The sequence below is a fragment of the Micromonospora sediminimaris genome (assembly GCF_016863575.1).
GTDB classification, from domain to species: domain Bacteria; phylum Actinomycetota; class Actinomycetes; order Mycobacteriales; family Micromonosporaceae; genus Micromonospora; species Micromonospora sediminimaris.
The window spans coordinates 113,576-228,918 of record NZ_BOPD01000006.1; the positions used below are offsets into that span (position 1 = coordinate 113,576).

The 115,343-nt window shown below is 70.6% G+C and carries 99 protein-coding genes and 1 riboswitch (2 of these 100 running past the window's edge); of the genes, 41 read left to right on the plus strand and 58 right to left on the minus strand.

The window, feature by feature from the left end; all coding sequences use genetic code 11:
• The 5 genes from Vse01_RS03420 to Vse01_RS03440 form a co-directional block, all read right to left on the minus strand.
• A protein-coding gene (locus Vse01_RS03420; protein WP_093402593.1) for an EAL domain-containing protein crosses the window boundary here: on the minus strand, window positions 1-783 show its 5' portion. It extends 1,407 nt beyond the left edge of the window; only the first 783 of its 2,190 coding nucleotides appear in the window; the start codon lies at window positions 781-783; the stop codon falls past the left edge of the window.
• A gap of 167 nt (window positions 784-950) precedes the next feature.
• Window positions 951-1,535, minus strand: coding sequence for a restriction endonuclease (locus tag Vse01_RS03425; RefSeq protein ID WP_139233106.1), 585 nt, complete (start codon window positions 1,533-1,535; stop codon window positions 951-953).
• Window positions 1,536-1,834: 299 nt separating this feature from the next.
• Window positions 1,835-3,073, minus strand: coding sequence for a hypothetical protein (locus Vse01_RS03430; protein WP_139233105.1), 1,239 nt, complete (start codon window positions 3,071-3,073; stop codon window positions 1,835-1,837).
• Window positions 3,028-6,615: a BREX-2 system adenine-specific DNA-methyltransferase PglX gene (pglX, locus tag Vse01_RS03435; protein WP_093402590.1), complete on the minus strand. Its 3,588-nt coding sequence runs from the start codon at window positions 6,613-6,615 to the stop codon at window positions 3,028-3,030. The genes Vse01_RS03430 and pglX overlap by 46 nt, the downstream gene beginning before the upstream one ends.
• Window positions 6,616-6,686: 71 nt before the next feature.
• Window positions 6,687-6,926 (minus strand): winged helix-turn-helix domain-containing protein, encoded by a 240-nt coding sequence (locus tag Vse01_RS03440; protein ID WP_093402589.1) that lies wholly within the window; start codon window positions 6,924-6,926, stop codon window positions 6,687-6,689.
• A gap of 314 nt (window positions 6,927-7,240) precedes the next feature.
• On the opposite strand from Vse01_RS03440, the gene Vse01_RS03445 reads away from it, so the two are divergent.
• Window positions 7,241-7,519 carry a DivIVA domain-containing protein gene (locus Vse01_RS03445; RefSeq protein ID WP_232511126.1) on the plus strand — a complete coding sequence of 93 codons (279 nt, stop codon included), beginning with the start codon at window positions 7,241-7,243 and terminating at the stop codon, window positions 7,517-7,519.
• Window positions 7,516-7,830: a hypothetical protein gene (locus Vse01_RS03450; protein WP_232511125.1), complete on the plus strand. Its 315-nt coding sequence runs from the start codon at window positions 7,516-7,518 to the stop codon at window positions 7,828-7,830. The genes Vse01_RS03445 and Vse01_RS03450 overlap by 4 nt, the downstream gene beginning before the upstream one ends.
• A gap of 13 nt (window positions 7,831-7,843) precedes the next feature.
• On the opposite strand, the gene Vse01_RS03455 is transcribed toward Vse01_RS03450, so the two are convergent.
• Complete coding sequence (locus Vse01_RS03455; protein WP_170863351.1) at window positions 7,844-8,749, minus strand: GNAT family N-acetyltransferase; 906 nt, start codon at window positions 8,747-8,749, stop codon at window positions 7,844-7,846.
• Window positions 8,750-8,939: 190 nt separating this feature from the next.
• Between Vse01_RS03455 and Vse01_RS03460 the strand changes: the two genes are divergently transcribed.
• Window positions 8,940-9,509 carry a flavin reductase family protein gene (locus Vse01_RS03460; protein ID WP_093402586.1) on the plus strand — a complete coding sequence of 190 codons (570 nt, stop codon included), beginning with the start codon at window positions 8,940-8,942 and terminating at the stop codon, window positions 9,507-9,509.
• 30 nt (window positions 9,510-9,539) lie between these two features.
• Here the strand turns inward: Vse01_RS03460 and Vse01_RS03465 are convergent, their stop codons facing one another.
• The 6 genes from Vse01_RS03465 to pglW form a co-directional block, all read right to left on the minus strand.
• Window positions 9,540-10,025: a 2,4'-dihydroxyacetophenone dioxygenase family protein gene (locus Vse01_RS03465; protein WP_139233103.1), complete on the minus strand. Its 486-nt coding sequence runs from the start codon at window positions 10,023-10,025 to the stop codon at window positions 9,540-9,542.
• A gap of 26 nt (window positions 10,026-10,051) precedes the next feature.
• A complete protein-coding gene (locus Vse01_RS03470) occupies window positions 10,052-10,564 on the minus strand; it encodes a pyridoxamine 5'-phosphate oxidase family protein (protein WP_093402584.1) in 513 nt (170 codons plus the stop codon).
• Window positions 10,561-11,799, minus strand: coding sequence for a hypothetical protein (locus Vse01_RS03475; protein ID WP_139233102.1), 1,239 nt, complete (start codon window positions 11,797-11,799; stop codon window positions 10,561-10,563). The genes Vse01_RS03470 and Vse01_RS03475 overlap by 4 nt, the downstream gene beginning before the upstream one ends.
• Complete coding sequence (locus Vse01_RS03480) at window positions 11,796-12,218, minus strand: hypothetical protein (RefSeq protein ID WP_093402582.1); 423 nt, start codon at window positions 12,216-12,218, stop codon at window positions 11,796-11,798. Before Vse01_RS03480 ends, Vse01_RS03475 begins: the two co-directional genes overlap by 4 nt.
• Window positions 12,215-13,510, minus strand: a complete 1,296-nt coding sequence (locus Vse01_RS03485; protein WP_093402581.1) for a RuBisCO large subunit C-terminal-like domain-containing protein — start codon at window positions 13,508-13,510, stop codon at window positions 12,215-12,217. Before Vse01_RS03485 ends, Vse01_RS03480 begins: the two co-directional genes overlap by 4 nt.
• A 169-nt stretch (window positions 13,511-13,679) precedes the next feature.
• Window positions 13,680-18,122 (minus strand): BREX system serine/threonine kinase PglW, encoded by a 4,443-nt coding sequence (gene pglW / locus Vse01_RS03490; RefSeq protein ID WP_093402580.1) that lies wholly within the window; start codon window positions 18,120-18,122, stop codon window positions 13,680-13,682.
• A gap of 83 nt (window positions 18,123-18,205) precedes the next feature.
• On the opposite strand from pglW, the gene Vse01_RS03495 reads away from it, so the two are divergent.
• Window positions 18,206-18,991, plus strand: a complete 786-nt coding sequence (locus Vse01_RS03495; protein ID WP_093402579.1) for an HD domain-containing protein — start codon at window positions 18,206-18,208, stop codon at window positions 18,989-18,991.
• A gap of 9 nt (window positions 18,992-19,000) precedes the next feature.
• Here the strand turns inward: Vse01_RS03495 and Vse01_RS03500 are convergent, their stop codons facing one another.
• The gene (locus Vse01_RS03500) at window positions 19,001-19,549 is read right to left on the minus strand and encodes a hypothetical protein (protein WP_093402810.1); all 549 of its coding nucleotides are present in this window, start codon (window positions 19,547-19,549) and stop codon (window positions 19,001-19,003) included.
• Window positions 19,550-19,668: 119 nt separating this feature from the next.
• On the opposite strand from Vse01_RS03500, the gene Vse01_RS03505 reads away from it, so the two are divergent.
• Window positions 19,669-20,922: a MalY/PatB family protein gene (locus Vse01_RS03505; protein ID WP_232511124.1), complete on the plus strand. Its 1,254-nt coding sequence runs from the start codon at window positions 19,669-19,671 to the stop codon at window positions 20,920-20,922.
• 15 nt (window positions 20,923-20,937) lie between these two features.
• On the opposite strand, the gene Vse01_RS03510 is transcribed toward Vse01_RS03505, so the two are convergent.
• Window positions 20,938-21,417 carry an SRPBCC family protein gene (locus Vse01_RS03510; protein WP_093402578.1) on the minus strand — a complete coding sequence of 160 codons (480 nt, stop codon included), beginning with the start codon at window positions 21,415-21,417 and terminating at the stop codon, window positions 20,938-20,940.
• Between the two features lie 43 nt (window positions 21,418-21,460).
• On the opposite strand from Vse01_RS03510, the gene Vse01_RS03515 reads away from it, so the two are divergent.
• Together Vse01_RS03515 and Vse01_RS03520 are read left to right on the plus strand one after the other, a co-directional pair.
• Window positions 21,461-21,820: an ArsR/SmtB family transcription factor gene (locus Vse01_RS03515; protein ID WP_093402577.1), complete on the plus strand. Its 360-nt coding sequence runs from the start codon at window positions 21,461-21,463 to the stop codon at window positions 21,818-21,820.
• A gap of 74 nt (window positions 21,821-21,894) precedes the next feature.
• Window positions 21,895-22,407 (plus strand): hypothetical protein, encoded by a 513-nt coding sequence (locus Vse01_RS03520; RefSeq protein ID WP_093402808.1) that lies wholly within the window; start codon window positions 21,895-21,897, stop codon window positions 22,405-22,407.
• Between the two features lie 26 nt (window positions 22,408-22,433).
• Here Vse01_RS03520 and Vse01_RS03525 read toward each other — a convergent pair whose 3' ends face one another.
• From Vse01_RS03525 to Vse01_RS03535, 3 genes are all read right to left on the minus strand, one after another.
• A complete protein-coding gene (locus tag Vse01_RS03525; RefSeq protein ID WP_232511122.1) occupies window positions 22,434-23,642 on the minus strand; it encodes an MFS transporter in 1,209 nt (402 codons plus the stop codon).
• 16 nt (window positions 23,643-23,658) lie between these two features.
• Window positions 23,659-24,105 (minus strand): hypothetical protein, encoded by a 447-nt coding sequence (locus tag Vse01_RS03530; RefSeq protein WP_093402576.1) that lies wholly within the window; start codon window positions 24,103-24,105, stop codon window positions 23,659-23,661.
• A 98-nt stretch (window positions 24,106-24,203) separates the two neighbouring features.
• Window positions 24,204-24,593 carry a nuclear transport factor 2 family protein gene (locus tag Vse01_RS03535; RefSeq protein ID WP_093402575.1) on the minus strand — a complete coding sequence of 130 codons (390 nt, stop codon included), beginning with the start codon at window positions 24,591-24,593 and terminating at the stop codon, window positions 24,204-24,206.
• A gap of 81 nt (window positions 24,594-24,674) precedes the next feature.
• On the opposite strand from Vse01_RS03535, the gene Vse01_RS03540 reads away from it, so the two are divergent.
• The gene (locus tag Vse01_RS03540; RefSeq protein WP_170863350.1) at window positions 24,675-25,442 is read left to right on the plus strand and encodes a helix-turn-helix domain-containing protein; all 768 of its coding nucleotides are present in this window, start codon (window positions 24,675-24,677) and stop codon (window positions 25,440-25,442) included.
• 68 nt (window positions 25,443-25,510) lie between these two features.
• Here Vse01_RS03540 and Vse01_RS03545 read toward each other — a convergent pair whose 3' ends face one another.
• Together Vse01_RS03545 and Vse01_RS03550 are read right to left on the minus strand one after the other, a co-directional pair.
• Window positions 25,511-26,170, minus strand: coding sequence for a class I SAM-dependent methyltransferase (locus Vse01_RS03545; RefSeq protein ID WP_093402574.1), 660 nt, complete (start codon window positions 26,168-26,170; stop codon window positions 25,511-25,513).
• A gap of 92 nt (window positions 26,171-26,262) precedes the next feature.
• On the minus strand, window positions 26,263-26,850 hold the full coding sequence (locus Vse01_RS03550) for a TetR/AcrR family transcriptional regulator (RefSeq protein WP_093402573.1): 588 nt from the start codon (window positions 26,848-26,850) through the stop codon (window positions 26,263-26,265).
• 154 nt (window positions 26,851-27,004) lie between these two features.
• Between Vse01_RS03550 and Vse01_RS03555 the strand changes: the two genes are divergently transcribed.
• A complete protein-coding gene (locus tag Vse01_RS03555; protein ID WP_093402572.1) occupies window positions 27,005-28,024 on the plus strand; it encodes an aldo/keto reductase in 1,020 nt (339 codons plus the stop codon).
• Window positions 28,025-28,149: 125 nt separating this feature from the next.
• Window positions 28,150-28,995 carry an LLM class flavin-dependent oxidoreductase gene (locus Vse01_RS03560; protein WP_232511121.1) on the plus strand — a complete coding sequence of 282 codons (846 nt, stop codon included), beginning with the start codon at window positions 28,150-28,152 and terminating at the stop codon, window positions 28,993-28,995.
• Between the two features lie 91 nt (window positions 28,996-29,086).
• Here Vse01_RS03560 and Vse01_RS03565 read toward each other — a convergent pair whose 3' ends face one another.
• The 3 genes from Vse01_RS03565 to Vse01_RS03575 are packed head-to-tail and all read right to left on the minus strand — an operon-like array spanning window position 29,087 to window position 32,122.
• The gene (locus Vse01_RS03565; RefSeq protein WP_093402570.1) at window positions 29,087-30,850 is read right to left on the minus strand and encodes an FtsX-like permease family protein; all 1,764 of its coding nucleotides are present in this window, start codon (window positions 30,848-30,850) and stop codon (window positions 29,087-29,089) included.
• 1 nt (window position 30,851) lies between these two features.
• Window positions 30,852-31,577, minus strand: coding sequence for an ABC transporter ATP-binding protein (locus Vse01_RS03570; protein WP_232511120.1), 726 nt, complete (start codon window positions 31,575-31,577; stop codon window positions 30,852-30,854).
• A complete protein-coding gene (locus Vse01_RS03575) occupies window positions 31,574-32,122 on the minus strand; it encodes a PadR family transcriptional regulator (protein ID WP_232511119.1) in 549 nt (182 codons plus the stop codon). The genes Vse01_RS03570 and Vse01_RS03575 overlap by 4 nt, the downstream gene beginning before the upstream one ends.
• A 326-nt stretch (window positions 32,123-32,448) precedes the next feature.
• Between Vse01_RS03575 and Vse01_RS29580 the strand changes: the two genes are divergently transcribed.
• Window positions 32,449-32,577 carry a hypothetical protein gene (locus Vse01_RS29580; protein ID WP_275415487.1) on the plus strand — a complete coding sequence of 43 codons (129 nt, stop codon included), beginning with the start codon at window positions 32,449-32,451 and terminating at the stop codon, window positions 32,575-32,577.
• A 38-nt stretch (window positions 32,578-32,615) separates the two neighbouring features.
• On the opposite strand, the gene Vse01_RS03585 is transcribed toward Vse01_RS29580, so the two are convergent.
• Both Vse01_RS03585 and Vse01_RS03590 read right to left on the minus strand, forming a co-directional pair.
• Window positions 32,616-33,734, minus strand: a complete 1,119-nt coding sequence (locus Vse01_RS03585) for a Gfo/Idh/MocA family protein (protein ID WP_093402568.1) — start codon at window positions 33,732-33,734, stop codon at window positions 32,616-32,618.
• Window positions 33,704-34,414 (minus strand): ThuA domain-containing protein, encoded by a 711-nt coding sequence (locus tag Vse01_RS03590; protein ID WP_093402804.1) that lies wholly within the window; start codon window positions 34,412-34,414, stop codon window positions 33,704-33,706. The genes Vse01_RS03585 and Vse01_RS03590 overlap by 31 nt, the downstream gene beginning before the upstream one ends.
• A gap of 231 nt (window positions 34,415-34,645) precedes the next feature.
• Here Vse01_RS03590 and Vse01_RS03595 point away from each other — a divergent pair, with 231 nt between their 5' ends.
• Complete coding sequence (locus Vse01_RS03595) at window positions 34,646-35,599, plus strand: LysR family transcriptional regulator (RefSeq protein WP_093402567.1); 954 nt, start codon at window positions 34,646-34,648, stop codon at window positions 35,597-35,599.
• Here the strand turns inward: Vse01_RS03595 and Vse01_RS03600 are convergent.
• From Vse01_RS03600 to Vse01_RS03650, 11 genes are all read right to left on the minus strand, one after another.
• Window positions 35,565-36,053, minus strand: a complete 489-nt coding sequence (locus Vse01_RS03600; protein ID WP_139233101.1) for a hypothetical protein — start codon at window positions 36,051-36,053, stop codon at window positions 35,565-35,567. The genes Vse01_RS03595 and Vse01_RS03600 overlap by 35 nt on opposite strands.
• Entirely contained in the window at window positions 36,053-37,153 is a 1,101-nt protein-coding gene (locus Vse01_RS03605) for a saccharopine dehydrogenase family protein (RefSeq protein ID WP_093402565.1), read from the minus strand. Before Vse01_RS03605 ends, Vse01_RS03600 begins: the two co-directional genes overlap by 1 nt.
• Window positions 37,150-37,605, minus strand: a complete 456-nt coding sequence (locus Vse01_RS03610; RefSeq protein WP_198413141.1) for a class I SAM-dependent methyltransferase — start codon at window positions 37,603-37,605, stop codon at window positions 37,150-37,152. The genes Vse01_RS03605 and Vse01_RS03610 overlap by 4 nt, the downstream gene beginning before the upstream one ends.
• Before the next feature lie 98 nt (window positions 37,606-37,703).
• Window positions 37,704-38,066 (minus strand): cupin domain-containing protein, encoded by a 363-nt coding sequence (locus Vse01_RS03615; protein ID WP_232511118.1) that lies wholly within the window; start codon window positions 38,064-38,066, stop codon window positions 37,704-37,706.
• Between the two features lie 4 nt (window positions 38,067-38,070).
• Window positions 38,071-39,330, minus strand: coding sequence for an MFS transporter (locus Vse01_RS03620; protein WP_093402563.1), 1,260 nt, complete (start codon window positions 39,328-39,330; stop codon window positions 38,071-38,073).
• Between the two features lie 40 nt (window positions 39,331-39,370).
• Window positions 39,371-40,132, minus strand: a complete 762-nt coding sequence (gene narI / locus Vse01_RS03625; RefSeq protein ID WP_093402562.1) for a respiratory nitrate reductase subunit gamma — start codon at window positions 40,130-40,132, stop codon at window positions 39,371-39,373.
• A complete protein-coding gene (gene narJ, locus Vse01_RS03630) occupies window positions 40,129-40,752 on the minus strand; it encodes a nitrate reductase molybdenum cofactor assembly chaperone (protein ID WP_093402561.1) in 624 nt (207 codons plus the stop codon). Before narJ ends, narI begins: the two co-directional genes overlap by 4 nt.
• Window positions 40,749-42,479, minus strand: coding sequence for a nitrate reductase subunit beta (gene narH / locus Vse01_RS03635; protein WP_093402560.1), 1,731 nt, complete (start codon window positions 42,477-42,479; stop codon window positions 40,749-40,751). Before narH ends, narJ begins: the two co-directional genes overlap by 4 nt.
• Window positions 42,479-46,144, minus strand: coding sequence for a nitrate reductase subunit alpha (locus Vse01_RS03640; protein WP_093402559.1), 3,666 nt, complete (start codon window positions 46,142-46,144; stop codon window positions 42,479-42,481). The genes narH and Vse01_RS03640 overlap by 1 nt, the downstream gene beginning before the upstream one ends.
• Before the next feature lie 257 nt (window positions 46,145-46,401).
• A complete protein-coding gene (locus tag Vse01_RS03645; protein ID WP_093402558.1) occupies window positions 46,402-46,827 on the minus strand; it encodes a hemerythrin domain-containing protein in 426 nt (141 codons plus the stop codon).
• A gap of 127 nt (window positions 46,828-46,954) precedes the next feature.
• Entirely contained in the window at window positions 46,955-47,767 is an 813-nt protein-coding gene (locus Vse01_RS03650; protein WP_093402557.1) for a DUF2249 domain-containing protein, read from the minus strand.
• 50 nt (window positions 47,768-47,817) lie between these two features.
• Between Vse01_RS03650 and Vse01_RS03655 the strand changes: the two genes are divergently transcribed.
• From Vse01_RS03655 to Vse01_RS03685, 7 genes are all read left to right on the plus strand, one after another.
• Window positions 47,818-48,519: a helix-turn-helix transcriptional regulator gene (locus tag Vse01_RS03655; protein WP_093402556.1), complete on the plus strand. Its 702-nt coding sequence runs from the start codon at window positions 47,818-47,820 to the stop codon at window positions 48,517-48,519.
• 5 nt (window positions 48,520-48,524) lie between these two features.
• A complete protein-coding gene (locus tag Vse01_RS03660; RefSeq protein ID WP_232511117.1) occupies window positions 48,525-49,667 on the plus strand; it encodes a DUF8744 domain-containing protein in 1,143 nt (380 codons plus the stop codon).
• Window positions 49,664-50,905 (plus strand): hypothetical protein, encoded by a 1,242-nt coding sequence (locus tag Vse01_RS03665; RefSeq protein WP_170863349.1) that lies wholly within the window; start codon window positions 49,664-49,666, stop codon window positions 50,903-50,905. Before Vse01_RS03660 ends, Vse01_RS03665 begins: the two co-directional genes overlap by 4 nt.
• Window positions 50,902-52,269 (plus strand): multicopper oxidase domain-containing protein, encoded by a 1,368-nt coding sequence (locus Vse01_RS03670; RefSeq protein ID WP_093402555.1) that lies wholly within the window; start codon window positions 50,902-50,904, stop codon window positions 52,267-52,269. The genes Vse01_RS03665 and Vse01_RS03670 overlap by 4 nt, the downstream gene beginning before the upstream one ends.
• An 8-nt stretch (window positions 52,270-52,277) precedes the next feature.
• Window positions 52,278-53,039: a YwiC-like family protein gene (locus Vse01_RS03675; RefSeq protein WP_093402554.1), complete on the plus strand. Its 762-nt coding sequence runs from the start codon at window positions 52,278-52,280 to the stop codon at window positions 53,037-53,039.
• A gap of 323 nt (window positions 53,040-53,362) precedes the next feature.
• Entirely contained in the window at window positions 53,363-54,127 is a 765-nt protein-coding gene (locus Vse01_RS03680; RefSeq protein WP_170863348.1) for a thioesterase II family protein, read from the plus strand.
• Between the two features lie 147 nt (window positions 54,128-54,274).
• Complete coding sequence (locus Vse01_RS03685; protein ID WP_139233100.1) at window positions 54,275-57,373, plus strand: AfsR/SARP family transcriptional regulator; 3,099 nt, start codon at window positions 54,275-54,277, stop codon at window positions 57,371-57,373.
• A gap of 33 nt (window positions 57,374-57,406) precedes the next feature.
• On the opposite strand, the gene Vse01_RS03690 is transcribed toward Vse01_RS03685, so the two are convergent.
• On the minus strand, window positions 57,407-58,387 hold the full coding sequence (locus tag Vse01_RS03690) for a hypothetical protein (RefSeq protein WP_093402551.1): 981 nt from the start codon (window positions 58,385-58,387) through the stop codon (window positions 57,407-57,409).
• A gap of 186 nt (window positions 58,388-58,573) precedes the next feature.
• Complete coding sequence (locus Vse01_RS03695) at window positions 58,574-59,440, minus strand: hypothetical protein (RefSeq protein WP_139233099.1); 867 nt, start codon at window positions 59,438-59,440, stop codon at window positions 58,574-58,576.
• A gap of 191 nt (window positions 59,441-59,631) precedes the next feature.
• Between Vse01_RS03695 and Vse01_RS03700 the strand changes: the two genes are divergently transcribed.
• On the plus strand, window positions 59,632-60,435 hold the full coding sequence (locus tag Vse01_RS03700) for a hypothetical protein (RefSeq protein WP_139233098.1): 804 nt from the start codon (window positions 59,632-59,634) through the stop codon (window positions 60,433-60,435).
• A gap of 14 nt (window positions 60,436-60,449) precedes the next feature.
• Here Vse01_RS03700 and Vse01_RS03705 read toward each other — a convergent pair whose 3' ends face one another.
• Complete coding sequence (locus Vse01_RS03705) at window positions 60,450-60,872, minus strand: (4Fe-4S)-binding protein (protein WP_093402548.1); 423 nt, start codon at window positions 60,870-60,872, stop codon at window positions 60,450-60,452.
• Window positions 60,873-60,903: 31 nt separating this feature from the next.
• A complete protein-coding gene (locus Vse01_RS03710) occupies window positions 60,904-61,200 on the minus strand; it encodes a GNAT family N-acetyltransferase (protein WP_232511116.1) in 297 nt (98 codons plus the stop codon).
• Window positions 61,201-61,436: 236 nt separating this feature from the next.
• Between Vse01_RS03710 and Vse01_RS03715 the strand changes: the two genes are divergently transcribed.
• Window positions 61,437-61,904: a MarR family winged helix-turn-helix transcriptional regulator gene (locus Vse01_RS03715; RefSeq protein WP_093402546.1), complete on the plus strand. Its 468-nt coding sequence runs from the start codon at window positions 61,437-61,439 to the stop codon at window positions 61,902-61,904.
• A gap of 170 nt (window positions 61,905-62,074) precedes the next feature.
• Here the strand turns inward: Vse01_RS03715 and Vse01_RS03720 are convergent, their stop codons facing one another.
• The 5 genes from Vse01_RS03720 to Vse01_RS03740 form a co-directional block, all read right to left on the minus strand.
• The gene (locus tag Vse01_RS03720) at window positions 62,075-62,917 is read right to left on the minus strand and encodes an SDR family NAD(P)-dependent oxidoreductase (protein ID WP_093402545.1); all 843 of its coding nucleotides are present in this window, start codon (window positions 62,915-62,917) and stop codon (window positions 62,075-62,077) included.
• Between the two features lie 178 nt (window positions 62,918-63,095).
• Window positions 63,096-65,333 carry a 5-methyltetrahydropteroyltriglutamate--homocysteine S-methyltransferase gene (gene metE, locus Vse01_RS03725; protein WP_093402544.1) on the minus strand — a complete coding sequence of 746 codons (2,238 nt, stop codon included), beginning with the start codon at window positions 65,331-65,333 and terminating at the stop codon, window positions 63,096-63,098.
• A 113-nt stretch (window positions 65,334-65,446) separates the two neighbouring features.
• Window positions 65,447-65,657: riboswitch (cobalamin riboswitch) on the minus strand.
• Window positions 65,658-65,811: 154 nt separating this feature from the next.
• Entirely contained in the window at window positions 65,812-66,117 is a 306-nt protein-coding gene (locus tag Vse01_RS03730) for an EthD domain-containing protein (protein ID WP_093402543.1), read from the minus strand.
• A gap of 111 nt (window positions 66,118-66,228) precedes the next feature.
• Entirely contained in the window at window positions 66,229-67,650 is a 1,422-nt protein-coding gene (locus tag Vse01_RS03735; protein ID WP_093402542.1) for a dihydrolipoyl dehydrogenase family protein, read from the minus strand.
• A 1-nt stretch (window position 67,651) separates the two neighbouring features.
• Window positions 67,652-68,212 (minus strand): hypothetical protein, encoded by a 561-nt coding sequence (locus Vse01_RS03740; protein WP_093402541.1) that lies wholly within the window; start codon window positions 68,210-68,212, stop codon window positions 67,652-67,654.
• Window positions 68,213-68,472: 260 nt separating this feature from the next.
• On the opposite strand from Vse01_RS03740, the gene Vse01_RS03745 reads away from it, so the two are divergent.
• Window positions 68,473-69,081 (plus strand): TetR/AcrR family transcriptional regulator, encoded by a 609-nt coding sequence (locus Vse01_RS03745; protein ID WP_093402800.1) that lies wholly within the window; start codon window positions 68,473-68,475, stop codon window positions 69,079-69,081.
• Here Vse01_RS03745 and Vse01_RS03750 read toward each other — a convergent pair.
• Together Vse01_RS03750 and Vse01_RS03755 are read right to left on the minus strand one after the other, a co-directional pair.
• Window positions 69,039-69,908: a dienelactone hydrolase family protein gene (locus Vse01_RS03750; RefSeq protein ID WP_232511115.1), complete on the minus strand. Its 870-nt coding sequence runs from the start codon at window positions 69,906-69,908 to the stop codon at window positions 69,039-69,041. The two genes, Vse01_RS03745 and Vse01_RS03750, sit on opposite strands and share 43 nt — an antisense overlap.
• 187 nt (window positions 69,909-70,095) lie before the next feature.
• Window positions 70,096-71,355, minus strand: a complete 1,260-nt coding sequence (locus tag Vse01_RS03755; RefSeq protein ID WP_198413140.1) for an MFS transporter — start codon at window positions 71,353-71,355, stop codon at window positions 70,096-70,098.
• Window positions 71,356-71,441: 86 nt separating this feature from the next.
• Between Vse01_RS03755 and Vse01_RS03760 the strand changes: the two genes are divergently transcribed.
• On the plus strand, window positions 71,442-74,474 hold the full coding sequence (locus tag Vse01_RS03760) for an AAA family ATPase (protein ID WP_093402540.1): 3,033 nt from the start codon (window positions 71,442-71,444) through the stop codon (window positions 74,472-74,474).
• 3 nt (window positions 74,475-74,477) lie between these two features.
• Here Vse01_RS03760 and Vse01_RS03765 read toward each other — a convergent pair whose 3' ends face one another.
• The 3 genes from Vse01_RS03765 to Vse01_RS03775 are packed head-to-tail and all read right to left on the minus strand — an operon-like array spanning window position 74,478 to window position 78,173.
• Window positions 74,478-75,836, minus strand: a complete 1,359-nt coding sequence (locus Vse01_RS03765; protein ID WP_093402539.1) for a ferredoxin reductase family protein — start codon at window positions 75,834-75,836, stop codon at window positions 74,478-74,480.
• 55 nt (window positions 75,837-75,891) lie between these two features.
• Window positions 75,892-77,169, minus strand: a complete 1,278-nt coding sequence (locus tag Vse01_RS03770) for a LysM peptidoglycan-binding domain-containing protein (protein WP_093402538.1) — start codon at window positions 77,167-77,169, stop codon at window positions 75,892-75,894.
• Window positions 77,166-78,173, minus strand: a complete 1,008-nt coding sequence (locus Vse01_RS03775; RefSeq protein WP_139233097.1) for a hypothetical protein — start codon at window positions 78,171-78,173, stop codon at window positions 77,166-77,168. The genes Vse01_RS03770 and Vse01_RS03775 overlap by 4 nt, the downstream gene beginning before the upstream one ends.
• 128 nt (window positions 78,174-78,301) lie before the next feature.
• On the opposite strand from Vse01_RS03775, the gene Vse01_RS03780 reads away from it, so the two are divergent.
• Both Vse01_RS03780 and Vse01_RS03785 read left to right on the plus strand, forming a co-directional pair.
• A complete protein-coding gene (locus tag Vse01_RS03780) occupies window positions 78,302-78,589 on the plus strand; it encodes a hypothetical protein (RefSeq protein ID WP_139233096.1) in 288 nt (95 codons plus the stop codon).
• A complete protein-coding gene (locus Vse01_RS03785) occupies window positions 78,586-79,188 on the plus strand; it encodes a hypothetical protein (protein WP_093402535.1) in 603 nt (200 codons plus the stop codon). The genes Vse01_RS03780 and Vse01_RS03785 overlap by 4 nt, the downstream gene beginning before the upstream one ends.
• Window positions 79,189-79,250: 62 nt before the next feature.
• Here Vse01_RS03785 and Vse01_RS03790 read toward each other — a convergent pair whose 3' ends face one another.
• From Vse01_RS03790 to Vse01_RS03805, 4 genes are all read right to left on the minus strand, one after another.
• The gene (locus Vse01_RS03790; protein ID WP_093402534.1) at window positions 79,251-83,603 is read right to left on the minus strand and encodes an FtsK/SpoIIIE domain-containing protein; all 4,353 of its coding nucleotides are present in this window, start codon (window positions 83,601-83,603) and stop codon (window positions 79,251-79,253) included.
• An 82-nt stretch (window positions 83,604-83,685) separates the two neighbouring features.
• Entirely contained in the window at window positions 83,686-83,979 is a 294-nt protein-coding gene (locus Vse01_RS03795) for a WXG100 family type VII secretion target (protein WP_093402533.1), read from the minus strand.
• 52 nt (window positions 83,980-84,031) lie between these two features.
• Complete coding sequence (locus Vse01_RS03800) at window positions 84,032-85,900, minus strand: hypothetical protein (RefSeq protein ID WP_093402532.1); 1,869 nt, start codon at window positions 85,898-85,900, stop codon at window positions 84,032-84,034.
• A complete protein-coding gene (locus tag Vse01_RS03805) occupies window positions 85,897-86,436 on the minus strand; it encodes a sigma-70 family RNA polymerase sigma factor (protein ID WP_093402531.1) in 540 nt (179 codons plus the stop codon). The genes Vse01_RS03800 and Vse01_RS03805 overlap by 4 nt, the downstream gene beginning before the upstream one ends.
• 581 nt (window positions 86,437-87,017) lie before the next feature.
• On the opposite strand from Vse01_RS03805, the gene Vse01_RS03810 reads away from it, so the two are divergent.
• The 4 genes from Vse01_RS03810 to Vse01_RS03825 are packed head-to-tail and all read left to right on the plus strand — an operon-like array spanning window position 87,018 to window position 94,597.
• Window positions 87,018-87,950, plus strand: coding sequence for an ABC transporter ATP-binding protein (locus Vse01_RS03810; RefSeq protein ID WP_093402798.1), 933 nt, complete (start codon window positions 87,018-87,020; stop codon window positions 87,948-87,950).
• Window positions 87,947-88,669, plus strand: a complete 723-nt coding sequence (locus Vse01_RS03815; RefSeq protein ID WP_093402530.1) for an ABC transporter ATP-binding protein — start codon at window positions 87,947-87,949, stop codon at window positions 88,667-88,669. Before Vse01_RS03810 ends, Vse01_RS03815 begins: the two co-directional genes overlap by 4 nt.
• Before the next feature lie 7 nt (window positions 88,670-88,676).
• A complete protein-coding gene (locus tag Vse01_RS03820; protein ID WP_093402529.1) occupies window positions 88,677-91,847 on the plus strand; it encodes an FtsX-like permease family protein in 3,171 nt (1,056 codons plus the stop codon).
• Window positions 91,844-94,597 (plus strand): FtsX-like permease family protein, encoded by a 2,754-nt coding sequence (locus Vse01_RS03825; protein ID WP_093402528.1) that lies wholly within the window; start codon window positions 91,844-91,846, stop codon window positions 94,595-94,597. The genes Vse01_RS03820 and Vse01_RS03825 overlap by 4 nt, the downstream gene beginning before the upstream one ends.
• Window positions 94,598-94,680: 83 nt before the next feature.
• On the opposite strand, the gene Vse01_RS03830 is transcribed toward Vse01_RS03825, so the two are convergent.
• Window positions 94,681-95,427 (minus strand): TetR/AcrR family transcriptional regulator C-terminal domain-containing protein, encoded by a 747-nt coding sequence (locus Vse01_RS03830; RefSeq protein WP_093402527.1) that lies wholly within the window; start codon window positions 95,425-95,427, stop codon window positions 94,681-94,683.
• A gap of 75 nt (window positions 95,428-95,502) precedes the next feature.
• On the opposite strand from Vse01_RS03830, the gene Vse01_RS03835 reads away from it, so the two are divergent.
• The 3 genes from Vse01_RS03835 (at window position 95,503) to Vse01_RS03845 (ending at window position 97,914) form a co-directional block, all read left to right on the plus strand.
• Entirely contained in the window at window positions 95,503-96,450 is a 948-nt protein-coding gene (locus tag Vse01_RS03835) for an ATP-binding cassette domain-containing protein (RefSeq protein WP_093402526.1), read from the plus strand.
• Window positions 96,447-97,226, plus strand: a complete 780-nt coding sequence (locus Vse01_RS03840; RefSeq protein WP_093402525.1) for an ABC transporter permease — start codon at window positions 96,447-96,449, stop codon at window positions 97,224-97,226. The genes Vse01_RS03835 and Vse01_RS03840 overlap by 4 nt, the downstream gene beginning before the upstream one ends.
• 67 nt (window positions 97,227-97,293) lie before the next feature.
• Entirely contained in the window at window positions 97,294-97,914 is a 621-nt protein-coding gene (locus Vse01_RS03845) for a DUF5701 family protein (RefSeq protein WP_093402524.1), read from the plus strand.
• A gap of 153 nt (window positions 97,915-98,067) precedes the next feature.
• Here the strand turns inward: Vse01_RS03845 and Vse01_RS03850 are convergent, their stop codons facing one another.
• A complete protein-coding gene (locus tag Vse01_RS03850) occupies window positions 98,068-98,481 on the minus strand; it encodes a YybH family protein (protein ID WP_373870631.1) in 414 nt (137 codons plus the stop codon).
• 114 nt (window positions 98,482-98,595) lie between these two features.
• Here Vse01_RS03850 and Vse01_RS03855 point away from each other — a divergent pair, with 114 nt between their 5' ends.
• Window positions 98,596-98,913: a winged helix-turn-helix transcriptional regulator gene (locus Vse01_RS03855; protein WP_093402522.1), complete on the plus strand. Its 318-nt coding sequence runs from the start codon at window positions 98,596-98,598 to the stop codon at window positions 98,911-98,913.
• Window positions 98,914-98,922: 9 nt separating this feature from the next.
• Here the strand turns inward: Vse01_RS03855 and Vse01_RS03860 are convergent, their stop codons facing one another.
• Window positions 98,923-99,801, minus strand: coding sequence for a hypothetical protein (locus Vse01_RS03860; RefSeq protein WP_093402521.1), 879 nt, complete (start codon window positions 99,799-99,801; stop codon window positions 98,923-98,925).
• Window positions 99,802-99,982: 181 nt separating this feature from the next.
• Between Vse01_RS03860 and Vse01_RS03865 the strand changes: the two genes are divergently transcribed.
• The 3 genes from Vse01_RS03865 (at window position 99,983) to Vse01_RS03875 (ending at window position 105,602) form a co-directional block, all read left to right on the plus strand.
• Entirely contained in the window at window positions 99,983-104,533 is a 4,551-nt protein-coding gene (locus Vse01_RS03865; RefSeq protein WP_093402520.1) for a hypothetical protein, read from the plus strand.
• Window positions 104,534-104,623: 90 nt separating this feature from the next.
• Window positions 104,624-105,124, plus strand: coding sequence for a hypothetical protein (locus Vse01_RS03870; RefSeq protein ID WP_093402519.1), 501 nt, complete (start codon window positions 104,624-104,626; stop codon window positions 105,122-105,124).
• Window positions 105,125-105,218: 94 nt separating this feature from the next.
• The gene (locus Vse01_RS03875; RefSeq protein WP_093402518.1) at window positions 105,219-105,602 is read left to right on the plus strand and encodes a hypothetical protein; all 384 of its coding nucleotides are present in this window, start codon (window positions 105,219-105,221) and stop codon (window positions 105,600-105,602) included.
• Window positions 105,603-105,669: 67 nt separating this feature from the next.
• Here Vse01_RS03875 and Vse01_RS03880 read toward each other — a convergent pair whose 3' ends face one another.
• A complete protein-coding gene (locus Vse01_RS03880) occupies window positions 105,670-106,509 on the minus strand; it encodes an anti-sigma factor (RefSeq protein WP_093402517.1) in 840 nt (279 codons plus the stop codon).
• On the minus strand, window positions 106,506-107,204 hold the full coding sequence (locus Vse01_RS03885) for an RNA polymerase sigma factor (protein WP_170863347.1): 699 nt from the start codon (window positions 107,202-107,204) through the stop codon (window positions 106,506-106,508). The genes Vse01_RS03880 and Vse01_RS03885 overlap by 4 nt, the downstream gene beginning before the upstream one ends.
• Before the next feature lie 92 nt (window positions 107,205-107,296).
• Between Vse01_RS03885 and Vse01_RS03890 the strand changes: the two genes are divergently transcribed.
• The 5 genes from Vse01_RS03890 to Vse01_RS03910 all read left to right on the plus strand — a co-directional run.
• Window positions 107,297-111,676 carry an FtsK/SpoIIIE domain-containing protein gene (locus Vse01_RS03890; RefSeq protein ID WP_093402515.1) on the plus strand — a complete coding sequence of 1,460 codons (4,380 nt, stop codon included), beginning with the start codon at window positions 107,297-107,299 and terminating at the stop codon, window positions 111,674-111,676.
• Window positions 111,673-112,299 carry a hypothetical protein gene (locus Vse01_RS03895; RefSeq protein WP_093402514.1) on the plus strand — a complete coding sequence of 209 codons (627 nt, stop codon included), beginning with the start codon at window positions 111,673-111,675 and terminating at the stop codon, window positions 112,297-112,299. The genes Vse01_RS03890 and Vse01_RS03895 overlap by 4 nt, the downstream gene beginning before the upstream one ends.
• Window positions 112,275-113,564: a hypothetical protein gene (locus Vse01_RS03900; protein ID WP_139233095.1), complete on the plus strand. Its 1,290-nt coding sequence runs from the start codon at window positions 112,275-112,277 to the stop codon at window positions 113,562-113,564. The genes Vse01_RS03895 and Vse01_RS03900 overlap by 25 nt, the downstream gene beginning before the upstream one ends.
• A gap of 101 nt (window positions 113,565-113,665) precedes the next feature.
• Window positions 113,666-114,598, plus strand: coding sequence for a hypothetical protein (locus Vse01_RS03905; RefSeq protein WP_093402512.1), 933 nt, complete (start codon window positions 113,666-113,668; stop codon window positions 114,596-114,598).
• A 609-nt stretch (window positions 114,599-115,207) separates the two neighbouring features.
• Window positions 115,208-115,343 carry the start of an aminotransferase class V-fold PLP-dependent enzyme gene (locus tag Vse01_RS03910; RefSeq protein WP_170863346.1) on the plus strand. Its footprint extends 1,022 nt past the window's final position, so 136 of the gene's 1,158 nt are visible here — the first part of the coding sequence; its start codon is at window positions 115,208-115,210; its stop codon lies beyond the right edge, outside the window.

The window sequence follows — 115,343 nt, forward strand, 5'->3', positions numbered from 1 at the left end:
CGCCGGCGTGTTGAGCGCCTGCCGATCGTGCCGGGACACGGGCGGCTGGGTCAGTGGCGTGGCTGGACCGTAGGTCTTCACCCACTGCGCGGGCGGCGGGTCGATCCCCTGTTCCGCCACGAAGGCCGCCATCCGGGCGAAGGACACACGGCGCCCCTCGTCCGCCGCGTCACCGCGCAGCGCCCGCAGCACGTGATGGGTCAGCACACCGTGCCCGTACTCCGGACTCTCCCGGGCCACACCGCCCCGGGGACACGCGAGCAGGGCGCTGTGCCGGTCGACCTGGGTCCGGTACGTGTGCATCGCCGCAAAGTGTCGCCGGTCGGCGTCGGCGTAGATGCCTGCCTGGCAGCAGTCGAGCACCAGGAACGACGTGCCGGCGAACGCCTCGAACACGTCCTGCTTGAGAAACGACATCCGCAACCCGTTGTCCGGCTCCCGGGGCAGCACCTCCGGGTCCAGGTCGGCGGTAACCAGGTAAGCGTCGAGTTGGTCGTTCCACTCCGGCACCAGCGCGTGGCCGGCGAAGTAGACCAGCAGCACATCCGACGGTCCGGACCCGACAACGATCTCCCGCAAATACGCCTTGATCTCCCGCCAGGTGGCCTTCGGCCCGATGAACATCTTGACGTCGCCGTCATGAAACGTGCCGTAGTCCTGGTCGAGCAGCACGGCCCGCAGATCCTGCGCGTCACTCTCGGCGAACCGCAGCGCGGGAAGCTGCACGTCGTAGCCGCACTGGTTGACTCCGATCAGGACGGCTTGTCGCTTGCTCGGCGCCATCGCACACCCCCGAGGCGAACCGTCGCGCGGTCACAATATGAATCCATGTCAACGCCGTAGGTGACCTTATCGGGTCTCACCCACGAGACGGCGCAGCGTCAGATTTCCGTCAGGACAGCCCCGAAGCACCCGCCTGCACCGGGACTGCGACCGTTCGCCAGCACCGGTCAACGCGGCCAGCGCGGAACGGCCATAGGTCCGGGTGGAATCACACCCGTGGGCGGCGCTCCGGCCCAGGCCCACTTCTCCAGGACACGCCGGTCAACCAGCGTGATGCCGAGTTGACCGGCCAACTGAACCCCGTCGCCTGCGGTGAAGAATCCATTGGTCACGATCATGCAAATCTCGCCTTGGTGAATCTCTCGACAGGTGCCCGCGAAGCGCTGAATCGCGGCACTACCGACCCGGTGGTTGAGGCTGTGCCGCTTACACTGCACCACCACCCGCCTCCCGTCGGAAGCGCGTGCCGTGATGTCCGCTCCTCTGTCACCGGAGCCCCCACGGACCTGAACATCTCGAAACCCTGAGGCTTCGAGAATCCGAGCGAACCACTGCTCGAACTCGGCTCCACTCATCGCATCGGTGACGGCGATCGTCCGGTCCCGCTCGGCCTGTTCGACCCGCTCGCGGGCCCGATGCCGCGACACCGCGACAGCCGCCGCAGTGCCCGCCGCGAGGAGGAGGATCACCAGAAACGCCGCCCAGTACGGGTGCCGCTGGACAAATTCCACGACGATGGCGACCAGCACCACGGCAGGTAGGCCCCACAGGAAGTAGCGCCCGCCACTGCCCGCGCTCCTGCGGCCGGCAGCCCGGCGGGCCGCAGGCCGGCGACGGGCAGCACCGGGACGGCGTCGGCGATAGTGCGCCCGCACCCGTGCGCCGTTCTTCCTGACATGCGACCTGACGTACGGCATGAGGGGCCTCCTGAGTCGAGCGAACTCCAGTCTTGCCGTGTACTCCGACAGGTTTCATGCCCGCACGTCGATATCGTCGGCTACCCGACAACCAGTTGATACCTGACGCCCAACGCGGATAAAGCCCCGACGGGCTACTGCGCTGCGGCGGCGACTGCTGCCATTTCCACCGGCCACGATGGACAGTCCATGGCGACAAGCGTGACGCGGCTGTCGGCGCAGATGCCCCGCCAGATCGGATCAGGAAGTCGGGAAACGACAAGCACCGCCGTGACCGGGACATTCAACGCTGCCAGACGGTGACGATATTCGAGGATCTGGCCGAGGCCGAGCCGCAGCTGCTCGATCTCGTTCCCGTCCAGGACGCTCTTCACCTCGGCGATGACCTGTCGTCCGTTGTCGGTGCGCCAGGCCAGGTCCACGGGCACGGCGTGCAGCCCGGTCCCCACCTGCGTGCCGCCCTTTTCCAAATGGTCGATCACCGCCCGGCACAGTCGGTCGTGTTCGCTCACCCCTGCGCGATAGGCGTCCGCGTCGAACGACCGTTGGGTGGGCAGAGCGGCAGCTACAGCCGATGCGCGGTACGGCCGATCGAAGCCGAGTGGGCCTCGGCCCGCAGCGGGCGCAGTGACCTCCCGGGTGAGCAGATCCTCGGCGGCTACCCACGCCCGCGCCGCGACCTCCGGACGATAGTCCTCATGAAAAGGAAAGCCCATGGTCGACAGCCGAGCGGCAAGCATCCGGGCGGCCACCATGACGGGCGACTGCTTCAGCAGCCAGAGCGTGGTCTCCACGTCGGGGCAACGGACCAGGATCTTTTCCTCTTCGTACGTCCTGGTGGTGTCCTCCGGGAGCGCGATGCCCCGATCTTCCCACTCCTCATCGCTCAGGGCACCGGCCTGCAATGCGGCATGCAGGGGTGCCAGGGCAAGCCTGAGTCGCACCTCGTCACCGTGTTCATTGAGCCGCAGGAAAGCCACGGGACCGACCGTCAAGCGCAGCCGTCGCAGGCCCGCCTCCCGGACGTGGGACAGCAGCCAGTGAGTGCCCGCCGTTGCCCGCACCTCCGGTACGGCCGTCCGCAGAACCCACCCAGCGAGCGCCCAGGACAACTGCTGCCGCTCGTCTAGTCCGTCGCGCCAGTGACCATCGAGGAGGGCCGGTGCCGACAGCAGCGAGGCCGGCTCCGGGGGGTCGAACACCCATGCGGCCAACTCACCGGGTTCGGTGTGCTGCCATAGCCTGGAGCGCATCCGCCCGGCCAGCAGACCCGTCAGCTCGTTGACGTCCGCCGTGCTCCACCAGTCGGCCTGGTTGTTTTCCCTCGTCATACCTTGGCCTTGCGGCCTCGGGTGGTCTTGGGTGGGCGCCACGACGTCAGCGCCTCGTCGGTGAGGTGGAGGCGGTTGGTCGTCTCGGCGAGGAAGCCGGCGTAGATGTCGGCCGGCGAAGAACCCCACTCCGCGTCGAACTCGCCGTGCCACTGGCGTACCCAGGGGAGGATCTCGCGCAGCCCCGCCACCAGCGGAAGCAGCCGGTCGGTGGCCCAGCCGTCCTCCTGCTCGCGGGCGACGATCAGGGTGGCGAGGGCCTGGGCCTGCTCGCGGTGGTCCCAGCCGGCCCAGCCGACCAGCAGCGACGGGTCACCGTCGCGGCTGGCCGCCGGGTACGACACGAAACGTTCCTTGGGCACGTCGAGCTTGCCCCGATGCTTCCAGTAGCTGGCCTTGGCGAAGTCCGCCGAGGTGTACTTCGGCGGCACCGGGATCTGCTTGCGGAACTCCCGCTTCGCCGCCTCGTCGGGCAGCGCGTCCTCGGCCCGTTGCAGGTCCCACACCTGCTCCCAGTCGGCGCGCTTGCTCAGGCCGGAGTCCTTGTAGCGCAGCGCCGCCAGGTGCGGCACGTGCTCGTCGGCGACCAGGTCGGCGATCACCTTGCCGAGATCCTGACCGGGCGCGTACAACTCGGCGACAGCGAGCACGTCGGGGTCGCGACGCAGCTCGTCGGCGAGCTGGGCGGTTGTCAGCGGACGCGGCTGCTCCAGGCCGTCGACGTGGTGATACCACAGCTCCCGCGTCTCGCACCGGTCCAGCAGCCAGTCCCGCAGCGCCTTGGCCTGCATCTTGTCCCAGCCCTCGGTGGCCCACCGCCGTTTGCATTCCGGCCGCTCGATCAGCCCGATGTTGCGGTTGCCCTCGATCAGCTCGATCCGCCGCTGCACGATCGCCTTGTACTCGTCCGACCAGCCCGCCGGCAGCTCATTGATCGGTGTTGAGCCGTGCCGCGCGAACCACTGCGTCTCCAGCCCCTCGTCACGCATCTTCCGCGCGAGGACGATCTCGAACGCCCGCTGCCCCAGCGACAGCATCGGCGGCCGGACGCTCTCCGGCGCGGTCAGGTCCTCGTCCAGCAGCCCGTAGAGCGAGTAGACCTGCCAGTCCAACTCCTCCTGCAAGCAGATCATCTGCCCCCGGGTGGCGTGCCACTCGTAGGCGGCGGCATCCAGCCGCTCCCGCGTCGGCACCCCAGACCCCGCCACCGCCGCCGGACTCACCGTGGCAAGCCGCTGCGCCAGCCCATCAATCTCCCGAGCAAGTTCCAACGGGTACGCCGAAGGCAGCGGAAACTCCTGCAACTTGGTACCTGTGAACTCGTAGAAGTCCTCCCAGGGGATCGTCGTCTGCCTAGCTCCTCGGGAATCGACGGTGCTGCCCTTGTTGTGGCTGACCTGCTTGAGCCAGAAGCAGGCGGTCGAACTGTTGAGCACCCCGAGCAGCCGCAGGTGTTCGTCCTCCGACGCCCCCTCTCCCAATTTGATCACCGGTGCCGACTGCTTGAAAACCTTCCCGCCCCGATCCAGCACAAAATGGTTGTGCGTCGCCACAAACGCAAACGTAATCGACAACGGCGTCCGATGTCGCCCGGCGAAGTACATCCCGAGGTCATACCAACGAAGTCCTCGCTCGCTCGGCACCTTTCCGAAATAGAGCCGCCGCGCTAGGTTCGTGCGCATGTTCCATAGATAACGAAGGGTTGCAGGAAGAAGTCCTCGCTGAGACCCGTCAATCTCATATGGCATCACGGTTGAGAAAGGCGCCGCCAAGAGGTAATCTCGCACCTCGTCGCCATTTATCAATGGCGTGACGTCGACGCCGACTCCCAGCCGCCGGACAGCATCCTTCGGCACCAGAAACGCCTCGTCCTCCAGAGTTAGAGTCGTCATTCCGATGTCAGCACCTGCTTGCGAGAGTGAACTCGGTGCCGCAGCCAGTAGATTCATGACCTCGTCTGCACCGCCTCCCGATAGACTCCAAGGGTGAGAAGCAAGGTTTGCCCGGGATGTATCGGCGGTGCTAATCCACTCGGTCTGCAAACCAGGCCGGTTAATCTGTGACACGATGGCCTGCCACACCACACCTCGGCTCGGATCAACAGGCGTGCTTGGCTCACCACGAATACCCATCACCGTGCGGATCGTGCCAGCGCGGCCACGGTTGGCGTTTCGGCCGATCAGTATGACAGTCGGGGTGCCGTGGCCGGGGATGTAGGCACCCGAGGTATCGATGACGTGGGTCAGGTTGACCTCGACCGCGAACAGTTTCGAGATCATCTTTTTGCCGAACTCGCGCTTCATAAACGAGTTGGCGGTGATTTGGCCGACGTGCCCGGCACCCTTGCCATCGCCGTCGCCGGGCTTGGCCAGCTGGAAGAAGCGCTGCGCGAAGGGCACTGATAGGGCGTACTTGCCTGAGCAGGCCGGGTACATCTCGCGGTAGGCGTCGTTGAGAACCTTGTCCTTGACGGTGATGTAGGGCGGGTTGCCCACCACGACGTGGTAGGTGCCGGGGCTGAGTATGCCGGGATGTTCGCGTAAATTCTCGGTCGCGTAGGTGAACTCCACCATCGCGTCCGCCTCCGCATCGATGCCGGGCAGTGTGTCCTGGCGGCGCTTGAGCAGCGAGTCGCCGACGGCGAGGTGCATCGGGAAGGTGTAGCCAGCCGAGTCAGCAAGGGTTTTAAGGTTGCTGGCGCGGAGGGCGGCTGCCAGGAGGCGGAAGCGGGCGATGGCTACGGCGAAGGGGTTGATGTCTACGCCGTGGACGGCGTCGAGGGCGAGGCGTACCCGCTCGTGGGGGTCTCGGTTGGGGGCGTGTTGCTCCCACTCCTTCAGCAGCCGGTGGAACGCGCCGAGGACGAAGTGGCCGGAGCCGCAGGTGGGATCGATCATCTTGACCACGTCGTGGCCGAACTCTTCGATCGCCGGGGTGAGCGTCAGGTCGAGGATGAACTCCTCGACGAACTCCGGCGTCTGGAGCAGGGCGTACGTCTTGCGGGCGGCTTCGGAGAGGTCCTGGTAGAGGTCGCCGAGGAAGCGGGTGTCCCACTCCGGGTCGGTGAAGTCGTGCAGCAGGGTGCCTGCTTCGCCGCGTCGACGCCAGAAGGCGATCAGGTTCTTCGCCTCGTCGTGGGAGAGCGGGATCTGGTAGAGCGGGTTGTGCCGCTTGTCGAAGAGCGACTTGCCGGCCTGGGTGCTGGCGATGGCGTCGAAGCCCTGTTCCATCCAGCCGCGCAGGGTTTCCTCCGGCCGGTCGCGGAAGAACTGGGCCTCGGCTTCCTCGGCCAGCACCAGGCGGTCCCCCGGCCCGGCGAGGTAGGGGTCGGGCAGCAGGCCGTTGTCCTCGCAGAAGCGGACGAAGACGGTGCCGAGCACCCAGGCGACCGCGACCTGCGTGACTCGCTCGTCGCGCCAGGCTGTCCAGGTGGCGGCGGTACGCCCGACCTTGAACGCGTGGTCGTATTCGCCACGCAGCCGGGAGCGCACCTCCTCGACCGTCTCGGCCTGCTCCCGCAGGTCCTTCTCCAGGTTCTTGACCTGCTTCTGCAAGTCCGACAAGAGCAGCTTCCGGTCGACCACGCGACGACTCTAGTCGTCCCGCTCACGGGACGGGGCACCCGTAAGGGCCGTTTCCGTCGCCGAGCCGCTACCTACGGCTCCCGCATCCAGGTCTTCGGATCGGTCACGAAGACACCCTTGCCCTGCTGCCGCCGGATCACCCGCAGGGCTTCGAGTCGGACGTAGGCCATCTGCACGGTGCCGTAGCTGACGCCGTAGTCGGCACGGGTCTGCGCGAGCGACGGCAGCCGATCGCCCGGTTTGAGCTTGCCGGACCTGACGTCGGCGATCACGTCTGCGGCAATGCGGAGGTACTCGGCTGATTCGGGCATGGCACTCCTCGCGTGGCAACCCGAATTCGATCACAACTCAAACACCTACACAATGTCCTTTGACTTCCCTATGTTCCCTGGTTATGTTGATGCCGAGCCGGTCCTCGCGTGGCAACGAGTTCGGCTCATCCCCCTGGTCGGGGCGGGTGTGCGTGCCCGTCCCGACCCAGTGAGCTGCTCTGTCGTCGTACCGCCGAATGGGGCTGCGGCGGCCGAGCGGGCGGGCCGTGCGGACGCCGGCCACGCACGGCCCGCCCTTCCACGCACCACCGCACCGACCCTCCGCGCTCCCGCCTGCCCCGGAAAGGACCGTCGTGGCCCAGGTGTATCGAGGTGGCCAGCCCTACGGGACCGGTCACCCGATCCGGTTGACCCCGCACGAGGTACGCACCCGCACGTTCGCCCCGCGCCGCCGTGGGGTCGACGCTGATCAGGTACGCGAGTTCCAGGCCACGGTCGCCGACGAGCTGGCCGACCTGCACCGGCAGTTCCGTACGGTCGCCCAGGAGAACGAGAGGCTCAAGCGGGCCCTGCGCGACTGGCAGTCCATGCACGCCCGGCACTGCCGACCACCGAACCAGGGCCGCTGGTGACCGCCCGCCCGACCCCCGGCGACCTGCTCCGGATCGACGGTCGCGCCTCGGTGCAGTTCGCGGGAGGTCGGGCACTGACCCTGCGGGTCGTCTCGGTCAGCGACCGGCACGCCTACGACGGCTGGATCTGGTTGACCGGGTACGTCATCGACCGGCGCGGCAACGCCACCGCCAAACGCGAGCTCTACGTCCGACTCGCCGGCCTTCGGCCGCCGGTCAACCTGCCCCCGCCTGGACCGGCCGCCCAGGACAGGACCAGGGCTGTGACCGGCGTCCGCAGCCGCGGCCTCGCCGCACCGGGTTGTCACTGAGTGGCGTCGTGCCTCATCTCGCGGAAGGGATCAGTCGACGACACTGGTAGGTACGCCACAGCGGCGAATAGCCCACCTTCGACCAGAACGCCATCGCTGCTGTGTTGTAGTAGCTGTAGTAGAGGTAGATGCCGCGTACGTCAAAGTGGGACAGTGCACGTTCGACGGCGTCGGCGAGGAAGCGGCCCGCCCCGCCGCCCCGCCGCTCCGGCAGCACACCGAAGGTGTTCACGTAGCCGTATAAGCCATCCGGCAGCAGCATGTCCAGTGCGATGTCGTGCCGTCTGACGAAACACTCCGACATGCCGACGATCTGCCCCTGGTCCTCCGCCACCACCACGAGCGGTGCCCCATCGGCCGGTGTCCGGCCGGCCCACATCTCTGCCAGCCGATCATGAAAGCGGGCGCGGACCGCCGGGACCCGTCGAGCGAACGGGCTGTCCGGTATGTGCGCTGCGAGAACAGCCTCTTGGAGGCGGAGCAGCATCGGCTCATCGTCGGGCACCGCGAGCCGGGCGCTCAGCGATCGCCTGCGGCCGGTGGCCGCCGGGCGCGGCTCCGCCATCGGCTTGACGGCGATGCAGGCGTCCTTGGCGAAGCCGTGCGCCGCAAGAGGCTGGTCAATGCTCATCTCGCGACATGGCCAGACCAGATTGGCCCCGGTCGCCCCGGCCGCCCGCCAGTCCTGCTCGATCTGCGTCAGCAGGGCGTTGAGCGCGGCAAGGCACGGGCCACCGGTCTGCCGGATGGTCAATCCGAAAGTGGTGCCGGTGTCACGCTCGTAGTAGGCGAGTTTGTCGCTGTCCGGGTCGTAGTGCTCGACCGCCGGCCACGCCAGCGCGATCACCCCGTCCGCGTCACAAATGGCGCGGACGGCCGACGTCGTCGGCGTTGCGGCCGACGCCAGCAGGGCGGCCACCTTCGCCCGGTCGAGGCTTGGTAACCGCTCGTCCAGCCTGGACCGACGCCGGTGCTGCTCGACGATCGCATCCAGCACGTCCATGCCGGTCACCCCAACTCGACTGTGATGGGCGTCATTATTCTATGCCCGGTGGCGCGATCCTGAGTCGCATACCGGACCGCCGTGCACCGGTACGTAGTCTGCGGAGATGTTGCGCCGACTTCACCCCGCACTGCTGGATTCCTGCCACCGGTTGCTCGGGCCCCGACCGGTCTACTTCATCGGTTCGACGCGTTGCGACGGCACGCCCCATCTCTGTGCCGCGACAAATGTCACCGCGATCAGCTCAAGTCCGACTCTGGTGACGGTGGCGCTGTGGCCGGAATGGGAAACCCGCGACAACATCCTTCGGCACCGGCGGCTGAGCATCAGCCTCGCCACCAGTGACCAGGTGCCGGCGGTGATGGTGGCCGGTCACCGCTACACCGGCCGCCCGCTGCCACCGCAATCGGACAAGTTCTCCGCAGCCGGGCTCACTCCGTTGTTGACCGAGCCCGACTATCCAGCTGGCGTCGCCAACTGCATCGCCGTGCTGCTCTGCGATGTCCTGAAGGTGCTTGACGACCTGGGTGACCACGACGTGCTGGTGACGCGGGTGAGATCGGCATGGGCGGACAGCACCTGCTTTTCCCAGGACCTCGTCCTGGACGTCAATCGCCGGAACCCTCTCCTACAGATCACCGGGCAGCGATTCGCCGCCGCGCAACCGACAACCTAGGTCGGGTGCACGGCGACCCGCGTCAGGAGATCAGTCAAGGCTGGAGCCGATGACCTTCGGGCGCCGTCGTTGCTCGGCGCAACCCGCTTCGTAGTCGTCCAGCACGCTGCGCCAATCCTCGATCCGATCGACGGTGCCGTCCGGATGGAAGTACGTGATGGAGCCGAGGATGGAGAAGATGACGTCCGCTGGTTCTGTCCCGTGCACGGCCAGGGAATGCACCGTCCCCGCTTCCTCCACCAGATAGTCGCCGACCCCGCACCGGACGTCGAGTTCCGGATAGCCCCACTGGCCGGCAAGGGTCACCGCGCTGACCGACCCGCTGTGCAGATGTTGCGGCACCACCGTCCCCGCAGCGAATCGGCTACGCACCACCCAGAGCCCCGACAGCCGGTCGACGTGCAGCAGCATGAAACTGCCGCCCGTCGCCGGATCCTCCACCCAGGGTTGGGTCCGGCACTGCACTGCTGCGACGGACGAGGATCGACGCCGATCCGAGAGATCGATGCCGTACATCCGCACCTCCACTCGATCAGGGCGGCTCAGGCTCCCAGCGACCGCCGCAGACGGTCGAGGTCGACCTGAACCCGGGTGTCGACCTGGGTTTCCACAAAGGCTTCGAGATCGATCAGGTAGACCTCGGTCAGGTCGAGGCGATAGAAGCGCCACGTGCCGTCGCCATGGAACGCCTCCGGCGGGCGATACCACCAGTCCCGTTCCTCGGGATCGGTGAAGTTCGTCCTGAAATAGTGCTCGGACACGTCCGCCAACTCTGACGCGGTCACCTCGGCGCACCGGGCCACGAACTGCATGCCGTCCACGTCGTCGCCGACCGCCGTGGAGTCGAACACCGCACCGGCGACGGTCGGCATCGCCGCGATGTGACGCGAGTGCCGAGCGGTCGGCGTGGAATAGAAATGCAAGACCGGTCCCGGCCCGAGGACGTAGTTGATCGGAGCTGCCCATGGCACGCCGTCCGCGCAGGTCGCGAGGGTGAAGTATCGGTTGCTCCGCAACAGTTTCACAGCCCGCTGGACCAGCCCGTCATCGGTCACCTGACACTCCCTGCTCTTTGCGTCGAATGATCAACCCCGGCTGGCCTGGTAAAACCAGCGAGCACACTCCAGGCCACCAGTGCCGATGACCGGTAAAGCACCTGAGAAGCCGTCATGCCGGCGCTGTTCGCGGAGCGCTCCGGAATCGGGCCCGGCAGGAGCATATCGGTGAGGGCGGCCAGATCCAAGTGCGTCGGACACCAGTCCGGCGGTGGCTCCGGATAACCACGCAGCTCACTTTTCAGCAGCGCCACCAGAATCGACCGCGAACCCGTCAGATGCGGTACGGAGCCTGGATAATGGGCAGCCAGCCCGAAGTCGGGCTCCACAAGTCGTTCCAGCAGATCGTCCAGTCGCACCGGGACGATGAATTCGGGGCACGGGCCGGCGCTCGAATCGACGACCGCTGACAGGTCGAGCGCGGCTCCCGCCGTCGCCTGCCCGCATCCGGCGCACTCGGCGGCGTCGATCTCCGCACCCGACGCCTCGAAGCGGCACCGCACGCGGGTGCGGACGTGGCATCTCGAACAGACCCGCCAGATGCCTTCCCGCACGAGGTCGGGGCGGGCCAGTGCGATGAAGCTCAGCATCCGCTGGCGTGCCTGCGCCTGGTTGAGCAGCGTCTCAACGCCACTCGCCACCGACACGTCAACCCCGAAGATCTGCCGAATCATCCACGCGTTGTGTTCGGCAAGGGCGTCGGGCAGCCGAGCCCGGCTACCGAGTAGATGCCGCAACGCCGCGAACCCCTCGGCGACCCTGCTGCGACACGTGCGCCGGCCGGTCACCGCCCAACCTTGCCTGGCCAGATGGTGCCGCAGCGCGAGCGCGCTATGGACGGCCTCCTGCTCCACCTCGGCCAAGCGGAACCTCATCGCCCCGGCCGGAATGCTCGCCGCAAGCCGTTTGCCCATCCGACGCCGGTTCAGCACTGGCGACATCCGGGTGCTGAGGCCGGGGCGGCAGCGGGGCAACCGTACCCGCAGCAGTTGTTCGTCGTCCGCCCCGTCGTAGTCGACGGACATCCAGGTCACCAGGCACTTCACCGGATCTTGGCGGCGGAGGCCGGTCAGCGCCGCCGCGGCACACGCGGAAAGGACCGCGAGGCTGGCGAGCGCGTTGGGCTGATGGGAGTAACGCACCCGTAGCACCCCACGTCGGGCCGCCAGGAGCGCCTCCAACGCCGGGATACTGCGGTGCATTCCGGCTGCGTACCGCCCCTGCGGCTCGGTCATCGGTCGCTCCGGCCGCGCCCGGCATACTCTTCGGCGAAGGTGTGCACCGAGGAGCGCCACACCACGTAGATCGCCACGAAGAAGAGCAGGGTGGCGACGACCGTCAAGCCTTCCTGGGCGTAGAGCACCAGCCGGCAGGGGAAGTGTCGACCCACGATCCCGACCACGACAGCGGCCGAGAAGAGTGCGCTGGCGAACGCCAGAGCGTGCAGCCCACGCAGCACCCGTCGGGCAGCGGCGTACTCGGAAAATCCAGGCGCACCCCGCATCCGGATGATGCCGTGGAACGTGGGCAGCACGATGAAGATCGCCACCGAGACGGCCGCGAGGCTGGCTGCGAGCGCAGTGCCATCCTTGATCGGCTCGGCGAGGCCGGGATCCTGATCGAGCAGGCTCGTCAGCAGATTCGAGATCGTCACCAGTGCTCCAGATCGACCTTGTCGAGTTCGGCTCGGAGTTTCACGTCCCGGCCCGCCAGCGCGCGGTACACAGTCAGTGCGGACGCGTTGTCGGTGGCGTCCGCCAACCCCTCCATCAGCTCCAGGAACCGGCGGGTACGGGACCGGACGTCGGAGTCACCGAGGATCGCGGAATGGATCTCGAAGATGGTGTCGTGACCCAGCTCTCGGATGTTCGGCCAGATATTGATCATCTGTAGATCGCCTTCGGCCACCCGGAACGCCCCCGGGATCCGTTTGCCGGGCAGTTGTAGTGGCTGGGCGAGGGCTCTGACCGCATCGCTCCAGTTGATGTCGAAGCACTCGGCACCGGTGGTGCCGGTGTGCACCGCGTCCGCCCCAGCCAACCGGCTGAGCTTGGAAATGACCTGCTCATCCACACCGACCCGGTGTACTCCGCCGGTCGACGGGCGCGACACCATGCCAGAGCCCATGTTGGTGGCGATCAGGCACGCCCCGAATCGGTGTGAGCTGAGATCCTCCAGCGTGCCCAGCCCTTGGCTGAACCCGTTTACGACGAACCCTTTGGCGCCATTCGTCGCCGCCCACTCGGCCTTACGCATGATCTGGCTCGGCGTCCCTGCGAGACAGGTTATGTACGCCTTCTGCCGGCCACTCTCCTCTGCCGCGCGGCGACAGACCGCGACCAGGTGTGGCAGCCTGTACTGGAGGGCCAGCGTAGGCGACGGAGGATCACCCAGCAGCATGTCGTCGACCAGGAGGTCCGCCCCGGCGACGAGCACCTTTCGGTACTGGTCGAGCACGGACTGGTCGAGCGTCTCGATCCGGCACCCGGTCTCCAACGCCAGCAGCGGACGCCGTCGCACACCGAGCATCGAACGAATGCCATCGATACCCAGTTGTGGCCCCGGAAGTGCGGTGAGGAAGGGCCTGGGAAGATCCACCCGCTGGAGCCACACCCCGTCGGCGTAGCTGTACTCGGCCGCACTTGTCAACAACTGGAACAGGTGAGACAACCCCTCGCTCGGGGCGGCGTGCACGAGCGGCAGCGCCAGGGTCACGTCTGTCCAGGTGGAAACCGGCCCCACGTGAATGACCGCTCCGGTGAACTGTGGATCATAAGAGGAATACCGGAGCCCGAGCCGCTGCGAGCGTTGGGTGAGTATTCGGAGCATCTGGACTGCGGCCTGACGGACATCGGCACCGGCGGGAACGGCGAAACTGTACGTGGCCCTGACGAAGGCGTCGAGATCCAACGAGTCCGGGTCCAGGATCTGGTCCCGCCAATTCATATGATCACAACTTCGGCTCGGTAGAAGGACACGCCTGGGCCGGCGCAGATTCACTGCCGTCAGAAGGTTGCTACGTGAAGGCTGATCGTCTTGCGCGACGTAGTATCACACAGGATCCACGCCACGGAATGAGTCCCATATCTGACAGGAGTCGAGCCGAGTTCTGCAGTTATGGGGTCGCGGCGCCGATGTGCCTACCGCGGTGGGCATTTGTGGTCCATGCGTCTGGCAGAGGAATCCACTCGCTGTCGGCAACGGGGACCACCGCACCGTCCAGCTTGGGCAGCACCCCGGGGTCGTCCATCGGGCAGAGCAACCAGACATCGCCCTCCCCGCTGCGTGCGGCTTCGGCCAGCTCATGGAGTCGCCCCATCGCCCGGTACCGCGCCAGCACCGCCGCGTCGTGCAGCAGCACCGGCCCGGCGTCGACGCGCAGGTGCGCCCGCAACGAGGGCATCGCCAGCTGCCAAGCCTGCTCGACGTACTCGCCGAGCTTGATGGCTGCCCGGGAGCCCGGTTCGGCGATGTCCGCGCCCAGCACCGTCTCCCAGGTGGGCTTCGGGCGGGCGTCGACCAGACCGCGTAGCTCACGCAGGAACACCGCCGCCACGTTGACCGGCCGGGCGTCGAAGCGTCGGGTCAGTTCCTCGCGGGCCAGGGTGTAGCGGTTGAGGCGTACGGTAAGCGCGCGGAAACCCCCGGCGGACCTGGCACCGGTCAGCCGTTCCTCGGCCCGCACCGCCGCAGCAAGTTCCGGTGAATCGGCCTCCCACCGGCTCGGCGCGTTCGTGGCCGACGGGCGACGCTGGACGATCGACATTGAGGACGAGCCGGCGCGCGGTGGTGGGGGAAGGTACCGGTCGCGATCCCAGCGCAGCTCGAAACCGGCCTCGGCCAGCAGCTTGTCGAGCTTCGGGTGGGACGGCAGCGGGGCCGTCAGCTCGGGGAAACGGGCGGCCACCCGCTGGATGACGTGCTCCGGGGTGAGGCCGCGCCGCCCCTCGGGCGTGGTCACCGGCGGCACCACGCCGGCCTGGGCGAGCCGCAGCGCGCGGACCGGGTCGAGGTTGCGCGGATACAGCTCCAGCCGGGCGGTCGCGGCGGCCTGGTCCGAGGCCACGGCGGCGAGCACCACGCGTCGCCGGTCGTCGACAGCGTCGGCAGCACCGCCGGGCGGGGTTACGGCCGCGAGGGTACGCAGCACCGTCGCCGCGCTGGGCAGCACCTCGCTGGCCGCGAGTTCGTCGGCGGCCTTGCCGAGCGCGTCGGCGTAGTCGAGCAGCGCTGGCGCGGCTGGGGCGTCCGGACCGTCGTCCTCGCCCGCTTCAAGCGCCACGAGCAGCCGGTCGCCACGCGGATTCGGTTTGCCGTCGATGTCGCCGCGAGCGTGCCGCCGCAGCAGCAGGCGCGGCTCCTCCTCGATGGCGTCGACCTCGACGGCCGCCCGTACGGCGGCGACCGCCACCGTGAGCCGCAGGTCGTCTCCGGTACGCACCGACCCGCGGCTGATGAGCAGGGCCTCGGCCAACTCGGCGACCCCCATCACCCGTCCACCGTCGCGCAGCAGCTCGATGATCTGGGTACGCACGCTGCCCACCACCGGCATGCCCTGCCAGCGCTTGCGCTGCTTGCCGAGGATCTGGGCGATCCGGCCGGACGTGACGCCGACAGCGGCGGCGACCTGTGGCTGCTGCGGCCACAGCGGCAGTCCGGGCAGCGTGCCGGTGGCGTCGGGCAGATTCAACAGCAGCCGGGTGGCTTCGACCTCGGCGGCGTTGCGGCCGTTCTTGGCCGGCACGAGCAGCGCGGCGATGGCGTCGAGACCGACGCGTACCAGATCGGTGTCGCCGCCGGCGTTTGTCGTCTCGGTGGCGACCTCGGCGGTGGCAGCCTTGCGGGCGGCGGCTGAGGTGGGGATGGTTTCCCGCTCCCCCAGTCGAGTGCGCCACTGCTTCACCCGGCGCTGCAACTCCCTGCGTGTCCGGGCGCCAAGACCGGGCAGCGTGGCGAAGGTGTTGTTACCGACGGCGAGCAGCTCACCGACGGTGGTGGCCTCCACCCGGTGCGCGGCGGACACCGCCCGTGGGGTGAGCCCGGCGGCCTCCAGCGAGGTGGCGCGGGTGGCCTTGGCGGCGGCCTCGTCGCGAGCCTTCTCGGCGGCCTTCTCGTCGGGCTCCTCGGCCTCGATCTCCGGATGCTCGCTACCGACCGGGGCACTCGCGTCGGAGCGGCGGAACACCTGCTGCCAGGCGTCACGCATCTCCTTGAGCGAAGTGAACCGGCGACGATGGTCGCGGTGCAGGGCCCGCTGGAAGAACTCCACCAGGCCGTCGCGGATCGCCGCGTCGAACGCCTCCGCGGCCAGCACCGGCGGTCCCTCGGTGAGCTGCGGCTCGGTGCCGCCGTCACCCCACAGCGGCAGTTCGCCAGAGGCCATCTCGTGCAGCGTGACACCCAGGGCGTACCACTCTGCGTGCTTGTCGTAGACCTGCCGGGCGGCGGTGCCGAGGAAGGGGTCGAGGTAGCGCGGGGTGCCGGCGGCGAGTTCCTTGACCGAGACGCCGGCCAGGGAGAAGTCGAAGAGCACCAGTTGGCGGGTGCGGTTTGGGCGGATGCGGATGGCGATGTTGTCCGGCTTGATGTCGCGGTGGTAGACGCCCTCGCCCTCCAGGTAGTCCAGGGCGCCGAACAGGTAGTCGCTGTAGGTTTCCAGCTCGTCGATGGTGAGCCGGCCGTCGTCACGCAGCTTCCGGGCCAGGGTGTGGTCGCCGGCGTGCTCCAGCACCACGACGGTGCGGGTGCCGAGTTGCAGTGGCTCCGGCCGGGCCAGGCGGATCACCCGGGAGTCGGTGAGCGGGCCGAGCACCCGGGCCTCGTGGGCCAGGCGGGCTGCCTTCTCGTCGGAGAGGGCCACCTTGAGCACCTCGTTGCGGCGGGTGCGCTCGTTGAAGGCCAGGAACGCCCGGCAGGTCGAGCCGGTGCCGAGGCTACGGACGATCTTCCACTCGCCGACCAGGTCACCACCGCGCGCCTCCAGCGGATCGACCTGCTCCGGTGCCGATTCGGGCGGGTGGGTCGAGGTGGGTGGCGGGGCGGTCAGCTCGTCCTCGACCTCCTGGAGCATCTCGACGAACTCGGCGACCGTGGTGAGTCGCTGGATGGGCACCGGGGCCGTCGCCGCCTGGATCATCTCGTCGGCGAAGGTGCTGATCGCGTCGGCGATCGATGCCGCACGCAGCCCGTTGTCGCGGGCGAGCCGGGTGAGCAGCTCGGGGCGCTTGGCCGCCGGAGGTTGCCCGGTGAGGATCAGGTACGCCAACGCGCCGAGGCCGAAGACGTCCATCGCGACCGCGTCCGGGTTCGGCGCGCTCAGCTCGGGTGCGAGATACGCCTCCGCCGAACGCTCGATGTGGTCTGTGGCGTGTGAGGAGGGGGTGATCGGCTCGCCGCTGCCGCTGCCGCTGGTGTCGGTGCCGCGGGTGGCCGCCTGCCAGTCACTCACCAGCAGTCGGGGCGTCAGCCACGCCTCGTCCTCGCTGCCGCCGCGCCGCCGTGGTCCGGGAGCGGCCAACACGCTGCGGGCGGACAGGGCGCGATGGTGCAGCTTACGGCGGTGCGCGTACGCCACTGTCTCGGCGAGCTGGCGGATCATGGCGAGTCGGGTGAGCACGTCGAGGCGTTCGCCGTACTGCGACATGTAATGGTCGAGACGGATCGTCCGTGGGTCATGGCGGAAGATCAGCGCCGGCCCGGCCTCGTGCTGCTCCATCGAGTCGGCCTGGACGATGCCGGGGTGGCTGATGCCGTGCAGCACCGACATCTCGCGCCGGGCGGCCCGTTCGATGCTGGCCCGCGTGGCCTGGGCGGCGTTGCGTTCGACCAGGTAGATCCGTACCCGGCGGTGCTCCCGCTCCAGGTCACGGTGCCGGGCCCGGTGATCCTGCCAGGTCGGCCCGACGTCGAAGGGCCGGGTCTCCAGCTCCCACGCGCCGACCTGGTAGTGCCTCCGGCTACGCGCGATGCCGACATCCGCGAGCAGATCCGGCAGAGCCGCCGACACCTCCCGGGTGACCCTTCGCCGCTCGTCGTCCGGCTGCCGCAACAGCAGCGAAGTGATCGGATCCAGCTTGCCGTCACGGCCCGCAACGGGCTCGGGGCCGTAGACGCCGTGCAGGTGATGCTCCGACAGCTCAATCGTCAGCCCCGGCTTGGACAGGAAGACCGCCGCCTGGACGAACGGAATCCGCACCGGCTGGCCCCGGCGGCGGCTTGCGGCGACCTGGAGCAGCGACTTGAGCTTCTTGGCCTTCGCATCGGCCAGATGCAACGGGTTGTCGAAGGTGCGGGTGCCGTTGGGGCCGTGCAGCAGCCAGTTCGAACCGCTGGAGGTCAGCCGCCCGGACCAGCTCTTGATCTCGACGAGATAGAGGCCGCCGGGGGCGGCGACGAGCAGATCGACCTCGTACGGATGCCCGGTCTGTGCGGTGAAGGTGAAGTTCGACCAGGCGCGGTAGGGCTCGGTGTCGGGGAGCAGCGTCTGGACGTAGGCCAGTGCCTCCCGCTCGTGCGTGAACTGCGACGGGGTGATCGTCGTCCACCGGCCCTCCTGCATGGGCAGATCCTATGCTCAGCGGGCGACAGCGGCGGGCGTCGCCGGTCCACCGAAAGGTGGGGGTGATCCGATATAAGGGACGGATGGACTTGCCGCCGCATCTGGCCACCATGCCGATGCACGCGATCACCGAGATGCACGGCGAGGCCGGGCTGCGGGAGCGGTTCCGGCTGGAGATCGAGGGGTTCGGCGACGAGGAGCGTGGCCGGCTCGACGAGGCGTTGGAGCTGGCCGGGTGGCTCCATCGCGATGATCGGCGGTCCCGGGAGCCGTACGTCAATCATCTGCTCCGGGTGGCGATCCGGATGCTGCACCACTACCAGGTGCGCGACGTCGACGTGATCGTCGCCGGTCTGCTGCACGACGCGGTCGAGGACCATCCGGCCGAGCTGGTCGACGCCGGGGATCCCAGGAGCGGCGGGGAGCCGAACAGCGGCGGGAGGCTGGGCGTCGGTGGGGACGACGTTGGGGATCCGACCGACGCGGCGTTGGCGGTGCTCGCCGAGCGGTTCGGGGCGCGGGTGGCGCGGCTGGTCGCGGCGGTGACCAACCCGCCGTGGGAGCCCGGTCGGGACCGGTACGAGCAGTACCGGGAGCATGTCGCGGCCAGTCTCGAACGGGAACCGTGGGCGCGGGTCATCAAGGTCTCCGACTTCACGGACAACGGCGTCGGGGTGATCCATTCTGTCGGCCCGAAGGTCGAGTCGTCGGCCCGCAAGTACCGCCCCCTGGTGCCGGTGTACCGCGACCTCGTCACCCGCGCCGACACGCCCCTGTCCGAGCCGGTGAAGCAACACATCCTGGACCAACTCGACCTGGCCGAGCAGCGGTTCAGCGCCATCCTCGACCAGCCCGCCCACCCCGCCTGAGCCGGTCGGTCACCGCTCCGCGGGCGCTGCGGGTTGCGGGTCGGTTCGGAGGTTGAGCCTGCTCACCAGCAGTTCGGCCTGCGCCACCGACCCGCCGCCGACCCCGAGCCCACCACGGGCGGCATGGTAGAACGCGTCGCGTGCCTCGTTGGCCCGGTGCAGCAACATGGGCCGGTCGGCGTCGGCCTGCCCGTCGCGCGCCAGCCGCTCGACCTCCCAGACGCTGTCCCGCCAGGCCCGCGCCGCCGTCACCGTCGGCGCGTCGCCGAGCAGCAGCACGTTCTCCCAGGCCAGGGTGTGCCGGAAATCTGCCTCCGCGAGCGCGGCGAGCGCCGTGTCCCGGTCGACGTAACCGCCGGTCAGTCGGCTGGCGATGGTGTGTGTCTCCTTCAACGCCCGGGCGAACTCGACGTACGCGTCGAGCCGGCGCTCGTCCCAGCGCACCGTCTGGTTGCGTCGCCACCGCGACCGGTCTGCCAGCGAGGTGGCGACGATCGTGCCGATGGTGCCGACCAGCACGCCGAGTAGTGCCGGTAGCTGCGCAGCGAGACTGTCCATGGCCGCACAGCCTGGCAGCAGCCGGCAACCGCCGTCCATACGTCGAGACTGGACCTGTTCTGGATACGATGGTGATCTAGGCCCTCCCCAGAGGACGACCACTTCGATAGGAGCCCGGCATGGCCAGCCCGGTGGCCCGCGAGGCTCGATCGCCCGTGCCGATGGCGAATCCGCTGACCCAGCTGTCCCTGGCCGAGCTGCGACGACGTACCAGCGTCAAGTGGCGCCAGTACGCCGATGACGTGCTGCCCCTCTGGGTGGCCGAGATGGACGTGCCGTTGGCCGCGCCGGTCGCCGAGGCGCTGCACGACGCGGTCGGGCGTGGTGACACCGGATACGCCTACGGCACGGGGTACGCCGAGGCGCTCGCCGACTTCGCAGCCCACCGGTGGGGCTGGTCCGATCTGGCGGTCGACCGCACCGCCCTGGTCCCGGACGTGATGCTCGGCATCGTCGAGGTGCTCCGACTGCTGACCGCTCCCGGCGACGCGGTCGTGGTCTGCGCACCGGTCTACCCGCCGTTCTACGCCTTCGTCAGCCACGCCGACCGGCGGGTGATCGAGGCGCCGCTCGGTGCGGACCAGCGGATGGACGTGTCGGCGCTGGGCGAGGCGTTCCGCCGGGCCCGTGCGGACGGCCGCCGAGCGGTGTTCCTGCTGTGCAACCCGCACAACCCGACGGGTGTGGTGCACCGCCGGGACGAACTCGAAGCGGTCGCCGACCTTGCCGGCCGGTACGGGGTACGGGTGGTCTCCGACGAGATCCACGCTCCGCTGGTGCTGCCCGGGGCGCGGTTCACGCCGTACCTCACGGTGCCCGGCGCCGAGGACGCGTTCACCGTGCTGTCCGCCTCCAAGGCGTGGAACCTGGCCGGGCTGAAGTCGGCGCTGGTGGTGGCCGGCCCGCACGCGGTCGCCGACCTGCGGCGGATGCCGGAGGAGGTCGGCCACGGGCCGAGCCACCTCGGCGTCATCGCGCACACCGCCGCCTTTCGCGACGGCGGCGAGTGGCTGGACCGCCTGCTGGCCGGTCTCGACCACAACCGCGAGCTGCTGGGGGTGTTGCTGGCCCGGCATGCGCCGACTCTCCGGTACCACCGCCCCGAGGGCACCTACCTCGCCTGGTTGGACTGCACCGCGCTCCGCATCGACACCGGCCCGGTCGGCGACGAGCCGGGCGTGGTGACCGATATCGCCGGGCCGGCACGGCTGTTCATCGACCGTGCACGGGTCGCCCTCAGCTCCGGGCACGTCTTCGGCACCGGCGGCGCTGGCTTCGTACGCCTCAACTTCGCCACGTCGCCGGAGATCCTGACCGAGGCGGTGACCCGGATGGGACGCGCCGTCTCCGAGCACCACGCGTCGCACGGCTGACCGACCCGGGACGGGTCAGGCGAAAAAGCCTTCACGCAGGTTGATGCCGTGTTCCAGCCACGCCTTCATACAGCAGAGCATCTGGGTCCAGCCCTGGCAGTTGCCGTACGAGGCCGCCTGACCCTCGGAGGTGGGCCGCCACCCCTGCTCGGCGATGGTGACCAGGGTCCGATCGTCGCCGAGTGACTCGAACTCCATGGTGACGGTGGTGAAGTAGGACGCGCCGGTGACCGCTGCGTCGCTTGTGGACTGGGCGCCATCCGCCGCCTCCCACCGCAGCACGATCCGCCGGTCCTGTTCCACCTCGACCACCTCGACCGGGAAGGCGCCGGGGAAGTCGGCGAAATCCCAGGTGACGGTGGCGCCGGTGACCAACCGGCCCTTCGCGCCACCGGTGGTGAAGTACCGGGAGAGCTGGTCGGGATCGGCCACCGCCTCGAACACCTCGTGAACCGGACGGCTGATCCGCCCGGCGATCTTGAATCGCAGGTCCATGGCGGCCCTCTCTCGCGTCGTCGACATGTTATAGCTTTATAACATGTCGAGTCGTCGTGGCGAGCGCGTCAGCCCGGAACAGGTCGACGAGGACCGGGTTTTCAAGGCGCTGGCGTCGTCGACCCGGCGGCAGCTCCTCGACGCGCTCAAGAACCAGGCCCGGACCACCGGCGACCTCTGCGAACGGTTCCCGCACCTGGACCGATGCACGGTGATGCAGCACCTGCGGGTGCTGGAGGCGGCCGGGCTGGTCATCGCCCAGCGCAAGGGACGCGAGCGGTGGAACCATCTCGACCCGCTACCGATCAAGCACATCCACGACCGGTGGATCGGCGACTACGCCAGCGCCGCGGTGGGCATGCTGGCCACCCTCAAGAGCGACCTCGAACGCCGTACGCCGTAGTCGCGGCAGCGGTTGGCGACGCGGAGCTGCCGGTCCCTCCGGGCAATTCGGCAACGTGCGGCAAGATGGGCACGGTGACCGTCGTACGTGGCCTTGACTTCGATGTGTCCCGGGCCCTCGGGGCCGTCACGGCGCTCCTGACCGGACCGATACCGTCCGCCGGCAGCCCCACCTCGATCGAATCCGACCCGCACACCGGCGAATGGGTGGCCACCCGCGCCGCCGGCTTCGTGCTCCTGCCGCTGTGGGAGGGACCGGATCTCACCGGCCTGCGCGACCCCGAGTGGACCGAGCAGTTGGAGGCCGGCGACCGGCATCTGGCCACGCTGACCCGAGCGTTGGACGAGCAGTGGGGACCGCACCGCGTGCGTAGCGTCGATTACCTCCTGCGGAACCCGCAGGCGGACCGTCCGGCGGTCTACGACGCGCTGCTTCGTCAGGATCTCTACGGCGACCTGCGCGTCTGGGCACCCCACGAGGCACCGGAGAGGCAGCTCGCCCTCGTCCTCGGGCACAGCGACGGCGACCAACCCCTCACGCTCGCCGGGCTGGTCACTGCCGGCGCGATTCCCGAACTGCCCGACTGAACAGCGTCAGCGGGTCGCCTCAGCGGTCAGCCGCGACTCATGCGAGCCGTCGGCGGATAGTTTGTGGCACCGCTCGACCGGCCGCCGTTGGCGATCAATGGCTCGGCCAACAGGACGGCGAGCGCAGCGACGGCCAGCAGACCGCCGACCAGGGCCGTGCTGCGCACGCCGTACCCGGGCAGGAGGAGGGCACCGAGCAGGGATCCTCCGGCGATGCCGACGTTGAAGGCGGCGGAGTTTCCCGCCGCCGCCAGGTCGGAACGTCCCGGCGCCACTTCGAGTACCCGGTTCTGCAGCGCCGGCGTGAGCGCACCCATGGCGAACCCGGTCAGGGCCAGCAGCACTCCGGTCGCGGGTGTCGAATCGGCGAGGACGAACATCCCGAGCAGGGCGACCGCGAGCAGCAGCACCGGCATCAGCATCGCCGCGCGCTGGTTGCGGTCGCTCGCGATTCCGCCGACGCTGATGCCGGCGAAGTCCGCGAGCCCTCGGACGAGGAGAAGAAGGCCGACGGCCGCGGGAGCGAACCCGGTGACGTCGGTCAGGAACACAGCCGTGTAGGTGAACGCCGTGAACAACCCGCCCACCGACAACGCGGTGGCGAGCACCACGGTGGCGTAGCGGCGGGTGTCCGGGCTGGTGCCGGTGAACGCATGGGTGGCCATCATCGGCGTCGACGGCATCAGCGTCACGATCGCCACGAACGCGGCCAGCGCCAGACCAGCCAGGGCCAGAAACGCCGCACGCCATCCGAGCTGCTGTCCGAGCCAGGTACCGGCCGGCACGCCGAGCATCGGGCCGAGGGAGGCCCCGGCGAACACGACAGCGGTGACCTTTCCACGTACCCGGAGCGGGAACATGCCTGCGGCGGCGGGCGCCACCACCGCCCAGAACAGCGCCTGGGTGAGCGCTACGACCACGCGCGCCCAGAGCAGCATCTGGTAGTCGCGGGCGGCGGCCGAGACCAGCGTGGCGATGACCAGTACGCCCAGCAGGACGGTCAGCAGGCGACGACGCGCCACCCGCTGGGTGAGGTACGTCAGCGGAACGGAGACGATCGCGACGGTGACCGCGTACCCGGTGACGAGCAGGCCGGTGTGGGACACCGACACATTCAGATCGGCGGCGATGAGCGACAGGATCCCGATCGGCAGCGTCTCCATGGCGACGTAACAGAACGCCGAGGTCGAGAGCGCGATCAGTGCCCCGATCGCCCGTGGCGATGCGGCTGTCACCGCCTCCGGTGGCCCTTCACGACCGTGTCCGGGGGCGGTTCCGGTAGTCGGAGGCCGGTATCCCGCGCCGTGGCGTGATCGATGCGACTGCGGCCGCACCGAGGATCAGGGCCGGAATCACGAAGTAGACGCCGTCACCGAGACCGAGAAGCAGCCCCCAGGCCAGCATCACGATCGCCGCCAGCGTCGTCGCGACACCGACCAAGCGGCCCGCCAGCTCTGCGCCGAGCGGCAGCAGGGCCACGACCGTCGGCACCCCCAGCAGATAACCCGTGGCGGCGCCGCTGTCCGACACGGTGGCGGGCAGCATGGCGACGGCGAGCCCCAGCGTCACCCCGAGCGCGAGCAGTCGTAACGACCGGCCGAGGGCGTACGGTGTGGCGCGCCGACGGCCCAGGTGGACGAGCGCAGCCACCGCGATGAACAGCGCCAGCCCTCCGCCGACGATGGCAGCGACGTTCATGGAGATTCCTCCCCTTCGATCACTTGCCCTCGGTCAGGACGGCGCCGCGCGACTGATGGCGGCCTCGACCATTTCGTAGCCCGGCTCGTCGGTTGCGGTCAGCACTGGGCCGGTTCCCACCACGCCAGATTCGCGGCAACCTGAGCGACCGGCTCGATGATCTCCCACCCTTCGGCGATCAGCCCGTCGTCGATCCGCCAGATGTCGACGACCGCGATCTCCGACCCGGTGTCCGGAAGCCAGCGTCGCGAGTACACCACGACGTGATCGCCGTCGGCCAGCACCTGATGAGTCTCGACCCGCATATCGGCGAGCGGCACCAGCGCGGCGCGGACGGCGGCGAGCCACTCCCTCTTGGTCGATGTGATCGAACCCGGCCGGTGGTGCACGAAGTCGTCTTTCAGCAGTTGGGCGAGCGCGTCGACGTCACCTGTCTCGATCAGCCCTGCCAGCGCCCGTTGGACGATCGTCTTGTTCTCCGTGGTCATGGACGCAGTGTTTCCCGCACCCGCGACGCCTGTCGATGACATCGGATGTCATGGCGCCCGGCTCCTCGATGAGTACGCTCCATGACCGTGTACACGGTCGGGGAACTCCTACGACAGTGGCGACACCGCCGGGGGCTCAGCCAACTCGATCTCGCCATCGCCACGGACGTCTCGGCCCGGCACGTCAGCCTGGTCGAGACGGGCAGATCCAAACCGAGCGCCGACATGATCCTCCGGCTCGCCGCTCAACTCCATGTGCCGCTACGCGATCGCAATCGGCTCCTGCTCGCCGGTGGCTTCGCACCCCGCTACACCGAGCGTCCACTCGACGACGACGCACTGACGGCTGCCCACGACGCGATCCGCCGGGTGCTGCGCGCGCACGAGCCCTATCCAGCGGTGGTCTTCGACCGCCGATGGAACATCGTGATGACCAACCGCGCCGTCGAACCGTTCTTCGCACAGGTGGCTCCCGACCTGCTGCGGCCACCGGTCAACCTGGTACGGCTGGGACTGCACCCACGCGGGCTCGCCCGCCTGGTCGTCAACCTGGCCGACGTACGCGCGGTGTTCCGCAGCCGGATCTCGCGCCAACTCGCCACCGCTCCCGACCCTGACCTCACCGCGCTCTACGAGGAACTCCTGGCGCCCGGGCCCGACGAGGCGCCAGGTCAACGGATCGACGCCGACGTCGTGATCCCGATGATCCTCAACATCGACGGGCGGGAACTGCGACTGTTCTCGACCATCACCACGTTCGGCACCCCGATGGACATCACCATCGACGAGATCGCGATCGAGTCCTACTACCCGGCAGACGCGGAGAGCGCCTCCTACTTCACCGGGTAACGTGCCTCCGGTCCGGCCACGGCCCGCAGCGGTCCGGTCAGGGAATTCGCGCTGCGGCAGGAGTACGGCTACGCGGTCGCCGCGTCGGTCTTGCGGACCAGCAGGTAGCCGTACGGTGGCTCGCCATTCTCGAACGGAGTGCTGCCCTGAAAAACCAGCGCGAGCCCGGCGGCGGCGAAGCGGTCCACCATCTCCCGGGCCGAAAGCCAGTAGCGATCGAAGTCGATGCCGAAGCTGGCGATGCGGCTGCCGGGACCGTTACGGTGCGCGGTGCCGTCGCCGTGCTTGAAGGCCGCCACCAGGTAGCCGCCCGGCCGCACGACCCGGGCGAGTTCGGCGAACGCGTGAGCCCGGGCCTCGGGCGGAAGGTAGATCAACGAGAACCAGCACACCACCCCGGCCAGCGACGCATCCTCGAACGGCAGCTCGCGCAGGTCGGCGACCTCGTACGCGAAGCCCGGGTTGTCCCGCCGCGCCACCTCGATCATTCCCGGCGAGAGGTCCACCCCGCGCGGCGACAGACCCCGGTCGGCGAGGTACGGCAGAAGTCGCCCGGTGCCGCAACCCACATCCGCGACCTCCGGCCCCACCGCCAGGGTCAGCTCGGCGAACAGGTCGAGCATCGCCCGCTCGATCGGCATCCGCTCAAGCGCCCCGGCCACGTTCTTCGCGTACCACTCCGACAGCACGTCGTGCGCGTGTCGCAGCTCCTCGGTCCTGCCGTCCATTCCCGATTGCCCTTCCGTCGACCGCCGTTGTGGCGGCGAATCTACCGCCGGCCCCAGGACCGGCGCGGAAGGCGGAGATCGCAGCCGACTGCCTAGCGGAGGCGCAGTCCTTCGGTGAGGAGTCCGACCAGGCGACGCGCGTCGTAGCGGGGATTGTCATCCGCGCCGATACAGAGATTGCCGACGCCACGCAGCAGTTCGTAGGCATCCATGTCGGGGCGGATCTCGCCCGCCGCGGCAGCTGCGTCGAGGAGTTGGGCACACACGGGGACGAGGCGGTCGATGAAATAGGCGTGCAGAGTCTCGAAGGCGGCATCGTCGGACTGCAACGCCTCGGCAAGGCCGTGCTTGGTGACCAGGAAGTCGACGAAGAGGTCGATCCAACGCACCAGGGCGGCATGCGGTGTACTGCTGCTCGCCAGCAGTGCCGGACCGGCCTCAGCGCATGCCTCGACCTGGTGCCGGTAGACCGCGACGATGAGATCGGCCCGCGTCGGAAAATGGCGGTAGATCGTGCCGATGCCCACGCCGGCCCTGGCGGCGATGTCGCGCACGGGCACATCGACGCCGGAGGCGACGAAGGCCGCGGCGGCGGCGTCCAGCAGTGTCTCCTCGTTACGTCGGGCGTCCGCACGCTTTCGCCTGGCTGACGACCCTGATCCGCTGTCGGTGCTGACCACTGCGCGTTACCTCCGCCACGTGACTTGCCATCCGGAACCACGTTCCGTATGTTTGATACCGGAACACGGTTCCGCTCAGTCAGCATACTGAACCGGCGAGCCAAGACCCAAGCCGCGCTTCGCAAACCACCTCACGTCGCAAAGGAGACAAGTCATGCAGTACCGCACTTTGGGCCGCACCGGTGTGCAGGTCAGCAGCCTCGTGCTCGGCGCGATGAACTTTGGGAAGATCGGCAACACCACGCAGGAGGAAGCGACCGCCATCGTCGATGCGGCCCTCGATGCGGGGATCAACCTCATCGACACCGCTGACGTGTACAGCGGCGGCCAGTCCGAGGAGATGATCGGCAAGGCCATCGCCGGTCGCCGCGACGACGTCGTGCTGGCCACCAAGGCGAGCTTGCCGATGGGCGACGAGCGCAACCATCGGGGCAGTTCACGCCGGTGGTTGGTCACCGCGTTGGACAACAGCCTGCGCCGCCTCGGCGCCGACCACGTGGATCTTTATCAGATCCACAGGTGGGACCCGAGCACCAGCGACGAGGAGACGCTGTCAGTGCTTACCGATCTCCAGCGGGCGGGAAAGATCCGGTACTTCGGCTCGTCGACCTTCCCCGCCTACCGCATCGTTCAGGCGCAGTGGGCCGCCCGGGAGAACCATCTGGGCCGGTATGTCACCGAACAGCCCAACTATTCGATCCTGCAGCGTGGGGTCGAGACCCACGTGCTGCCGGTGACCGAGGAGTACGGCATGGGTGTGCTCGCCTGGAGCCCACTGGCGTCGGGATGGCTGTCTGGTGCGATCCGTGCCGGCCAGGAAATCAGCACCAACCGCTCGGGCTTCATGCAGCAGCGCTACGACATCAGCATCCCCGCCAACCGCGCCAAGCTCGACGCCGTCGAGCAGCTCGCCACGGTTGCCGACGAGGCCGGCCTCAGCATGATCCAGCTCGCGCTCGGATTCGTCACCGCACACCCCGCCGTGACCAGCGCGATCATCGGCCCCCGCACGATGGACCACCTGCACGCCCAACTCGCCGCCGCGGACACCGTGCTCTCCGCCGACGTGCTCGACGCGATCGACGCGATCGTCGGTCCCGGCGTCGACCTCGCCGCACACGAGAAGAACGACACACCGCCCGCCCTGCTCGACCCGGCGCGGCGACGTCGCTGATCGCTCGTCACGTCAGGCACGCACCGAGCAGCAGGCGTACCCCTGCTGCCCGGTGCGCCGCAGGGTGGCCCTTCAGAAAGGACGACGGACCCATGCCGCATACACCCCTGCCTCGGTTCGGGATCATGACCGCCCCGTCACAGGTCGACTACCACGACGTCCTGCGGGTCTGGCGCGAGGCAGACACCATCCCGGAAATCGAGCACGCGTGGCTGTTCGATCACCTCATGCCGATCGGCGGCGACCCGAACGGGCCGACCTACGAAGGCTGGACCCTGCTCTCGGCCCTCGCCGCACAGACCCGACGACTGCGCCTCGGCCTGCTCGTGACCAGCAACCGCATCCGCCCGCCCGCGATGCTGGCCAAGATCGCCGCGACCGTGGACATCGTCGCCGACGGACGGCTCGACTTCGGTATCGGCGCGGGTTCACGACCCAGCCACCCCCTGGCCCGGCGCGAATATGAAGCACACGGCCTGCCCTTCCACGACGCGGCACACGCGGTGGGCAGCCTCGCCGAGGCGTGCACCGTCATTCGGCGTCTGTGGACCGAGGCCGACCCGTTCGACTTCGACGGGACCTACCACCAGCTCACCGGGGCATTCTGCAACCCCAAACCCGTCCAGCGCCCCCATCCACCGATCCTCGTCGGCGGACGCTCGGCCGCCGTGCTGCGGGTGGCGGCCGAGCACGCCGACCTGTGGAACATCCCCGGCGGCGACATCGACGACGCCGCCCGCCGCAGCGCACTGCTGGACCGCTACTGCACCGAGATCGGGCGCGACCCCGCCTCGATCACCCGATCGATCGTCCTACCGGTCTCCTACGACCAGCCCAGCATCACCCGGGAGGCAATCGGCAGAGCGATCGACGCCGGCTTCCCGCACATCGTCCTCGGACTGCCCGCGCCCTACCCCGCCAACGTCGCCCAGTGGGTCACCGACGAACTCATCACCACGCCCGCCCAGTAACCCAGCCGCAGCGCGAACCTCCGCATCGCGGTTATCCGGCCGTTGCCGTGCGAGTCGTTTCAAGGACGTGTCGTGGTGCAGGTGACGGCGGTCAGCTCGGTGCGGACCGGAGCGTGTCCACGACCGAGGGCCGGGTGGCGAGCATTGCGGGGATGGCGGTGAGCGCGGCGATGGCGAGTAGGACTCCGAGTGCCGTGGCGAGCAGCCAGGCAGTGGGCGGGTACTGGATCTCGGCACGGCTGACGAACGTGAGGAGCCCGAGGCCGGACGGGATCCCCGCCACGACGCCGGGTACGGCGGGCAGCAGTTGCGCTACCGCCAGGCCCAGGCCGGCCTGCGCGGGCGTGGCACCGAGCGTCCGCGCGACGGCCAGTGGCTGCCGGGCGTCGAGGACCGCGGTCCAGGTGCTCACGACGGCGTTGATGAGCGCAAGGATGCAGAGCACGACGATGACGACGAGCAGGGCCTGGTCCATTCGCTCGCTGCGGGGGTTGGCGAGCTCCGTGTAGCCGAGGTCGAAGTGCTCCACCCGGGTGCGGATCACGAGTACGGCGACGAGTGCGGTCGTGGTGATCAGGGCGTTCACGGTGACCAGCCGGGCCCGGCGCGGCCGGCGGGCGTTGATCCGCACCCCGATCAGCAGGGCGGTGGGCAACTGCCGCGACAGCCAGATCCGCCATTGCCGGCGCTGCGGTGGCGTCGCGGCGTCGGACAGTGCGTGGACGGTGCTGGTGGTGGCGGCGCGTATCACCGGTACCAGGGTGGCCGCCACGGCGATCGCGAGGGCGAGGACCGTGGCTGCGACCACCGTACGCAGCGCGGGCGGCTGGGCGTTGACCGAGCCGATGAGTCCGACGCTGGGGCGGATCAGCACGGGTGCGGCGGACCAGCCCACGGCCACGCCCGTCGCGCCGGCGGTGAGCCCGATGACGAGGTACTCGGCAAGATGGACGGCGGCGATCACGGCCGGTCCGGCACCGACGGCCTTGAGCAGCCCCACCCGGCGTCGCTGGCCGATGATCCGGCCCGCGACGATGCCGGCGACTCCGGCCAGCGCGAGGCCGCTGAGCAGCCAGCTACCGACGAGCAGCGCCATCTGCGCGTCCTGGTACAGCCGGCCGTTGAGCTCGCCGATCCACTGCCAGGTGGCCACGTGTGGGCCAACGCCGTAGCTGGCGCTGTCCGCCGGGTCGGTGAGTTTGAGGTTCAGGGTGTACGACAGCGGCTCACCGCCCGCAAGCGTGGCGATGTCGCCGCGCTCGACCCAGACCAGGCCGCCGCGCTCGATCAGGACGCTGCCGGAGTAGTGCCACCCGGCGTACGGATACGTCGGTCTCGCGGCGGTGACCGCGGTTCCGGTCACGCGTAGCGGATGGCCTTCGATGTCGACGGTGTCGCCGACGCGGATGCCGAGGGCGTCAGCGAAGGCGCTCTCGACGACCACGCCGCCCGGGCGTACCCAGGTGCCGTCGGTCATCGCCGGCCGGTTGATCGAGTCCGGTGCGATGTCCCGGCCCTCGACGACGGCGTGGGCGGAGATGCCGGCGGCCGTCATGGTCAGGTAGGCGATCGGGAAGGGACCGCTGTGATCGGCGACGCCGGCCGCGTTCGGCAGTGGTGCGAGTTCGTCCAACGCGGCCTGACCGGTGGCCAGGGGTGTCATGATCACGTCCGGTCCGGCGGTGGCGGCCCGGGTCTGCTGGTACGGCCGGTCGGCGATCTCGTTGAGGTTGAGGCCGAGGGTCAGCGTGGCGGTGGCGGCGGTGATGGCGACCAGGAGCAGAAGGGTCTCGGTCCGACGGCGGCGCAGGTCCCGAATCAGCAGCCGGCAGACGAGCAGAAGGCGGCCGGACATGTCAGCGCCGCCAGCCGTAGACGTTCCCGATGGGGGCGGCGAAGCGGTTGTCGTCGGCGAACGCCCCGTCACGCATCGAGATCACCCGGTCGGAGACAGCGGCGATGCGGGCGTCGTGGGTGACCACCACGAGGGTCTGCCCGGCGGTGTGCAACTCCTCGAACAGCCGCAGCACCTCCAGGGTGGCCGCACTGTCCAGATTGCCGGTGGGTTCGTCGGCGAGTACGACCAGTGGCTCGTTACTCAAGGCGCGGGCGATCGCAACCCGCTGGCGCTGCCCGCCGGAGAGCGCCGAGGGCAGGTGGGCGGCACGGTCGGCCAACCCGACCCGGTCCAGCAGGTACATCGCCCGCCTGCGGGCCCGCCCCGGTGAGCGGCCGGCCAGTAGCGCCGCCAGCTCGACGTTCTCGACCGCGGTGAGCTCGTCCATGAGGTGGAACGACTGGAAGACGAAGCCGATGCGGTCCCGCCGCAGCCGGGCCAGCGCCCGTTCAGTCAGCGTGTCGATCCGGTTCCCGGCCAGCCACACCTGCCCACAGGTCGGGCGTTGCAGCCCGCCGAGTAGGTGCAGCAGCGTGGACTTGCCGCAGCCGCTCGGGCCCATCACCGCCAACGTCTGCCCGGCGGGCACGTCCAGGTCGACCTCGTCGACCGCCCGTACGAGTGTGTTGTTCGAGCCGTACCGTTTCGTCAGCCCACGTGCCCGCAACGCCATCGAACCGGTCACGCCTCCGCCTCCCGCGCCGTCCGATCACGATCGGTCCACATTCGCTCGCATGCCTCGAGCCACTCCAGGTCGGCCCGCAGCCGTAGCACCACACCCTCCAGCAGCACCCCGGCGACCGGATCCACCGACCTGTCCAATGCGGCGAGCTGCGTATCGCGCAGCCGGCGCAGTACCTCGCGCCGCTGTGCGTCGACAAGTGCCACGGGATCGGCCAGCCGGCCAGCCGCGGCGGTCACCAGCTTCAAATGGAACTCCGTAAGGTCCGGCTTCGGCCAGCTCACCTCGGCCAGCCAACCGGCGACCCGTTGCTGTCCGGCCGGGGTCAGCGCGTAGACCCGGCGGTCGGGCCGGTCCGGCAGGCCGTCGGCCCGCTCCGAGGTCACCAGTCCGGCCTTGCCCAGCCGGGCCAGCGTCACGTAGACCTGCCCAGCGTTCATCGCGTCGCCCAGCGGGCCGAGTGCGTCACGCATCCGGCCGCGCAGTTCGTACCCGTGCGCTGGCTCCTTTGCCAGCATGGCCAGCACCACGTCCTGCACCCCAGGCACATCCCTTCGTTCCGGACCGCTCATAGATAGCCGTTAGCTATAGGGTTGTCAAATCCGCGCGGCGGGCGTACGGACCCAGCCGCTACCAACCTGAGCGGCTGTTCTACCTCTGCACTCGCAGGTGTACGCCGAGACTCCGCGCCGACCGGCCGAGAACATCAGGGACTTCTACCGACGCGACGGAGCAGTTGCCCGGGCCAGGCTGATCCCGATTCGGCGACCACCGTGACGACGCCGCGTCGATCCGCCACATCACGAGCACAGAGCGCCAATCAGCACGCAGAGTAACGACGCTGCTCCTGCAGGGCGAGGAGACCGTGCAGCGCATGGCGCGCATGAACCCCAGTGAGCGCGCCTCGGCACCCGAGGACGCCGAGGAGGTGATGTCCTTCCTGGCCGGTCCCGGGCGCTGGGTCAACGGCCAGATCGTCTACGCCAACGGCGGGGCCGCCTGAGCCCAGCGAAGACGGCGATCCGCGTGCCGAGGATTTGCTCAGCCTTCGGATACGACAGCGGAGAGCCAGTCCTCGACCGGGGTGAGCGGGACGGGTGCGGGGCGTTGGACCGCCGTGGTCAGCTCGATCCGCCGGCCCTCCGCGGCCGACCGGAGCAGGCTGGTCATGATGTCGAGTACGTGCAGCCCGACCTCGCCGCTGGCCCGTGGCGGACGCGTATCGTCGGCCCGGACCAGGTCGATCAGGCCGACCCCCCGGGCGGCGGCGACGTACCCGGCCCGCGGTTCGACTGTGCGCCATTCAGGGCCGTCGAGCGCGAGGTGGCGGACCTCGCCGTCGAAGTTGTTCGGATCGGGTACGGCGAGGGTGCCCTCCTCCCCCTGCACCTCGATCGGCACGGCCGTCGTCGCGACACCGTCGAAGGTGGTCGTGAGCGTGCTCAGGGCACCACTCTCGTGTTCCAGCACACCGCTCACGTGGGTCGGCACCTCGACCGGGATCCGCTGCCCGAGCCGGGGGCCCGAGCCGATGACCCGGCTGTCACGCAGGCGGCTGGCCGCTCCGATCACCGCCCGGACCGGCCCGAGCAGGTGGACCAGCGCGGAGATGTAGTACGGCCCCATGTCCATGAGTGGGCCGCCGCCCGGGGCGTAGTAGAAGTCGGGGTTGGGGTGCCAGCGCTCGTGTCCCGGAGTGACCATGACGGCCGATGCGGAGAACGGGCGGCCGATCAGCCCACCGTCGATCGCCGCGCGGGCGGTCTGCGTACCGGTGCCCAGAACGGTGTCCGGCGCGCATCCGACGCGGACGCCGGCCGACGCCGCCCGGTTCATGAGCGACCGGCCCTCCGGGAGCGTGACGGTGAGCGGCTTCTCGACGTAGACGTGCCGGCCGGCGTCGATCGCCGCGTTCGAGATCTCGGCGTGCGCCGCCGGGATGGTCAGGTTGAGCACCGTTTCCACGTCGGGGTGGTGGAGCAGTCGCTCGACACTGACCGCCTCGGCGCCGGGAATCGTGGCGGCGGCCGCGTCGGCCCGGGCCGGGTCCAGGTCGGCCACCGCGACGACGCGCACGGTCGGATGGTCGGCCAGCGTGTTCAGGTACGCGCGGGAGATGAACCCGAGACCTACGACGCCGACGCCGTGCGGGTCGCCCACACCATTCCCCTCTCGATGACGGTACGGACACTCGGATGCTCCAGCACGTCGAGGCTGTGCCCCGGAGTCGTCACCACGATCCGCCCGGCACCCCAGTGTCGGGTCCAGATCGCCGGTGAGGTGACCGGCCGGTGCCACGGGTGCCACTCCCGGGTCGGGTGGGTGGTGGTGGCCAGGACGTCGATCAGGTCGTCGTGCAGGACCCAGTACTGTTCGGTGACCAGGTCGAAGTTCTCGATCCCGGCGGTGATCGGATGCTCCCGGCCGAGATCGGTGATGGTGACCGAGTGAGGCAGGAAGTTGTCTGCCTCTCCGCCGCTGCGGTCGCACGGCTGGACGCCCGGATGGGTGGCGAACTGGCCGCCCACCAGGTGCAGGTAATCCGACGAGGCGCGGAACGAATCGACGATGCCACCGTGCCAGCCGGTGAAACCCGTACCGGCGACGACCGCCGCAGCCAGACCCGCCACCTGCTCCGCGGTGATCTGCGACATCGTCATGCACTGCACGATGAGGTCGGTGTCGGCCAGTTCGGCGGCGTCGGTGTAGACCTCCGTCGACCCCTCCACCCGTACCGCGTATCCGCTGCGTTCGAGGAACGGGATGAACAACTCTGTCGCCTCGACCGGCCGGTGGCCCTCCCACCCGCCTCGGACCACAAGGGCTCTCCGCTGCGTCACACCCACTCCTCCCCCGGTCCCGCCTGGGCCCGCCGTGCGTCGGCCAGGGACTCGACACAGGGCCTAACCGTACCCGGGACGTCCCCCTGGCTCAGCCCCTCACCCGAGGCGCCGGGCCCGCCTGCCATGCGCAGGAGTAATGGTCGGTGCGGGGCCTCCGGTCGCCAGTTCCGGTCGCTGACAACGCACAGCGTACGGTCTCGGCGGAAACCACGGATATAAGCTGCATGCATGATTGACCCCTGGACCTTGCGGGTGCTCCTGGAGGTCGCCAGCCGGGGTTCGTTCTCCGCCGCGGCCGAGGCGCTGTCCATGACACAACCAGCCGTATCCCGGCAGATCAGCGGATTGGAACGGCGCGTCGGCGTGCCGTTGTTCCGTCGGCTTCCGCGCGGCGTACGGCTCACCCAGGCCGGGCAGACCGCCGTCGAGCTGGCCCGCGACATCCTGGTGCGGACCGACGCCCTGGAAGCCCGGTTGCGCGCCTTCACCAGCCTGACCGGCGGGCAGCTCAACGTGTCGGCCTTCCCGAGCGCCAACGCCCGGCTGACTCCGGAAGCCATTCGGTGCTTCGCCGAGTCCCATCCGGGCGTCGCGGTGAACCTTGTCCGACCGGACGAGGCGGGGCCGCTGGCGGCCATCAGGGACGGCCGGATCGACGTGGCCCTGCTGACCTCGTGGCAGTTGTTCGTCGACCCGGCCAGCGCGAAGTACGACCCGTCCGCGTCGCGAGTCACCGACGAAGCGCTGGACGGTCTCGACCTGGTGCCGCTCTGCGACGAACGGCTACACGTCGCCCTGCCGGCCGATCATCCGTTGGCGCAGCGCAATCGAGTGCCGTTGCGGAAACTGAAGGACGAGCGGTGGATCGAGGGCGCCTATCCGGACTGCCTCGGTCCGATCCCGCCGATCGCCGAGGCGTTGGGCGGTCCCCCGCAGATCGCCTTCTTCTGCGACGACTGGAACGGCAAGCAGGCCCTGGTCGCCGCGCGGGCCGGTGTCATGCTCGTGCCGACGCTGACCCAGGCCGCGCTACGGCCGGACATCGTCCTGCGCCCCACCGTTCCGGTCCTGCCGACCCGCCGGTTGTATGCCGCAGCGGCCGCCCCGCCGTTCCGGTCGCCGGCGGCGACCGCGATGATCGAGATCCTCACGGCAATCTGCCGGCAGCCCGTCGAGGCGTGACGGCAGTCGGCGGCTTCCGGGACCAGGCGGGCGCCACCGCCAGCACCACCGCGGTGACCAGGGTCAGCACCCCGGTGCCCTGGAACAACACGTCGTCCGAGATGCGCGCATCGCCGTCAACGGGATAGAGGTCGTTGATGAGGGTCTGAGCGTCCAGCAGCCGCAGCACGACGAACAGGGCGTGATTGAACCCACCCTCGAAAAGGCCGACCGCCGCCACCCAGAAGGCGTAGACCAGGGACCAGAAGATCGCGCGAGCCCACCGCATCGTCGATCCGAGCCGATATGCCAGATACGTGACGGCGAAGACGGCGCTGAACACCCCGGCCAGGATGGTCCGCTGTGGGCTGTCGAACCGGAGACCCCCGTACACGTGGTGGACGAACGTCACGAGAAAGAGCACGGTGGTCCAGGTGATGGCGGCTCGGAGCCGACCGGCTGGCATTCGTTGCATCACTTCTCACCTCCCTCGGGAACAACTGGCAACCGGCCTGCCGACGGCTCGGCCGGGAACGGCAGCGGGTGCTCGTGCACCGCCAGGTCGTGCCGCTGCATCGTCTTCAGGAACTCACCCGCGTCGACGATCTGGTCGATGTGATGCACCCCGGGCGGATAGCGGCGACCCATCAGGCCGATGGCGATCTCCGCTGCCACCACGCCTGTCGCATGACCCTCCTGACGGCCCGTCACCGCCGACCACACCTGCCTCCCGCCCCTGTCGGTGGCCGAAGCGTGCACCACGAACCGGTCCCCGCCGAGCCGCAGTCGGCTCGACGCACCGGTCAGCAGGCGAGCCCCGCCCAGCCGATCCGCCAGCCGGAAGGCACCGACCCCACGCAGCCCGAACAACGCCGCCGTCACCGCACCGGAGTCGAAACAGAGACGAGTGGTCACCGGGACGCCGAGCGTGCGGGTCAACGTGTACTGATCCGAGAAGGGAAACGGGTACGCGGTGCGTACACCGAACCCGGGCAGGTCCACCCGGGCCCGTCCCGGCCGTCGAGTCCGGTCGGGCGGAGCCGTCAGTCCCGCCACCGTCCAGCGGACCGAGTCGGGCCCGTGGTCACCCGCCGTACCCAGCAGGATCGTCACGTCGACGGAGGTCGCGGACGGCAGGCGTTCGGTGCAGCGTCGCGCCAGCACGTTTGTCAGCCCGGGTGCCAGCCCGACGCTGAGCACGGCGGCCGTCCCGGTCCGCTTCGCGGTGGCATCGAGCCGTTCGATGCTGGCCAGCACGTCGGCTGACGCGCTGATGTCGACGACGGCAATGCCACGGTCCAGGCATGCGCGCGCCACCGCCTCGTTGCGATGCTCCACACACATGACCACCACGGCGGCGTCGGCCAACACCCCGTCGAGACCCCGCGGGTCGTCGAGGTCGAACCGGCGCGGGGTCAGCCCGCCCGGGCCGGTCCGGGCCAGGGCCTCGGCGCGGGCGAGATCACGACCAGCGACGACTACCTCGTTCGCCGGATCTCGGGCCAGTATGGTGGCCACCACCCGACCCACTGCGCCGTAACCGCCGATCACGACGGCCACCCCGTGGCCGGTCATTGCCACCTCGCCGTGACGACCCAGTGCCTACCGCTGAGGCGGACACCGGCCCCGAGGTCGTACCTGCTGATCACCACGTCGTGCCGGCCGCGGGGGAATGGGTACACCGGCGCATCGCCCTGGTGGAACCGGGCGTTCGTCAGCCCCTCCCGGACCGCTTCGGCCCGGGCCCGGTCGAGCATCGGCGCGGACCGGTCGACTCCGGCCGCCCGACCCCGGGCACATTGTCGTGCCGCTCTCCGGGTGGTGCGCCCCGTGCCGCACCCGATGTCGAGCACCACGTCGGTGGGGCCGATGTCGGCCAACCGGAACAGGCGGTCGAGCAACGCATCGTCGAGGTCCTCCCGCCGATCATGGTGCTCGGCCCAGTGGGCCCCCTCCGGACCATTCCAGGCCATCGCCTGGTCAGCCTTCGCCACCCGCACCTGATCACCTCTTCGGACGCTGTCCACGGAAGTGAGTCTGTACGGGCCCAGCTATGAGCACCACTGCAACTTGGTTGGGTAATCCATGCCGTCAGCGCATGGCACGGATCCGCCCCCGCGCCGTGTCACATTTTCTTGGCGACGGTCAGCAGCACCACGGAGTCCTGCAGCGCCTCGAGACTGTGCCGGGCGTCGGGGACCAGCAACAGGTCGCCGCCGGTGCCGTCGCAGCTGGCCGTGTCGGTGGCGAGTCGGACGAGGCCGTGCAGCACGTGCACGGTCGCCTCTCCCGGGTTCTCGTGTTCGTCCAGCCGTTGACCGGCGACGAGGGCGATGACGGTTTGCCGCAATGTCTTGGTGTGGCCGCCGTGCACGGTCTGGGCGCTACGCCCGCTGGACGCGCCCCGCGCCGCGGTCAGCAGCTGGTCGGTCAGGTCGGTCAGCGACGACTTCTGCATGATCTCCCTCTGCTGGTCGATATCTGTCATCAGATCAGGCTTGGAGGCTCCGGCGGGGCGCTGTGTCCGCTACGAGGTTTGATTTCTTGTCGACCCGGCTCATCTTGACGGCGGTGTAGACGGCGGCGGCGAGGGCGACGTCGGACAGCAGCATCAAACCGATGGTGTACGAGCCTTCGATGCCGTACACCCAGCCCATGATCAGCGGCGGGACGAACCCGCCCAGGCCGCCCGCCGCCCCGACCACGCCGGTCACCGTGCCGACCTTGTCGGCCGGGGCGACCCTGCCGACGAGGGCGAAGACGGCACCGCTGGCGGCACCCAACAGAGCCGCCATGGCGAGGAGAGCGATCGTGGCGACCGGCATCAGGGGCGGCTGGAACGCCTGAACGATGGCGAACACGGCCGTGCCGCCGAAGCACCATACGAGTACCGGCACCGGGTGGAGACGGTCGGAAAGCCAGCCGCCGACTGGGCGGGCGGCCACGGCCAGGACGACGAAGCCGGCGGTTCGCAGCGCCGCGTCGTTGGCGCTCAACTCGTAGGCGGTGCGCAGGTACGCGGGCAGGTAGACGCTGAAGGCGACGAACCCGCCGAAGCCGACCGCGTACAGGAAGCACAGCTGCCAGGTGACGGTCAGCCGGCTGACCTCGGCGGTGCGGGCGAGCGCGGACCCGGCCGGAGCGGTACGGCCGGGTGGATCGCGCAGCAGCAGGAACGCCAGCACGGCATAGCCAGCAAGAATGGCCGCCACCAGCAGGAAGGGCGTGTTCTCGCCGTAGGTGTCGGCAAGGCGCACGGTGGTGAAATTGGCGATGGCGGTACCACCGGTGCCGATGCCGAACACGCCGAGCGCGAACCCTTTTCGGGCGGGTGGGTACCAGCCGGAGATCAGCGGCACGCCGATGGCGAAGGTCGTACCGCCCAGGCCGAGGAAGAAACCCGTGGCGATCAGCGCCGGGTAGCTGTCCACGACGGTCAGGGTCAGCACCGGCACGATGGTGGCGAGGCTGAGCAGGGGAAACATGATGCGCGCGCCGTACCGGTCGGTGAGCGCGCCGACCGGGACACGGCCCAGCGAGCCGACGATCACCGGCACCGCGACCAGCAGCGACTGGGCAGCGAAGCTGAGCCCGAGGCGCTCCTTGACGCCCGGGCCGAGCGGGCCGAGCAGCGCCCAGGCCCAGAAGTTGACGGTGAAGCCGATGGTGGCGACCACCAGGTTGCGCGTCGCGCCGGGACGTGGCACGGCACCGGCCGAGTTCGCGCTCGACGCTTTGCCGGTTGTGGTCATCTCGTACCTCGTAGCAGGTCGGTCGACGGCGGTGAGCGCGTCAGCGGCGGGTGCGGCGGGGTTTGTGCTGCGCGCTCGGTGCCGTGGGCGGCCCTTCCCATCCGGGACGCGCCGGCCGTAGGCCGGGTCGGGTGTCGCGGCTGCGGTAGGGCACGTAGGGGCGGGTGAGGTAACCGACCGGTGCGCTGAAGGCGTGCACGAGCCGGGTGAACGGCCAGAACGCGAACAGCGCGAACGCCGAGACGATGTGGATCTGGAAACCGACCGGGACGCCGGCCATGATCTCCGGATCCGGGCTGAGGTAGAACAGCGACCGGAACCAGGGCGAGATGGTCTCGCGGTAGTCGTAGCCGTCGCCGACCACGTTGGCCCGCAGGGTGGACCACAGGCCGATCACGATGACGGCGGCGAGCACGGCGTACATCGCCTTGTCGTTCTTGGTGGTGGCGGCGAAGACCGGCCCGGTGAGGCGGCGGCGGGCGATGAGGATCGCCATGCCGATCAGCGTGCAGAAGCCGGCGACGGTGCCGATGAACACGGCCATCAGGTGATAGGTGTGCTCGGTGATGCCGACGGCCTCGGTCCACGACTTGGGCACCAGCAGCCCGCCGACGTGCCCGATCAGGACCATCAGGATGCCGAAGTGGAACATCGGGCTGCCCCAGCGCAGCACCGCCGACTCGTACAGCTGCGATGAGCGGGTCGTCCAGCCGAACTTGTCGTAGCGGTAACGCCAGATCAACCCACCCACCATGATCGCGATGGCGAGGTAGGGGTAGACCACCCACAGCAGGACGTTCACCGGCGACCTCCGGTGGTGTCGACGAGTCCGAACGGTTCGAGGCCCACCTGTTCGGTGGGCGGGCCCGTGCGGGCGAGCTGGGCGGCGGCTCTCACCTCCGCCGGTCCGGCGGCGGGCAGCACCGCGCGCACCGCCTCCACCGCATGCCGGTAGACCGACTTCTCCCTGGCCAGCGACTCGGTGAGCAGGTCCAGGCCGACCCGGTTGTCACGCAGCAGCCGCCACCCTGCGCCGTCGACGGCGGCCAGATCGAGCACCGCGGGCAGGTAGTCGGGCAGTTCGCCGTCGATCACCTCCACGCCCGCAGCCTTGTAGGCGGCGGTGAATCCCACCAGGGCCTCACCGCGCTTGCGGGTGTCGCCGCAGGTGTAGTAGGTCAGGTGCAGCGCGCACCGGCGGCGGAAGTCGAACAGTTCCACATACTCCGCGGCGAGCCGGGTGGGGTCACCGTCGCGGCGGTGCACGGCTACCGGACGCAGGTGCCGGGCCACGGTGTCGGGCAGTTCGTCGAGGGCCGCGAGCAGCGTCGGCAGCACGTCGAGGGTGTCGGTTTCGGGATAGCGCAACAGCAGCGAGGCGGCCCGGGCCGCGGCGGCCCGCCAGAGGGGTGTGGTGGTCATCGTGCGCTCCCGTCGGTGTCGATCACACCGGGCTCGTCGATGCCCGCGCCACCGGTCGACGTGTCCCGGCGGGGCGGGAAGAGACCGGCGGGCCGCCCCTTGCCGTCCCAGTTGAGCAGGTTGACCCGGCGCGGTTCGTCGCCCGGGTCGGTGAAGCTGTCCGAGGTCTGGCGTTCCCGCAGCATGTGGAAGGTCTCGACCTGGATCGGCGCGGGGGTGCCGGACGACTCACCGAAGGGGCCTTGCCCGTACGGGCCACCGCCACCCATCCCGGGCCCACCCTCGTAGTCGAGGCTGCACTCGGTGCCGAGCTGTTCCAGACGGTGCGCGTCCTCGGCGTGGGCGGCCGGAATGACGTAACGCTCGTCGTACTTGGCGATGGCCAGCAGACGGTACATGTCGTCCATCTGCGCACCGGTCATGCCGACGGCGGCGGCGATGGACTCGTCGCGCGGCTCCCCGAGGTTGATCCGGCGCTGGTAGGCGCGCATGGCGGCGAGGCGGTTGAGCACCGCCCGCACCGGGGCGGTGTCGCCGGCGGTGAACAGCCCGGCCAGGTACTCCAGCGGGATGCGCAGCGCGTCGACGGCGCCGAACAGGTTACCCATGTCCTCGCCGTCGTGGCCGGTGTCGCGCAGCACGTCGACGACCGGGGACAGCGGCGGGATGTACCAGACCATCGGCATGGTCCGGTACTCCGGGTGCAGTGGCAGGGCCACCTCGTAGCGCATGATCAGATCCCAGATCGGGGATCGTTGCGCCGCCTCGATCCAGTCGTCGGGGATGTCCGCCTGCCGGGCGGCGGCCACGACGGCGGGGTCGTGCGGGTCGAGGAAGACCGAGCGTTGGGCGGCGTACAGGTCGTGTTCGTCCTTGACCGCTGCGGCGGCCGCCACGGCATCGGCGTCGTAGAGCATCAGGCCGAGGTAGCGCAGCCGCCCCACGCACGTCTCGGAGCAGATGGTGGGCTGGCCGATCTCGATACGCGGGAAGCAGAACGTGCACTTCTCCGCCTTGCCGGTGCGGTGGTTGAAGTACACCTTCTTGTAGGGGCAGCCGGTGACGCACATCCGCCAGCCCCGGCACCGGTCCTGGTCGACCAGGACGATGCCGTCCTCGCTGCGTTTGTAGATCGCCCCGGACGGGCAGGACGCGGCGCAGGACGGGTTGAGGCAGTGCTCGCAGATGCGCGGCAGGAAGAACAGGAAGGCGTTCTCGTACTCTTCGCGGACCCGGTCGGACACCTGCCGCAGCACCGGGTCACCTGCGGCGATCTCGTTGCCGCCCGCGAGGGAGTCGTCCCAGTTCGCACTCCACCTGATCTTCGTGTCCGCGCCGGTCAACAGCGACTTCGGTCGGGCCACCGGGATGTCGCCGCCGGCCGGCGCGGTCAGCAGGTGCTCGTAGTCGTAGGTCCAGGGCTCGTAGTAGTCCTGCATCGACGGCAGCTTCGGGTTGGCGAAGATGCTGAACAGCTTCTTCACCCGGCCGCCGGATCGGGGCTTGAGCCGCCCGGAGCGGGTCCGCACCCACCCGCCCTGCCACTGCTGCTGATCCTCGTAGGTACGCGGATAGCCCTGCCCGGGCCGGGACTCGACGTTGTTGAACCAGACGTACTCCACCCCCGACCGGTTCGTCCACGCCTGCTTGCACGTCACCGAGCAGGTGTGGCAGCCGATGCACTTGTCGAGGTTCATCACCATCGCCATCTGCGCCATCACCCGCATCAGTACTGCACCTCCTGGGAACGGCGGCGGATCACGGTGACCTCGTCGCGCTGGTTGCCGGTGGGACCGAGGTAGTTGAACGCGAACGACAGCTGGGCGTACCCGCCGATCAGGTGGGTGGGTTTGACAAGCAGTCGGGTCAGCGAGTTGTGAATGCCCCCGCGGCGACCGGTCCGCTCGGTCTTCGGCACGTCGATGACCCGCTCCTGGGCGTGGTACATGTACACCGTGCCCTCGGGCATCTTGTGCGTCACCACGGCGCGGCAGACGACCACACCGTTGCGGTTGACCGCCTCGATCCAGTCGTTGTCGCGTACGCCGATCTTCGCCGCGTCGGCCTCGCTCATCCACATCGTCGGACCGCCCCGCGACAGCGTCAGCATGAGCAGGTTGTCTTGGTACTCGGAGTGGATGGACCACTTCGAGTGCGGGGTCAGGTACCGCAGGGTGATCTCCAGTTCGCCGTGCGGGCCGAGCCGCGGCTCGCCGAACAGCCGGTGCATGTCCAGCGGCGGCCGGAAGATCGGCAGGGACTCACCGGCCTCGTGCATCCAGTCGTGGTCGAGGAAGAAGTGCTGCCGGCCGGTGAGCGTGTGCCACGGCTTGCGCCGCTCGGTGTTGATGGTGAACGGCGAGTACCGCCGACCGCCGTGCTCACTGCCGGACCACTCCGGGCTGGTGATCACCGGCACCGGCCGCGACTGGGTGTCGGCAAAGGTGATCTGCTTGCCCTCGTGCTCGGCGGCCAGGTCGGCCAACACCACGCCGGTGCGCTTCTCCACGTCGTGGAATCCGGCCGTGGCCACCCGGCCGTTCGTAGTGCCGGACAACGCGAGGATCGCCTCGCACGCGTGCACGTCCCGGGCCAGCGACGGACGACCGTCGGCGACACCGCCGCGCACCGTGCCGTTCTTGCGACGCAGGTACTCGATCTCCGGTGTCACGTCGGTGTGCACGCCCTTGCCGGTGGTGCCGAGCGTGTCCAGCAGCGGACCCAGGGCGGCGAGCTTGTCGGCGACGGCGGCGTAGTCGCGTTCGACGACCACGAGCTTCGGCATGCTGCGGCCGGGCACCGGCATCTCACCGGTACGGGCCCAGTCCCGCACCACCCCGTGCGGGGTGGCCATGGCGTCCGGGGTGTCGTGCAGCAGCGGCGCCGCCACGATGTCCTTGCGTACGCCCAGGTGGGGACCGGCCATGGCGGAGAAGGCGCGGGCGATGCCGTGGAAGGCGTCGAAGTCGGTACGGGTCTGCCAGGGCGGGTTGATCGCCGGGGTGAACGCGTGCACGAACGGGTGCATGTCGGTGCTGTTGAGGTCGTGCTTCTCGTACCAGGTCGCCGCCGGCAGGACCACGTCGGAGAAGAGCGTCGTGGACGTCATCCGGAAGTCCAGGCTCAGCAGCAGGTCCAGTTTCCCCTCCGGCGCCTCGTCCGGCCAGACCACGTCCTGCGGCCGCAGGCCCGGCTCGGCCTCGGAGGCGCGCAGGTTGGAGTCGGTGCCGAGCAGGTGGCGCAGGAAGTACTCGTTGCCCTTCGCCGAGGAGCCGAGCAGGTTCGCCCGCCACACCGTCAGCACCCGCGGCCAGTTCTGCGGCGCGTCCGGATCGGTGCAGGCGAACTTGAGCCGCCCCTCGTGCAGGGACCTCGCGACGTACCCGGCCGGGTCGTCGGGTTGCGCGGCCAACGCCTCGTCGGCCAGGTCGAGCGGGCTGCGGTCGAACGTCGGCATCGACGGCATCCAACCCAGCCGCGCCGACTGGGCCAACAGGTCCATCGTGTGCTTGCCGTCGAACAGGCCGGTGCCGGTCGGCGAGGACACCGTGTCGGCGGAGTAGGTGTCGTAACGCCACTGGTCGGTGTGGACGTACCAGAAGGCGGTACCGATCATCTGCCGCGGCGGGCGCACCCAGTCCAGCCCGAACGCCAGGTTGGCCCAGCCGGTCACCGGGCGGCACTTCTCCTGCCCCACGTAGTGCGCCCAACCACCACCGTTCACCCCCTGGCAGCCGGTGAGCGTCACCAGCGCGAGGATCGCCCGGTAGGTGGTGTCCGAGTGGAACCAGTGGTTCGTGCCCGCACCGAGCAGGATCATCGACCGGCCGCCGGAACGCTCGGCGTTGTCGGCGAACTCCCGCGCCACCCGGGCCACCTGCGCCGCCGGCACACCGGTGATCGGCTCCTGCCACGCCGGGGTGTACGGCACCTCGGCGTCGTCGTAGCCGGCCGGCCACTGCCCCGGCAGACCGTCACGGGCCACCCCGTACTGCGCCAGCAGGAGGTCGTAGACGCTTGTGACGAGCTTGCCCGCCACCGTGCGGGTGGGCACGCCGCGACGCAGCACCTGTGGCGTGTCGGTGTCGAAGCGCGGCAGCGCCACCTCCACCGCGTCGCCCGCCCCCAGGCAGGTCAACGCAGGTTGCAGGTCACCCAGGTCGAGATTCCACTGGCCGGCCTGCTCCTGCCAGCGGTGCCCCAGCGAGCCGCGCGGCACCGCGACCTCGTCGGTCACCGAGTCCCACAGCACCGGCTTGAACGCGTCCTCCGTGCCCTGCCCGCCGAGGTCGGCCGAGGTGAGGAACTTCCCCGGCCGGTACGACCCGTCGGCGGCCTGTTCGAGCGTGATGAGGAACGGCAGGTCGGTGAAGGTGCGGACGTAGTCGACGAAGCGGGGGGTGCGCCGGTCGACGAAGAACTCCTTGAGCATCACGTGGCCCATCGCCATGGCCAGCGCGCCGTCGGTGCCCGGCTGGGCGGGCATCCACTCGTCGGCGAACTTGACGTTGTCGGCGAAGTCCGGGCTGACCACGATCACCTTCTGGCCGCGGTAGCGGGCCTCGGCCATCCAGTGGGCGTCCGGCGTACGGGTGACCGGGACGTTGGAGCCCCACATGACGAAGTAGGAGGCGTCCCACCAGTCGCCGGACTCGGGCACGTCGGTCTGGTCGCCGAACACCTGCGGCGAGGCGACCGGCAGGTCGGCGTACCAGTCGTAGAACGACAGCATGGAACCGCCGAGCAGCGACAGGAACCGCGCGCCGGTCGCGTGGGACACCATCGACATGGCCGGGATCGGCGAGAAACCGGCGACCCGGTCCGGGCCGTACCGCTTGATCGTGTGCACGTGCGCGGCGGCGATCATCTCCTGGGCCTCGTCCCAGGTGACCCGGACCAGGCCGCCCTTGCCGCGGGCCCGCTGGTACCGGCGGCGCCGCTCGGGGTCACCCTGGATGTCGGCCCACGCCGCGACCGGGTCACCGAGCCGCTGCTTGGCCTCGCGGTACATCTCCACCAGCACACCGCGCGCGTACGGATAACGCACCCGGGTCGGCGAGTACGTGTACCAGGAGAACGCGGCGCCGCGCGGGCAGCCACGCGGCTCGTACTCCGGCCGGTCCGGCCCCACGCTGGGATAGTCGACCTGCTGTTGCTCCCAGGTGATGATGCCGTCCTTGACGTACACCTTCCAGGAACACGAGCCGGTGCAGTTGACGCCGTGGGTGGAGCGCACCACCTTGTCGTACGACCAGCGGTCGCGGTAGAACGCGTCCGCTTCACGACCGCCGATCTGATACAGGGCTCGGCCGTCCGGCGACACCTCCGCCCGGCGGACCAGCCCTCCGACTGCCAACAGTGCCCGGCTCGCATGCTCCCCAGTGCCCGCCATGCGCCTCATTCCCTCGGTCGTGACCTTGATCCCACGTTCGTGCCTCTGCTGCCTCGCCGCAACCCCGAACCTGGACCGCGGCCCATCACATCGTGATGTCGGCGTCCGCCGCCCGGGCCAAAGGTCCCGATGCGGCAGGGTCGACCGGATTCGCCGCACCGACGCACGGCGAGTGGCGAGAATCGTCCACCTTCGACGGTCGCAGCTTGGTGGTGGGCGGCGTCACCAATCCGACCATGTCGTCTTCCACCGCTCGGCTACCTGCCTGTGACGCGGTCCCACGCCGGAATCGGCAGGGCGATGACCGCGGCCGGAAACAGGCCGTGCTCCTCGTTGTCGATGTGCCGACGCAGCCGGTCCAGGGCGGCCAGCACCGTCGGCCAGTCCGGTGCCTTGCGGTCGAGGGCACCGAGAACGCCGTGGATGTCGTCGTGCTCGTCGCACAACCGGTCCACGGCTTCGGTGAGACTGCCCTCGGCGCGCAGCTCGACGAACAGACCGCGCTCCTCGATGTCGGTGTGCGGCATCAGCAGTGCGAGCAGCTCGTCGAGGAGGGCGACGGCGTCAGTCCCACCGGAGGTGATCGCCGTCCGGAGTCGCCCCGCAGCGTTTGCGATCGCCTCGTGCTCGGCGCTCAGTTGACCGATCAGCGGAAACTCCCGGCAACCGCAGTAGTTGCACATGATCGATCTCCTGACGGTGATGTGGTGATACATCCAGCTTGCCCCGGTAGAAACTCGGGAGAGTAGGGCCGTTGGGCCCGTGCCGGGGCGGTACAGTGCCCCACCCCGACGTCGGCCGTCGACACGCTCAGGCCGCGACGGACAACCGGTGCAGGCGGATCTGCCAGACGTCCGGACCGTCCTGCAACCACTCGGCGGTCACCTGCCCGGCGAAGTGGGACTCGATCTCGGTCAGCAGGGGCCGGGGCGCGTGCGGGGCGACCAGAACCAGCGCCGCATCGGCGGGCAGGGCGTCGATGGCGGCGAGAACTCGGGCGTGGCGCTCCCCGTGAGGCAGATCCCGCACGTCGAGCCGGGGATCGATGCTCAGCAGCGGAGCATCCACCTCCGCGCTGGCGGCATCGCCGCCGCAGCCGCAGCCGCCACGACCGCCGCCGCAGCCACCCGCCGAGGAGCCGGTCTCGGCGCCGACGATGTCGTGCATGCCGTCGAGCAGCTCGGCCAGCGACACCGCTTCGGCGTCAACCAGCAGCGGCACGACCAGGTCGTTCTCCTTGGCCAGGTGAGTGGCAAACACCGCCTGCAACGCGCGGGCCGTCGCCGCCGCCGTCGTCGGGGAGGCGGTCGCCGTCAGCTCGGTGACCAGCGCCGTGATGGCGCGATGCTCGCCGAGCATCCCCTGCACCAGCAGCTCACCCGCCGGTAGCTCGGCAGCGGCCGGATACAGGCCCGCCTCCTCGGCGTACGCGTGCGGCAGCAGCTCGCCGTGCAACCAGGCCACCAACTCGTCGCGGCGCAACCACACCTGCTCGGTGACACCGGCATCGACGGCATCGACCAGGCGCGTCACGTGGTTGGTCAGCGCTGCGGACAGCTCGCTGTGGTGACGGACCACCGCACGCGCGGCCCGCTCGTCGGCGACACGATCCAGCTGTGACATGAGACCCTCCGAGGGTTTCTACGTCGTTTGACGTTGTAACGTTATGCATCGTGGAAACTCCGCGTAAAGGCCCCAGCGGGGAGACGATCGACACTCCTCGTCACCGTGCTCTGGGTTCGACCAGCCGGGTGTCGATCCTGCGGCTGGTACGGGCCGCCGAGGGCGGTGTCACCGCCGCCGAGGTGGCCGCCCGCACCGGGCAGCACCTGTCCACCACCCGCGCCCACCTGGACCGGCTCACCAAGGCCGGGCTTCTGGTCAAGGCCCGCGCCAGCGGCGGCCTGCCGGGTCGTCCGGCGTGGCGGTACCGGGCGGCGGCGGCCGATCCCGCCCCGGCCACCTACCGGGACCTGGCGGCTGCCCTGCTGGGACACCTGTCCCGCAGCGGCGGCGACGTCAAGGCCACCGCAGCCCAGGTGGGCCAGGACTGGGGCCGACAGTTGGCCGCCGCGGCACCGCCTGGCGACGACCCGGTGGACACCGTCCTGGCGGTCCTGAACGGCCTGGGTTTCAGCCCGCGACGCCAGCCCACCACCGACGACGGTGCCGGAACGGAAGTGCACCTGCTGACCTGCCCGTTCCTGGAACTGGTGGGCCAGAACCCCGACGCGATGTGCGGCCTGCACCTCGGCGTCGTCCGGGGAGCCCTGCGGCACGACGACGCGCCGGACACACCGGTGGTGCTGGAACCCTTCGGCGCCCCCGCGGCATGCGTCGTGAGACTGCCCACGACGAGGCGAACGGCCGGGTAACGGTCGTGAGCCTCCCCGCCTCGATGCCCGTCCGGTGGCGGCTACCCGCCCTCGCCACCGCCGCCGTCGCGCTGCTGTCCGGCCTGTACGCGGGCCTGCAGCTGCTCGGCACGCCGGTTCCCACCCCGCCGGTCGCGGTGGACCAGGTGCATGGACCGCTGATGGTCCTCGGTTTCGTCGGCACGCTGATCGCGCTGGAACGCGCGGTCGCACTCGGCGCGCGCTGGGCGCTGCTCGCCCCCACCTGTTCCGGGCTCGGCGGTCTCGCGCTGGTCGCCACCGGACCGAGCCTGGCCGGCAAGGCGCTGCTCATGTCCGCGTCGGTGGTCCTGCTCGGGATCTACCGGGCGCTGTGGCGCCGCCAACCCAGCGCCGCTCTGCTCGCCCAGACCACCGGCGCGTTCGCCTGGTACGCGGCCACACTGCTGTGGCTGGCCGGCTACCCGGTCGCCGAGACCGTGCCGTGGCTGGCCACCTTCGTCGTGGCCACCATCGCCGGCGAACGCCTTGAGCTGGCGCACGCCGCACTGCACCACCCGTACGCCGAGCGGTGGTTCCTCACCGCGCTGGCCGCCCTACTGGCCGGCGCCACGGCGACCACGCTGTGGCCGATGACCGGCCCCCATCTGCTGGGTGCGGGCGTCCTCGCCGTCACGGCCTGGCTCGCCGTCTTCGACGTCGCCCGCCACACCGTCCGGGCGCGGGCCCTCCCCCGTTACGTCGCCGTGGGTCTGCTGTCCGGTTACGGGTGGCTGGCCCTGGCCGGCGTGCTGTGGGCCGGTGCCGGACCGGCGACCGACGGCCCCCGGTACGACGCCACGCTGCACGCGGTCTTCCTCGGCTTCGTCATGTCCATGATCTTCGTACACGCGCCGGTGATCCTGCCCGCGGTGCTGCGCCGGCCCCTGCCGTACCACCGGGTGCTCTATCCGCCCCTCGCCGTGCTGCACGCCTCGCTGCTGGTACGCGTCGGCCTCGGCGACGCCGCCGGCATGGCGCAGGTGTGGCGCTGGGCCGGAGTCGCCAACGTGGCCGCCGTGCTCGGCTTCGCCGGCTGCGCCGTCACCCTGTCACTACGACACGGAAGGTTGTCTCCGACGCCGACGCCGACGCCGGTCCGGCACCGCATCCCGGCGGGTGTGTCGTGAGCACCATCGTGGCCGGCGATCAGGCTCCGCCCAGCGGCAGCGGCCCCACCGGCCGCGCGACCTGGCACCGCCGCGTCGGCATGCTGCCCCTGGCGTACCTGGTCGCACTCGTCGCCGTCGCGCTCACCCACCCGGTCCTGCCGGCCTGGCGGTGGCTCGGCATGCACCTGCTGCTGCTCGGTGTCGCCACCAACGCCATCGTGATCTGGAGCGCCCACTTCACCAGCGCCGTGCTGCGCTGCCCACCACCGGCCAGCCGCCACGGCGACGGCATCCGGCTCACCGTGCTCAACCTCGGCGTGGCCGGGGTGCTCGCCAGCGGTGTCGTCGACCAGCCGTGGATCGGCGTCGTCGGCGCCGGCATGGTGTTCGCCGCGGTCGCGGCACACCTGGTGTGGCTGGTCGCGCGGCTGCGCGCGGCGCTGCCCGCCCGCTTCGCCGTCACGGTGCACCACTACCTGGCCGCCACCGGCGCCCTGCTGGTCGGGATCCCGGTCGGCGCCTGGATGCTCGTCGTCGACGACGTCAGCCGGTCGCGACTGCTGTTGTTCCACGCGCACGTCAACCTGCTGGGCTGGGTAACGTTGACCGTGCTGGGCACCCTGCTCACCCTGTGGCCGACAGTGCTGCGTACCCGCATGGCCGACGGTGCCGCCACCGCGGCCCGGCGAGGGTTGCCGGTCGCGGTCGCCGGACTCACGGCTGTCAGCACCGGCGTGTTGGCCTGGTGGCCGCTGCTGGCCGTCGGTGGGCTGGCGCTGACCGCCACGGCCGTCCTGCTCACCGCGGTGCCGGCCGCACAGGCCGCCCGGCGCAAGACCCCGGCCTCATTCCCGAGTTGGTCCATCACGGCCGCCGCCGGTTGGCTGGTCGTCGCGCTCGGCGTCGACGCCTGGACACTGCTGTCCGCGTCCGACCCGGCCGTGGCGGCGGACCGCTTTTCCGCCGTGCTCGTGCCGTTCCTCATCGGCTTCGTCGGCCAGGTAATCCTCGGTGCCCTGGCGTACCTGCTGCCCGTGGCGCTCGGTGGCGGACCGGCCCTGGTACGCGAGCGCACCGAACGGCTCGACCGTCACTGGCCGCAGCGCGTCGCCACGACCAACGCCGCCCTGGCCGTCTTCGTCCTGGCGGTACCCCCCTACGTACGGATCACCACCTCGCTGCTCCTGCTCGCCGCCCTGCTGCAGTTCCTCGTGCCCGCTGTGCACGTTTTGCTCGCCTCCCGGAGACAACCGTGACACCACCTGTCGCCACACCCCCACCGGCGCGCCCGCTCGGCGGCGTGGCGGTCGGGCTCGCTCTGGTCCTGCTGGCCGTCCTGGTCGGCGTGGCCGCCGAACGCGCCACCGCACCAGCCACCAACACCGCTGCGGCGGCCGGCGTGACCCCCACCGGGCGGACCACCACCGTGGCCGTCACCGCCGACGGCATGCGTTTCCAACCCGACCGCATCACCGTTCCCGCCGGGGACCGGCTGGTCATCGAACTGACCAACAACGACCAACGCCGCCACGATCTCGTCCTGGCGACCGGCGCCAAGACCGCCATCCTCGCCCGCAACGGCACCACCCGCCTGGATGCCGGCATCATCGGCGCCACCGTCGAGGGATGGTGCTCGCTGCCCGGGCACCGCCGGGCCGGCATGACCCTGACCATCACCACCACGGCGACATCGACCGGGACCGACAGCCACACCGGGCACGCCGCACCGACCACGGAGCCGGCTCCCGCACCGGTCATCGACGCGATGGCGGAGCCCACGGCCGGCTTCACCGCCCACGACGCCACCGCCCCGCCCGTCCCGACCGGCCGGATCCACCACGTCGAACTGCGCGTGCGGGAGGTCGTGCGGGAGGTCGCACCCGGCGTCCGGCAGCAACTGTGGACGTTCAACGGAACGTCGCCCGGGCCGGTGCTGCGCGGTCGCGTCGGCGACACCTTCGACGTCACCCTCATCAACGACGGCACCATCGACCACGGCGTCGACTTCCACGCCGGTGCCCTCGCCCCCGACCGACCCATGCGGCCGATCGACCCTGGCGAGCGGCTCACCTACCGGTTCACCGCCACCAAGGCCGGCATCTGGATGTACCACTGCTCGACGATGCCGATGCTGCACCACATCGGCAACGGCATGTACGGCGCGGTCATCATCGACCCACCCGACCTGCCCGCCGTCGACCACGAATACGTGCTCGTGCAGTCCGAGTTCCATCTCGGCCCCGACAGCGAACCCGGCGACCTGGCCAAGATGCAGGCCGAACGACCGGACGCGGTGGTCTTCAACGGCTACGTCTCCCAGTACGCGCACCGGCCGTTGACCGCCGGGGCCGGCGACCGGATCCGCATCTGGCTGCTCAACGCCGGCCCGAACCGCTCCAGCGCCTTCCACGTCGTCGGCGCCCAGTTCGACACCGTCTACGCCGAGGGCGGCTGGCGACTGCGGCCGGACGACCCCGGGGCGGCCCAGGTGCTGGACCTCGCGCCCGCCGCCGGCGGCTTCGTCGAGACCGTCCTGCCCGAACCGGGACGGTTTCCCTTCGTCACCCATGCCATGGTCGACGCCGAACGCGGCGCCCGCGGCGTGATCGAGGTGCGGTGACCAGGCCCATGACCACTCCCGTACGCCGCACCGCCAGGTCCACCGCCGTCCGGCCGCGGCCCCGCAGGCTCCGACAGTTCGTTCCGCCTCAGCACGGTGCCTGGGCGATGCTGCTCGTACCGTGGCTCGCCGCGGTCCTCACCGTCGGACTTCACTGGCCGCACCTGCCCCTGCTCGGTGCCTGGCTCACCGGCTACCTGCTCAGCTACTACCTGCTGCAAGCCGTCAAGACGCGCCGGCCCGGCCGGGTACGCGCCCAGCTGTGGACCTACGGCATCCCGACCGCACTGCTGGGCGGCCTCGTCCTGCTGCTCCGCCCGGAACTGCTCTGGTACGCCCCCGCCTACACCGCCCTGCTGGCCGTCAACGTCGTGCACGCGCGACGGCGGGCCGAACGTGCCCTCGGCAACGACATCGCCTCCGTCGCGCAGAGCTGCCTCATGGTCTTCGTCGTCGCCACCGCCGCCGGTCAGCCTCTCGACACGGTCGTCACCGCGTTCCTCGCCGTCGCCGCCTACTTCACCGGCACCGTGCTGTACGTCAAGACGATGATCCGCGAACGCGGCAACACCACCTACCACCGAGCCTCGGTCGGCTATCACATCGCCGCGGTCGTCCTGGCCGCCTGGCTGAGTCTCCCCCTGCTCGGCGTGTTCCTGCTTCTCCTCGTCCGCGCCGCCGTCCTACCCCGACGCCGGCTCACCCCGAAACACGTCGGCCTCATCGAGATCCTCGCCAGCATCCTCGTGCTGATCGCCACCACGAGCTGAACCGACGATCATGCTGGCATCCGGCGGTGACTTCCCGCCCGACCGCCGCACCGCCGGCAACCCCGCACACCCGGCGTGACACAGTCGATGCGGAGAGACAGATCCACACCGGATCGCCTACACTGCCGATGCACTGCGAATCGTCGATCGTTGCCAGCGGATGTGCCGAAAGACATCCCAGGAGCTTGAATGCCAAGCAGCAGTCTTCAGGGACTGACCGGGCAGGCGGACACCTCGGCCGACGACCGGCTCTCTCCTCGACCAACGGTGAAAGAATCTTGCAACCACACCTCGGCCGGCCCGCGTCACCGTGGCTGGTCAAGATGACACCCGCTGCCGCGGATCCCCGGGCGAGCCTGGTCATCTGCCCGCACGCGGGCGGATCAGCCGCCGCCTACCTCAAGCTCGTCCGGGCGTACCCGTCGTGGCTGGCGACGATGGTCGTCCAGTATCCGGGGCGGGCGCACCGGATCCAGGAGCCTTACGCCCGCTCGATCGGCGAGCTTGCGGCGAACACGGCGGCGGCGATCCTGGCCTGTGTCGACGGTCCGGTCGTGCTTCTCGGTCACAGCCTGGGTTCCCTCGTCGCCCTGGAGACCGCCCGCATCCTGGCGGCGGAAGGGCGAGAACCTGTGGCGCTCTACCTGTCGGGGCGGGGTGACCCGTCGGCGCCGCCCAAGGGCGGACAGCACCTGCTGGACGACACACAGTTGATCGAGCACATCTGCGCCCTCGGTGGCACGGACCGCCGGATCTTCGACGACGCGGCGATGCGCGCGCTCGCGTTAGAGGTGATCCGGGCCGACTACCGTGTCCTGTCCGCGTACCGGTACCACCGGGGTCGGCTGCTCCACTGCCCGGTGACCGTGCTCAACGGCGCGGAGGATCCGGCGGTGCCGGTAGGTTCAGCCATGGCGTGGGCCGAGGTCACCCATGGCGCCTTCGCGCAACACGTGTTCCCAGGTGGACACTTCTTCATCCTGGACCACGTCGAGGCAGTCGCGGATCTGATGTCGTCCGGTCTGCTGTCGCAGCTACCGCCGGACCCAGCCGGCCGGGTCGCTCCGGTCAACGAAACGGCACTGTGACCTCGCGATCGAAACGGAGGACGCCACCGACGATCCTCCCGGGGCATGTCGATGACACCGCGACGGCGTGGGCCCTTTGGACGGTGTTGCTGTCGGGATAGCGGGAATCGCCTTGCCGAGGCGCACCCGGCGGGACAAGCTGCCGCCATGCTGGAACAGCAGCGCGGCAAGCTGTGGCTGGTGGTGGCAGCCGCCGGCTACGGCAAGACCACCGCGCTGCGCCGGCTGTTCCCCGGCCCGACCGTCCGGTGGCAACGGGAGTGCGACGTCGATGCGTTGCTCCGCGGCGAGCTGGCGGAGCTGGCCACCGGCGCGACGCAGCTCGTCCTCGACGGACTGCCCGCCATGTCGGAACGGACCGAGCAGGCTTTGCTGCACGCGATCGCCGGCCTGCCGGACGGCGTACGGCTGGCCCTGTCGTCGCGATGGCCGGTGGGCTGTGCCGCGTCGTCGTGGTTGACCCGGATGGTGCCCGCGCAGCTCCGCCCGGCCGAGCTGAGCCTGACCACCGATCAGGTCGACGAGGTGCTGCACACCGAGTACGGGCTGACCGCCCCCGCCCTGGCGCAGCGCGTGCACGAGATCACCGCAGGGTGGCCCGCGCTGGTCCGGCTGGTCGCCGAGACCCTGGTCGCCGAGGGCGTACCCGCCGGGCCGCTCCTGCCGGCGGTGACCGAGCCCGGCGGTCTGGTGACGCGTTACCTGGCCGAGGAGGTGCTCGGCCCGCTGCCGGAGGACGTCCGGCGGCTGCTGCACGAGGTGGCCGACCTCGCGCCGGTGACGGCGGGCGTCTGCGCGGTCACCGGACACCCGGCGGCCGGGCCGCAGCTCGGCCGACTGCTGCGCACCGGGCTACTGACCAGGGTCGGCACCGATCCCGACACCGGGCCCCGGGTGGTACCGGTGATCGCCGCAGTCGCCGGCCACGACCGGCCGCCGGTGACGCGCGGGACGCTGCTGCGGGCGGCGACCTGGTACCGCGACCATGGCCCGGCCCGCGCCGCCGCATTCACCTTCCGGCTCGGCGGCGACGATGCGGCGCTGGCCGCGGTGCTCGACGAGCACGGCGACCGGATGATCGCGGCCGGCCGGCCCGGCGCGATAGCCGAACTGGTCACCACCCTGCCGGCGCCGCTGCGCACCCGCAGGCTACGGCTGCTCGCCGGCGACGCGTTGCGTACCGCTGGCGACGTGGCCGCGGCGGCCCGCGCGTATCAGGAGGTGGCGGCAGCCGAGCCGAGGTGGGAGCCGGGCATCGCCTGGCGGATGGGCTTGATCCACTACCTGCGCGGCGACCAGCCCCGGGCCCTGGCCGACTTCGCCCGGGGCGACGAGGCCCCGGGTTGCCCCACCGATCAGGCGATGCTGCTGGCGTGGACGGCGGCGGCCACCGCTCGCAGCGGTGACGCGGCGGCCGGGGTGGAACACGCCTGGCGGGCCTACCGCCGCGCGGCCGAGACCGGCCGGGACAGTGCGCTGGCCACCGCACACGTCAGCCTCGCCCTCTGCCTCGGACTCACCGGTGACCAGGTCGGCGGCGAGGAGCACTACCGGCTGGCGCTGGGCATCGCCGAACGCACCGGCGACCTGGTGCTGCTGGCCCGGATCCTGGTCAACCAGAGCTACCACCTCGTCGAGCAGGCCCGCTATCCGGCAGCGCTGGCCGCCGCCCAACAGGCGGCCGGGCACGCCGAGGCTGCCGGCCACGCCAACCTGTACGCGATGGCCGCCGGGACCGAGGCCGACATGCTGGCGATGCTCGGCCGGTACGACGACGCGGCGGCGCGGTACGCCCAGGTGCTCGCCTGCCATCAGCGGATGGGCTCGCGCCGCTGCGCCGACACGTACCTGGGTCTGGCCGAGCTGTATCTGATGCGCGGCTGGCGGGAACAGGCCCGGGCCGCGTTCGTCGAAGCGGTCCGGTTGGCCGATGACAGTGACAGCCGGAAGCTGGCGGTGCGGGCGCACGCCGGGCTGGCCCGGGTGCTACTGCCCGACGACACGGCGGCGGCGGCCCGGCACGCCGCCGAGGCAACCCGGCTGGCCAGTGACGACCTTCGGGTTCCGGCACTGCTCGCGCAGGGCTGGGTGGCGCTGGCCGGCGGCTACGCCGCGCACACCGCACGGTTGGCCGGCGAGGCGCTAGACCTGGCCCGGTCCGGTGGGTTGCGGGCCGGCCTGGCCCGGGCGCTGGAGCTGCGGGCCGTCGCGGAGATCGACCCGGGTCGGGCCCGCGCCGCCCTGCGCGAGGCGTACGCGATCTGGGCCGACGCATCGGCGGTCGGCGACGCGGCCCGTACCGCGCTGGCGTTGAGCCGGCTGCCGGGCGCCACGGCCGACGATCGGTTCGCCGCGCTGCTGGCCACCGAGCGCCTCGCCGCCGGGGGCGGCTCGATCGACCAGGAGGAGACGCCGCCGGACCAGCCAGCCGACGGCCAACCGTCAAATGGCGTGGGTCGCGTCGGCGTCCTGGTCCGCGCCCTCGGCCGGTTCGAGGTACGGGTGGCCGGGGCTGCGGTGCCGCCGTCGGCCTGGCAGTCGCGGCGGGCGCGGGACCTGCTGCGGATCCTGGTGGTGCGCCGGGGCCGGCCGGTGCCCCGGGGCGAGCTGTGCGAACTGCTCTGGCCTGACGACGATCCGAGCAGGACCGGGCACCGACTGTCGGTGTTGCTGTCGATCGTGCGCGGGGTGCTCGACCCGGACCGGGTCTTCGCCTCGGACCACTACCTGGTGACCGACGCGGCAAGCGTCGCGCTGGACGTCACCCACCTGCGGGTCGACGTGATGGAGTTCCTCGGTGCGGTGACCCACGGTCGTCGGTTGCTCGATCGGGGTGCCCAGGCGGAAGCACGCACCATCCTCACGGCGGCCGTGCGGGACTACCGGGCGGACGTGTTCTCCGACGAGCCGTACGCCGACTGGGCCTCGGCGCTGCGCGAGCAGGCGCGGGCCGCGTACGTCGCGGCGCTGCGGATGCTGGCCGACGCGCACCGGTCGGCGGGAAACAGCGACGCCGCCGTGGACTGCCTGCTCCGCCTGCTGGAGAAGGATCCGTACGACGAGCCGGCCCACCGGATGCTGGTGCGCACCCTCGTGGCGGGCGGACAGCACGGCGAGGCACGGCGGGCGTTCACCCGCTACCGCGCGGCGATGCGCGCGATCGGAGTACGGCCGCCGGACGAGATCATCCTGACGCCACGGGTCGGGGTACGGCCGTCGGCGACGGTCGTGCCCCGACCACGGTGAAGGTTCGGGCAGCGCCGGCACGGCATTCGGCGCTCAGTAGATGTCGTGGTCGGTGCTGTACCCCGTGACCATCCACTTCGGATCATCGGTCAGGTACCGGGGAACCGTTCGCAGCTCGTCGTCCGCGGCCGACGGCCCGGCAGGTGTGCCGCCGCGGACGGACCGGCCCGTATCGGTGCCGGCCCGCTGGACCGCCGCGACGGTCACCCGGGTCCCGTCGTCGTTGGGCATCATCGCGTCGATGAAGATGTCGGATGCGGGGGCCGGGAACGGGTTGGAGAGGCTGGGCAGCACGGTGATCTCACCGCCGACACCGGACATGGACGGGAATTCCCACTCCCACTCGCGCTGCACGGTCACGGTCCGCGGCGAGGACGTACCGACCGGGCTGGTCGTGGCGAACCGCTTGTAGCGAAACACTCCGCTGTCCTCCCACGAGGCACGGCTGCCTTCCACACAGACCGCGTAGGCGACCGGGCTGGCGCCGATCCGGTGGAAGGCCGTGCGAACGGTCACGCTCGCGCCGTCGGCGTCGGGGACCAGTCCGGCCAGCGGCACCCCGGCGGGCAGGTCAAACCCGGTGCCGCTGAGCACCAGGTCGGCGGGGCAACTCGCGGTTTGCGAACCGGCCGGGGATACCTCGACGACCCGCGCCGTGCCGTCGTCGGACTCGCAGATGGCGGCGGCGATCACCGACCACGGTTCCGCGTGGTCCGGGTACGCCTCGCCGCGTACCTCGACCGAGGTCGCGCCCGGCACGATCGCGGCCAGGCGGACTCCCCCGTTGCCGTTCCTGATCCGGCCACCGGCGCCGATCAGCACCTCGTCCGCCCCGCACGTCGCGGTCACGCTCTTGGGCGACGTGGTGTCATAGCCGCTCTCCGCCCGATGCCGGTACGCGGCGTGCGCCGCCCCGGGTAGGACGAGGGTCGCGGCGACCGCGACGACCGCTGCGGCCGCCGCGACAGCGCACCGCGACCGATTGCTTGTGCCGAGTGTCGTGCCCCTGCTCATGACCACTGTCCTTTCCTGCTGACGCTGCCGCGAACGGTTCGCGCGGCGCTGCCCGGAATCATCGGCGGGGCCCGTCACGGTGGCGTCATGGTGGCGCACGGCAGGCTCCGGAAAGCGCCCGCGCCTGGTCACGCCGACCGACGTGACCAGGCGCTGCGCCCGCTGACGGTACGGGCCCACGAGCTGCTACGGGCCCCAGCAGATGACGTGGCTCTCCAGGTCCCACGGGGGCAGGTAGACCCCGTCCTCGACGGCGATCGCCTGGGCGTTGTTCTGGGCGACGTTCGCCATCGACCGGGTGAGCAGGACGTTTCCGGTGGCGGTGGCGGCGACCGTGGCGCCGACGCCGGTGGCGAGCGCGCCGGCCGGGCAACCCGCGGACACCTGACCCTTGGGGCTGACGCTGTTGGCCGCCCCGGTCAGGCTGACCAGCGTGCCGGTGAGGTTCGCCGGCAGGGTGGCGCAGATGGCGTACCCGACGAGTTCCCACGGCCCGGCGAACCCGCCGGCCGCGCCTGCGGTGACCACCCCGGCGGTGAGCGCCGCGTTCGGCTCGATCCGCTGGTAGAACGCTTCCCCGTTGGCGGTGCGCAGCTCCGCGCCGAGCCCGAGCAGGTCGGTGCCGGCCGGGCAGGCGGCCACCTGGTTCTTGATCGGGTCGACGTTGCTGCCACTCGCCGAGGTGACGCGCTGGTAGTTGGCCGGGGGCGCGCCCGGCACGCAGATCGCCTGCGCCACGAGGGTGTACGCCCCCGCCACACCGCCCGGGTTGGTGTGCGCCCAGACCGTCACCGACTGGGTGGCCAGGTTCGGAATGATGTCGGTCAACGTGACGTCGCCGCCACCACCGTCCACCGAGCCGCCGCCACCGGCGAGAAACTCGCCGGCCGGACAGGTGGCCACGGCGGACTGATTGGGGAAGGCGCCCGCCACGCTGACGTTCACCACTGTCGCCTGCGCCGGCCCCGCGCCGGTGGCGACGGCCACGGCCGTGCTGGCCAGCAGCAGGCCCGCGGCACCCGCGAGCCGGGCGAGCCTGGATCGAGTACGCATCGTGCACTCCACTTCGTACCTGCCGCGAGACGATTACGCCCCGACGGGGCGACGCGGCAGGTAACCCACGATCCGTGCCGGCCTCACGGCGGCCTCAGTGCCGCGTCAGGGTGGACGCAACGGTGCGCCGTCGACGCGGAGGGGCCCCGCGTCGACGCTCGTTCGTGGCTGACGCGGCGCACAATGAGACGATGGCGACGACCCGGGTCATCCTCTACCGTTTCCGGCTTCCGCTGCCACGCGGCGACATGATCGTCCACCGGGAGGGCAGGAAGACGGCTATCCGCTGGGACGACGAGCCGGTCGCGGTGTTGACCGTGGTGTGGGTCGATGACGAGTCCCGGCACCGCTATTTCATCGACCGCGATCTGGCCGACCGGTTCGACCTACGCCCCGCCGAGCGGGACTGGCAGTTCGTGTCGGTGGACCTCGACCCGGCGACGGCCGCGCAGTGGCGGGTCGCGGCGGAGAGCTACCTGACCGCGATTCAGGCCGCCGAGCGCGACCGGCACGCGGCCCGGGATCACCCGCCGTGGTTCCGACGCAAGGCCGCCGCCGAGCGTGCCCGGTCCCGGCACCGCGCGGCACTCGACGCCGCCGACAACGCCTACGCGCCGGTGCGGGAGGCCGCCTCGCGATTGGTCGACGAGGTGTATGCCCCGATCGCGACACGGGAGAGAGCCATCGCGGCGATCATCGGCAAGCCGCTCTGGAGGTACGTACGCAGGGGCGACATCGCTCTTGTGCACGCGGCCACCTCGGGCGGGTCGACCGCCGAAGAGCTCATCTCGGCCATCAGTCGGCAGAAGGGGATCACCGCGTTCCGGTGGGAGCCCGATGCCGTGGCGAAGGCCGTGGAGTTGCTCGGGGAAGACGGATTCGAGGTGTGGTGGCACCGGTTCGCCGGGAATTGGCAGTACCGGCTTCAGCAGCACGAGAAACCACGGCGAGCCGGCGGCACCGGCCTCGCCGGCACCGGCGGCTTCGGAATCTGAGCGCGGGTGTCGAGTCAGCCCATCCGGCTCTGCCCGCAGGGCCCGCCGTGATCGCAGTACGGCTGCCGTTGGCTCCGCCCGCACCCGCACAGGACCGCCCTGGTCTCCGCGCGCACGCCCTGGGGCGTGTCCACTCTCAACTCACCGCGCACGATCAACTGTCCGGTGGCGTCGCGCCTGATCTGCGTCGGCCGGTCCGGGGCCTCCGCACCACCGTCTGCGAATTCGTACCGCAACGCTCCGGAGGGACACCGCCGCACCACCTCGGCCAGGCGCTCAGCCTCGGCGCCGTCGGGCCGGATCCACGGGCGCTGACCCGGGTCGAAGACCGCCGGCAGGCCGCGTACGCACTCGGCGGCGTGCAGGCAACGTCGGGCCTCGAAGGTCACGGTGATCGACCGGCCCTCGTACGCCTTCGTCGCCGTTTCGCTGCTCATTCCGACCTCCGTCGCTGCCCTACCCGGCTGTTCAGTCGCTGACCCTGCTGCGGGACTGGTACACCAGGTCCTGATACTCGGGGTGCCGGGCGATCCAGCCCGCGAAGAACGGACAGGTGGGCAGGACCAGCAGATTCGCGGCACGGGCCGCGTCGAGGCCGGCGCGGGCCAGCGCCGCGCCCACTCCCCTGCCCTCGTACGCCGGCGAGACCTCGGTGTGCACGAACGCCACGAGTTCCGCAGTGCGGATGTACTGCGCGAAACCCGCGACCGTCGATTCTCCCTCGACCCGAGCCTCGTACCGATTGGCCTCGGGGGCATCGCTCACATTCACTACCATGTGTCCTCCAGCTCGCCGTGCTGCGCATCGAAACCCGATGCCCGTCATGAGCCGGGTACGCGGCCACGCGCACGACGCCCCACCCCGGTTGGTTGATGTGTCACCCAGACTAGCCACCGATAGTTGATGCGTCAACCAGCCCCCCGGGCTCGCCCATCCTTGATCGAATCCGCGCAGGAAGTCCGGCAGCCACATGCCGTCGACGTTGTCGTTACGCTCCCCGCATGGACCCAACGCCCCGCTGGCTCACCTCGCAACAGCAGGTCGCCTGGGACAGTTTCATTCGCATGCAGGAGAAGCTCATCGGACGGCTCGCCCGCCGAATCCAGGCCGACTCCGGCATGTCCGCCGCCGACTACATCGTGTTGGTCAAACTCACCGAGACCAGCGGCGGACGGATGCGCCTGACGGATCTGGCAAAGCAGGTGGAGTGGGAAAAAAGCCGCATGTCACACCAAGTACGGCGAATGGCCGAGCGCGGACTGGTGGCCAAGGAGGAATGCCCCGACGACGGACGCGGAGCGTTCATCGCGGCCACCCCAGCCGGCTGCAAGGCGATCGAGGACGCGTCACCCCTGCATGTCGAACATGTCCGCCGGCTGTTCATCGACGCACTCAGTCAGGAAGAACTCGACATGCTCGCCAGCATCTCCGATCGCGTCCGTGCCCACCTGGAGAGTCAGCCCGACTGAGGCGCAGCGACACCGAGGAGTCGCCGCGCCTCGCCGCTGACCCCGGGGGAAGCGATCGGAGCCCAGGCAGCGAACAGCGAGCGGAAGTACTCGCCGTACCTGTCCGCGGTAGCCGGATCCTGCTCGACGACATCCAGTTCGTTGACGATGCTGAGATCGAGGGCGGTTCGTCACACCGGCGTACCGAGCAGCTCGGTCGTTCGCTCCCACAGGCGGGTGGCCAACTTGTCGTCCGTGGCCTGCCGGTGGACCGGCCCGTTCGGTCGGAGGCGGTGGAAGTAGCCGCCGTTCACCGCCTCCGGATCAGGCATCGTGGCCAGGTGAACCAGCGGCTCGGCGCCCTCGGCGAGAGTGGACAGACCACCCAGCAGCCGGTACCGGACCAGCGCCGCGACCAGCGGGGCTTCCCGGTTGATGTCGGTGGCGGCGATCACCCCCGGGTGGAACGCCATCGCGGTCAGCCCGCTGCCCCGGGTACGCCGGGCCAACTCGCGGGTGAACAGGATGTTCTGCAGCTTCGTCATCCCGTACCGCAGCAGCTCGGACCGTTTGCCGGCACCTTCGAGATCGTCGAGATCGATGCTGCCGAACCGGTGGCCATTGCTGGAGGTGGTGATGACGCGCGCCCGCCCGGCGGTGGTCAACCGGTCCAACAGGAGATTGGTGAGCAGAAACGGGGCCAGGTAGTTGACCTGGAACATCACATCATGACCGTCCTCGGTACGGCTCCGCCTGGTCAGCACGACGCCGGCATTGTTGGCCAGCACGTCGATACAGGGGTAGCGAACCAGGAGGGTGTCGGCGAGCCGGCGTACGTCCGACAGCCGGGTGAAGTCGGCCACCAGCGGCTCGCCGCCCACCTGGCGCGCGACGGCTGCGGTCTTCTCGGGCGACCGGCCCACCACCACCACGGACGCGCCCAGGCACGCCAACCGACGGGCAGCCTCGGCGCCGATACCCGCGCTGGCCCCGGTGATCACGACGGTCCTGCCTGCCAAGATCCGGTCACCCATGGCATCCATCTCCCTGAATGGGACGATGGCCAATCGTAAGAAACCAACAGCACGAACGCCACCGCCAGCGGTGGTCAGGCCGAGCAGGTGATGGAGCCGGGCAGCACCTTGAGCGACTGGCTTGCCGACCACGAGCCGGGCGGTCACTTGTGATCGTTTACCGCCCGGCTCGGTGCGGTCAGCTCCCGCGTACCTCGGCGGCGGCGTCGACCAGGTGCCGCAGGGACGCCTCGACCTCCGGATAGCCGCGCGTCTTGAGGCCGCAGTCCGGATTGACCCACAACCGGCGGGCCGGCACGGCCGCGACCGCCCGGCGCAGTGCCTCGATCACCTCGTCGCGCGGCGGCACCCGGGGGGAATGGATGTCCCACACCCCGGGTCCGACACCCCGGCCGTAGCCGATCGCGGCCAGATCGTCGAGCACCTCCATCTTGGACCGCGATGCCTCGATGCTTGTGACGTCGGCGTCGAGGGCGTCGATGGCGTGGATCACCTCGCCGAACTCCGAGTAGCACAGGTGGGTGTGGATCTGGGTGTCGTCGGCGACACCGCCGGTGGCCAGCCGAAACGCTCCGACGGCCCAGTCCAGGTACGCCTTCTGGTCGGCCTTGCGCAGCGGCAGCGTCTCGCGTAGTGCCGGTTCGTCGACCTGGATGACCCGGATGCCGGCGGACTCCAGGTCGCGGCACTCGTCGCGCAGCGCCAGCGCGACCTGGTCGGCGGTGTCCGCGAGGGGCTGGTCGGTACGGACGAACGACCAGGCCAGGATGGTGACCGGGCCGGTGAGCATGCCCTTGACCGGTTTGCTGGTGAGCGACTGCGCGTAGGTGGACCACTCGACGGTCATCGGTGCCTTGCGGGACACGTCACCGTAGATGATCGGTGGGCGTACGCAGCGGGAGCCGTACGACTGCACCCAGCCGTGCTGCGTGGCGGCGAAACCGTCGAGCTGCTCGCCGAAGTACTGCACCATGTCGTTGCGTTCCGGTTCCCCGTGCACGAGCACGTCCAGACCCAGCTGTTCCTGCAACCGGATGACCTGCGCCACCTCCGCGCGCATCCGCGCCACGTAGCCGGCGTCGTCAAGGCTGCCGGCCCGGTGCGCGGCGCGGGCCCTGCGCAGTTCGGCGGTCTGCGGAAACGACCCGATCGTGGTGGTCGGCAGCTCCGGCAGGCCCAGTCGTTCCTGCTGGCGGGCGGCCCGGTTGCGGTATTCACCGCGCTGCCGGTCGGTGGGACGCAACGCGGCCAGGCGGCCGCGCACGTCGTCGTGACGCCAGGCCGCCGGGGTGGGCGGCAGTGGCGCCGGTAGCGCGGTGGTGCCGTCGCGCAGCGCACGGCCGAGCACGACGATCTCGTCGACCTTCTGCCGGGCGAACGCCAACCGCGCGGACAACCGGGGGTCGAGGTGCGTCTCCGCGGACACGTCGACCGGCACGTGCAGCAGCGAGCAGGACGAGGAGACGGCGACGTGATCGGCGAGCCCGGCGACCGTCGCGCCGGCCGTCACGGCGGCCCGCAGGTCGGTACGCCAGATGTTGCGGCCGTCGACCAGGCCGGCGACGATGGTCCTGCCGCCCAGCGGGCCGGCGGCGGCGAGCCGGTGCAGGTTGCCCGGTCCGGCGACCAGGTCCACGCCGACGGCTTCGACCGGGGTGTCCAGCAGGGCCGGAAGCGCATCCCCGAGGTCACCGAAGTAGGTCGCCACGAAGATCTGCGGTCGGTGTGCGAGTTCACCGAGTCGGGTGTAGGCGCGACGGAGGGCATCGATCTCGGCGGGGCTGCGGTCGGCGGCGTAGGCGGGTTCGTCCAGTTGCACCCAGTCGACACCCGCGTCCGCCAGGGCGGCGAGAATCCGGGCGTACGTCCGGACCAGGTCGTCGAGCCGGGCGAACGGATCGTCTCCCTTGGCCAGCAGCAGGAACGTGGCCGGGCCGACGAACACCGGTCGGGTGGTGACACCCAGGTCGCGAGCCTCGGCGTACTCGTCCAGCGCCTTCGCCGGGTTGGCCGTGAAGACGGTGTCCGGGGCGATCTCCGGCACCAGGTAGTGGTAGTTGGTGTCGAACCACTTCGTCAGCTCCAGCGCCGGCTCGGCGTCGACGCCGCGGGCCATGGCGAAGTAGGTGTCCAGCGCGGACAGGCCCAGCCGGGCGAACCGGTTCGGGACCGCGCCGACGGCGACGGCCGTGTCGAGCATCTGGTCGTAGTAGGAGAAGGTGTTCGACGGGATCGCGTCGAGACGGGCATCGCGCAGCGTCCGCCACACCTGCGCTCGGAGACCGGCAGCGGTGTTGGCCAGCGCCTCGGCGTCGATGGTGCCGGCCCAGTACGCCTCGACAGCCTTCTTCAGCTCACGGTTGACGCCGATGCGTGGATAGCCGAGCACGGTGCTCTGCCCGAATGCGGTACTCACCAAGGGGGTCCTTCCCTCGAAGTGTCCGGCGGACACGGAAGGGGAAGACGGGTACACCTCGGGTACCGGCTTCCGCCCTGGCCCTCCCGAGCGGCCGCCGGCGGCGCACACCGGCGGCGTGCGCAGCACTGGCAGGTCTTCGGACTCGCGGGCATGACACCAGGTCGCCTACTGGCCGTCGCTTCCCAGACCTCACGGTCCAGTGCTTTGTTGACGGCGGTCGTTCCCACTCACCGCTGCGGGGCAGTCCCGGATTCACACCGGGTTCCCTCTTACGACGCCCCACCCACCCGGACGGGACGAACCAGCACCACCGCCATCGTACGGGCCACGCCGCGAGGGCGAATCGGGCGGGTGACGCGCCGCGACGGCGTGTGCCTCGACGTTCGCGGCCACCGGTCGGCGGCGTGCCTCCCGAGGAATGGCTGGTGGTTCGTCGTCCGCAACGACACCACGCCGGCCGTCGGAAAACCGCGCGTCAGGACTGCTCAATCTCCGAGAACAACCCCTTGAACGCGACCTGCGTCCCCACGAGCGTGCCGAAGACGTCAGCGGCAGCAGGCGTCGCGACTGCGTCGGAGGCGTCTTCGTAACTGTCGAAGTAGAGGTCGAGGGTCCGGTAGGCGGGGGTAGCGGTCCCGTCCTCCTTCGGCCACACCTTCGCAGACTCGAGTCGTCGCAGCTTCGGCAGCTTCGCCGCGGTCGCCTTCACGTCCGCGTAGGCACGCTCGAAGTCGTCGGGGGCCGCTGGGTTGTCGATTATGAAAGTGATCTTGGTGGACATGGAAGCCTCCGTTTGTCGTTCGTTCTGGGTCAACGGCTCGGGCTCGCGTTGGCGATACCCGAGCCGCTTCGATCCGGCGTGAACCGCGGCGGAGGAGCGCTCGGCTCCCCGTCAGCGGCCGTACGTCTCCAGCAGTCGCAACCAGACCTCGCTGACCGTCGGGTACGCCGGCACCGCGTGCCACAGTCGGTCCAGCGGGACCTCTCCGACGATGGCGATCGTCGCAGCGTGGATCAGTTCCGCGACGTCTGGACCGGCGAGGGTGAAGCCGACGACCACCTTTCGGTCCTCGTCGACGACCATGCGGGCATGTCCCTTGTAGCCGTCGGCCTGCAGGCTGGCTCCGGCGACGGTTCCCAGGTCGTAGTCCACGACTCGAATCCGTAGTCCGGCCGTCTCGGCCGCAGCCGCGGTCAGCCCCACCGACGCGATCTCCGGGTCGCTGAACACCACCTGCGGCACCGCACGCTCATCGGCGGTCGCGGCGTGCCGCCCCCACCTGCCGTCCTCGACCTTCTCCCCCTTCGCCCGGGCCACGATCGCGTCGCCCACCGCGCGCGCCTGATACTTGCCCTGATGGGTCAGCAGCACCCGCCGGTTCACATCACCCGCGGCATACAGCCACCCGCCTCCGCCGACCACACGCAGCGTGTCGTCGACCGCCAGCCAGGCACCCGGCACCAGTCCCACGCGGTCGAGGCCGATGTCCTGAGTGTTGGGCGTCCGGCCGATCGCCACCAGCACCTCGTCCGCCTCGACCCGCTCGCCGTCGACAGTTGCGATGTGGACGATTCCGCGGTCGTCGCGGTTTACGGAAGCAGCCTCCACGCCGAGGCGTACCGACACACCGGCCTCGCGCAACGACTCCGTGACCAACTCGCTGGCGAACGGCTCCGCCGACGGCAGCACACCGTCCCGGGCAAGCACCTCCACCGACGACCCCAGAGCGGCGAAGGCGGTCGCCATCTCGGTCGCCACCACGCCGCCACCGATGATGGCGAGCCGACGGGGAACCGACCCGGCCGAGGCAGCCTCGCGGCTGGACCACGGCGCCGCCGCACGCAGACCCGGAATGTCCGGCAACAGCGCGCTGCTGCCGGTCGCGACGACCACCGCGTGCCGCGCGGTCAGCCTGGTCGTGACACCGTCCACGCCGGTCACCTCGACAACGCGGGCGGAAGCGATCCGCCCCTGGCCACGGTGCAGGGCGATACCGGCCGACTCCAGCCAGGAAACCTGCCCGTCGTCCCGCCAATGGGATGCGAAGGAGTCGCGCCGGCCGAGCACCGCAGCCGCATCCAGGTTGCCCGTCACAGCCTCCCGAGCACCCGGCAGTTGGCGAGCCGCCCGCAACGCGGACGCGCTGCGCAGCAACGCCTTGGTGGGCATACAGGCCCAGTACGAGCACTCCCCACCGACCAGTTCCCGCTCGACGATGGCGGCGGTCAGCCCGCCCCGCACGACCCGGTCGGCAACGTTCTCCCCGACCGGACCGGCACCGATCACGACGACGTCGTACTCAAGTGAGGTCATGTCAGTTTCCCTTCGCGGCACGGCCGAGACGGACGGCCGCGATCAGGAAGAAGACGGCGCCGGGAATGGCGTAGCCAGCCGCGTTGATCAGCGACGGGTGATCCGCGGCGGCTGCGACGATGAAGGAGCCACCAGCCAGCACCGAGATGCCGCCGCTGATGATCATTGGCCACTGGCCGCCCATCCGCCGACGGGTGACACCTACGATCAACTGGACCAGACCGGCGACGATCGCCCAGGCACCCCAGACCCGCAGGACCGCGGGAACGCCGGACGCCCCGGCGACACCCACTCCTACCGCCGCGACGAGGCTCACCGCGATGTTCACATAGAGCAGGGCCGGCGAGCCGGTGGCCCTTGACGAACGAAGGTCGTAGCTGGCGGCACCGACGTCGAACAACGGATAGAGCACGAACAGCGCCACCGCGAGCGGACCGATCTCCTTGGCGGTGGCGATCGTCACCCCGGCCCACACGATGGCGAACGCGAAGCGGATGAAGTACAGCCGCCGCAGCGCGGAGGCAGCCTCGGAGATACCGGGCGAAGCAGCAATGGTGGTCACGGGTGACCCTTTCAACGGAGAGGTGGTAGACCGAACGTTCTGTCTCTACAAGCATGCCAGGGGCGGCCGGCACCGTCAAGACCGAACGTTCTATCCGCCACCTCGGGTATCGCGCGACTACCGCACGCCACGGCTCTCGCCGAAAGCCCGCCCCCTTCGTCGCCACATCGGGCCACGCGCCGTCATCGACGTGGCGCTGTTGGCCCCTGAGGTCGCTCGCTTCCCTCAGACCGAACGTTCTGTTCGTTATGGTGGAGGGCATGACACGTGGCAAACCCGACAATCGGCCCTCCGAGGCGCGCCTCCGGCTGCTCGCCACGGCAACCAGGATCTTCTACTCGGAGGGCATCCACTCCGTCGGTGTCGACCGGATCATCGCCGAGGCGAAGGTGACCCGGGCGACCTTCTACCGGCACTTCCCGAGCAAAGACGACCTCATTCTCGCCTACCTACGCGAAGTCCATGAGATGGAGCGCGGCACGGTCGACGCGGCCATCGCCAACGATTCATCACCCGTCGACCCGCTCCTGGCCATTGCCGGTTCCATAGCTCAGAACATCCAGTCCCCCGGCTTCCGTGGCTGCGCCTTCCTGAACGCCGCGGCGGAGTATCCCGACATGGAACACCCCGTGCGCCAAGAGATAATCGCCCACCGGCAATGGTTTCTGGACACGCTCAGCAAGCTGATGGCGCAGGTTCACCCGGAAACAGCGGACCCGGCCGCGCGCCGTTTCGTCATGCTCCGCGACGGCGCCATGGCAGCCGGATGCCTCTTCGACCCCGCGTTGGTGTCCGAGACATTCCTGCACGGCGTCGAGGACCTTCTTCAGCCGAGCGCCGATCGACCGTCGACCGAATCCATCGACTGACCGGGCCGCGCCGGGTCCAGCCGGCGACCGGCGGCGTTTGGATCGCCGCCTGGCCCTCGCCGCGACACCGCCAACGTTTCCTGAAAATCGCACTGGCGTAGATGCCGGGCGAAGAACTCGGCCGCGCCTTCCCCTGCGTACCAGGGAACACCAGTGTGTCCGCCCATGTTTGCGTGCAGCGTCTTCTCCTTCGAGCCGAAGGCGTCGAACAGCTTGAGGGCCGCCTGTCGGTCGTTCCCTTCATCGTCCCACTGCAACAGCACGTGCAGCGGAATGGTGACCTTTCGGGCCTGCTCGAAGATGACGCGCGGCACGAAACTCCCGGCGAAGAAGCCGGCAGCCACGATGCGCGGCTCCACCACCGCAAGCCGGATGCCGACGGAGATCACTCCCCCCGAGTACCCGACCGGGCCGCCGATCTCGGGCAGCGACAGGAGAGCATCCAGGGCGGCCTGGGACTCCGGGACCGCCTTGTCGACGAGCGGGAGGATGAGGGCATCGATGATCTCGTCGTCGACCGGCTGGCCGGCCTCCAGCGCCCGGCGCAGGTCGACGCGGGACTGTTCGATCGCGTCCCATCGGGGCCGGTGACCGCTGCCGGGCAGCTCGATCGCGGCTGCGGCGAACCCATCCGCCACGGTACGCCGAGCCCGCGCCACCAGACGTGGGTACATCCTGCCGAGCCCGAGTGGAGGGTGGCCGAGCAGCACCAGCGGGACCGGCGCTGTCGCGGATGCGGGTGTCCACAGGATGCCGGGGATCTCGCCGAGAGTGAACTCGCGTTCGACGACGCCGTCATCGAGGTGTCGTGCAGAGGTGAATCGCATGGTCGTGCCTTTCGGGAGTGCTCGTGGACGGCGCTCCCGGACGACCTATCGCCCGACCGTGACTGCGGGGAGAGCACCCATGTCGAAAACGTTCACGGGTATCACCTCCTCGGGCTCTGGCACGGCCTCCGGCAACCTAGCAGCGGGCCGCTACGGGCCGCCGCGCATTTTCTGCGCCGCACCGCGCTCACCGGATGCTGCGGATACCTAGCATCAGCAGCCCGGATGCCACCGCGCACAGCGATCCGAAGACGAACAGCGCCGGATAACCGCCGAACCAGGTGATCAGCGCACCGGCCACCGCTCCGGCCAGCAGCTGGGGCAAGCCGGTGGCCACCTGCAGGATGCCCAGGTCACGGCCCTCGCTGTCGGCATCGGGCAGGACCAGGGACATGACCGCCAGGTCGACCGCGAAGTAGGTGCCGATCGAGGCGCCCAGACAGGCAGCGTAGATCAGCATTCCGGTCCAGCTGGGCATCGCCAGGGGAATGGTCATCGACGCGGCGACGCCGAGGGCGCTCACCCCGACGACCATCTTCCGACGATCCACCTTGTCCGCGATCCAGCCCGTGAGGCCAGCCACGACCACCCACACCAGGATGCTCAGTGTCAGCATGGTGGTCACCGCAGCGGCCACATCGCCGCCGGGCACGTTCTCGGAGCCGATGTAGTCCTGCAAGGTGTAGAAAAGGTAGCCGCTGACCACGTAGTAGGACGCGAAGAGCATGAACCGGCTCGCGAATGCCAACCGGAAGTCGCGGGCGGCGAAGGCGGCGAAGAACGAGCGCAGCCGCTCCCCGAGACGCCAGCGCTCACGCACAGGGAGCGGCAGGCCCCGCGCCGACCCTTCCCGGGCCCCGACCAACAGCAGCACGGTGGTGACCAGCAGCACCCCGGCGATGACGGCATAGGCGGTCAGTTGGCTCATCCGGCTGGCGATCTGAACGCCCAGCACGACGCCGGCCGGGGTGCCCATCCCGATGACTCCCGCAGCCAGGCCACGGCGGTCATCGGGAATCCGGTCGGGCAGGATCGCGGTGATCGCGCCGGAGTAGAGGTTCGCCGCGAACCACAACACCATTGTGGTCGCGATCAGCCCCAGCAGGCTGTCGGCCAGGCCCAGGAGGATGCAGGCGACAGCCGAGACCACCGCGGCCCCGGCGATCCAGGGTGTCCGACGTCCGAACCGGGAACGCGTACGGTCGGACAGCGCGCCACCGAGCGGAATCGCCACCATCGTCGCGACGGCGGCGAGCGTGTTGAGCAGGGCGAGGTTGCCGACCTTCGACGCCGGGTCCACCGCCTCGACCTGCGCCGGGAGGATGACCGCCGAGATGCCGTTGAAAAGCGCGTACATGGCCGCCGTGGCCGGAAAGAGCAGGATCAGCAGGCGGCCGACACGCGGCCGGGACGCCGGTGCGTGCGGGGGGCGGCGCAAATCAGTCACGAGGTCTCCGGCCGGTCGAGCGAAGTAAGGATCATGCCATCAGTCGCGCGTCGGGCTCCGACCGGCGTGGGTGATATCGTCCGCCTGTGGCAGGAGCTCCGTACCGTTTCGACGGGTTCGAGCTTGACACCTCCCGCTACGAACTCCGGCTCACAGGCAAGCGCGTCCCGCTGGAGCCGAGGGCCTTCGACGTGCTGCTGCACCTGATCCGGCATCGAGACCGAGTCGTCTCCAAGGAAGAGCTCCTCGACTCGGTGTGGGGCGACCGCTTCGTGACCGACGCCGCAGTCACCACCGTGCTCCGCGCCATCCGGCTGGCCATCGGCGACGCCGGCAAGGAACACCGGCTGATCCGTACCGCCTATCGCCGCGGTTACCAGTTCATCGGGCCCGTCACGCAGACACCGGCCGGTGCGGAGGCAGGACATGACCGGGCGCTACCCGCTCGGTTGGCGATGTCGTCAGGTCTCGGCTTCACCGGCCGGCAGCACGAGCGCGCGACGCTCACGGACGCCTGGAAGGAGGTGCTCGCCTCGCGGCAGCGTCGGATGGTGCTGGTGAGCGGCGAGGCGGGCATTGGTAAGACGACGCTGTGTTCGGTGTTCGCGACCTCGGTGCAGCACGAGGCGGTGGTGCTTTACGGGCGTTGCGACGAGGAGTTGTCGATCCCCTATCAGCCCTGGCGGGAGGTGCTGACAGATCTCGACCGCGATGCCCACGATCTCGTCGACAGCCGCCGCGACGCGCTCGCACCGCTGCTGGGTGGCGCGAGCGCGGTGAGCCTGGAATCGGATTCGGCCCGGTTCGCGCTCTACAACTCGGTCCTCGACATACTCGATGCCGTCTCGGCACGCAGTGGACCGGTACTCGTCGTGCTCGACGATCTGCACTGGGCGGACATGCAGACACTCGCTCTGCTGCGGCACCTCGCCGAGCGGGCACTGACGACGCCGGTCCTGGTGATCGCCACATTCCGCGATTCCGACTTCGACGCCTCGCATCCGCTGAACGTGTTGCTGGCCGCCACCCATCGCGAGCCGGGAACGGCCCGGCTGGCCCTGCGCGGTCTCGACAACAACGAAATGCTCGGCCTGCTGGAGACGATCGCCGGCCACGAGATGGACCACAACGGGCTCACGCTGCGGGATCTGCTGCGCGCCGAGACCGAGGGCAACCCGTTCTTCGTCACCGAGATTCTGCGTCATCTCGCCGAGACCGGGGCGATCAGCCGCCAGCAGGACGGCCGCTGGGCGACTCCGACCCGGCTGCTGACCCGGGGCCTGCCGGTAAGCGTCCGGGAGGTCGTGGGCCGCCGTGTCCAGCGCCTCGGATCCGGAACGCGTCGGGCGTTGGACACCGCGTCGGTGCTCGGCCGGGACTTCGAACTCGATCTGCTCTCCGAACTGCTCGGCGAAGCTCCACTGCAGACGTTCGAACGGCTGGCGCCGGCGGTCGACAACGCTCTCGTCACCGACGCCGCCGGGCGATTCGCGTTCACCCACGCCATCGTCGCCCACACGCTGTACGCGGAGTTGAAACCCACCGCGCGGGCGTTCATCCATCAGGCGGTCGCGATGGCGATGGAGCGTCGGGTCGGCGATGACGCGGGCGAGCAGGCCGCCGAGATCGCCCACCACTGGATCCATGCCGTCGCACCTGCGAACCGCGCCAAGGCAGCGGAATACTCGCAGCAGGCGGGCGCCTACGCGCTGACTCACGTGGCACCCGACGAGGCGGTCGTCTGGTATCGCCACGCCCTTGAGCTGATGCCCGCCGGTCCCACGGTGCGACGCTGTGAATGCCTCGTCGGTCTCGGCACCGCGCAGCGTCAATCCGGCGACCCCGCGCACCGTGAGACGCTGCTCGAAGCCGGTCGCCTCGCGATCGAACTCGACCACGACGAGCTTCTCGTCCGTGCCGCACTCGCCAACAACCGTGGCGACGTCAGCGGATTCGGGACGACGGACGAGGACCGGGTCCAGATCCTGCGCCGTGCGATCGCCGCGCAGCCCAACCCGGCGGACGGTGCGCTGCTCCACGCGATTCTCGCCATCGAGATCCATGCCACCGCCGCCGAGGACCTGGAAGAGGCCGCCGCCCGTGCGGTGACGCTCGCCCACGAGGCCGGCGACGACCACGTCCTCGCGCACGTCGTACGGCTCACCGAAAGCGCCCTGCGCACGCTGGACGCCCTTGATCGTCGTGAGCAGTTGTTGCAGGCGGGCATCACGGCCGCGGAGCGAACCGGTGACGCGCGGTTGCGCGGCATCCTCTCGATGTCCCACCACGAGATCGCGCTTGAGCGCGGCGACCGTGAGGTGATGAACCGGGAGAAGGACATCCGCAACGCGTTCGCCCAGCGCAGTCCGGAACCCTTCGTCCGCTGGACCAACGCCCAGACGTCGTCGATGCACCACTTTCTGGACGGTGACCTGGCGGGAGCCGAAGCCGCCGCGACCGCCGCCCTCGAACTCGGCGTGGCAACCGGCCAGCCCGAGGCGTTCTTCGGTTACGCGGGTCAGCTCTTCCAGATCCGCCGGGCCCAGGACCGACTGACAGACGTGGCCGGGGCCATGGAGCAGGTCCTCGACCAGAACCCGATGCTGCAGGTCTTCCGGGCGGGCATGGCCTACGTGTGGTGCGAGCTCGGCCGGGCAGCCGACGCCCGGGCGCTCACCGACTCCCTCGACGTCTCCGCCGGCGGCGCACCCCAGTTCTGGTCGACCTCCCTGATGCTGTGGGCCGAGGTCTGCCACCGGCTCGTCCTTCCCATCCCAGCCTGCCGGCTCGTGCCACTGCTCGACGGCTGGCGCGACCGGGTCGCCAGCACCGGCGCGACCACCGAGGGTTCGATCGCCTACGGGCTCGGCCTCGCACTGGCCACCGTCGGCCACCACGAGGAGGCGGCGGCCGCCTACGACCTCGCCCTGACCGTGAACCGGCGGCTGCGCTCCCCGCTGCTCGTCGCCCGCACCCAGATCGCCTATGCCGATCTGCTTGCCGGGACCGAACCCGCCCGGGCGCAGTCGCTCGTCACCGACGCGCAAGCAGCCGCCAGGCGTTTCGACTTCGCGTTCGTCGACCGTCGTGCCCGGCAACTGCTCGATCGTCTCCGCTGAGATTCACACCCCCAACCGGAACGCCTCGACATGCCGCTGGCGGGCCGGGACCCGCAGCGCGCGGAGGCTGCGCTGCACGGTGGTGGCCATCGCCGCGGGACCGCACAGGTAGACGTCCCGCTCGGCGATGTCGGGAACCAGGCCGCGCAGGCTCTCCGGGCTGAACGGCTGGCTGCCGTCGGCGGTGCGACCGGTCAGCAGATGCAGGCGGGCACCCCTGGCCTGTACGAGATTGCGCAGCTCACCGATCAGCACCGCGTCGGCGGGGGTGCGGGCCCGGTAGAGCACCACGACGTCTCCGGTCAGCTCCGGGTCCTCCAGCAACGCCCGGATCGGGGTGATGCCGATGCCGCCGGCGATCAGCAGGGTGTTCTCCCGGGTACGGCCGGCGGTGGTGAGGGCGCCGTACGGTCCCTCGGCGTAGACCCGGGTGCCCACCGGCAACTGCCGCAGCCCGGCGCTGGTGGAGCCGATCGCCTTCGCGGTCAGCCGCAGCGTGCGGCCGTCGGGTGCCGCGGACAGCGACCACGGGTTGACCTGCCACCAGGAGTTGTGCCCAGGGAAGCGCCACCAGAAGAACTGGCCGGGACGGGCGCGCAGCCGGTCGAGGCGGTTGCCGGCAATGTAGACGGACACGGCGTTGTCGGTCTCCGGCACCACCGCGACGACCCGCAGCCGGTGCCGGAGGTTGCGCACCAGCGGCACGAACAGGCGGTTGGTAAGCAACGAACCGACCGCGAAGGCCCACAACCCCCACCAGTACGCCTTGGTGACGTCGCTGTTGGCGAACGAGGCGCCCTCGTAGATCTGGTGAATCACCGAGAGCACGATCACCACGTACACCACCAGGTGGATGGCGTGCCAGGTCTCGTACGACATGCGGCGGCGGGCCATCCGTACCGAGGTGAACGCCATGACGCCGATCAGGACTGCGGCGATCATGCCGAGTAGTACCGGCATCTGCTTGGCCAGGTTCGGGATCTCGGCGAAGAACGAGATCCGGTCGAGCTGTGCGTAGCCGAGCATCACGAAGGTCGGATGCAGCACGACCAGCCAGAAGATCGCGAACCCGGTCCAGCGGTGCCAGTTTGTGAGTTTGTCCATGCCGATCCGCCGTTCCAGGAACGGCACCCGACCGATCAGCAGCAGTTGCAGTGCCATCACGAAACCCAGATGCAGGCCGAGGAAACGGCCGATCCCGGTCAGGGTGTTGGGCACCGGCCGGCTCGGATGGGCGAACATGACCTGGAGGATCACCAGGTTGACCAGGAGAAAGGCCCAGAGCAGCAGGTACGCGACCCGGGCCTGGCCGAGGCGGCGCACCGGTGCTGCCGGGGCGGCGGTGAATGTGGTCGTGGACATCGCGAGCCTTCCTGAAGCGGTCCTGTTCGGACCGGCGTGAGATTCCGTCGACGGCCTAGCGGGACGGCGCGGTCGCCGTCACACCGATCTCCGGCAGGCGGACCTTTCCGTCCGCCTCAGCGTGCCAGCGCCAGCGTGCGCCCGGAAGATCGCCGAGCACGATCGCGACCTGCCCGGTGCCGGGCCCGCAGGCGGCGAGCAGATGCGCCGCCTCGTCGGCCGAGGGCGTCTCGGCGATCACCGCCAGGGCGGTGAGCGAACGACGGCGGGCGGCGAGGCGCACCATCCCGTCGTCGGTCTCCGGCCCAGAGTCGTTTATCCGCAGCTCAGTGACGGATCCCAGGCGTAGCGCGGACTGTGGCAGGCCGGGTGGCTGGCCGCCGAGTCCCGGCACCGACAGCACCGGCAGATCCGGACGGAAGCGGCTCAGGTCGGCCATGAGGTTGGCCAGGACGTCGATGGCGACCCCGGCCGATCCGCCGATCGCCAGCACGCCGTCGAGCCAGGTGAGATCCACGAACAGGGTTCCGTTGTCGTCTCCGCCGACCCGCACCAGGCACGGCGTGACCGCGTCACCCCGGGCGGGCCGTCCGGCGACGGCGTCGGCGGGGCGCGTCCACACACCGTCGGCCTCGGCCAGCCAGGGCGGTCGGGGGGTATGGTCGGCGGTCACCCAGGCGGTCACCGCCCGAGTGTCCACGCGCAGAGCGTACGCCTCGACCTGATCGGCGGTCAGTTCGGCGGACGCCTGCCAGGCCAGCGCGGGACGTTTCTGGTCGGCGGCGAACTCGGCGGACAACTGCGCGCGCGTACGCATCCGTTCCTGGATCTGGCGGTGCCAGCGGGCGTTGTCGGCATAGGCGCGGCGACGTTCTCGGAGCCGAGCGACGATCCGGCGGCGGAAGATCACCAGGAGGCTGAGCAGAGCCAGGATCACCGCGCCGAGCAGCGCGGCGGCGACCTTCCAGGTGAGCAACGGCGTGCTGTCGGCGGCCGGGGTGGAGCCGATCCGGCCGAGCCGGACGTCGGGCCCCGTCGCATCGGCCGGCAGCAGCAGAACCCATCCAGGACGTACCTCACCGGAGTCGGTGAGGGTGCCGCCGTCGCTCTGCGGGCGGGACCGGTTCAGGTCGAGAATCTCGGCGGCGCGGGCCGGATCACCTAGCGTTCGCTCAGCGATCTGTGCCAGGGAGTCGGCGCGCCCGCCGTTCTGTCCGGGGCTTCGCACCACGGCGACCTTGACCACCTCGTCGGGAGCGGCCGAGACGGCCGCCGGTACGGCCAGGACGGCGGTGAGCGCCGCGAGCAGCAGCAGTACGGCACGGCGGATCATCGGGCCGCCGTCCAGCCCTGGGTGGCGGCACTGGTGATGATCGTGTCGGTGCTCTTGTCGGCGACGTTGCGGTAGAGCGGCGATCCGTCCAACGTCACCTGTTTGGTCCCATCCTTGCGGCTCAGCCACCACACCCGGTCGTCGTCGATGCCCTTGAGCTTGACCCTGCCGCCGTTCCTGGCGACCACGGGCTGCCACAGGGCGGCGCACACGCCCGTGCAGTTGCTGGCCGGCGGGTCGGTGTCGTCCCCGTCGAAGCGGTAGATCGTCGCGCCGTCGTCGTCGACGACTATCGGACCGTCCTTGCCTTCCTTCGCGGTCAGCGTGCTGGTGCGGTCCGGCTTCGCGGCCTTCAGCTCCGCCGTGGTGATCAGCGCGTCGATGGCCTTTCCGTCGGGCCCGAACGCGAACCACGCATTGTCGACGCCCTGTCCGTTCAGGTCGCCGGGCACCGTGTCGCCGCCGAACCGGTAGGCCGGCCGGCCACTGATGGTGACCTGCACGCCACCATCGGGCCGTCGGATCGCACCGATGTCGTCGGTCTTCATCCCGTCGACGAACACTCGGCCCCCGGCCTGGATCAGTACCGGTGGCCAGCTCTCGGCGCACGTGCCGGTGCAGGCCGAGCCGGGCGGCTCGGCCGGGTCCCTGGCGAAGCCGTAGAGGGTGAACCCGGTTACATCCGTCACCGTCTCCCCGATGGTGGCCTTGTTTGTGGAGAGCTGGACCCACTTGGCCGGGGCCTGCGGGCTGGGCGTCGTCGGGTCGAGCGCCGGAGGCGTCGTGCCGGCCGCCGGAGATGCTGGGCTGGCTGCCACGGCATTGTCGCCGCGACCGTCGCCGGTCAGGCCGGCGCTGGAGGCCGGTGCGTCCACCAGCTGGACCTCACCACCGGCGAGAACGGGCGCCGCCGCCGGATCGGCGACCTCGTTCCCGGCGCAGCCCGCCAGGAGCAGGGCCGCGGCAAGTGGGACGGCCAGAGCGCGGACCGGGGTGCGGGACACGGTGACACCTCCGTTTCGATCGGGCTCGACAGGTGCGGTCTTCACGACCCGGCCACCGATCCGGTTCGAGGCTTGTGTTCCAGGTCACATTCGCCGAACCGCTGCGGGACGTCCGACGTGACGGGCGCATGGCCAGATCAGACATCGTCATCCCGGGCGAAGATCTTCAACAGGCAGCGGACGCGATGCGCCAGGTGCTGCGGACCATAAGCGTCAAGCGCAGCTCGGCCGACTTCAACCGGACGGTCGGACCTCCGGTCCGCGACGCGGCGGAGAACTTCGAGGACCGCTGGGACGCCGGCCGCAAGCAGCTGCGCAACGAGTGCGACGACATCATCGAGGCGATCGACGTGATTCTCGACGCCTTCGCCGCCGTCGATGACCAGAGTGGCGACAGCCTCGGCGGTGGCCGGTGACCGCCCCCGTACCCACCCCTGGATCATTCACCTTCGAGGTGCCGGAGGGTTGGCTCGACTACGACCTGGCGGGACAGGACTTCAGCCGGCAACAACGCGAGCTACGGGCCGCGGTGTCCACCGCCGAACAGCGCAGCGCGGTCGACGACGCGCTGCGCCAGGCCCGCCGCCTGCTGCGGGCGGCTCGTCAGCAGGGAGCTGCGGCCGCGGCCGGCATGATCGCCCGCGACGACGACGGCGGGCTGCTGATGGCGTTCGTGGCGGCCTTCGGGATCACCGTCCCGGACGGTACGCAACCGTCGGTGGCCGACATCGCCCAGCAACTGACCCGCCCCGCCGGGCTCAACGGCCATGGAGACCGCACCGTCACCTCGGCCACCCTGCCCACGATCGGCACCGTCGCCCGGATCACCGGAACCGAGGTCGTCGAGCTGACCGAGAGCACGTCCGCGGTGATGGTCGCCATGCACACGATCATTCCCGTGCCGGGACAGCCCGGCTCGTACCTCGTGGTCACCGGGATGAGTCCGAACCTGCCGCTCGCCGACGCTCTGTACGACGTCTTCGACGCGATCACCGGCACGCTGCGCTTCACCTGACCGGTTGCCCGGACACAACGGGATCCGGCGACGCCGAGCCGGCGTCACCGGATCCCATGCTTTCAGTCCGCCTTCGGCACCTGCACCGCCGTCAGCACCCCGTCGCCCAGATGCAGGTAGGCACGCCCTGGCCGGGCGGCCTGCCCGACGATCCCCCGTGGGATCCGCATCCCGATCAGCTCCCCGTCGGTGATGCTCTGCGGTGCGATCAACAGTCCAGCCCGGTTGCGTTTGAGCTGGGTCAGCCAGCCGGCCAGGCCGAGACTGAGCGCCTCGGCGTTGCCCGCGACCACCAGGCCCCACCCGTTGCCTGCCGCACCCCGGGCCAGGGTGTTGAGGTCTCCGTCGACGTCCGACTGGGCGAGCAGTTCGGCGTCGTCGACGACCACTGTCCCGGTGTCCTCCGGAATGCTCTTGAGCAGATCCCGGAAGTCCATCGCGGCGATGCCCGCGTCGGTCACCACCGCGGCCACCCCGGGCTGCCCGGCCAGGTCACGCAGTGGCGAGCGCCGCGGCGCCACCACGAGCAGCCCGGTGCCGTTGGCCAGCAGAGTCCGTGCCACCGACAGCAGCGCGGTGCTCCGGCCGGAACGCGGTGGCCCGCCGATCGCAAAGGTCGGAATGTCGGCGAGGTCCGGGCCGAGCGGGACGACCTCGTCGCCGCCGACCCCGACGATCGCCGTCAGGGCGCGGCCCGGCTCCGACAGCATCCGGCGCACCTCGGCGTACCCGATCAGGTCGGGCAACGCGGCGAACCGGCGCGGCCGGGCGGTCCCCGGGACCGTGGCGTCCCGCACGGTGAGCTGTCTGGCGATGTCGGTCAGTGCTGCTGCCTGTCCCTGCCCACTGAGGTCCGGACCGAGGACCGCGATCTGCGCCTCCGCGTGGTCGGCCAGCCGGATCGCCCGGCCCGGCGCCTGCTCCGGGGGTACGTCGCGCAGGTTGAGACCCAGCAGGGAGTAGTCGCTGCGGTCGTTGAGGCGCAACACCAACTTCTCCTCGGTGGCGCCGGCGAACCGGCCCGAACCGAGCACCTCGTCGCCGGCCAGCACGACGTGGACACCGACGCCGGCACCGTCACGCAGCAGCCGGGTCAGCCGTTCCAGATAGCTGCCGTTGTCGTACGTCGCGAAGTCCCGCTCGAACACCTCGAAACGATCGACGAGCAGCACCACGTGTGGCAGTCGCCGATCGGCGGGGGCGTTGCGCCGCTGCTCCGCCAGATCCGCGACGCCCTGCTCACCGAACCGGGCCTGCCGTCTGGTCAACTCGCTGTTCAGCCAGGTCAGCAGGCGATCGAGGCGCTCGGTCTGTAGCCGGTCCACCACCGCGCCGCAGTGCGGCAACCCGACCAGCGGCAGCAGCGCACCGTTGCCGCAGTCGACGGCGTACAGGTGCAGGTCGGCGCTGGAGTGCCGGGCGGTCAGCGCGACCGCCAGGGTGCGCAGCGCCTGCGAACGGCCGCTGCGGCCGGATCCGATGAAGAACACGTGCCCGGTGCGGTCGGTGTCGAACAGCAGCGGCTCGCGGCTCTGCGAAGCGGGCAGATCGACGATGCCGTAGGCGACCGCGCCCAGGTCGCCCGGGATCGTGGCCGGTGGCGGCTGAGGGAGATCCGCCCACTGTGCCACCTCGGTGAGCGCCGGCAGCCACGGGCTCGGCTGCCGCGGCACCCCGAGCCTGTCGGTCGCCGCGACGACAGCCGCGACGAGTTCCCGCAGGTCGGTGTCGGCCGGTCCACCAGGGGTGGCAGTCGACGAGCGGCGGGCCGGAACCGGGTCGCCCAGCCGGGACCAGTGCACGTGGGTGACCTCGACGCGCACCTCGTCGGCCCGGTCCCCCAGCACCGGCCGTCTGCCGCCGATGCGGCCAGCCTGGAACGGCAGCAGCGCGGCGTACCCCAGCCGGGCGTACGCCCGACCAGGCGTGCGCGGCGACAGTTCACCCGCGTCGGGCGCGTCGATGATGTCCCGGCTCTCGCCCTGGTCGGTGGTGCGCAGGGCGATCCGCAGGTTCGTGTTCGCCCGGATGTCCGGGGTCACCGCTCCGGACGGCCGCTGCGTGGCCAGGACCAGGTGGATCCCAAGGGATCTGCCGCGCTGCGCGATGTTGACCAGACCGATGACGAAGTCCGGCAACTCGCGCACCATCGACGCGAACTCGTCGATCACCAGCACCAGCCGCGGCATCGCGGGCATGCTCGCGTCCCGGGCTCGGCGTTCCTGGTACCGGATGATGTCGGAGGCGCCGGCCGCAGCCAGCACGTGCTCGCGACGGCGCAACTCCGCGCCGAGCGAGGTGAGCGCCCGCTCGACCAGGTGGGTGTCCAGGTCGGTCACCATGCCGACGGTGTGCGGCAGCTGTTCACACTCGGCGAAGGCACTACCCCCCTTGTAGTCGACCAGCACGAAGGTCATCTCGTCCGGCCGGTTCGCCACCGCCAGCGTGGCCACCAGGGTCTGCAACAGCTCCGACTTGCCGGCGCCGGTGGTTCCCGCGATCAGGGCGTGCGGGCCGTCGCGTACCAGGTCGATCGCGAACCGGCCGTCCAACCCGACGCCGAGCACCGCTTCGGTGCTGGCCGGCCGGACCGCCCAACCCGCCGCGATCCTGTCCGGCGTCGGCGGCTCCAGGTCGAGGATGTCGAGCAGCCGTGCCGACGGCGGCAGCACCGCCTCGTCGCCGTCGCCGGACACCCCCAGCGGCGCCATCCGCCGGGCCGCCCGCTCGTACCATCCGGCGTCCGGTTCGTCGGCGCGAATGCCGGCGACCAGCGACGTCTTGGCGGTCCGCAGCGACGCGCCGTCCGCGCCGGACACCACCACCGCCCGGCACTCCTCGGGCAGCAGCCGTTCCTCCGGCTCCAGGCACATCACGTAGACACCGACGGCGGGACCGTCCCGCAACAGCGGGACCGCGCCCGGCATCGACCGCAACCGCCGCGCACCGTCGAACACCACCAGGATGTCGGGATCGCCGGCTGCACCGCCCCGTTCCGCCCCGCTCGCCCGGTCACCGGCCGACCGTGCCGCGATCACCCGGTTGAGTTCGGCGATGCGTCGCGACACCGACTCGGCGCTGGTGCCGATCCGGACGTACGCCTCCTCGCCGTCGGCCCGGGTATGGGGAAGCCAGCGCAGCCACGACCAGCGGTGCTCACCGGCGGCATCGGTGAGCACACAGATGCGCAGATCGTCGGGGCTGTGCAGCACGGCTGCCTGCGCCACCAGCCAGGGAGCCAGCCGGGCCAGGCGGTCTCCGGCCACCCCGACCACGCCGCTGTCGCGCACATCCACGGCCACCGGCACCTGGCCCAGCTCGGGCACCGTGATTCGGCGGTGCTCGTCCAGCGCCGGATCCTCCACCCGCACCCCCGACGGCATCGAACAGGTACCGACCCGCAGGGCGAGAAAATCGTCGTCACGCCAGCGCCGCTCCCACAGTCGTTCACCTGGAAGGGTCGCGATCCGGCCGGTCAACGCCGGGTCCGGGTAGGCGTACCGGCGGGCCCGCTGCTCCTCCAGCACCGCCTCGTCGATGTCGGCACGGACCCGGAGAAGCTTCTCCTCGTACTCCTGCATCCGCTCGGCGTAGCTCTGCCTACCGCGCCGCTTGGCACCGAACTGGGTCAGCAGCGCAGCGAGCGGAGAGACCAGCGCGAGGAAGATGAACCGCCAGTTGCCCGTCGCGAGAATGCCCACCAGCGCGCCGATCGCCGGGGCCAGCAGCAACGTCACCAGGCCGATCGGGCTCTTGTCGGATTCGGTCGGTGCGGCGGGCAGCCGGAACTGCCCGCCCATGATCTTCGGGAAGAACCGCGGCGGACGGTTGAACTCCCAGGTGAACCCGTCCGCCGTACGGGTCAGCGGGGCGCGTACCGGCACGCCGGTGGCCAGTTCCAGCAGGACGCCGCCGACCGCCAGTTGACGGCCAGCCGGCCACTCGGCGGTGCCGTCCAGGGCAACGCCATCCAACTCGACAGCCGTTACCGCGGTCACCGCCACCGTACGGTCCACGGTGACCAGCAGCCGAGCGGCGACCGGCGGCACATCACCGGCAAGGCGTACCCGGCACGTGGGCGCGCTGCCCACCTCGTACTCCCCGGGGGGAAGGAGCACGATCCCACCGGCTCCCGGGCCGCCCACCAGGCGCACCTCCACCGCGCCCGCCCGGCCGGCGATCGGCCGGGCCGGACGATTCAGGCCCAACTCGGCACCGGCGCCCAGCCGCGCTGCGGCAAGCGAGAGTCCCGGGTCCAGGGGTTGGGCACCGTGGAACAGCGTGCCGGGACGGCCGCCGACGGCGTCGGCCAGCTCCGCGGCGAACGTCCCCACCGAGGTACCCGGCTCCGCCTCTACGACCAGCGGCTCCGCCGCAGGTGAGGCGTCGGAGACCAGACTGACGTTGAGCCGCATCTCGACCCTCCTCCTTTCCTCTCAAGCGGACACGCCCAGCGCTTGCGCACGCCGGGCGTGTCCGATTCGTTTGAAACGGCGGTCAGCCGAGACGCGAGCCGAGGTCCTGGTCGGTGGAGGCGAATGCCTCACCGACCGAACGGACGTAGTTGCCGATGCCCTGCAAGCCCTGGTTCACCTGGTCGAATCCCTTGGCGAACTCGTCGAAGAACGGCTGGAACTTCTGCTGGGCGGCCGGGGTGCGGTAGCCCTGCGCGAGCAGGTTCTGCACCTTTCCGCGTACCTCGACCAGCTTGTCCTGAAGCTGGGAGAAGTCGTTCAGCAGCGCCGCCGAGGTCTGGGCGGTCTCTTCACTGTTGACCGCGAAATCGGGCATGGTGACACTCCTTGATCTCTTGAACAGCCACCGGCAGGCCGCCGGCCGGTTCTTACCTGCGGAACTTCCTGGTGATGCCGGTGTCGTGCTCGGACGTTGACGCGCCCGTGGCGGCGTCAGCTGCGCCCAACACGAATCCCGCCTGCACAGCCGCCTCGACCACCGCGTCGGTCGGCGGATCCTCGGCTTCCTCGTTCTCGATGGCGGCCGATGCCGCGTCGCGTGCACCGCTGGAGACGATCCCCGTCACCGCCTCGCCCGCACGCTCCTCGACGGACTTCTCACCGGCCGGCTCCTCGTCGACCTTGCGAGCGTCCGGTGCGTCCTCGCCGTTCGGGGGCGCGTCCGGCTGCACCGGGCCGGCACCTACCGGTTCAGCCGCCGGTTTGGCCGCCGGTTTGGCCGCCGGTTCGGTGACCGCCGCGGGCTGATCCGTTCCTGGCGGTCGCGTCGGCGCAGGAGCAGCGGTGGCCGGATCGGCACCGCCCGTCCCACCGCCGGCAGCGGGTGCGCCGCTGGTCACCGGTGCTGGAGCCGGCTGCGGTGGAGCAGCAGCAGTCGGTGCCGGGACGTTGCCGGCAGAGCCGTCGCCGCCGGAAGCAGACGACGGTGCCGGGCTACTGGCCGGTGGGTCGATGGAGGTGGATGCACCCGGCGGCCCGCCACCCGCGGAGACGGGTTCGGTGGCCGATGCGCGGCCCCCGCTGGGAATGTCACCGGCGGGCGCACCGTCACCGCCACGCGCGGTGTTCGCCCCCGACAAGCCCTCGGTGCCACCACCAGGAGGAAGATCGAAATCCGGATCGCCGGTGAAGCCCTTCCGGAAGCCGTCGGCGAGACCTCCGGCGGCGGCACCCGCCGCCGCACCGCCGAAAATCGAGGCGGCGTTGAAGTCTGCGTCGTTGGCCTTCCCGAGCTTGTTGAGGCCGATGGTTGCGACCTCCTCCACCACGCCCTTACCGAAATCGGTCACCACCTGGTTGCCGAAGCCACCACCGCGGCCACCGAACCGGAGCAGGCCACTGATGACGGTGTTGTTCCGGCCGAACTGGCCGAATGCCGCGGCTCCGCTGCCGGCCGTCTTCACCAGGCCAGGCGCTACCGCTTTCGCACCTCGCACGAACGGACCGAAAAGCTTCGCTCCGGGCACGAGAGCCACCAGGCCCACCACGAGCGTGCCCAACTCGAAGTTTCCGTTCGCAGCCTGAACCGCCACCGTCACCACGAGGGCTACCGCGGCGAGCACGATGCCGACCACCGGCAGCAGCACCCCGACGACGGCGATCGCGACGTCGATGATCAAGCGGAGGATTGGGTTGTTCCGGAAGAAGTCGCCGATGCGCTGGAAGAAGTTGCGCCGCGGCGGTGGCTTGATGGCCTTCGAGGCGGCGTCGTCGAGCGCCCGATTGCATCGCGCGGACGCGGCCTCCCGCAGTCGGCGGGCGTCGGCGGCCAGTCGTTGCGCGGCCGAGAGCTGGTCCCGTGCGCCGTCGATCTCGTTGGCCGCCGACCGCGCCGCCGCCTCCTGCCCCGGTGTGGCGTCGACGGCCACTCGCGGCACGGCAAGCCGTACCACCTGCACGGCCTCGGTCGCCTGATCCATCGCGGTGTCGATGCGGGTCTGCTGCTCGCGCAGCGCCCGGCTGTAGATGCGGTACGCCTGTGCCGCCGTGTCGAAGGAGTCGACCGCCTGCTGCAGCTTGCGTGGCAGGCTGTCGAGCATGTCCCGCAGCTTCTCCATCGATTCGCCGCGCGCTCTCGACAATGATCCGCCCCGCCCGAGGACCCGCACGCCGGTCTGGGCGTCGTCCCGGATCTCCTCGTAGAAGCGGGCCAGCTGATCGATCTGATCCGGGTCCCCGGGGGTCGGATCCCGGTCCATGCCGAGGATGCTGAATCCGGAGGTGTGCCGCCGGCTCATGAAGGGGTGCCCGGACCGGACGAAGCCGCCGACGCCAGCTCGGCCCGCAATGCCCGGACGGCATAGTGAGCCCGGGATTTGACGGTTCCCGGCGGTATGCCGATGGATCTCGCGGCCTCGGTCACCGTACTGCGGCGGTAGTAGAGCTCGAAGATCACGTCACGGTGCTCCGCGGTCAGCCGGCGTAGGGCCGGCATGAGGGCGGCACTGGCCACGACCGCATCGGCATGGTCCGGAACGGGCTGCTGGATGCTGTCCCAGACCTCACTCCCCACCGGCTGCGACCGTCGTCCACGCAGCTGGTCCACGGCGGCGTTGTGCGCGACCGTGTACAGCCAACTCCTGATCGAGCCCTCCCGGCCGACGAGCCTCCGCCGGTGACGCCACGCCCGCAGCAGGGTCTCCTGATAGACGTCCTCGGCGATGCTCTGGTTGCGGGTCAGACGGAGCAGGTACGCGCGAACGGAGGCGCCATTCTGTGCCACCAGGTCGGCATAGAACTGCTCGGCCGTCGCTGACTGGGCCGGGGCACGCATCACACCAGGTGACCGTCGTCCGACCCGGCCCGCCGTGTCACAGCTGTTCCGGATGGTCTCTCCGGATCTCTTTTTCCAGGCTCGCCGGCCCTGTCCCTGCAGACCGCCCTGACCCATGCCAACGGCATCGGCGGTGCTATGACCCGTGGTCACCGCGGAAGCTCTCCCTCTGCTCCGGGGCCGCCGGTGCGGACCCGGTTCAGAGCCTGCGGGAACAGCCGGGCCAAACCTTTTCGATTGTCTGAGGACTTTCTGAGGACACCGGAAGGATGCCCCGACGGGTCCGCGAGGTCGCCCCAGCGCCAACAGGTCGCCCACGTGCCGCGGCAGGGGTCACCACACGACCCGTGGCGGTTCTTCACCGGTTTCGCTCGACCTGAGGGGCCGCGGAACGCGCAGGGGCATGGTCAACGGAGCCGCCGATTGCGAAACTGCTTCAATCTGTGTCAGCGCGACCATCAGGGCGCCCGACGGATCAGGTAACCATGCGTGCCGGCCAGGCAACAACACGTGCCCGGCTGGTGGGCCGGACCACTACCCGAGGCAGGCTCGACATCGGCACGACCCGGACGGAGGACGGATTGTCCAGCACACCGCTGTCCCTGCCGAAGCCGTCCGAGCGGGCGCCCGAGTTCGGCCGGGACGCGCTCATCGTCTGCGAGAACCTGGTGCGGATCTACCAGACCGGTTCGATCGAGGTGCAGGCACTACAGGGACTGGACCTGACCGTGGAGAGCGGCGAGCTGGTCGCCGTCGTCGGTGCCTCCGGGTCGGGCAAGTCGACGCTGCTCTCCATCCTGGCCGGCGTCGACGCTCCCACCGCCGGGCGGGTCCGGGTCGACAGGTGGAATCTGCTGGCGATGTCCCGAGCGGACCGGGTGAACTACCGGCGGCACACCGTCGGGTTCGTCCGGCAGCAGACCGCGAGCAATCTGATCCCCTACCTGACCGCGCGGGAGATGGTGGACCTGCCGATGACGGCGGCGCGTACCGCGAAGGTGGAGCGCCGGGAGCGCGCCGCCGAGCTGCTCGACAGCCTCGGTGTCGCCGACTGCGCCGATCGGCGTCCCGGGCAACTCTCCGGAGGGCAGCAGATGCGGGTCGCGATCGCCGTGGCGCTGGCCAACCAGCCGCGGGTTCTGCTCGCCGACGAGCCGACCGGCGAGCTGGACGCCGCCACGTCCGCGGAGGTCTTCGCTGTGCTGCGGGAGGTCAACCGGCGCTACGGCGTCACCGTTGTCGTGGTCACCCACGATCCGGAGGTCAGCGGCCAGGTCGAACGGACCGTCGCGATCCGGGACGGGCGCACCAGCAGCGAGGTGCTGCGCCGCACCACCACCGACGCGCGCGGCGACACGCACACGATCGCCGAGGAGTACGCGGTGATGGACCGGGCCGGGCGGGTGCAGGTGCCCCGCGACTTCCGCCAGGCGCTGGCGCTGACCCGACGGGTCCGGCTGGCCCTGGAACCGGACCACATCACGATCCGCCCCGACGCGGGGAACGGCGAATGAGTGGCGAGCCGCTGCTGCGTGTGCGTGGCGTGCACCGGCGCTTCCGTACCGGGCCGACCGTCGTACACGCCCTGCGCGGCGTGTCGTTCGACGTGGCCGCCGGTTCCATGGTGGCGCTCGTCGGGCGGTCCGGCTCGGGCAAGACCACCCTGCTCAACACCATCGGTGGCCTGGATCGCCCGGACGCCGGCACCGTGCACGTCGACGGAACCGACGTGACCGCGCTCGACGAGGACGGCCTGTCGCGGCTGCGGCGCGAGAAGGTGTCGTACGTCTTCCAGAGCTTCGGGTTGATCCCGGTGCTGTCGGCTGCGGAGAACGTCGCCGCCCCGTTGCGGCTGGCCCGCGTCGCCCCGGCCGAGCGCGAGCGGCGGGTCGAGTTGCTGCTGGAACTGGTCGGCCTGGCCGACCACGCCCGGCAGCGGCCGGCCGAGCTGTCCGGTGGCCAGCAGCAGCGGGTGGCGATCGCCCGCGCGCTGGCCGCCTCGCCCCGGCTCCTGATCGCCGACGAGCCCACCGGGCAACTGGACGCTGAGACCGGGCTGTCGGTGATGGCTCTGCTGCGCGGGGTGGTCGAGTCCGAAGGCGTCACCGCACTCGTGTCCACCCACGATCCGGTGATGATGGCACTGGCCGACCGGGTTATCCGCATCCACGACGGGCACCTCGACGAGGGGACAGCCGGGCGACCTGACGAGCCCGTGTCGGATGCCAGGTGACGCGACGATGCTGAGGCTGGTCACCCGGCGCGCCCGCGTGCAGTGGCCGTTGCTGGCGGCCCTCATCGGGGTCGTCACGGTCGGCGCGACCCTGCTGGGCACCTGCACCCTGCTGAGCACTCGCACCGCCGAGCGGGCGCTGGAGGTCGCCATGGCCCGCGCCGCTCCCGTCGCCGTCGACGTGACCGTCTACACCGGCACCGTCGAGGGCCCGGACGCGCTCTCCGTCGCCGCCGACACCCGCACCGTGGTGGCTGCCGCGCTGGCACCGTTCCCGGTGACCACAACCGCGCGGGCGTCGACAGTGCTGCGGGCGCTGCCGCCCACGATCGCCCCGGGCACCACCGTCCCGCCCCAGGCGTACCTGTCGGGACTGGACGACCTGTCGACCCGAGCCGACCTGGTCACCGGGCGCTGGCCGCAAGAGCGTGGTGACGCTGTGGTGTTGGAGTCCACCGCCCAGTTGCTCGGCCTCACTCCCGGTAGCCGGGTACGCCTCGGCGCCGAGCTGGCCCACGCGCCCGTCCCGGCCATCGACCTGACCGTCGTCGGTGTGGTCCGCCCGTTGCCGGGGCGCGGCTGGGACCGAGACCCGCTGGCCGCGACCGGCTCCGCCATCGGGCACCAGGACGGCCGCTTCCGGCAGCCGGTCAACGCCTACGGCCCGTTCCTCGTCGACCTCGCCGATCTGGTCGCCACCGGTGCCACAGTCGACCGGATGGAGGTCACCGCCCACCCGGACCTGTCCCAAGCCAACCGTCGCGACCTGGCGGCCGTGGCCAGGGCCGTCCGCAGTGCCGACCGCCGGCTGGCCGCCACCCTCGGCGACCGCGTCCGGCTCGCACGGGTCGCCTCCGACCTGCCGCTGACCCTGCGGTCCGCCGACGACCAACGGCACGTCACCGCCGCCGTCGTGTTCGCCATCGCCGTTCTCGGCGGTGTCCTGGCCGCGACGGCACTCGTCCTCGCGGGCCGGCTGACCGCACGGGTACGCGCCGACGAGACCGCCCTGCGGTCCGCCATCGGCACCAGTAGCCGCCAACTCGCCGCCACCGCGATGCTCGAAGCCGGGCTCGTCGCCGCCGTCGCCGCCGCGCTCGCGATACCAGCCTCGTCGGCCCTGCACGCCGGCCTGACCCGGCTGCCGCCGCTGGACGGTGCCGGCCTGACCGTCCGGCCGGACATCACCGGTACCCAGGTCCTCGCGGTGACCGGCGGCGCGCTGGTACTCGCCGCCGTACTCACCGTCCTGGCGGTCCGGCCCGGTCCGGCAGCCGACGACCGACGCACCCGCCGCGAGCTGCTGGCCCGGTCCGGCGCCGATCTGATGCTCACGGTGTTCGCCGCCGTCGCCTGGTGGCAGCTGTACGCGCAGCCCACCGCCGCCGACCCACGCGTCGACGCGGTCCGGGTACTCGCGCCGGCGCTGCTGCTCACCGCAGGCGCCGCCCTGGCGTTGCGGGTGGTACTGCCCGCCCTGCGCGGCGCCGACCGGCTGGCGTACCGCGTCCGTGGGCTGGCACTTCCGCTGGCGGTCGCCGAGGCCGCCCGTCGACCGCAGGCGGTCGCCGTCGGACTGCTCGTCGGGCTGGCCTGCGCGGCCGGAACCTTCGGCCTCGCCTTCGACGCCACGTGGCACCAGTCGCAGCGTGATCAGGCCGCGCTTTCCGTCGGCACCGACCTGGCACTCACCCTCGGTACGGCGCCGGTGGCCGGAGAGGGCGCGGTCGTCGGCGCGGCCACCGAAGGGACGGTCAGTCCGGCCCTCGACCGTGGTACCGCCGTCGGTCAGTGGCTCGGCACCGCCGGCGATACGCCGCGCCTGGTCGCCGTCGACACCACCCGCGCCGACGCGCTGTTGCGCGGGCGGCTCGACCGCGACCGTACGTGGTCGGACGTGGCGGCGAGGCTCGCCCCACCGACCCGGGTCACCGGCGTCCCGGTTCCGGTTGATTCCCCCCTCGTGATGAGCGGAACCGCGACCGGCGAGACCTCGCTCGTCGTGACGCCACGGCTGCTGCTGCAGGACGCCACCGGCCTGCGTACACCCTGCACCGGTCCCCCCGTGCCGCTCGACGGCCGGAAGCACCGGCTGCCCGGGTGCGCGAGCGCCGACGGACTGCGCCTCGTCGCGGTGTCCCTGCCGGTCGAGGCCGGGCCGGATGCCGGGTTCCCGGTCGGCGGTCGCACCACCATCGACGTCACCCTGACCGTGCCGCGACTCGGATCGGCTGACGGATCGGACTGGACCGCCACGTCCGTGCAGACGGTCCCGAGCACGTTGCGCGACCCGACCGTGGGACTTTCCGCCACGCCGACGGGAACGGCGCTCCGGATGGCGGCCTCCATCGACCTCGGGGGCATCGCCTACACCGCGCCAAACCTCGTCGCCACCGCCTTCCCGGACCCCGGACCGGTGCCGGTCGCCGTCTCCGCCCGCTTCGCCAGCGAGGTCGGTGCCAGCGGCGGCAGCCGGCTCAGCGTCACGGTCGGCACCACGCCCGTGCCGATCGTCGTCGCCGAGATCGTGCCGACCGTGCCGTCCGCCCCCGGCGCCGTCGCCGTCCTGGCCGACCTGGACACGCTCTCCAGGGCCCGCGCCGTCGCCGGCGACCTGACGTTCCCGGTCGACGCCTGGTGGGTCGGCCACCCAGCCGGTCCCGGTGCCGCCGAGCGGGCCACCGCCCTGCACCTGGGCACCGTCACGACCCGCGAGGCGGAGACCGCCCGGCTCACCGGCGGCCCGCTGCACGCGGGGCTGCCGGCCGCGCTCCGGCTCGTCGTCCCGGCTGCGGCCCTGCTGCTGCTCGCCGGCATCGTCCTGCACGTCACCTGTGATCTCCAGGTCCGCGCCGTCGAGGTGGCGCGGCTGCGCGGTCTCGGAATGTCCCGGCGCGACATCCGGGCCGTGCTGCTCGGCCAGCATGCCGGAGTGCTGCTGCCGCTGCTCGCAGCGGGCGCGGCCGTCGGCGCGCTCGCCACCCGCGTCGTCGCTCCCCTGCTCGTACGCTCCGACACCGGTGCCGCGCCAGTCCCGGCCGTCCAGCCACACTGGCCATGGCCGGCCGAGGCCGCGCTGCTCGCCGCGCTGCTGGCCGGATGCCTGCTGGCGGTCGCCGCCGTGGTCGTCGTCCAGGTCCGCCGGGCCGACGCCGCGCACCTGCGGGTGACGCCGTGAACGGTTGGTTGACCCGGCGGTGGCCGGCGCCGCACTGGCCCAGCGTCCGTGGGCGTGGCCGTGCCGACGCCGGACCGCTGCTGCTCACCGCCGCGGTCATCGCGGCCGTCGCGCTGCTCGCCGGGGCCGTGCCGGCGCTGCTGCGTGCCGCCGCCGACGACGCCGTCCAGGACACGGTCCGCCGCGCCAGCCACGCCTCGAACGTGCTCGTGCACGCCAATTGGGAACGCGACGACGGCCCGACCGGCGGGCGGATCCGGATATCCCGCCTCGCCGAGGACGTCGACGACTTCCGCGCCCGGGCAGCGTACGCCCTCGGGCCCGACCTGGACGCCGCGCTGCTCCCGCCCACCGCCGTTGTCAGCGGCCCGATCCTGCGCATCACCGGTGGCAGCGTGCCGCGTACCTTCCAACTCACCTACCTGGCCGACGACGTCGGCGGCCCGGAGGTGACCTGGATCGCCGGCAGCGCGCCCGGCCCCGCCATCCCCGAACCGTCCATCGAGGTTCCCTACAACGGACCGCCCTGGCCGGTGCAGGTCGGCCTCTCCGAGGACGACGCCGCCGCCCTCGACCTCGGCCCCGGCGATCGAATCCCGGTGCAGGACGGACAGAGGCGCGACAAGGACGTCCGGATCAGTGGGATCTACCGACCCGCGGACAGCAGCGACCCTGCCTGGCGACTCGCCCCGGCGCTGCTGCGCCCCGTGCCCGGCGCCGACGGCGTGGGCACGACCCGGTTCGCAGGTCTGCTGTCGCGTGAGTCGCTGCCGGACGCCCGGCTCGCCTTCGACGAGGACGAACTGCGGCGCAGCGTCCACTTCGCCCCCGAACCCGACGCGCTCACCTGGGACGCCTCCGCGGCGCTGGCCAGCCAGATGGTCAGGCTCAAGGCGGCGTCGGGCTCATCAGGCGTCCGTGACCAGTCCCTGAAGTGGGAATCACAGCTCGACACCGTCCTGCGCGACGCCCGCACCCAGATCAGCGCCGCTTACGCACAGGCCGCCGTCCTGCTCGCCGGAGTCCTGACCGCCACGGTGCTGGTCCTGCTGCTCGCCGCCGATCTGCTGGTCCGCCGCCGTACCCCGGCGCTGACCGCCGCCCGGCAGCGTGGGGCGGCGCTGCCCGACCTCGGTGCGGAACTGATCATCGAGTCCACCGTGGTGTCCCTGTCGGCCGCCGCCGTCGGGCTCGCGCTCGCCCGTGTGGCCGCTCCGGGCGTCTCCTGGACCTGGACCGTTCCCGTGGTGCTGGCCGGTGCTGTCGCCGGGCCGACGTTCGGCACCCTCGCCGCCGCCCGCGCCAGCCGCGACCGGCGCCAACCCGCCAACCCGGCCGCCCGGCGCTGGATCCTGGCCACCGGTCAGCTGCGCCGCGCCGCCGTGGAGGCCGCCGTGCTGATCGCCGCGGTCGCCGCCTTCGTCACCCTGCACCAGCGCGGGCTGCGGCCTGTCGCCGCCGACGGCGACTCCGGCGAGCTGACCGGCGACCTGGTTCTACCGGTCAGCGCCGTCGCTCTGGGCGTGCTCACCGGCGCGCTCGTCCTGCTACGGCTGCTGCCTGTCGGAGCACGGTTCGTGCTCCGACAGGCCCTGCGCTCGCGCCGCCCGCTGGCTGTGTTCGGTGCCGCCCGGGCGGCCACGACGGCCGGACGCGCGCTACCGCTGCTGGTTCTGGTCAGCGCCACGGCGCTCGCCTCGTTCGCGCTTGTCGTCGGCGGGACCGTCGCCCGCGGCCTGGCCGACGGCGCGTGGAACACCGTCGGCGCCGACGCCCGCCTCGACGTCGACGCCGAGGCCGCGACGCCCACCGTCGCCGAGCGCATCGCCGCCGCACCCGACGTGGGACAGGTCGTCGTCGCACAGGTGACCGATTCGGCGCGCATCTTCACCGAGTCGACACTGCTCACCCCGCGCCTGGTAATCGTGGACGCCGCCGCGTTCCAGCGTTTGCTGGCCACCACCCCGCTGCCCGACGCGCCGGCGCTCGCCCGGCTCACGGCACCCGGTCCTGGCCCCGAAGACGTCCCGGCGCTGGTCCTGTCGAGCGACGGCGAGCTGCCGACCGGCACGCGGCTGCAGCTGACCCGGGAGGACGCCCCGGCGATCCGGCTCGCGGTGGTCGGTACCGCTCCCTCCGTCGGCGGTGCCAGCGACGTCGTCATCGTGGACGCCACTGCCCTGGCCGAGGCGGGGTTGCCCGCCGTTCCCAACACCGTCTGGGTCACCGGCCCCGGCGCGGCGCAGGCCGTGTCGAACAGCGATATCGCCGCCGACGTCGTGCTGCGCGCGGACGTCCAGCGGGCGCAGCGAGTGGCTCCGCTGACCGCAGGGATACTGCGGCTGGCGTGGACGGCCGCCGCGGTGTTGCTGGCGCTGGGGTTGCTCGGCCTCACGCTCGCCACCGCCGCGGGTGCGTCGGAGCGGTGGCAGACCCTGACCCGGCTGCGAACCCTCGGGCTACGGCCACGCGACGCCCGCTGGGTCGCCGCCGGAGAGCTGCTGCCGCCGGTCGTGGTCACCGCGATCTGCGGCCCGCTGTTCGGCGCCCTGCTCGCCCGCCTGACGCTCGGTCCGCTTGAGCTGCGGCTGCTAACCGGTCAAGCCACCGACCCGGCTGCGATGTTGCCGTGGTGGCTGCTCGGTCTGGTGAGCGTGACGCTGCTGGCGGCGGTCGCGGCGGTCGTACCTGTCGAGTCGGCGCTGCGGCGACGCGACCGGCTGAGCGAGGTACTCCGCGCCGGCGAGTAACCGGCACAGCCGGAGCGGAACCGCGGCTACGTAGCGTGGCGATCGGAAGAGTGGCATGCATTGAGCGACAGCCCGGCCGGCGGTCAGCCGTTGAGAAACTGCTCCAGCCCGTCAAGCATGCGGTCGAGCCCGAACCGGAACGTTCGCTCCGGATCGTCGATCGCGTTGTACTCCTCGCCGGCCACCCGTCCGACCCGGCCGGAGATCGGATAGGCGTCGGCGGGCATCACCCGCTCGAGAACCGGCGCGTTGATCTCCCACCATTCGGCGTCGGAGATGCCGGACCGCTCCGCCGTACGCCGTGCGTCCACCGATGCCCGCGCCATCCCGGCTGTGAACCCGCTCAGCAGCGTGACCACCTGGTCCATCTGGAGATCGGTGAAACCGGCACCTTCGATGGCCGCGAGCTGCCACTCGTACCGGTCGGAGACGTTCGGACCGATCCACGGCCGGCTGTTCTCCACCTGAAGCAGCCAGGGATGCCGGTGGAACTCGTCCCACAGCTGCTCGGCGATCCGGGTCATCCGCTGCCGCAGCGGGCCCTCGTGCGGCGGGAGTTTCTGCTCGCCCGCGACCTCGTCCACCATCAGGCCGATCAGCTCGGAGCGGCCGGGGACGTAGGTGTAGATGGACATCAGCTTCAGCCCGAGCCGATCGGCGACCTTGCGCATCGAGAAGGCGGGCAGGCCCTCCTCGTCGGCCACCTCAATCGCGGCCCGGACCACCTCGTCGATGGTGGCCCGCTGCTTCGGTCCCCGTGAGCCCTGCGGCGTGCCGAGGGTGCGCCGCCACAGCAGTTCGAGCGTGCGGTCGACGTCCTGACTTTCCATGTGCGGAGATTACCCCGTGAGGTGTACGGTGTACCACGCACCATTTCCGTAAGGCATACGGAGTTAGGAGCGGCGTTGACGAACCACACCCTGACCGCCGACGGACTACGCAAGAGGTACGGCGACGTGCACGCGCTGGACGGCTTCGACCTGAGCGTGCCCCCCGGTGTCATCCACGGGCTGCTCGGCCCCAACGGCGCCGGCAAGACCACCGCGGTCAGGGCGCTGGCCACCCTGATCGACGTGGACGGCGGCAGCGCCAGCGTCGCCGGGTTCGACGTGCGCACCCAGGCCCGCCAGGTCCGGCGCCGCATCGGACTGGTCGGGCAGAACGCCGCCGTCGACGAGGTCCTCGGCGGCCGGCAGAACCTGGTGATGTTCGGCCGACTCTACGGCCTGAACTCCGCCGACGCCCGGGTGCGCGCCGACCAGTTGCTCGACACCTTCGACCTGACGGACGCGGCGACCCGGGCGGTCTCGACCTACAGCGGTGGGATGCGTCGCCGGCTCGACATCGCCGCCGGCCTCATCCTGACCCCCGCGGTGCTGTTCCTCGACGAGCCGACCACCGGCCTCGATCCCCGCGCCCGCAACGAGGTCTGGGCCGCCGTCCGCGCGATCGCCGTCCGCGGCACAACGGTCCTGCTGACCACGCAGTACCTCGATGAGGCCGACCAGTTGGCTGCCCGGATCTCCGTCATGAACCACGGCAGGATCATTGCCAGTGATACGCCGGACGCCCTCAAACGCCAGGTCGGCGGCGACCGCGTCAGCGTCACGGTGCCGCTGCGCGAGCCACTGACGTCCATCGCGCAGCGGATGGCGGCAGCCGTCAAGGCGCCGCCCGCAATCGACGCCGACACCCGCACCATCACCTTCGAAGTCGGCACCGGCGTGGTCGCGATCGCCGAGATCGTCCGCGCCCTGGACGAGCTTGGCGTCACCCCGGAGGACCTGATGCTGCGCCGCCCCACCCTCGACGAGGTGTTCCTGACCCTGACCGGCAAGGAGGTCGCGCGATGACCACACTGCGCGCCGGCTGGGTCATCACCCAGCGGGATCTGGCCCACTGGGTACGCCAGCCGTGGGCACCCGTATTCGGCCTGCTCTTCTCGATCATGCTGCTGCTGGTCTTCGGCTTCCTGTTCGGCGGGGCGATCAGCGTCCCGGGCGGCGGCGACTACATCAGCTTCCTGCTGCCCGGCATGCTGGCGTTGAGCATGATGTTCGGGGTGGAGGCCACTGCGACCGCGATGGCCAACGACGCCCGCAGGGGCATCACCGACCGGTTCCGCTCGATGCCGATCGGCAGTGCGTCGGTGGCGCTGGGCCGCGTCGGCGCCGACATGGCCAACTCGGCTGTCGAACTGCTGGTCCTGATCATCGGTGGCCTGCTCATCGGTTGGCGGATCTCGTCGGATCCAGCGTCGGCGGCCCTGGCCGTGCTGCTCCTGCTCCTGCTGCGGTTCGCCGTCCTGTGGATCGGCATCTTCCTGGGGCTGACTTTCCGCGGCGAGGGCGCGACGATGGCGGTACAGGTGCTGGTCTGGCCCATCGGCTTCCTCTCCACCGCGATCGTGTCCGCCGAGACGATGCCCGGCTGGCTCGGCGACATCGCGGCCTGGAACCCGTTGTCCGCGACCGCGACCGCCGCCCGTCAGCTGTTCGGCAACCCGAGCGGCATCACCGAGGGGCCGCTGGTCGCCGGGGCGGTGTGGCTGGCAGTCGGCTGGCCGCTCCTGCTGACCGCCGTCTTCGTACCGCTGTCGGCGCGGGCGTACCGCAGACTGCGCCACTGAATCCGGCCGGACCGCAGCTCGAGGCTTTCGCCCATGGTCCGTTTACCACTACCCACCAGGAGAGCAGATGAGCTTGATCGACCAACTACACCGCCTGCTCGACGCCGGGCTCGCCGACGTCACCGGCAGCAGCCCGGCAGAACTCGCCGCCTGCGTCGCCGCGCTGCCAGACGAACCCCAGTGCGTGCTGGCCGTGCACCCCGAGCTGGCCACCGCGCGTCAACTGGCACCGCTGCTGCGCCGTGACGACAAGCCCGGCTTCGTCGTCGACGACATGGTCGACCTTGAGCAGTTCGTACCCATTGAGGGCCTCGCACTACCCGACCGCCCGCTCTATCTCGTCCGCGAACCCGATCGCGGCGACGACATGCGCAACTGGAGTCCCAACGAAGCGCTACCGGCCATCCTCGAACGCGGACGAACACCGCTCACCATCCACGAGGGGATCAGCTGGCTGCTACAGGAACCGAAGGTGCTCGAACCCAATCACTGCTTCATGACCATCGGCTCCCGCAAGCCCACCGGCGACACCCTCGACGCCCGAACCCCTGCCATCTGGATCAGCGGCGGAACCGGACGCGACGGCACCGCCCGACGCAGAGCGCCGAAGATCGGATGGTGCTGGGCGGGCAACCGGCATACCTGGCTCGGTTTCGCCTCCGCGCGCCACCGCACTCCTGTCAATTGATCACGGCGGGCCCGGGAGCACAACGGGAACGGTACCTGGCTCCAGCGCGACCGGCTCTCATTCCCCGGCCAACTCTTCGGAGACGTCATTCCCGGACCCGCCGCCGGCCAGGATAGAGCCGCCCAATTTCGGCAACGACCCGAACATTCGGGCCTACAGCCTCGCGGTGCCGAACGGATTGTCGATGACGTACCGCCAGCAGCCATCAGGACCGCGGCGTGCCACGTCGGTGGCGGTGCCTTCCAGGTGCACATGCTGCCCGTCGGCGCCCTGGCCGTCGATCGTCCAGTCGACGATCAGTAGGGCGATGTCGTCGGCCAGGTAGACGTGCCGGGGACGAACGTCGATGGGCAGGCCCACGTCGAGGAAGCGTTGGTTGGCCGCCACCCTGGCCGCGCCGGTGACAGCCTGGCCCGGCGCGGCGACAAGGACGCCATCCGGTTCGTAGACCTGCTCCACAGCAGCGACATCACCGGAGTTGAAGGCCCGAGCAAAGATCCACGGGTGTTGGCTGGCGTCGTCGGTCAGCTGGACACTGTCAGGATGGATGTTGAAGTCAAAGGTCATCTGGCCAGTCAAACCGGGCCCGCCGCCGGTAACCAAACGGTGAGCAGCGGCTGGGATCGTGAGCTGGTCCCGGACACCCGCGGCGAGACAAGACATCCCGCGCCCACCTGCCCCGTGGAAGTCGCGCTCGCCGCTGTCGGCGGCCGATGGACGACGCTCCTCCTGCGGGAACTGATGCATGGGCCCCGCTCGTTCGGCCAGATGCGGGCCGCGTTGCCAGCGCTGAGCGCGAAGGTCCTGAGCGAGAGGCTGACCAGGTTGGTAGTTGACGATCTGATCGAGTGCCGCCGCCATAAGGGCTTTCCGTCTCGCACCGTCTACCGGCTCACCGCCGCCGGTCAGACGCTCAAGCCGTTACTGATCGAGCTTTACCGGACCGGTGACGCGCTGCTCCGTGAAACCTCAGCGCAGCGCGGCCCCAGCGGCACGTGAATACTGGAGTCAGTTCACCTGATCCGCCACCTCCAGTGCCGCCCGGTAGCCCACGTGCTGCACGACGATGTCCACATCGAGTGCGGACTGCACCGCCCGGTCGACGTCCTCCCGAACCTTCGCGAGCGCCGTGGTGCCGAGGTCGGTCAACCAGGCACGCAGCAGCAGCAGGCGAAGTTCCGAGGCGGCCAGTTCGGCGACCTCCAGGCGACCTGCCTGCTCGGCCCGGGCCAGCAGGCGCTCGGCGAGCAGGGCCGGCGCTTCGAGGTCGCGGCCGATGAGGCACAGCACCAACCGATGCTGTTCCATCCGCGCGGCCAGCGCGTCGGCGACCAGCACCACCCCCGCCGACGCCCAGTGCCGTACCACCGGATTGTGCCGGCTCACCACCGCCATCAGTGGGCTCAGTTCGCGCCCGTCGGCTTGGCGACGCAGTTCGAGCAGGTAGCTGGCGGTGAGTGCCTGAAGCCGGCGTTGCGCACGCTGCACCGGGTTGAGGGCGGCCACCCGCCGCACCCCGCCGGACAGTGGACGCAGGGACTGCAGCGCCCGCTTGGGCGAGTCCTCGAACGCGTCCACCACGTCCTGCTCCAGCTCGGCGCGCTCCTCGGCGGTGAACGCCTCGCCGGCGAGGAACTCGGCGAACGCGACCGTCTCCGCCAGGTGGCCACGGGTCAGCCGGTAACCACGAGAAGCCGCGACGACCGTGGCCGCCGCCGCGGGGTCGACCGACACGTCGTCACGCGGGAAGCCGCTCGCCCGCTCCAGCCAGTGCTCGGTGGCCAACGGGGTACCGGCCCACCGGCGGGCGGCGTCACCGCGGGCCTGCTTGGCATCGAACAGCGGTGTCGTGGCACCTGCGGGCACGGCGCTGACCTGTGTGGACATGGTGACCTCCGAAAGCCGGTAACGCGGAATGTGCCGGACCGGGCAGCCCGCACAACCCACATTCGCCGGCCACCCGCTGCTCGGTTCCCCGACACGGGTCGGGAACCGGTCCACGCCCTCACGGCGAACCCGGGCTGTCGCGACCCTCGCCAAGGGACGCGTTGGGGGAAGGAGCCGGACGATGGCGTACGTCGGTATCGACAGTCAGGGCGCGCGGGCGCTGGGCGGGGTGCTCCGCGACACCGCAACCCGCGCGGAGACGGTGCGGCGTCAGGTGGTCGGCGCGCTCAACCTCGCCGAGCTGACCAGCCAGGCCCCCCTGCAACTCGCCCTCGTCCAGGACGGGTTCACCACCCTGGGCACCGGGGTCATCGACAAGGCCGACCTCGCCGAGCAGTTCGCGATCGATCCCCGGGGGGTGGCCACCAGCCTCGGCGCGACCACCGCCGAACTCGGCAGTGTGCTCGGCGCGCTGCTCGGCTTCGCCGGCCCACGGGATCTGCGGACCATCCTCGTCGGCCTCGCCCCGGCCGGCAGGGACGCGGCGCTGGACGCGGCACTCGCTCGCCTGTCGCCGGTGCTGATGCCGGCGCTGCTGGCCGGGCAGCGACCCGACCTCCCTGCCGAACTGCTCCCCGACCTGCGAGTGCTGGCCCTCGCGCTGGGCATCGAACACGCCGGACCACCGGTGCCGCAGGTGGACGGGGAGCAGACCGGCAGTGGCTTCCTCGGCCTGTTCCGGCGCCGGGCCGAGGAACGCACCACCGAGGTGTTCTGGCAGGACTTCTGGTCCGACGGACGGTCAGTCAACGACGTGCTGGCCGACCCACAGCGGCTGCTGGACTGGGTCGCCGGCACCGTCGAGCTGGACCACCGCCTCGCCCGCGCGGCCGATCTCCCGCGACTGGGCGACGTGCTGGCCACGCACGACTTCGCCACCGCCGAGAGCGCACCGGCAGAGCTGGCCGCGAAGATCGCCGCCGCCGAGGTCGAGTTCGCGGCAATCGCCGACTGGCTGCCCGCCCACCTCGTGGGCCGGGACACCACCGCGCCCGATGACACGCAACTCGGGCAGACGCTGGCCTTCGCCGCCCGGGTCGGCTGGACCGATCCCGGTGCCACGGCGGCGACCCCGGCGGCCCGGTTCGCGGCGGCGGTAGCGTTCCTGCGCGCCAATCGGATGGTGCAGAGCGCGCTGCTGCCCACCGGATTCGAGGGCGACACCGACCCGACGGCGTTCTTCAACGAGGCGGGCATCGACGTCGTCCTGCGGTTCGGCCGTACGGCAGGGGCGATCGACGAGTCGTACACCGTCGGCCTGGCCGGGCTCGTGGACCAGGCGATGACCGCCGCCGGGGTCGATCTGAGCAGCGCGACACCCATCGAGCTAACCCAACCGATCCAACAGCAGCTCTTCGCGCTCGTCGCGAGTCAGATCCCCCGCTCGATGGCCGAGTCGCCGGCTGTCCAGGCTCAGTTCGTGGGGGCGCTGAGCTACCTGCGGGGCGCGACCGACGGGCCGCAGTTGCGCGAGCGCATCAACCGGGTCGTCACGGCCTTCCGCTCCCTGGCCGTCGTCGGAGCTCCGGCGCTCACCGAACGCGAGCTGACCGCCGTGGTGGGTGCCAACGTGGTGGACGCTCTCGGCCGAGGTCGACTGCGGCTGCGCAGCCGGGACGCGGTCGAGCGCAGCCCCGAGTTCCTGATCCTCGCCCGCCAGTGGGGCATTCCCGGTGGCCGCAGTCAGGACCTCGGCAAACACAAGCTCAACGTCACCTTCGACGACCTCGGGGTGCTGACCGACATCAGCCGGCGGAAAAAGAAGAAGAAGGGTTTCCTGTCCCGGATCTTCGACACCGTCAAGTCGATCGGCAAGGCCATCGTGACCGCCTGGAAGGACAACCCGTTCAAGGCGATCTTCCAGATCGGCAAGATCGCGCTCGGGGTCGCCAGTCTCGTCGTCCCCGGCCTACAGGCCGTCGGGATCGCCACCCTGGCGGTCAACGCGGTCGAAGCGGTGAGCCATGCCATCGACGGCAACTGGCTGGGTGCCATCGGTGCGGGCCTCTCCGCCTTCACCGCCGGGGCAGACCTGCTGGGTACGGCGGCCGGAGCGGCGAAGCTGGTGGGGCAGAGCAGCATCGTGGGCGACCTCTTCGACGCCGGCACCACCCTGGACGTGCTGCGCAACGCCAAACGCGCCTTCGACATCGGCGCGTCGGTGTTCCAGGCGTCCCAGGCGAACACGGTGATCGGTGCGATAACCGCGGGGCTCGGCGCGGCCGGCAGCGTCCTGGGCAACGGCGGACCGCTGCTGGCGAGCCTCGACCTGATCGACAAGAATCTCGCGCTCGACCTGGTGCGACTCGGTACGTCCGTACGCGACGTCACCCGACTCGTGACTCCGGCAGCCGGCGTGATCCAGGCTCTCGACCGAGGCGACGCACTGGCCGCGTTCGGCAACGGCCTCGCGGTGGTCTCCGCCGGGGCGGCGGCGCTGCTGAACCCGAGGGGTGTCCTCGGTGACCCGAAGACCGTCGCCGGAACGGCCTTCGACTTCGACCCCAAGACCCGGACCGACCTGGCCGACCTGGCCAAGGGCACCGGGATCATGGCGAGCCTGGCGCAGGCCATCTCCGCGGTCGACGCGGGGCGACCGTTCGTCGCCGGGCAGGCACTCGCCCAGGCGCTGCGGATCGCCCGTACCGCGCCGCAGGTCGGGCCGGACGCGGCCGTGGTCGCGCAGCGTGTCGCCGAGGTGGGCGTCGTGTTGGAAGGGGTGTTCCGGGGCGTCGACCCGAGACTGGCCGCCCCCTTGGTCGTGCAGCGGCTCCGCAGCGTGCTCGACGCGCTGCGGCCGACCGGCGTACCCGGCGGTCCCGCCGGCGGGGACGAGTCGCTCGTCCTGGCGGCCGGCGCGACCACGATGTCCGCGGCGCCCACGACGTTCGGCCCGTTGCCGGGATCGGCCGGGACGGCTCCGCCGAACGGTACCCCGGCGATCAGTACCCTGGCGGGCGGAGCTGGGGAGAGCACCCTGGCGGGCGGAGCCGGGGCAGACACGCTCGGCGATGGGTTCGTCCTGGCACAGGCCACCGGCGGGCCGGCCGCCGGGCAGCCGACCATGACGCTGCCCGGCTCGACGACGCCGATACCGCTGCAACCGGGAACGCAGTTCATTCCCCCCGGTGCGACGGTCGTGGGCCCCGACGGCACCGTGTACGGCGGCGACAGCGGATTGGTACCGGGTGCGAGCCCCGGCGCGATGAGCGTCCCGGGTGGCATGCCGCCAGCCCCCGGACAGATCAAGCAGCTTCCCGGCGGCTACCTGCTCTTCTTCCTCGATCGCCCCGAGGACATGCCGCAGAGCCGGCTCGACGACCTGGACGACCCCGGCATCGGTGGCGGTGGAACCCGTCTCGCCAGCCTGGCCGGCGCGTCGCTGTTCGGCGGCCCGACCAGCAACCAGCCGCCCGGCGTACCCTCCGGCGACCTGCTCCTCACCAGCACCGCCAGCACCCGGGACGAGCTGGGACGGATCAACCTTCCCGAGGGCTTCGGGCGCGACCCGGACTCGCCGTTCTACGTCCCGGTGCCGGCCGAGCCACAATTGCATCCCATCGGGCAGTTGTTCGTGCCGCCGGCTGACGGCCCGTCCCACGTCTGGGCGGCGCCGCAGAACCCGGCGTTCATCGCGAACCATGTCCTCGACGGCGGCTCGCGGACCAAGGAGTCCATCTTCAACATCGTGGGCTGGGGCGCCTCCGCCCAGGGGCCCCACAACGCGTCCGAGTCGGTCTACGTGGGTGTCCGCAACGGCCTGCTGCTGATCGACAACGACACGGCTCCGGTGGATGGTCTCACCATCGGCGGCGTTGCCGGCTTCTCGTATCAGGCCGGCAACTACGGTCTGGTCACCTCGCTTGCCGGCGAGGTGAATCTCGGCCCGATCCTGGACCTGCGGCTACCCACCCTTGCCCTCGACGGGATGGCCGCGGTGAACATCCCCTACATCGGTGCCGTCGGGTTCCGGGCCAACAGCGACGGATTCCGGCTCGCCGAGCAGAGCGACTTCGCCGAAGGCGTGGCCATCGGCCCGGGCGCGCTGGTAACCGTCAAGTACCCGGTCAGCGGCGAACTCGCGGTGGAGCGCATCGCCGAACTCGCCGGAGTGTCGACGGCGGACGTGCGCATCGCGCAGCACGCACCACCGGGCAGCCTGCTCGCGTTCGACGTGCGGGACGAGTTCCGCGCACCGTTCGAGCCCACGTTCGCGGAACGACCCGGATTCCCGGACCCGGACATCGGGTCCGCCGCCGCCCTCGGCCCCAAGCTCGGTCTGCCGGACGGCTTCTCCGTCGATCCGGGCGGAGCGTACGCGCCGCCCCCGGACGACCTGTACCGCTACGGCACCGCGGGATCGACGGACCTGGCCAGCTGGGACGACGTGTCCGAGTACGAGCTACCCGATCTCTACCACACCGCATACGACACGATGATCGGCCTCGGGGCACCCGAGGGCACGACCGTCGACTTCGGGTACGGCGCTGACTTCTGGGACCAGACGCAGCCCTCAGCGGCCTACGACGACGGGGCACCGGCTCTGCTGGGACCGGCGCTCGATGCGATGGCCTGGGATCCCCAGCTGGAGTCGTTGCCCGGGATCGCCATCGGCTACGACGAGTTCACACCGCTCGACCTGGATGTCGACGACGGCTGGTCGGACTGGTGAGCGAGGGAACCGAAACGGTACCTGGCAGCGAATGCAGACGACCGAGGCGACACCGGTCGCCCGGAAAGACCACATCGGGAGGTAGCAGTCATGAACGTCGGAATGCTCGGCGGCGACGTCGCCCAGATCCAGCAGCACGCCATCGCGTACCGCAGCCTCGGTGACAGCCTCGCCGCCTGTGGTGGCAACGTCGTCTCGACGACGGACAGCGCGGTCGCCGGTCTCCAGGAGCAGATCACCAACGCCCAGACGGCCGTGGTCTCGGCGCTGCTGGCGGTCAGCCAGGAGTCCCGCTCGGTGACCACGAGCTTCGGCGGCGTCCAGTGGACCGGCGCCAATCGGGCCCAGGCCGAGGAGGTCGGCGTGGAGCTCGACGCACGGGTCAATGAGACGACGGTGCGCGTACAAGAGATCTTCGAGACCTTCCGGGCCGACCTCGCCCGCCTCGGTGGGGAACTGAACGACGTGGCCACCCAGTTCAACGCCGTCGCGGTGGCGGCCGGGGAGTCGGCCGGATCGCTGGGGCAGGCGATGGACGCGCAGGCCGTCCAGCTCGACGAGATCATGAACACCGGGATCACCCGCGTCTGAATGGGTGGGTCGCCGTGCCGCGGGCCGGGGTTGGTACTGACGCCCCGGCCCCCGGCGCAGGTGGCCCGGCACCGCACCGGAAGGGAGCGTCGAAGTGCCATTCGCGGAGGACTACGAGGCCGCGGCAACCGTCCTGGACGCGGCGGCCCAGATGGCCGGCACGATCATGGAGCCCGCGCGGGCAGCGATCGGCCCCGGCTCCATGATTGGTGGCCAGCTGACAAACATCGTGACGGACGAGATGGACGCCGCGGCCACCATCCTCGATCAGGTCGCCACGGAGCTGACCCAGCTCGCTGTCACCTGTCGGGAGCGCGCGGAGACGTGTCGCGAGGTGGCGGCGGCCGAACGCGACTACACCGCCGCGTACGAGGAGTACCGCACCGAGTTGCGGGACCGGCAGGGGCAGCCGGAGCCGGGCGGTCCGCCCGCGGCACCCCAGCCTCCGCCGGCACCGCCGTCGTGGGCCAACAATTGAACGGGCGCCGAAGCTGTCCCGCTGGCGCGGTCACCGGTAGCGGTGGACCGCGCCAGCCCTGCTGTGCTCAGGAGCTCAGTGCCGCCGTCATCACCACCAGGCCGGACGGGGCCGGCGGAGCACCCTCCTGCTGAAGGGTGACGCTGAAGGTGGTGTAGTCGGCGATGTCCACGCCACTCCACAGCTCGATGGGTACGCCGCTGCGGCGCTCGTGGAACGACCCGATCGGTACGGTGCCGCGCGGTCCCTTGAGCCATGCCGCGTAGTAGGAGCCCGGCGCCGCGGCGGGCAGCCCGACCGGCTCCAGCACGACGGACGCCCCGGACGGGGTGTCCACGACGGACACCTTGCCGCGCGCCTCCGGAGCCAGCTCCGTGCCGGCGGCGATGTAGACGTCGGCGCGCGGTTGCGCGTCGAGCATCCGGTCGACGGCCAGCACACCAGCGGTGAACACCGCGGCACCGAGTGCGGCGGCGGGCAGCGCCCAGGTGAGCCGGCCCATCCGGGGACGCCACTGCGCCGGATGCCACCAACGCGGGCCGGGGTCCGCCGACGGGACCGGGGTGGCCGGGCCGGCGGTCGGCTCGGGCACGGGTACCGGCTCGGGCACGGACAGCTGGTCAGACGCGGACAGCGGATCGGGCGCCGGTTCGGCTGCGTGCTGCTCGGCGGCGTGCGCCCGTACCCGGCTGAGGATGCTGTCCCGAAGTGCCGGCGGTGGACCGGACGCCCAGGTGGTCTCGGCGCGCAACTCGGTGACCACCGCAGCCAGCAGGGCCGGGTCGGCGCTCTGCGCCGCCGCCTTCTTCCGCCCGGGGGTGCGCCTCGCGTGCCGATCGAGGTGCCCGGTCAGCATGTCCACGAACTGGTCGTCTGCGCCCCCGTAGGTCTGTGGTGCGGTGCTCACCCGTCGCTCCTCCCCTCGCTGCCCGCTCTACCGATTGTTGTTCGCCCCCCGGTGCCGGTCTGGTTCCCGCCATCGTCCAGCTGCGGGGGATCCCGCACGTGGGCCAGCAGTTCGGCCAGCCGCCGGTGTGCCCGGTGTGAGCGCGACTTGACCGTACCCAGTGGTAGGTCCAGCCGTTGGGCGATCTGCGCATGGGTCAGGTCGTCGAAGAACGACAGCCGGATGATCTCCCGCTCATGGTCGGCGAGCTGACGCAACGCCTCCTGCACCGTCCAGGACAACCATGCCACGTCCAGGTCGGGTGCCTCCACCACCGCGTCGTGCTCGGCCTCGTGACCACCCCGGGTGGGACGCAGCTCGCGCCGGATCAGGTCCAGCGCCGTGTACCGCGCAATGGTCAACAGCCACGGGCCGAGATCCCGCTCCGGGTCGTACGTCGACGCGGATTTCCACGCGCGGATGAACGTCTCCTGGAGCGCTTCCTGCGCGAGGTGGTCGGCGCGAGTGACAGTCATCGCGACGGCCCACACCGCACGCGAATAACGGTCGTAGACCTCGCCGAGCGCATCGGCGTCCCCCGCCTGAAAACGCACGAGCACGGCCGGCGGCAGCTCGCGCCGCCCGTCCCCCGTGTCCGGTGGTTCCGCCGACGAGCCGGACACGGCTGTCGCACCCGGCGCAGATCTTTCGGCCACCGATCCACGATACGCAATTGATCGCGCCTCGTGAATCTTCCGAATATCGCGCCGCAGGGAACCGCAGGCGTGCCCGGCGGCGAACTGTGGTCATGAGGCTCCGCGTCCGCATCGAAGAGCAGCAGCCGGTCCACGCCGGCCCACGGTTCAGCACCCGTGACGTCTGCCTGGTCACTGCCGCCCCGGACGTCACCGTCAGTGAACTGCTCGACCAACTGGTCGGACCGCTCACCGCCCGGGTCGCGGCCGGCGAGCTGACCATCGAGGTGGACGGCGTGGAAGTTCCCGGCGACAGCCTCCTCGCGGACCTGCCGATCTGGGCCGGTTCGGAGCTGAGCGTACGGGCGGCGGCACCGGGTCGGTCGACCGACCGGTCGGGCGGCCCGGCCGAACGGCCCGTCGTCGAGCTGAGCCGGGTGGCCGGGCCCGACAGTGGCCAGAGCATCGCACTCGACCACGGCACGTTCGCGATCGGACGCAGCCGGCAGGCCGGAGTGGACTTCGGTACCGTCACCCGACCGTTGGTGCACATCGAGACGACCAACCAGCTGCGGGCAACCGCGACGGTCGTCGACGACAGCTGCCCCGTACGGGTGGACGGACGGGACCTCACCGACGACGAACCCGACGCCGACCTGCACGACGGCACCTACCTGCGGCTCAGCGACACGGCCTTCCGGGTGGCAGCCCCGGCCGACCTGCCTGCGCCCCTACTGTGGCCCGCGCCGTCGACCGGCGAGGCGACGGGTGGCCGCGAGCCGCTGATCCGTACGCCCCGGGTGGCCACCACCGCGCCGGCAGAGCAGGTGCCGGTGCCGGCCGCGCCGGCCCCGGTGTCCGTACCCGCGCCGCTGTCCTGGCTGCTGCTCATCGCGCCGTTGCCGATCGGCGTGGTGATGGCCTTCGTGTTCAGCCCGTTCTTCCTGGTGATGGTCGCGATGACGCCGTTGATGGCGCTGGCCCGCTGGGTCGAGTCCCGGCACCGCGCCAAGAAGGACACCATCCGGTTGGCCAGGGAGTCTGCGGCGGCCGTACAACGCTTCGGCACCGACCTGGACGCCACGCGCACCGCGGTGGCGGCAGCGGCCCGCGCCGCCTATCCGGGGCTGGCCGGTCTGGTACGCCGGGCGGTGTCGGGTCGAGGGCTGTGGGAGGTGCGCCCGGGCGACACGGACGAGCTGCGGGTGGTGGTCGGCGTGGGTGCCCGACCGTGGCGGCCGGAGCTGGGTCGACGCGGTGCCGAGGAGCTGGCGGGACGGCCGGAGCTGAGCGAGGCGCTCGCCGAACGGTCCCGGCTGCCGGACGTACCGGTCGACGTGAACCTGCGGGACCGCTCAGGACTGGGCGTCGTCGGGGCTGGCACAGCCGCGCGCAACGCAGTCGCCGCGGTCGTGCTGGATCTGGTCACCCGGCACGGACCGGCCGACCTGGCGTTGGCCCTGGTGGTGCAGCCGGACCGGCTGGCCGGGTGGGACTGGCTGAAGTGGCTGCCGCACCTCGGCGGTGACGACGGGACGCTGCGGGTCGCCTCCGACGCGGCCGCCACCGAACAACTGCTCACCCGGCTGGTCGCCGACACGGCACCGCCGTCTCGCACCGCACTCGTGGTGGAGGGCGGGGCCAGCACGGGCGGGGCGGGCGCCACGTACACCGTCGTCGTGGTGGACGGCGATGACCTGTTGACCGGGCGCGTCGCATCGATGCTCGGCCGGCTTGCCCGCGGCAGCGGTCGAGCGCTTGTGGTGAGCGGGCGCACGGAACGGCTGCCTTCGGTGTGCCAGTGCTTCCTCGAACTGGCGCCGGACGGCACCGCCGACCTGACCGACGCGGTCACCGGCGAGCGGACGTCGGGCCTGCTCGCCGTGCGGGCCGCCGAGCAGGTGTGCGGGCCGGCAGCGCGCGCACTGGCCCGCTGGACCGACCCGGAGCAGGCTGTCGCGGCGGCCTTGCTGCCAGCCCACGCCCGCCTGGTGGACCTGCTGCGGAGCGTGTTGTCCGGCCCCAACGGGCTGGGACGGCCGGTCGAGGAGCTCGACCCGCTGTCGATCGGTGAGTGGTGGCGACGCGGCATCTCCGGGATGCAGGCCACCATCGGGATGACCGAACACGGTCCGTTGACCTTGGACCTGCACAGCGACGGACCGCATGGGCTGGTGGTGGGCACCACCGGCGCGGGCAAGAGCGAGTTCCTGCGGACGGTGGTGGCGTCGCTGGCGTGCGCGCACTCGCCGGACGCGCTCACCTTCCTGCTCGTGGACTTCAAGGGCGGCGGCGCCTTCGACGCCTGCGCCTCGCTGCCGCACACCGTCGGGCTGGTCACCGATCTCGACGAACACCTCGCCGCGCGGGCACTGCGCTGCCTGCGGGCAGAGTTGCGGCACCGGGAACGACGCCTGCGGGAAGCCGGTGTCAGCGACATCGTCGACCTGGTGGCCCCCGACCCGCCGTTGCCGCGGCTGCTCATCGTGATCGACGAGTTCGCCACTCTCGCGGTGGAACTGCCCGGCTTCCTCGGCGCGCTTGTCGACGTGGCGCAGCGGGGCCGCAGTCTCGGCATCCATTTGTTGCTCGCGACACAGCGACCGCAAGGGGTCGTGGACGGCAAGATCCGGGCGAACACGAACCTGCGGGTCGCGCTGCGTGTCCAGGACGAGGCGGACTCCCGTGACGTGCTGGGCACCCGGCAGGCGGCCGACATCGACCGGCGCAGGCCCGGCCGCGCCTTCGTCCGGCTCGGTGCGGGCGAGGTGATCGGGGTGCAGACCGCGTTGGTGTCCGCAGCGACCCGACGAGGACAGCGCGAACGAATCGAGGTCGCCCCGTTCGCCCTGCTGGCTGACCAGGAGACGAACGTACGGGAGGACCATCCGGACGGCGTACCGACAGATCTTGAGAGGCTGGTCGCCGTGATGGCGGAGGCCGCCGAGCGGGGTGGTTACCCCCGGCCGCGGGTGCCCTGCCCGCCACCGCTGCCGCAGGAGGTCGACGCCTGGAGCCTGGCCGTCGACGTCGACGCCGCAGCGGATGGTCCTCTTCCGGTGCCCCTCGGTCTCGTGGACCTGCCCGACGAACAACGCTCGGACTTCTGGTGCTGGGCGCCGGAGGCGGGCGGGACGCTGGTGCTCGGCGCCGACGCGGCCGCCACCGGTACGGTGCTCGCCACCGCCTGCCTCTCACTCGCCCGCCGCCGCGCCCCCGACCGGCAGCGAATCTTCGTGCTGGAGGGCCTCGGCACCGGCCTGGGGGCGCTGGCCGGTCTGCCGCATGTGACCGCGGCGGTCGGCGTCGACGACAGCGAGCGGCTCGCCCGGGTACTCGACCAGATGGATGCCGAGATCACCCACCGGCGTGTGAGCCGGACGGCAGGGCCTGACGTCCTGCTCGTCGTGGCCGGCTGGGACGCGCTTGTCGAAGGGGCCGAACGGGCCGGCGTCGGTGAGGTCGGCGCACGGCTGGAGCGCCTGTTGCGCGACGGCGCACCCGTCGGGATCCGGCTGCTCATCTCGGCGTCGCACGACCGTGGCGTACCCGGCCGGGTGCTCTCCCAACTGCCCACGAAGCTCTGTCTGCGCCTGGCGGACGCCAACTCGTACACGGGGCTGGGTCTGCGGGCCCGGGATGTGCCCGAGCTGACCGGCCTGCGGGCCATCGACCTCCAGACCCGGCGCGAGATCCAGTTCGGGCGGTACTGCGACGGGAGGCCGGGGGCGCTCGCCGACGCGGTGGCCCGGGTCGCCGCCGACTACCCGGACGCACTCCCCGCGCCCACCGTCACGGTGCTGCCCGAACTGGTGCCCGCCGGTGAGGTGCTGTCCGCGTCCGCAGCGGCCGGGCCGGTCTGGCGGCTCGGGATCGGCCGGCACTACCGCGACCTCAGCGTCGCCACGCTCGCGCTCGGTCCGGGTATGCACGCGGTGGTGGCGGGCCCCGCCGGCAGTGGTCGCACGGGTGCGCTGCGCCTGCTCGCCGCCGCCGCCCACGCCAGCACACCCGACGCCCGCGTGCTCGTGGTGGCCGCCGACCTTGACGCCTGGACCGGTGCCCAGGGCACCGAGGTGGCCGGCTCCTTCGGTGGATTGACCAGCCCACCCACCACGGGGCGGGCACTTCTGCTGATCGACGGAATCGAGTCGCTGCCCGACGCCGGGCCGGCCCTGGACCGGCTCCTGCCGGGGCTGCCGGCCGGCGTCCACGTCGTCGTCGCCGGCCGGACCGACGCCTTCCGGGGCATGCAACCGTGGCAGCGGGCGGTGACCATGTCGCGAACCGGGCTGCTGCTGCGCCCGGCGCCGGACGACGGCGAGGTGCTCCGGGTCCGGCTGCCGCGCGAGGCCCCGCCCCGGCCGCTGCCGGGACGCGGCTATCTCGTTGAGGCCGGCGGGTTGGCCCAGATCCAGGTCGCGTTCCTGGCCCAGCCGCCACCAGCCCGGCTGGCCATGCCGATCGGGGTGTTCGCAGGGGAGGCACGATGAACGGTCAGTCGGCGTACGGGGTGGGGGTATGCCTGACCGCGCACGGTGTCGTGGTCGCGGTGGTCCGCGACAACCCGATGCGACTGGCCGCCGTCGCCGAGGTCACCGGCAGCCTGGCGGGGGCGAGACCACTGTCGCGGCGGCTGGCCCGCGCACGGCGGCAGCTCGGCCTGCCGCGCTGGTGCTCGACATCCATGGTGGACGCGCCTGGTGGACCCGGCGGTCGGCACGGTCCGGACGAGCCGACGACGTCGCGGCCGGAGTTTGCCGAACTGCTCGCCCGCGCGGGATTCCTGCCGACCACGGTGCGGGCCCCGGCACAGCTCGCCCACCTGCGCAGCGACGTCGGTCTGGGTGTCGGGGTAACCGTCGACCGACGACTCATCGAGGCGATCGCGGACGAGGCCCACGAGTGGGCGACGGCCGCGGCCCTCAGCGCCTTCCCGCCGGACAGCTCCGGCCACGGGGACCGACAGGTAGGTCGTGACGACGCTGGCAGTGATGCCGGACAATGGGAAAGCCGCACAGCGGAGACCGGGTGGGCCGTGCAGCGCGTGAGCACGTCCGGTGAGCGCGAGCAGCAGACGGAGGAGACGCCATGCGTATTCCGACGAGAGGTGTGAAGGTCACCGTCGCCAGCGGCGAGCGGCGGCCCATGTCACAGGTGTCCCGCTGGCTCGTCATCGGGCTGGCCTGGATCCTCGCCTCCGCTACCGTGCTGGTGGGCTCAAGGTACGCGGTGAGCGCCTGGGTCCGCAACCCCGGGGCCACCCCGGCGACCGCGCTGGACGCCCGCTCGTTCGGCGATGCCTCGGCGGCTCCCGTGGACCGGGCGGTTGCCGGCTCCACCCGCCTCATCCCGGTGCGGCCACAGGTGCTACTCGACTCGCGAAAGGTCGGCTCGCTGCCCGCCGGCGTGGACGTGACGGTGCCGATGCCCGAGACGGCCGCTGGCGCCGGTGTGGTGCTGGTCGAGATCTCGATCCTGGCCGCCAAGGGTCCCGGCGAGGTCACCGTCGGCCAGGGCACCGACCGGACGGTCGTGTTGCGGGCACCCAAGGCCGGGGCGCAGCTGTCCGCCACCGTGGTGGCCCGCCTCGCTCCCGACGGCGACCTGCGGGCCAGCACCACCGGCGGCGGCGATCTGCTGGTACGCCTGGTCGGCGTGTTCGAACCGGCGCAGCGGTCCGACGCCGGCCGGATCGTGGCGGTGCCACCCGCCCGGGTGGTGACCCTGGTCCCCAGGACCGACGGGAAGAAGGCCAGCGTCGCGCTGTCCGACGTCCGGCAACTCGCCGACGCCGGTCCGATCTCGGCGGTGATCCTGCGGGTATCCGCCGACGTCGGGTCCAAGGGCGGGCTCGTCTCCGCCGGGACGCGCGCCGGTGACCTGAACCAGACCGTCTACTGGTCGGCCACCAGCGGCAGCGACCGCACCCGCAACGGGCTCATTGTCGTTCCGGTCAGGGACGGTTCGGTCCACCTACGGTACGAAGCGGGCACGGAGATGCGAGCTGATCTGGTCGGCTACGTCACCGGCACCGGCGCGCCCGAATCCACCGAAGGACTTGTGGTCCCCGTTCCGCCGCACAGCCCCGAGCCGGTACGCGCCACCGAACAGTCCGATGTCGAGATCAGCCTGGGCACCACGGATTCGCTCGCGAACGTGCCGGTGGATCGCATCGCGGCGGCGCTGCTGACCGTCACCGTCACAGGCGACGCGGAGGGCGGTGTCAAGGTGGGCGGCAAACCGACCCTGACCGCGTCGAAGGGCGTCGCACGCTCGGCGCTGACTCTCGTCGAGACGCCACAAGCGAGGGTACGGGTGCAAAGCGCCGTGGCCGCCACCATGGCCGTCACACCACACGCCCTGGTGCTGACCGGCTGACAGAGACGATGGTGATGAGCACGGCCCCAGCCTGAGGAATCCGCACGGCAGTCGGCAAACTGCGAGAACACGCCCGATGTCGGGTCGCCGAGAATTCAGCCATGACTGCCACGGAGCGCACCGGCCTGGATGCTGTCCCGTCGACATCGCCGACCCGACGGGGTCGGGTGATCCTGATCGCCGTCGGAGTCGGTGTACTGCTGTCAGTGCTGTGGTCGTACGAGTTCGTCGACCACACCATCGGCGATTCGATGGCCAACGCCATCCTCGGCCGGGACGCGAAGGCGACCGCGATCGGCGGTACCGTCGCCGCCCTGGTCTTCGCGTTCGTCTCTGGTCTGGCCGGTACCTTCACCGCCTGCAACATCGCCATGGCCGCGTCGATCGGACCGATGAGCCAGGCGAACGCGGGTGCGGCGGCCCGTGCCGGGCTGCGTAGCCTGGTGCGGCCGGTCGGCTGGCTGACCCTCGGAATGGTGGCGGTCTCCGCCAGCTACGGGTTCATCGGCGTGCTGCTCGGTGAGCGGCTGCCGCAACTGTCCACCGCCACCGTCGGGACACTCCCGGTCCGCCTGATCCAGTCGATGATCGTGTTCGGGGTGATCGGGCTCGCTTTCGTCTACCTCGGCCTGGCCTCGCTCGGCGTGGTGCGGGATCCCTTCGCGCACCGGCCGGTGGCTCGTGTGGTGGTGCTCGGCGCGCTGGTCGGTGGCTTCCTGATCGGCCGGCCGTATCCGCTGTTCAACAAGCTGTTCCACTGGGCGGTGGAGAACGGTAACCCGTGGTACGGCGCAGGGGCCTTTGTCCTCCAGTCACTCGGCAACATCGCCATCGTCACGGTGCTGTTCGTCCTGCTCGTGCTGGTGACGCGGGGCGGCTTCATTCGCTTTCTGGCGGCCAGCCCGGCCCGCACCGCCGCGTTGACCGGCGGGATGCTGATCGCGTTGGGCGTGTTCATGGTCGTCTACTGGAACGTGCGACTGCCGGCGATGTTCGACTACGGCTGGTTCCCCACGATGCCCTACAACCAGTGAAAGCCGACGGATGATCCGCGCCTGAGCATCTGCTGATGCCCGGGCCGCCACCTGCCCGGAACCATCGGCCGATCACCGGGCCGACGGCACAGGAAGGAAGGTCTGCTCGTGTCGGCTGCCTACCAGGGCGCAGATCCAGCGGACGGCGATGTCGCCGGGACGGGGAAGGACGACATCGCGAATCGACCCCTCGGGCCGAACCGCACGGCGGGGCGACAATCGGCGCGGCATCCGGTGGTCGGGCAGCGGTCGACAGCGGACAGCCACTTCTGGTGGCGCTGGGGCTACGAGGCCGCCGAGGCTGGTCCCGTGCCGACAATCGGCGAGGAGTTGTCGGGCGGACCGGGCCCGATGCCGTGACATCACGTGGGGTGAACAGCACGTTGCGGAATGTCACCTTACCGGCACCTTTTCGGTATTCAATATGGTATCTTTACGCTCCTCTTTCGAATAGCACACTGCCGTGACGAACGTGATGTCGACATGCCCCCACCGAGAAGGCCCTACGTAGCGGCGACCTCGCTACCGTGCTCCGCCTACGTAGCCCCCACCGACCGTCGGCACCACCTGCGGTCGTACGCCAGTCGCGGCCCGATCCCCCCGGTTGATATGACCTTCGGTGAACTGCACGGGCTACCCCTGAAAGCCCTGGCGACGCGGCCGGTCACAGAGCAGTTCCCGGATCTCAACTCAGGTGTCGTCCATCTCGATGCGCCCGCCGGAACGCTGGCCCACGCCGCCGTCC

Excerpts from the sequence above, each read along its gene's own strand:
- Vse01_RS03780 (WP_139233096.1), top strand. The coding sequence starts at position 78,302 with ATGGCCAGATCAGACATCGTCATCCCGGGCGAAGATCTTCAACAGGCA.
- narH (WP_093402560.1), bottom strand. The coding sequence starts at position 42,479 with ATGCGGGTGATGGCGCAGATGGCGATGGTGATGAACCTCGACAAGTGC.
- Vse01_RS03540 (WP_170863350.1), top strand. The coding sequence starts at position 24,675 with ATGACCGTGTACACGGTCGGGGAACTCCTACGACAGTGGCGACACCGC.
- Vse01_RS03690 (WP_093402551.1), bottom strand. The coding sequence starts at position 58,387 with ATGAGCAGGGGCACGACACTCGGCACAAGCAATCGGTCGCGGTGCGCT.
- Vse01_RS03645 (WP_093402558.1), bottom strand. The coding sequence starts at position 46,827 with ATGTGCAACTACTGCGGTTGCCGGGAGTTTCCGCTGATCGGTCAACTG.
- Vse01_RS03640 (WP_093402559.1), bottom strand. The coding sequence starts at position 46,144 with ATGGCGGGCACTGGGGAGCATGCGAGCCGGGCACTGTTGGCAGTCGGA.
- Vse01_RS03595 (WP_093402567.1), top strand. The coding sequence starts at position 34,646 with ATGATTGACCCCTGGACCTTGCGGGTGCTCCTGGAGGTCGCCAGCCGG.
- Vse01_RS03700 (WP_139233098.1), top strand. The coding sequence starts at position 59,632 with ATGGCGACGACCCGGGTCATCCTCTACCGTTTCCGGCTTCCGCTGCCA.
- Vse01_RS03805 (WP_093402531.1), bottom strand. The coding sequence starts at position 86,436 with ATGCGTGCCCCGGCCCAGTCAGCGACGGCCGAGCAGTTCTATGCCGAC.
- Vse01_RS03530 (WP_093402576.1), bottom strand. The coding sequence starts at position 24,105 with ATGAACGTCGCTGCCATCGTCGGCGGAGGGCTGGCGCTGTTCATCGCG.
- Vse01_RS03695 (WP_139233099.1), bottom strand. The coding sequence starts at position 59,440 with ATGCGTACTCGATCCAGGCTCGCCCGGCTCGCGGGTGCCGCGGGCCTG.
- Vse01_RS03600 (WP_139233101.1), bottom strand. The coding sequence starts at position 36,053 with ATGCAACGAATGCCAGCCGGTCGGCTCCGAGCCGCCATCACCTGGACC.
- Vse01_RS03495 (WP_093402579.1), top strand. The coding sequence starts at position 18,206 with ATGGACTTGCCGCCGCATCTGGCCACCATGCCGATGCACGCGATCACC.
- Vse01_RS03730 (WP_093402543.1), bottom strand. The coding sequence starts at position 66,117 with ATGTCCACCAAGATCACTTTCATAATCGACAACCCAGCGGCCCCCGAC.
- Vse01_RS03860 (WP_093402521.1), bottom strand. The coding sequence starts at position 99,801 with ATGTCCACACAGGTCAGCGCCGTGCCCGCAGGTGCCACGACACCGCTG.
- Vse01_RS03900 (WP_139233095.1), top strand. The coding sequence starts at position 112,275 with ATGCGTATTCCGACGAGAGGTGTGAAGGTCACCGTCGCCAGCGGCGAG.
- Vse01_RS03465 (WP_139233103.1), bottom strand. The coding sequence starts at position 10,025 with ATGTACGGCATCGATCTCTCGGATCGGCGTCGATCCTCGTCCGTCGCA.
- Vse01_RS03460 (WP_093402586.1), top strand. The coding sequence starts at position 8,940 with ATGTTGCGCCGACTTCACCCCGCACTGCTGGATTCCTGCCACCGGTTG.
- Vse01_RS03905 (WP_093402512.1), top strand. The coding sequence starts at position 113,666 with ATGACTGCCACGGAGCGCACCGGCCTGGATGCTGTCCCGTCGACATCG.
- Vse01_RS03650 (WP_093402557.1), bottom strand. The coding sequence starts at position 47,767 with ATGTCACAGCTGGATCGTGTCGCCGACGAGCGGGCCGCGCGTGCGGTG.
- Vse01_RS03560 (WP_232511121.1), top strand. The coding sequence starts at position 28,150 with ATGACCGCCCCGTCACAGGTCGACTACCACGACGTCCTGCGGGTCTGG.
- Vse01_RS03865 (WP_093402520.1), top strand. The coding sequence starts at position 99,983 with ATGGCGTACGTCGGTATCGACAGTCAGGGCGCGCGGGCGCTGGGCGGG.
- Vse01_RS03555 (WP_093402572.1), top strand. The coding sequence starts at position 27,005 with ATGCAGTACCGCACTTTGGGCCGCACCGGTGTGCAGGTCAGCAGCCTC.
- pglW (WP_093402580.1), bottom strand. The coding sequence starts at position 18,122 with ATGCAGGAGGGCCGGTGGACGACGATCACCCCGTCGCAGTTCACGCAC.
- Vse01_RS03565 (WP_093402570.1), bottom strand. The coding sequence starts at position 30,850 with ATGTCCGGCCGCCTTCTGCTCGTCTGCCGGCTGCTGATTCGGGACCTG.
- narJ (WP_093402561.1), bottom strand. The coding sequence starts at position 40,752 with ATGACCACCACACCCCTCTGGCGGGCCGCCGCGGCCCGGGCCGCCTCG.
- Vse01_RS03820 (WP_093402529.1), top strand. The coding sequence starts at position 88,677 with ATGCTGAGGCTGGTCACCCGGCGCGCCCGCGTGCAGTGGCCGTTGCTG.
- Vse01_RS29580 (WP_275415487.1), top strand. The coding sequence starts at position 32,449 with ATGGCGCGCATGAACCCCAGTGAGCGCGCCTCGGCACCCGAGGACGCC.
- Vse01_RS03500 (WP_093402810.1), bottom strand. The coding sequence starts at position 19,549 with ATGGACAGTCTCGCTGCGCAGCTACCGGCACTACTCGGCGTGCTGGTC.
- Vse01_RS03765 (WP_093402539.1), bottom strand. The coding sequence starts at position 75,836 with ATGTCCACGACCACATTCACCGCCGCCCCGGCAGCACCGGTGCGCCGC.
- Vse01_RS03440 (WP_093402589.1), bottom strand. The coding sequence starts at position 6,926 with ATGCCCGAATCAGCCGAGTACCTCCGCATTGCCGCAGACGTGATCGCC.
- Vse01_RS03895 (WP_093402514.1), top strand. The coding sequence starts at position 111,673 with ATGAACGGTCAGTCGGCGTACGGGGTGGGGGTATGCCTGACCGCGCAC.
- Vse01_RS03485 (WP_093402581.1), bottom strand. The coding sequence starts at position 13,510 with ATGAATTGGCGGGACCAGATCCTGGACCCGGACTCGTTGGATCTCGAC.
- Vse01_RS03685 (WP_139233100.1), top strand. The coding sequence starts at position 54,275 with ATGCTGGAACAGCAGCGCGGCAAGCTGTGGCTGGTGGTGGCAGCCGCC.
- Vse01_RS03505 (WP_232511124.1), top strand. The coding sequence starts at position 19,669 with ATGGCCAGCCCGGTGGCCCGCGAGGCTCGATCGCCCGTGCCGATGGCG.
- Vse01_RS03770 (WP_093402538.1), bottom strand. The coding sequence starts at position 77,169 with ATGATCCGCCGTGCCGTACTGCTGCTGCTCGCGGCGCTCACCGCCGTC.
- Vse01_RS03605 (WP_093402565.1), bottom strand. The coding sequence starts at position 37,153 with ATGACCGGCCACGGGGTGGCCGTCGTGATCGGCGGTTACGGCGCAGTG.
- Vse01_RS03680 (WP_170863348.1), top strand. The coding sequence starts at position 53,363 with ATGACACCCGCTGCCGCGGATCCCCGGGCGAGCCTGGTCATCTGCCCG.
- Vse01_RS03750 (WP_232511115.1), bottom strand. The coding sequence starts at position 69,908 with ATGCGATTCACCTCTGCACGACACCTCGATGACGGCGTCGTCGAACGC.
- Vse01_RS03870 (WP_093402519.1), top strand. The coding sequence starts at position 104,624 with ATGAACGTCGGAATGCTCGGCGGCGACGTCGCCCAGATCCAGCAGCAC.
- Vse01_RS03510 (WP_093402578.1), bottom strand. The coding sequence starts at position 21,417 with ATGGACCTGCGATTCAAGATCGCCGGGCGGATCAGCCGTCCGGTTCAC.
- Vse01_RS03890 (WP_093402515.1), top strand. The coding sequence starts at position 107,297 with ATGAGGCTCCGCGTCCGCATCGAAGAGCAGCAGCCGGTCCACGCCGGC.
- Vse01_RS03830 (WP_093402527.1), bottom strand. The coding sequence starts at position 95,427 with ATGGAAAGTCAGGACGTCGACCGCACGCTCGAACTGCTGTGGCGGCGC.
- Vse01_RS03790 (WP_093402534.1), bottom strand. The coding sequence starts at position 83,603 with ATGCGGCTCAACGTCAGTCTGGTCTCCGACGCCTCACCTGCGGCGGAG.
- Vse01_RS03475 (WP_139233102.1), bottom strand. The coding sequence starts at position 11,799 with ATGACCGAGCCGCAGGGGCGGTACGCAGCCGGAATGCACCGCAGTATC.
- Vse01_RS03620 (WP_093402563.1), bottom strand. The coding sequence starts at position 39,330 with ATGACCACAACCGGCAAAGCGTCGAGCGCGAACTCGGCCGGTGCCGTG.
- Vse01_RS03845 (WP_093402524.1), top strand. The coding sequence starts at position 97,294 with ATGAGCTTGATCGACCAACTACACCGCCTGCTCGACGCCGGGCTCGCC.
- Vse01_RS03545 (WP_093402574.1), bottom strand. The coding sequence starts at position 26,170 with ATGGACGGCAGGACCGAGGAGCTGCGACACGCGCACGACGTGCTGTCG.
- Vse01_RS03800 (WP_093402532.1), bottom strand. The coding sequence starts at position 85,900 with ATGAGCCGGCGGCACACCTCCGGATTCAGCATCCTCGGCATGGACCGG.
- Vse01_RS03615 (WP_232511118.1), bottom strand. The coding sequence starts at position 38,066 with ATGACAGATATCGACCAGCAGAGGGAGATCATGCAGAAGTCGTCGCTG.
- Vse01_RS03720 (WP_093402545.1), bottom strand. The coding sequence starts at position 62,917 with ATGGGTGACCGGATCTTGGCAGGCAGGACCGTCGTGATCACCGGGGCC.
- Vse01_RS03815 (WP_093402530.1), top strand. The coding sequence starts at position 87,947 with ATGAGTGGCGAGCCGCTGCTGCGTGTGCGTGGCGTGCACCGGCGCTTC.
- Vse01_RS03715 (WP_093402546.1), top strand. The coding sequence starts at position 61,437 with ATGGACCCAACGCCCCGCTGGCTCACCTCGCAACAGCAGGTCGCCTGG.
- Vse01_RS03850 (WP_373870631.1), bottom strand. The coding sequence starts at position 98,481 with ATGACCTTTGACTTCAACATCCATCCTGACAGTGTCCAGCTGACCGAC.
- Vse01_RS03795 (WP_093402533.1), bottom strand. The coding sequence starts at position 83,979 with ATGCCCGATTTCGCGGTCAACAGTGAAGAGACCGCCCAGACCTCGGCG.
- Vse01_RS03745 (WP_093402800.1), top strand. The coding sequence starts at position 68,473 with ATGACACGTGGCAAACCCGACAATCGGCCCTCCGAGGCGCGCCTCCGG.
- Vse01_RS03705 (WP_093402548.1), bottom strand. The coding sequence starts at position 60,872 with ATGAGCAGCGAAACGGCGACGAAGGCGTACGAGGGCCGGTCGATCACC.
- Vse01_RS03675 (WP_093402554.1), top strand. The coding sequence starts at position 52,278 with ATGACCACTCCCGTACGCCGCACCGCCAGGTCCACCGCCGTCCGGCCG.
- Vse01_RS03515 (WP_093402577.1), top strand. The coding sequence starts at position 21,461 with ATGTCGAGTCGTCGTGGCGAGCGCGTCAGCCCGGAACAGGTCGACGAG.
- Vse01_RS03535 (WP_093402575.1), bottom strand. The coding sequence starts at position 24,593 with ATGACCACGGAGAACAAGACGATCGTCCAACGGGCGCTGGCAGGGCTG.
- Vse01_RS03840 (WP_093402525.1), top strand. The coding sequence starts at position 96,447 with ATGACCACACTGCGCGCCGGCTGGGTCATCACCCAGCGGGATCTGGCC.
- Vse01_RS03735 (WP_093402542.1), bottom strand. The coding sequence starts at position 67,650 with ATGACCTCACTTGAGTACGACGTCGTCGTGATCGGTGCCGGTCCGGTC.